The organism is Pseudomonas simiae, from assembly GCF_000934565.1.
Taxonomy (GTDB): domain Bacteria; phylum Pseudomonadota; class Gammaproteobacteria; order Pseudomonadales; family Pseudomonadaceae; genus Aquipseudomonas; species Aquipseudomonas simiae.
This window is the reverse complement of the sequence record NZ_CP010896.1, coordinates 3,158,142-3,271,324: the sequence shown is the minus strand read 5'-3', so window position 1 is coordinate 3,271,324 and position 113,183 is coordinate 3,158,142. Positions and strand designations below refer to the sequence as shown.

The following is a 113,183-nucleotide window of genomic DNA, read 5'->3' as shown; positions in this document are numbered from 1 at the left end:
TCGAAACCTCCGACGCCTATACCTTCCTGGCGATTCCGTTCTTCCTGCTGTCCGGTGCGTTCATGACCACCGGCGGCGTAGCGCAGCGTTTGATTGATTTTGCCAACGCCTGTGTCGGCCATATCCGAGGTGGTCTGGCCATTGCGGCGGTGCTGGCGTGCATGCTGTTTGCGGCACTGTCGGGTTCGTCCCCGGCGACGGTGGCGGCGGTGGGCTCGATCGCCGTCGCGGGCATGGTCCGTTCCGGTTACCCGAAGGCGTTCGGCGCGGGCATCATCTGCAACGCGGGCACCTTGGGCATCCTGATTCCACCGTCGATCGTGATGGTGGTGTATTCGGCGGCGACTGAAACCTCGGTCGGCAAGCTGTTCATGGCAGGGGTGATTCCCGGGTTGCTGCTGGGCCTGATGCTGATGATCGCGATCTACATTGTCGCGCGCATCAAGAAGCTGCCGGCGCAGCCACGGGCGACCTTTCGTGAGTGGCTGACCTCTGCACGCCGGGCATTCTGGGGCCTGTTGCTGCTGGTGATTATCCTCGGCGGCATCTACAGCGGGATGTTCACCCCGACCGAAGCGGCGGCGGTGGCGGCGGTTTACTCGGCGTTTGTCGCGCTGTTCATCTACAAGGACATGCAGCTGCGCGACTGTCCCAAGGTGCTGCTGGAGTCCGGGCGCCTGGCGATCATGCTGATGTTCATCATCGCCAACGCCATGCTGTTTGCCCATGTGCTGACCACCGAGCAGATCCCCCAGGAAATCACCGCGTGGGTGCTCTCCGAAGGCCTGACGCCGATTGGCTTTTTGATCATGGTCAACGTGGTGTTGTTGATTGCCGGCAGCTTTATGGAACCGTCCGCCATCGTGCTGATCCTGGCGCCGATCTTCTTCCCGATTGCCATGAAACTGGGGATTGACCCGATTCACCTGGGGATCGTGATGGTGGTCAACATGGAAATCGGCCTGGTGCATCCACCGGTGGGGCTGAACCTGTTCGTGACGTCGGCGGTGACCGGATTGACGCTGGGGCAGACCATCCGCGCGGCGTTGCCGTGGCTGATGATTCTGTTGGTGTTCCTGATCATGGTCACGTACTTGCCGTTCATTTCGCTGGCGCTGCCGCACTGGCTCGGTATGTAGATTCCGGAACCCTGCAGCACCCTGTGAGAGCCGGGCTTGCCCGCGATAGCTGTGTGTCATTTGCCCAATTTACCGGCTGACACGCCCTCATCGCGGGCAAGCCCGTTTCCCACATTTGATGTGTGCCAGTGCTTAGTGGTCCATCGCACTCAAGATCGCATGAGCCACCTTCACCCGCTCGGCAATCGGGTAGTTCTTGTTCGCCAGGATCACCACGCCCATGGCCTTGCTCGGCACATAGGCCACGTACGTGCCAAACCCACTGGTGGAGCCGGTTTTGTTCAGCAGTGTGTCGGCGTGAGGCGCCTGCGGTGGGGTCAGCCAATTGACCGGATTCGGCTCCATGGCCATTTTTGTCGAATTGCCGTCCAACAAGGCGTCCAGCTTGATCGGGTAGGGATACATTTCCCAACCCAGGCCCTGGGTCATGCCGTTTACGTTGTAATAACCCGTGTGAGTGGTGGCGATCGCTTGCTGCAAGGGTTTTTCCAGGCTCGCGGGGTTTATGTTCACACTCACGTAATGCAGCAGATCGGCGGCGCTGGTTTTGATGCCATAGGCTTCGCTGTCCATGGCGCCGGGGCCGACGCGCACGGGTTTTCCATCCTTGCCATAGCCCTGGGCGTACAGGTTCATCTGGCTATCAGGCACTTTGACGAAGGTGTGCTTGAGGCCCAGTTTTGGCAGCAGGGTTTTCTCCATCACCTGATCAAAGGGCTGCTTCAGACTTTGCGCTGCCAGGTAGCCGAACAGGCCCAGGCTTGGGTTGGAGTACAGGCGCTGGGTGCCAGGGGCAAAGTCGGGTTTCCATTGCTGGAAGTAGCTGATCATGTGCTGGTTGTTGTCTGCCTCGCGGGGGAATTGCAGGGGCAGGCCGCCAGGCGTGTAGGTGCCCAGGTTGAGCACGCTGATGTGGTCGAACTTGCTGTTGCGCAACGCCGGAAGGTACTGGCTGGCCGGATCGCTGAGGGTCAGTTTGCCGCTTGCCACGGCATAGCCGGCGAGGGTGGCGGTGAAGGTTTTGCTCACCGAGCCGATTTCAAACAGGGTGTTTTCACTGACGGGCTGTCTCGCGTCTTTGCTGGCGACGCCGTAGTTAAAGTATTGCGTCTTGCCATCCTTCACGATACCGACGACAAGGCCGGGAATAGACTGTTGCTGCATCAGCGGCTTGATGCTGGCGTCCACCACGGCGCGCAGGTCGTCGGCGGCCAGGCAGTGGCCGGCGGCGAGAAACAACGCCGCGGCGCCTAAATTACGCACGCCTGACAGGGGGAGTTGAGGCATGATATCGCTTCCATGAGAGTGGTCGATTGATTGAGGAGCCTGCGCAGGCGTGGCCAATGTAGGCAGTTCGCAGGCTTTGGGCAAACGATCATATCTCGCACCTGCCATTAGAATAATTAGGGTCACACATGTTGCGCTCCCATCTTCCCCTCAATGCCTTGCGTGCCTTCGAAGCCTCGGCCCGGCATTTGAGTTTTACCCGCGCCGCGATTGAATTATGTGTGACCCAGGCGGCGGTCAGCCATCAAGTCAAAAGCCTGGAAGCGCAACTGAATGTTACTTTGTTCAAGCGCTTGCCCCGTGGCCTGATGCTCACCAGCGAAGGCGAAACCCTATTGCCGGTGGTGCGAGACTCGTTTGACCGCATCGCCCAGACCCTGAGCCAATTTGAAGGCGGACATTACCGCGAAGTGCTCACGGTCGGCGCGGTCGGCACCTTTGCCGTGGGTTGGTTGCTGCCACGGCTGCCCGCGTTCCAGACGCGTTACCCTTTTATCGACCTGCGCCTGTCCACCCACAACAACCGTGTTGACGTGGCTGCCGAAGGCCTGGATTACGCGATCCGCTTCGGCGCGGGGGCGTGGCACGGCACCGAAGCCTGCGAGCTGCTGGAAGCACCCCTCACCGTACTCTGCGTGCCGCAATTGGCCGAGCAACTGCATGCACCCGAAGACGTGTTGAAACACACCTTGCTGCGCTCCTACCGCGCCGATGAATGGAGCCTGTGGTTCCAGGCCGCCGGGTTGCCCGCCGATACCCTGGTGCCGCGCAGCATCATCTTTGATTCTTCACTGGCGATGATGGAAGCCGCCTTGCAAGGCATCGGTGTGGCACTGGCGCCGGCGATGATGTTTTCGCGGCAACTGGAGAACGATGTGATTCGCCAGCCGTTCGACGTCGGCATCAGCACTGGCAGCTATTGGTTGACGCGTTTGCAGTCGCGGGCTGAAACGCCAGCGATGCTGGCGTTCAAGGGGTGGATGCGTGAAAGCGTAAACGCTTAGACCAGGTATTTATTGAACCAACCGAGTGTTCTTTCCCACGCCAGTTTCGCTGCCGCCTCGTCATAGCGTGGCGTCGAATCATTATGGAAACCGTGGTTGGCGCCCTTGTAGATATACGCCTCATAGGGCGTGCCGGCTGCCTTGAGCGCCTGTTCATAGGCTGGCCAACCTTCGTTGATCCGCGTATCCAGCTCACCGTAATGCAGCATGATCGGCGCCTTGATCCGTGGCACGTCCTTGGCTTCCGGCTGGCGTCCATAAAACGACACCGCCGCACCCAATTCCGGGTAGGCCACCGCCGCTGCGTTGGTCACGCCACCGCCATAACAGAAGCCGGTAATCCCGACCTTGCCAGTGCTGCTGTCGTGGTGCATCAGCCATTCGATGGCGGCGAAGAAGTCGTTCATCAGCTTGGTCGGGTCGACAGTCTGTTGCAGGGCCACGCCTTTTTCGTCGTTGCCGGGGTAGCCGCCGACCGAGGTCAAGCCATCCGGGGCCAGGGCGATGAAGCCGGCTTTAGCCAGGCGCCGGGCGACGTCTTCGATGTAAGGGTTGAGGCCGCGGTTTTCGTGGACCACCACCACCGCCGGCAGCTTGCCCATGGCTTTGGCCGGGCGCACGAGGTAGCCGCGCACGCTGCCATTACCTTTGGGCGAGGGGTAGGTGATGTAGTCGGCGACGATGTCCGGGTCGGTGAATTTCACTTGCTCGGCCAGCGCATAGTTGGGGCTCAGGGCCGCGAGCAGAGCCGAGGCGGTCAGGCCGCCAAAGGTGAACAGCGCGGCGCGGTCGAGAAATTCGCGGCGATTGATCTTGCCGTGGGCGTAGCCGTCATAAAGCTCCAGCAGTTCGGGGGCAAAGTCTTTCGCGGTGAGACGAGTCATCGGTGCATCCTCGATTAGCGGTGGCGGTCAATGTAGCCCAGGATCAGTCCTCGCGACCATGGGCGGCAGCGGCCAATTGACCGGTGTCGACACGCACGAAGATTGAATCGCCGAGGGCGGTCAGCACGTCGCCGGCGTACACCTCACAGATCACGCGGGTCTTGCGCCCGACCTCACCGTCGGCCCGCGCGCGCAGGGTCAGGGTGACCCCCATGGGCGTTGGCTTGATGAACTTGATCCCCAGGTTGCCGGTGACGCAGTCGATGCGCGGCAGGCTGCCGGGTTCGCGCCCTTCGGCGCGGTAGTGGTAGGCCATCGCAGTCCAGTTGGAGTGGCAGTCCACCAGCATGGCGATCAGGCCGCCGTAGACCAGGTCCGGCCAGCCGCTGTAGCGGGCCTCGGGCAGGTGTTCGGCGACCAGGTGTATTCCGTCCGCGTCCCAGCGGCTCTTGATGTGCAGGCCATGGGGGTTACTGCCGCCGCAGCCGTAGCAGATGCCTTCCGGCGCGGTGATATCCTGGAGTGAAGGGGCGTGCATGCAGCGTCCTTATTAGTGTGGGCCGACTACTCTGTTTAGCAGGACAAACGCCTGAATGGAATAAATCCCTGGTAGGGCGTGTCAGCTCAGTACCGGTGTCCCTTCCTCTGCGGAGCGTTGCATGAAACGTCTAATGTCCCCGGTCGCCGTACTGGCCCTGATCCTTGCTTATGTTTCCAGCGCCCAGGCGGTGGAGTACAAGGACGTCAACCGCACCGCCAGCCAGATCAGCTTCACCTACACGCAATTGGGGCAGCGGATATACGGCACCTTCAGCGAATTTGAAGGCACCTTGACCTTCGACACGCAACAGCCGGAGGTCGGGCAAGCGGTGCTCAAGATCCAGCTCGCCAGCATCGACGCCGGCAGCCCGGATGCGAACGACGAACTGCAACGTGCTTCCTGGTTTGATACCGCGACTTATCCGGTGGGCGTGTATGAGTCCACTGGCGTCATGGCCCTGGGGGACAACCGCTACACGATCAGCGGCAACCTGACCATCAAGGGCATCACACACCCCGTGAAGGTGGACGTGGTGCTCAAGGAGCACGGTGGCATCGGTGTGTTCGACGGTGAGTTCGTCCTCAAACGCGGCGATTTCAAGATCGGCGAGGGCGAGTGGGCCGGTAACAGCGTGGTGTCCAACGACATCAACATCAAGTTCAAGATGGTCGCACCGCAGCGTTAATGGGCGAATTTCTTTGCGCCGGCCACGCAGCCGATCACCGCGACGGTCACCAACACCATGCCCAGGCTGACCTGCTCATGCAGCAGGCCCGCCGCGAGTGCCAGGCCGAAAAACGGTTGCAGCAATTGCAATTGGCCAACGGCGGCGATGCCACCCTGGGCCAGGCCGCGGTACCAGAACACAAAGCCGATCAGCATGCTGAACAGCGACACGTAACCCAGGCTCAGCCAAGCCGGCAAGCTGATGCCACTGAAATGGGTGGGGGCGAGGACCAGACTCAAGGGCACCACCACGGGGACCGACACTACCAGCGCCCAGCAAATCACCTGCCAGCCGCCCAGGCTGCGTGACAGCGTGGCGCCTTCGGCGTATCCCAGGCCGCAGGCCAGCACCGCCAGCAGCATCAGCAGATCGCCGGCCGGTGCGGCGCTCAAGCCTTGGGCGAAGGCATACCCTATCACACAGACACTGCCTAGGATCGAGAACATCCAGAACACCGGACGTGGGCGCTCGCCGCCGCGCAACACGCCAAACACCGCGGTGGCCAGGGGCAGCAGGCCAATGAATACGATGGAGTGGGCTGACGTCACGTATTGCAGCGCCAGGGCGGTGAGCAAGGGAAAGCCGATCACCACCCCAAGAGCAACGACCACCAGCGGCCCCCACTGATTGCGCGCCGGGCGTTTTTCCTTGAACAGCCACAGCAGGAGCACACCCAGGGCGGCGGCGATGGCCGCGCGGATCATGGTGAGAAATGCCGGGTCGAATTCCATCACGGCCAGGCGAGTGGCGGGTAGTGAACCGCTGAAAATCACCACGCCGATAAAGCCGTTGATCCAGCCTTGGGTGCGGGTGTCCAGGGTGTTGATAGGGGAGGTACGTTCCATGATGGCGTGCTCGAAGCCGGAGGGGTTGCGTTCAGGTCATCCTAGGGGCGAACATTAAGACAATCAAAAAATTGTCATGGATACATCCGAATGCCGCGCGCCCGCTACAAGTCCCTGGTCGATACCTTTGCCGCCGCCATCCGCCGCGGCGAAATGCCGCCTGGCATGCGCCTGCCGACGCACCGCCAGTTGGCCGCCGACCATGGCTTGGCCTTGGTTACCGCCAGTCGCGTGTACACCGAGCTTGAGGCCATGGGCTTGGTCAGCGGCGAAACCGGGCGTGGCACTTTCGTGCGCGAGATCTCGTTGCCGCCAGGGCAGGGCAGTGGACAGATGACGGTGACGGCGGGGATGCTCGATCTCAATTTCAACTACCCCGCGTTGCCGGGTCAGGCAGATTTGTTGCGTACGGCGCTGCGCCAACTCGCGCTGTCCGGCGACCTTGAAGCGTTGTTGCGCTATCAGCCCCATGCCGGGCGCCTGCATGAGCGCGCGGCGTTTGCGCGGCATTTGCTCAGTCGAGGGCTCACCGTTGACCCCGAACAAGTGCTGCTGACCAGCGGCGCCCAACATGGCCTGGCGGTGACGATGATGGCGTTGCTCAAGCCCGGCGATGTGATTGCGGTGGATGCATTGACTTATTCGGGGTTCAAGGTGCTGGCCGAGACCCTGCACCTGGAAATTGTCGCGATCCCGGTGACGCCGACCGGCCCGGACCTGGAGGCCTTGCAAAACCTGTGTCGCAAGCGGCCGGTGCGTGCCGTGTACAGCATGCCGACCTTGCACAACCCCCTCGGCTGGGTAATGGATCTGGCCCAGCGCGAGCGCTTGGTCTCCATCGCCCGTCAGCACAATCTGATGATCATTGAGGATGCGGCCTACGCGTTCTTGGCCGAAAACGCACCGCCACCCGTGGCGACCCTGGCGCCGGAACGCACGGTGTATGTGGGCGGGCTCTCAAAAAGTGTCGCGACCGGTTTGCGCGTGGGGTTTGTCGCGGCGCCGAGCGATTGGGTGAAAACGCTCGAGCGCGCCATCATGGCCACGACCTGGAACGTGCCCGGTGTGATGAGCGCCATTGCGGTGGCCTGGATCGAAGATGGCACCGTGGCACAACTGGAGGCGCAAAAGCGCGAGGACGCCCAGGCCCGCCAGGCCCTGGCTGCGCGGGTGTTGAAAGGGCTGGCCTACACCAGCCATCCCTCGTCGTATTTCTTATGGTTACCGTTGGCGGAAGACGCCCGGGCCGATCAGGTCGCCATGACGTTGCAGCGCGACAATATTTCCGTGTCCACCGCCGAGCCGTTTGCCGTCTCGGCCCATGTCCCGCATGCGCTACGCCTGGCCTTGGGCTCGGTAGCAATGCCAGCCCTGCATGAGGCATTGCTCAGCGTGCGCAAGGTGGTGGAGTGGTGAGCCGCGCTCAACGGCTCACCGATCGGCATCAGTACTTGTAGGCCTGGCGTCCGATCAACAGCCATTTGCCTTTTTGTTTCTGCCACACCTGGAAGTTATCGATATCAGTGGGCACTTCCACGCCACTGTTCACCGCCAGCGCATGGAAGTGGTTGCGTACCAGCGCGGTGTCGCCTTGCAGGGTGATGGTCTGGTTCTGCATTTCCAGGGTCTTGAACGCGCTGGTATGGGTTTCCAGGTCGGCAATGAATTGGTCTTTGTTCTGCACTTTGCCGCTGGAGTGGCCGTAGGTGAGCTTGTCGGACGTCAGCGCATGAAGCTGCTTGAGGTCCAGGTGCAGCATGGCTTGGGTCAGTTGGTCGACCGCTTGGGCCACCTCCTTTTCAGCAGGGGCAGGCGCTGCGGCGACATAACCCGTAAACAGGCACAGAAAGCCGATCAGTACTTTGACGTTTGGCATGGATGTTTCCTTATTGTTGTTGAAGTGGCGGACAACACGTAACTGTTTGTGTCGTCGTACAACATTGCAATATCCAAGCTGATTTTGGAAAGTAATTTTTTGATTATTTACGCAGAGCTTGCTGGGAATGGGTTTTGAGATCGTATTGTTCTTGTACGATGTCTCATCACTAGTTAAGAATGGCGTCCCGTCTAACAATAAAATAACGGAGACACACGATGGATCTTCCTCCTCTGCCCACGCGGACCGACCACACTCGGCGCGTCTTCCTCAAGCGTTCCTTGGCTGTTTCCGCATCGGTGGCGGTGCTGGGTAACTTGCCTCGCCTGGCAGATGCTGCCGAGCCGTTGAGCCAGCGTTATCCGGACCCACTGATCAAAGTGCTCGATGACAGTTTCCTGGAGTTGCGCCTGTTCAACGCCAGTGTCGAACGGTTGGCTACCGGTTTGCGCTGGGCCGAGGGGCCGGTGTGGATCGGCGATGGCCGCTACCTGCTGGTCAGCGATATTCCCAATAACCGTATCGTGCGCTGGGACGAAGTGACCGACAGCCTGTCGGTGTACCGCGAAAACGCCAATTTCTCCAACGGCATGTGCCGCGATCGCCAGGGCCGCCTGCTGGTGTGCGAAGGTTCGACGACCACCCGCGAGGGCCGGCGAATCACCCGTACCGAACACAATGGCAGCCTTACAGTGCTGGCGGACAGCTTTGACGGCAAGCCTTTCAACTCACCCAACGATATCGTGTGCAAGCGGGATGGCTCGGTGTGGTTCACTGACCCGCCGTTCCAGACCAGCAACAACTACGAGGGGCACAAGATCGCACCCACCCAGCCCCATGGCGTTTATCGCATCGACGGCGAAAGCGGCACGGTCACGCGGGTGATCGACGACCTCAACGGACCCAATGGCCTGTGTTTTTCACCGGATGAAAAAGTCTTGTACGTCGTGGAAGGTCGGGCCAAACCCAACCGACTGATCTGGGCCATCGACGTTAAGGACGACGGCACGCTCGGTGCCCGTCGCAAGCATATCGAAGGGTTTGACTATGCAGCGCTGGACGGCATCAAGTGTGACGAGAGCGGCAACCTGTGGTGCGGTTGGGGCGGCAATGGTGACCCCAAGGCTGACCTGGAAAAACTCGATGGTGTGCGCGTGTTCAATCCACAGGGCAAGGCCATCGGGCATATCTCGCTGCCCGAACGCTGCCCCAACCTGTGTTTTGGCGGCCGCGAAGGCAACCGCCTGTTCATGGCCGGCAGCCATTCGATCTATTCGTTGTTCGTCAATACGCGGGACGCCGGCTTCGGCAGCTAACGTGTAAAAAAACACGATGGGCGTCGGTTGGCAGGCGTTCATCGTGGCATTTGGCGCTATGCTGCTGGCTCCTGAGGCATCAGAGCGTCACGCAAATGGACTTCAATTGGCACAGCGACGCCATCACCCGCAGCACCCCCGTGACCCCACACTACAAAAACACGCAAAACGTACGCCGCTTCATGCTTGAGCACTGCGGTCCGGGGTTCAAATTCGATCGTCCCTTTATGGCCTGGATTCGCAACGACCAGCCCAAGACCCTGGGCGACGTGGTGGATGAGTGGCTGCGCCGAAACGAGGATTCACGCCCATGACACCCGATGAGAAATACCAGGCCGCCCAGCAACGCCTTGGCTATCAGTTGGACGAATTCAAAATCGGCGGTAACTACACGCCGTTGGTTCGCGACGGCAACCACCTCTACATCAGTGGCCAGATCCCCCGCGTCGGCGATGCGATCGTGCTGCCGGGCAAGGTTGGAGCAAGCCTGACCGTGGCCCAGGCGCAAATCGCCGCCGGTATCAGTGCCTTGCGTTGCTTGGGGTTGCTCAAACAGGCGTTGGGTTCGCTGGACCAGGTCAGGGCGATCCCGCGCATCACCGTGTACGTGCGCAGTGCCGAGGATTTTGATCAGCAGAGTGAGGTGGCCAACGGCGCGTCGGATTTGTTGCACGAAATTCTGGGTGCCGCCGGGGCGCACACGCGTACGTCGGTGGGGGTGATGCAGTTGCCGAAGTCGGCGGCGGTGGAGGTCGATATGATTGCGGTGGCACACGGTTGAGCGACCGATGATTACCCAGGGAATGGCGGTACTGATTAACTACGGCACGTATCTGGCGCCGGGCCTGCTGCTCTTTGGCCTGTGGTTCGCACTCACGCCCCAGTCGCTGACGGGCATGCGCATCCTGATTCTGTTGGTCGCTTTTGTGCTGATGCGCGATGTGATGACCCCTTTGGGCATGTGGTCGCTTGGCAGCGCGGTGCAACTGGCATTCACGGCAAACACCTTTGTATTGGCAGCGCTGGGTGGCTTGTCGGTGCTGTTGATCGCCTTGCTCGTGCGCGTGGCGCCAGACTTGTCGCCACTTATCCTCTGGTCCAAGGGGCATCGCGCGTCAGGCCTTACGGTCGGGATCGCCGTCGGGTGCCTGATCGGTGTGCCGCTCCGGTTTTACCAGGGTATCGAGGCGTCAGCGATCCCGGGTTATTGGGTATGGCTACCGGGGATGGTCGTCCTGGCCTACGGCGCCAATGCATTGGAAGAAGTGTTGTTTCGCGGTTATTTGCAGGGTTATCTGGAACAGCATGTCGCGCCCTTACGCGCCGCACTGGCCAGCGGCGTGGCGTTTGCGGCTTGCCATGCGTTCCTGGCACTGAGCGTCACCCAGTTGGGCTGGCCGGTGTTGTTGTTCACGCTGATCGAAGGGTTGGTCTGTGCGCTGGTGCGCATGCGCTACGGGGTGTTGGCGGCGACGCTGACCCATGGCACGGCAATCCTGCTGGTTGCCGTGCCTCAGATGGCTTGATGTGAAATGCAGGCGAAAATGTGGGAGCTGGCTTGCCTGCGAAAGCGGTGGGTCAGTCGGTATATCTGTCACTGAAAGATCGCATTCGCGAGCAAGCCCGCTCCCACATTTAAACTGCGTTCCAGGTTGGGATCTGGCGTGTACTGCCGGTGGCTTTATGGTCGAAGCACCGCTCAGTCCATTTGAAATGCGGTGAAAAATGTGGGAGCTGGCTTGCCTGCGAAAGCGGTGGATCAGTCGGCATATCGGTCACTGCAAGACCGCCATCGCAGGCAAGCCAGCTCCCACAGTTGGACCGCGTTCTCTGACGTGTACTGTCTATGGCTTTATAGGTTGATGCACCGCTCAGTCCATTTGAAATGCGGTGAAAAATGTGGGAGCTGGCTTGCCTGCGAAAGCGGTGGGTCAGTCGGTATATCCGTCACTGAAAGACCGCATTCGCGAGCAAGCCCGCTCCCACATTTTGATTGCGTTGAGTCAGTTACATCGGCGCCAACGGCGGTGTGCGCGGTGGAATCCGGCGTTTGCTGCCCGTCGCTTCATACGCCGAGGCAAACCGCAGCAGCGCCGAATCATCATAGGCGCGCCCGGCGAATGTCAGCCCTATCGGCATGCCGATATCCGCCATCACGCCCATCGGCACGGTAACGGTTGGCACGCCCAGGTGGCGGATGGCGAGGTTGCCGTTGGCCACCCAGACGCCGTTGCTCCAGGCGATGTCGGCAGAGGCTTCGTTCACGTCGGCGTCCGCCGGGCCGACGTCGGCGACGGTCGGGAACAGCACTGCGTCGAGACCGAGCTTATCCATCCAGTCTTCCAGGTCGATCCGCCGGGTCTGTTCCAACCCGCGCAGGCCATCGGGGACTGTGCTGATCTCGTTCCACGGGGTGATGCCGCGTTCGGCCATGCGCACGTATTCGTCCATGCCGGCGGCCAAGTCGTCCTCACGGTTGGGCAGGGTGCCGGGGTCGTGGGGGAAGATCTTCGGCCCGTCCACATCGGCCAAGCGGTTGAGCGCCGGGTCGTTGTTGGCGCGCAGGAAGTCATCGAAGGCCCAGGCCGACAGTTCCCACAGTTCATCGTGGAGGAATTCCTTGGACACCAGCCCCCGGGTGAACACGGTGGGTGCGCCAGGGCGGTCGCCTTCGCAGTTGGACACCAGCGGGAAATCCACATCGATCACTTCTGCGCCGGCGGCTGTCAGCGCCTGGCGTGCGTCTTGCCACAGGTCGATCACGCTGGCGCGGGTGTTGATTTTCTGCCCGGTCGGGCCACCGATCCCAGGTTTTTCGCTGGTGCCGGCGTCGGGGTCGGCGTTGATGTACATGCGCGGCACGCCAAAGCGTTTGCCGGCGAGGGACTCGGCAGTCGACGCCAATTCAGCGTAGGAAGCAGGGCGTACCGAGGTGACGCTCGGGATCGGCACCCACGGCTGCAGGCGCCACAGGTCGCCACGGGTGTCCGGGTCTTCGGCGACCACCACGTCGAGCACTTCCAGCAGGTCGGCCATGGTGCGGGCGTAAGGCACCACCACGTCCATGGTCGGGGTGAGCGGCCAGTTGCCGCGCACCGAAATCACCCCGCGGGACGGGGTGTAGGCGCACAGGCCATTGTTGGACGCCGGGCCGCGCCCGCTTGACCAGGTTTCTTCTGCCAGGCCAAAGGCCGCAAAGCTCGCCGCCGTCGCGGTGCCAGCGCCGTTGGACGAGCCGGAGGCAAACGGCGCGGTCAGGTAGTCGGCGTTATACGGGCTTTCTGCGCGGCCATACACGCCACGTTGCATCCCGCCATTGGCCATCGGCGGCATATTGGTCTTGCCCAGGCAGATAGCACCGCCGGCGCGCAGGCGCTCGATGGTGAACGCATCACGCTGGGCGACCAGCTTGGCAAACGCCGGGCTGCCGGATGCCGCAGTCAGGCCCTTGACCAGGTAGCTGTCTTTGGCGGTGTAAGGAATGCCATCCAATGGCCCCAGGGTTTCGCCTTTGGCCCGGCGTGCATCGGACGCCTCGGCTTCCTTCAGCGCTTCGGGGTTGCGCACCACCACGGCGTTCAAGGCGGTGGCGGTCTGCGGACCGTCATAGGCATCGATCCGTGCCAGGTAGGCTTTTACCAGTTCTACGGCCGTGGTCTGGCCGGATTCAAGCGCAGCGCGCAATTGGGCAATGGAGACTTCGGTAACTTGCATCACGTTTTTTCGCCGCCTTCAAATGGGGGTATGGCGGCAGTCTACGTACAGATATTTCACAAAACCAGCGCCGCATAATCCGCATAGGCGCCGCGCATCACCTGCCACGTGGCCTCGTCAGCGGGAATCAGGTGTTCAATACGCAGGGAGGTGAGGGTGATGTCTTGGGGCATGCCAAACGTAGTGAACGTGGACAGAAAATTCAGTTCGCCCTGGCTTGAGCGCACACGGGTCAGCACCAGCGGTGGCAGGTGCGCGGGCAGGTCGGTGTTGGCGGGTGTCGGCAACCCCGCCAGCAGCGCCGCCAGTTCGGGGTTGCCCAGCGCTTCTCGGGTGGCGCGTTGCCAGGCCAGGATGCGGATCTCGTCGGCATTGATCAGATGATCGCCCAGGCCGCCAGGTTGCAGCAGCGTCGTCAGCAAGTTCACGCCCTCGGCCGCATCCTGACGAATACCCACCAACTCAAATAACACGCCGGTACTGGCATTCGCCGCCAGCACTTGCCACTGGCTGCCCAACAGAATGGCCGGGGCTGGATTGTTGGCGTGCAGTACATGGCTGACCGCTTCACGAATCGCCGCCATGGCGGGCGAGGCGAGTGGGGTGGCGGCATAGCGTGGGGCGTATCCGGCGGCGAGGAATATGCGGTTGCACTGCTCCAGCGGTGCCTCCAGCGCGGTCAACAGGTTGTGTAACGTTCCGGGACTCGGCTTGGCGCGTCCGGTTTCGATGCAACTGAGGTGGCGCTGGGAAATGCCGGTGATCAGGGCCAGGTCGAGTTGGCTCAACGTGGCGTGCCGGCGCAATTGGCGCAGTTGTTCGCCGGCAGTAACAGGGTTGTCCATGGCGGAATCATGACCTCCGAGGTCATTGCGAGGGGTCGAACCCTATCACTAACGTGGGCCTTTATCACTTCAAGGACGCGACCATGAAAAGACCTTATGTTGCCCTGGCTGGTTTGCTCGGGTTTTCACTGTACACCCTGGCGACGATGCTCACGGCTGATCAGTCGCTGCTGGCCTTTGGACGGGAGCTGCTGTCACGGCCGGACACCGCGCAAGTGGTGATCGACCTGTACCTGATGGCGGTGCTGGCATGTGTATGGATGTACCGGGATACGCAGCGGCGCGGTCGGTCGGTGGCGTCGGTGCTGCCCTATTTTTTGCTCACGGCGGTGTTTGTGTCGGTGGGGCCGTTGCTTTATCTGGTGGTGAACGGAGGCCGGGATGAATGAGCGTTTGCACCTCGATGCGCGGTGTGTGCTGACGGGGGCGGTGAGCGTGCTTGCGTTCGTCACGAGCACGCTCGTTGACGAGCTCTAACCGTAGGAACTGGCGCCGGTCCGGTCCACCAGACGAATACTGTCGCGCCCGCCGCGCTTGGTTTCATACAGCGCGGTATCCCCTTGCTCAATCAACGCCGCCAGGCTCGGCGGCGGTTGATCGAACAGGTTGGCGCCGATGCTCAGGGTCACTGGCGCCGGGGTGTTGAAGGTCTGCGAGGCGAGTTGGTGAAACTGGTCGCGCAGGCTGCTGCCCAGTTCGACGATCTGTTCGGTGGACGCCGGGTTGAGCAGGATCACGAATTCATCCCCGCCCAGGCGTGCCGCCAGCGCGCCCTGGGGCACCACGCCGCGGATCATTTCGCTCAAGGCGATCAGCAGGCGGTCGCCGGCGGTATGGCCGTGGAGGTCGTTGACCGATTTGAAGTTGTCGATGTCGATCAGCAACAGCGCTCCCGGTTGCGCCGGCGACACTTGGGCAAGCAGGCGCGGTGCGCGCAGGTCGAGGGCGCGGCGGTTGTAGAGGGCGGTCAGCGGGTCGCGGGCGGCGAGGCGGGCGATCTGTTGTTCGCGGCGGTAGCGTTCGGAGCCGGTCATCGACAGTGCAATCAGCATGATCGCCATGGCGCCTTCCACCAGGGAAATCTGAATGATCTCGCCTTTGAAGGCGGCCAGGTCGATCAAGGTGCCGGGGATCAGCACCGACAGCGCCTTGGCCACATAAAACCCACCATGAATCAGCAGCACATACCGCAACTGCACCGCGCCGATGCTCAAGGATTTGCCGTGGGGCCGTAGCAGGAAACTGGCGCGCAGCGTCGGCAATGCCACTAACAGTGACTGCACAGCCAGCATCGCTTTGGACCATAAAGGGTCGGCCGGCAACATCAGCATGCCCAGCCAGACCACCAGCATCAGCAGCCACAGTCGCGACAGGCGCGTTTGGGTGAACCGCGCCACGCCGAGCAAAAACAGGAAGTGCGCAGTCACCAGCAAGCCGTTGGCAAACCAGATGCCGATCATCAGGTAGCCATTGATGCGCAGCAGGGCGAGGGTTGAACCGATGCAGATGGTGGCGAAACCGGTGCTCCAGCACAGCAGCGAAGGTTCGCGCACGCTGCGCCATTCAACGGCCAGGTACAGGGCGGCAGCGGCTGCCAGGGCAACGGTGAGTGCCAAAATCGTAGGAGGGTCGAGCGTCATTTCTTGCCGGGTCTGCCTGGTGTGCGTTTAGAACCGGGATTGTAAGCGCACACGCAGGTTTTTCAGAGCGTTCATCGTGATGGCACACAGCCAGGCGATGATCGGCAGGTCAGGCGCCTTTGGTCGTGGGCAACAAGACCGTGAGGATGCCCACCAACGGCAGGAACGAGCACAGTTTGTACACGTACTCGATACCGTGGGTATCGGCGAGCAAACCGAGCAACGCCGCACCGATCCCGCTGAAGCCGAACATCAGGCCGAAGAAGACCCCGGCGATCATGCCCACGTTGCCGGGCACCAGTTCCTGGGCATACACCACGATGGCCGAGAAGGCCGACGCGATGATAAAGCCGATCACCACACTCAGCACCGCCGTCCAGAACAGGTCGACGTAGGGCAGGGCCAGGGTGAACGGCGCGGCGCCGAGGATGGAGAACCAGATGACTTTCTTGCGGCCGATCTTGTCGCCGATCGGGCCGCCCGCAAAGGTGCCGACGGCCACGGCGCCGAGGAACAGAAACAGGTACATCTGGGAGCTGGAAACCGACAGCTGGAATTTCTCGATCAGGTAGAACGTGAAGTAGCTGGTCAGGCTGGTCATGTACCAGTATTTGGAGAACACCAGCACGGCGAGCACCACCAGGGCAAAGGTCACGCGGCCTTTGGACAGGCCGTGGGTGGCTTTGCCGCCTTGCTTGAGCTTGAACAGGTTGAGGTGGTGGCGGTACCAGCGACTCAGGCCGTACAGCACAAGGATGGCGAACACCGCAAACAGCCCGAACCAGGCGATATGGCCCTGGCCGTAGGGAATGATGATCGCCGCCGCCAGCAACGGGCCCAAGGCGCTGCCGGTGTTGCCGCCGACCTGGAACGTCGACTGCGCCAGGCCGTAGCGCCCGCCGGAGGCCAGGCGCGCGACGCGGGAGGTTTCCGGGTGGAAGGTCGACGAGCCAACGCCGACCAAGCCGGCAGCGAGCAGAATCGCCGGGAAGCTGCCGACAAACGCCAGCATCAAAATGCCGATCAGGGTGCACACCATACCCGCCGGCAGCAGCCATGGTTTTGGGTGGCGGTCGGTGTGGTAGCCGATCCATGGCTGCAGCAGCGAGGCGGTCAGTTGGAAGGTCAGGGTGATCAGGCCCACTTGGGTAAACGACAGGCCGTAGTTGGCCTTGAGCATCGGGTAGATCGACGGCAGCACGGCCTGGATCAGGTCATTGATCAAATGCGCCAGGGCGCAGGCGCCGAGGATACGCATGACCAAGGGGCTGGCTTGGGGTGTCGTGGTTGCAGCGGCGGGTGACGCAGTGAGGGTCGACATGCAGGCATTCCATACAAGGCAGCTAATCAGAGGCGGCCACTTCTTAAGGCGGCCATCCATTACAAAATGATTCGGCGTTCATGCTAGATTCGTCAGGAATGCCTGTCTCGCGTAATTCGGGCGACAACTATCGCAAAAAGGGCGAAATGATTAAACCACTGAACGAATTCCTCCAGGAAATCAATGAAGGCGCCTGGGCGGTCATCAGTTCCGCCACGGATTACCCGGAAAACTGGGTGATCCCCGAGCATAGCCACGAGAAGCACCAACTGCTCTATGCCATCGAAGGCGTGATGGTGGTGTACTCGGCGCTCAACCAATGGACGGTGCCGCCCAATCGCGGGATCTGGATGCCCGCCGGGCAGGTGCATTCCCTGCGTTGCGTGGGCACCCTGAAAATGCGCAGCGTGTTTGTGCGCCCGGATCGCTTCCCGAACATGCCCGGCGAGCCGAAGACCGTGAGCATCTCGCCGTTGCTGAGCGAGCTGATCAAGGCGTCGGTGAGCCTGAAACCGCCGTACGCCGAGGACTCGCGGGACGCGCGGATCATGCACCTGATCCTTGACGAACTCGCCATCCTGCCCGCATTGCCACTGTCTTTGCCCCAGCCCGCCGACCCGCGCCTGCAGCGCATCTGCCTCGCGTTGCAAGATGAACCGGGTGACGCTTCGACTGTGGCGCATTGGAGTGAGCGCCTGAGCCTGGACCAGAAAACCATCCAGCGCCTGTTCCGCAAGGAAACCGGCATGACCTTCGGCCAGTGGCGCCAGCAGGCGCGCTTGCTGCTGGCGTTGGAGCGCATTGCGGTGGGGGAGAAGGTGATCGATATCGCCCTGGAGCTGGGCTATGAAAGCCCGAGCGCCTTTACCAGCATGTTCAAGAAGCAGTTCGGCAAGACGCCGAGTCATTTCTTCAGGTAGCACCCTGCGTGACGTTGGCGTGCAGGTCCAGCAGGCCGTTGAACCCGTCGAAGTCCAGCGGTCGGCTGAGGAAATAGCCTTGGCCCTCTTCACAGGCCACGCTCTTGAGCATTGCCAAGTGCTCAGCGGTTTCGATGCCTTCGGCTGTCACCGTCAGGGCCAGGGCTCGGCCCAGACCGACAATCGCGTGGATGATTGCCTTGTCATCGTCGCTTTCTTCCAGGCGGGTCAGGAAGCTGCGGTCGATCTTCAAACCATCGAATGGGAACGCCCGCAGATAGCTCAGGGATGAGTAGCCGGTGCCGAAATCATCCATGGCGATGCGTAGGCCCAAGCGCTTGAGCGTGTGCATGACCTCCAGTGCGCCGCTGGCATCTTCAAGCATGACGCTTTCGGTGATTTCAAGTTCCACCCGCGCCGGGTCGATACCGGAGACCGCCAGTGCCTGGCGTGTGCGCTCCACCAGGTTGCCCCGCTTGAACTCGGTGGGTGACAGGTTCACCGACACAAACAGATGTTCCGGCCATTGGGCAGCGCACGCGCAGGCGGTTTCGAGTACCCAGTCGCTCAACGCCAGGATCAGCCCCGATTCTTCGGCAATCGGGATGAAGGTGTCAGGTGCAATCAGCCCACGCACAGGATGTTGCCAGCGCACCAAGGCTTCGGCGCCTACCATTTGCCCGTCGGCGATGCGATAGCGCGGCTGGAAATACAAGCGCAGCTCGCCGTGCTTGATGCCGTAGCGCAGATCGCTCTCCAGGCGTCGACGTTCGATGATCCGCGCGTTCATGTCGCCGGAGTAGAACCGCCAGGTATTACGGCCTGCCGCTTTGGCTTCGTACAGGGCAATGTCAGCGTAGCGCAGCAGTTCCGCGGCCTCGCGGGCATCGTTGGGGGCGATGGCGATCCCGATGCTGGCGCTGACGAACACCTCTTGCTCGTCGATTCTGATCGTGCGCTCTATGGATTCGATCAGGCGCTTGCACAGGATTTCGACTTCGTCTTGCGTACCTGCATCCGTCAGGATCAGTACAAACTCATCACCGCCAATACGGGCGACCAGATCGCCATGGCGTACGCAGTCGGCCAGTCGGGAAGACACTTCGTTGAGCACCCGATCACCGGCAGCGTGTCCAAGCAGGTCATTGACCGGCTTGAATCGATCGAGGTCCAGGCTGAGCATGACCAGGGGCTGCTCCGAGGTGGGCATGGCCTTGAACTTGCCTTCCAGGAACGCTTGCAGCCGCGTGCGATTGGGCAGCCCGGTGAGGGCGTCATGCTGGGACAAGAACTCGATGCGTCGACGGGCTTCGACTTCTTCCGTCACATCGGTGGCGGTGCCGCGAAACCCGCCACACGGCATCTGCCGTGCGGACAGCCGGGTGCTGCGTTCCAGCCCCAGTGCATCGACGTAACGACACTGCACGCTGATATCCGGGCGACGCCCAGGTGCGCTGAGCCACTGGGACAGCAGGCCGGTTTCGGTTTCCAGCAAATCGTTTATCGTGGCGCCGATCCAGGCATCGCGCACCAGCCCGGTCACACCTTCGAAGCGTTCCGACAGGTAGGTAAAGCGCCAGTCGCCGTCGATTTCCCAGACCCAATCGGAACTGGCTTCCACCACATCGCGAAAACGTGCTTCGCTGGTGGCCAGGGCATTCTGGCTGTTCTGCAGCGAGGAATGGCTGGCGTCCAGGGCGAGCGCGGCCGCCGTCGTGCGGCGCGAAATGACCCAAGACATCAAGCACACCAGCAACGCAGCCAGGCCCAACAAGGGCAGGCCTACACTCATCAGGCGCAAACCGGGGCGAGCCGGCTCCCAGTGCAGGCTGCCGGCCGCACCGTTGTCGCCGAGGGGCAAGAGCAAGGTCTTGCCGATTTCATCGGGGGTAGCGATGTGCAGTTTGTCCACGCCGAACTCATCGCCGATCGCTGTCAGTTTCGCGCTGTCGAGGATGTCGACAAAGATCAGCACCGACGCCGGTCGGCCGTCGGGCAACACCGTGGGGTCGGTGCCGGGGGTGATGGCGGCGGCGGCCACCAAAGCAGGGCTGCCGCGCACGTTGATAAAGGTCGTGGCGGATGTCTCGCTGTCTGCACCGGCGCGAGCCTGCTCGATAATTCCAGTGATGGGCCCGTCGAGCCACTGGGTGAGTTCGACTGTCTGCAATTGGCCGTCAACGACGGCATACACCGTGCGGTTGGCGTCGTCGACCACGAACAGGCCTTGAAAGCCGAAGTCGTCGAACAGCGACGCGCCGATGTTGCCCCGGACAAAGGCCCAATCGTCGTCCACTTTCACGTGCAAGTGCCGGTAGGCATCACTCCAGAAGGCGTAGTCCTTGACGGTCACCCGCAGGGATTTTTCCAGAGACTGCACGGCTCTACGGGTGTAGAACGCGCTTTCAACCTGCTCGGAGCGGTCCAGTTCTTGGGCAAGGAAAATCAGCGAGTAAGCGGCGACTGCAAAGACCACGGCCAGCAAGGCCATGAACCTGAAGAGTGAGGTGCGCGCCAGCGACAGGCTGGTGCGATCGGACAGTGAGCGGACGATAGGAGCGAGAGAGTTCGGCATTGTTTCCCGCAGGGCGTCGCTGCAAGTCAGGGGGTATCACGTGCTATCGGCTGCGCCGGGAAAATATTGAGACCGCTGGCGCGTGCTGCCAGCCACGGCGACCGATGGCATGCTGGCGTCGTTCGCGCGCCTGGCGGCGCTGCTCGATGAGCCTGAAGCAAGCCCCGTGCTAGCACCATTGATCCAGCGTGGCGTTCAAGGTGGCTATGAACGCCCTTCGCAGTTCAGCCGTGAGTACGGCCGGTCAATGATCGGACGTCAAATTAGCAAAGAATATGCAGCCGATCAGTCGCGCAAACAGGCTCAGGGTTTCCGGCAGGTTGGGGTCTTCAAACAGCATCGCCCTGGAATCGAGCGCACACAGCGCGCCAAAAAGGCGGCCATCGGGCAGAAAGATCGGGGCGCCGGCGTAACTCTCGATGGCGAATTGCTTGACCACCGGGCGGGCGGCGTAGCGGCCGTTCTGGCTGATCTGCGGGATGAACAAGGTTTGCGGGTTGATGCAGAACTCGCTGCACAGGGTGGTTTCCAGGGCGAGCACGTCGTCGACATGGATGCCCAAGTCGATGGTGTCATGTACTGAACACACCACCCATTCCAGGTCGGTGAATTTGGCGATGCCGGCGAAGCGCATCCCGGTCAGGCGGGTGACCAATTGCAGGATGCTGGTGGTGGCTTCTATTTCGGCGATAGCGGCGCGTTCGTTTGCGCTGAGTAAGGACTGCGAAGCGGTGACGCTTGGAACCATGGGTGACACTCCAATGGCAGGGTGGCCAGGGCCACCCTGTATGTTCAGGTTTTAATTGATGCGCGGATGCTGCTCTACAAGGTTCTTGCGCTTGGCTTCCAACTCGGCAATCTCGGCATCGATGTCTTCGATCTTCTGCTCGATGTTGTCGTGATGTTCCTGCAGCAATTCCTTGGCTTCTTCCATGTCCGAAGCCGCCGGTGCGGCGCCACGCAGCGGCTTGTTGGCGGTTTCCTTCATGGTCAGGCCGGTGATCAGGCCGACCACGGCAAACACCATCAGGTAGTAGGCGGGCATGTACAGGTCGTTGGTGCTTTCCACCAGCCAGGCCACGGCGGTCGGGGTGAGGCCGGCGATCAGTACCGACACGTTGAACGCACTGGCCAGCGCACTATAGCGCAGGTGGGTGGGGAACATTGCCGGCAACGTCGAAGCCATCACGCCGATGAAGAAGTTGAGGATCACGGCGAGGATCAGCAAACCGGCGAAGATCAGGCCGATCTTGCCGCTGGTGATCAGCATGAACGCAGGGATGGACAGGAACAACAGGCCGATACTGCCGGCAATGATGAAGGGCTTGCGGCCGATCTTGTCGCTGATAAAACCAATGAAAGGCTGCACGAACAGCATGCCGACCATGATCGCGATGATGATCAGTACGCCGCTGTTTTCTTTGTAGTGCAGGTTGTGCGACAGGTAGCTCGGCATGTAGGTGAGCAACATGTAGTAGGTCACGTTGGTCGCCGCAACAATCCCGATGCAGGTCAACAGGCTACGCCAGTGCTTGGTCGCGACTTCCTTGAACGAGACTTTGGGGCCGTGTGTCAGGCCTTCGCGGTCACCTTGCTCCATTTTGTCCATGTGCTGCTGGAAGGCTGGGGTTTCCTCCAGTGCATGACGCAGGTACAGGCCGATGATGCCCAGGGGCAGGGCAAGGAAGAACGGCAGGCGCCAGCCCCACGACTCGAAGTCGGCTTCGCCCAGGATGCTGGAAATCAGCACCACCACGCCCGCGCCCAGCACGAAACCGGCGATGGAGCCGAAGTCGAGCCAACTGCCGAGAAAGCCGCGCTTGCGGTCCGGGGCATACTCGGCGACGAAGATTGACGCGCCGGTGTATTCACCCCCTACCGAGAAACCCTGGGCCATTTTGCACAGCAACAGCAAAATCGGCGCCCAGATACCAATAGAGGCGTAGGAGGGGATCAGGCCGATGGCGAAGGTGCTCAGGGACATGATCACGATGGTCGCGGCAAGGACCTTCTGCCGCCCGTACTTATCGCCCAGTGCGCCGAAGAACAGGCCACCCAGTGGGCGGATCAGGAACGGCACGGAGAAGGTGCCGAGTGCGGCGATCATTTGTACGCTGGGTGAGGCGTCCGGGAAGAACACCTTGCCCAGCACATAGGCGACAAAACCGTAGACGCCAAAGTCGAACCATTCCATGGCGTTACCCAAGGCTGCGGCGGTGATTGCCTTGCGCACCTTGGTGTCGTCGACGATGGTGATGTCTTTCAATCCGATGGGCTTGACGCTTTTCTTACGTAATTTCATGCGGAGCACTCTAAAGCAGAACAGGGGAGGTGCCATCGTTGCGATGGCACCGCTCTGTCAGTTCAGATACAAGCGGACATGAAATAATTCAGCTCTATTTGCGTTTTTTTGCAGAAAGCTTGAACTTTACAGATTCACAGGGGAGTAATCCGTATGTCGGCCGTCGCGTCACGCCTGATCTACCGCCCACCCCAAGCGTGCGACGTGCAGCGATTGTTCGCGATCTACGGCGATCCGCAGACCAATGTGTTCAACCCCTCTGGCCCCATCGCCAGTCTTGAGGGGGCGCAACGCTTGCTGGATAAATGGCTTGAACAATGGGCCACCCAGGGCTACGGCTGGTGGGCGATTGCACGCACTGAAACGCCGCATCACATCATAGGCTTTGGTGGAATCGCGCCGCTCGACTACCTGGCCGAACGGCGTATCAACCTGGGGTACCGTTTTGCGGCGCAAGCCTGGGGGCAGGGCTACGCCACCGAGTTGGGCCGTGATGCCTTGGCGCTGGCATTCCAGACGCTCGGCCTGCGCGAGGTGTTCGGCCTGGTGCGACCGGACCATGGGGCATCAATCCGCGTACTGGAAAAGATCGGCATGCAGCCTTTCGGCGTGCTCGATGATGTGCCGGGGAAGGCACCAAGCCTGGTTTTTCGGATTTGTCATCCTACAACTGATTTTTCCTGATATTTCAAATACCCACGCAATACCGGGTTAAGCGGCAATCTTTCAGATTGACAGCGTTCAGGCGTCCCGATATAAAAGCCGTAGTTGTACGACGACATATGACGTTACATGTGTCCTATCTAACAAAAATAAAAAGTGATGCCATGAACTTGAACGAGCCCATCAACGCGCACCGCGTTGGCCAAGCTGTAGGCAACTATCGCTGGACCATCTGCGCGATGCTGTTTTTCGCGACCACCGTCAACTACCTCGATCGCCAGGTGCTCAGCTTGCTGGCGCCTCAGTTGTCGACGCAATTTGGCTGGAGCAACACTGACTACGCGAACATTGCGGCAGTGTTCCAGTTCGTCTACGCGATCTCCATGCTGTTTGCCGGGCGCTTTGTCGACAAGATCGGCACCAAGGCGGCTTATGTGGTGGCAATCGCCATCTGGTCCACGGGCGCCATCATGCATGCGTTCTCGGTGCCCATGGGCGAGGGCATTGCGGCCATCAGTGGTGCGATTGGCCTGGCGGTGATCCCGGTGTCGATTGCCGGTTTCATGTTGTCCCGTGCGGTACTGGCGATTGGCGAAGCGGGCAACTTCCCGATTGCGATCAAGGCGACTGCTGAGTATTTCCCCAAAAAGGAACGCTCGCTGGCCACGGGTATCTTCAACTCCGGTGCCAACGTCGGCGCAATCCTGGCGCCGATCTGCGTGCCGTTGATTGCCGGTCTGTGGGGGTGGGAAGCGGCGTTTATCGTGATCGGCGGCCTGGGCTTCGTGTGGGTTGTGGTGTGGATCGCGCTTTACCAGAAGCCGGAGGAGCAGAAACGCCTGTCGCCCGAAGAACTGGCGTATATCCGCAGTGATCAGACCGTGCAGCCCTTCACCCCAGCGCCGGCCGGCGCCCCGGAAAAGAAAGTCTCCTGGTTCAAGTTGCTCACCTACCGTCAGACCTGGGCGTTTGCCTTCGGCAAGTTCATGACGGACGGCGTGTGGTGGTTTTTCCTGTTCTGGCTGCCCACCTACCTGTCGGCGCAATACGGCATGAAAGGCGCCGATATCGTCATGCCGCTGGCGGTGCTGTACAGCATGACGATGGTCGGCAGCATCGGCGGCGGCTGGTTCCCCAGCTACTTCATGGCGCGCGGTGATGCACCCTACGATGGCCGCATGAAAGCCATGCTGGTGATCGCGCTGTTCCCGCTGGTGGTGTTGCTGGCACAGCCGTTGGGCTACATCAGCTTCTGGGTGCCGGTATTGCTGATCGGCGTGGGCGCCTCGGCGCACCAGGCGTGGTCATGCAACATCTTCACCACCGTGTCGGACATGTTCCCGCAGAAAACCGTCGCCTCGGTGGTCGGTATCGGCGGCATGGCCGGCGGCCTGGGCGGCGTGGTAATGACCAAGATCGGCGGTTGGGTGTTCGACTACTACAAGTCGGTCGGTGACATCCACACCGGCTACATGATCATGTTCGCCATCTGCGCGCTGGCCTACTTGGTGGCCTGGAGTGTGATGAAGACACTGGTGCCGCGTCACAAGGAAATCACTGACCTGTAAGGTCCGATGTCCCGCGCCGCAACGGCGCGGGCCTCTTTCACAACGCACGCGCCCAGGTCTGGCTGACCAGGGATTTGCCGAAGCTGTCCATCGTTTCTTCCTCGACCAATTCGAACCCGGCTTTCTGATAGAGCTTGCGCGCATCGCTGAGGACGTCCACCGTCCACAGCTGCATGCGCTGGTAGCCGACCTGCCGGGCAAAGCGTACGCACTCATCCACCAGCCGTTGGCCGATACCCATGCCCCGCGCGCTGGCATCCACGTAAAGCATGCGCAGCTTGGCCGTGGTGTCGTCGTGGCGGATCACGAACACCGAACCCACCACTTCAGCGTCTTTTTCCGCGATCCAGCAACGCTCGCAGGTGGGATCAAACGCCCTCAGGTATTTGGCGACAGTCTCCGCCACCAGCGCTTCGAACTCCCAGTTCCAACCGTATTCACGGGCATACAACGCGGTTTGTTGCTGCACCACCACGCCCATGTCGCCGGGTTGAGGATCGCGCAGCAGGTAGTTGGGCGCCGTGCCTTGCAGCAGGGCCTGGATGCGTTTCATGGCGTCGGTGAGTTGCCGCTGTTGTGGTTCAGGCAAGTTCTCGAGCAGGGTGATGACTTCGTTCTGGGTCTGCTGTTCCAGGGGCTTCAGCACCGCACGGCCGTGGTCGGTGAGATGCAGTTGCACCGCCCGTGCATCGGTAGCGGAGCGGACTTTCTGGATCAGGCCCTTCTTTTCGAAGCCACTGGTCAATCGGCTCAAGTAGCCCGCGTCGAGGCTGAGCATCTGACACAGGTCCGCGCTGGTGAGATCGCCGCGGGTAGACAATTCGTACATCACGCGGATTTCGGTGAGCGAATAGTCGCTTTGCAGCAGGTGTTCCTGCAGTACGCCGATCTGGTGGGTGTAGAAGCGATTGAAACTGCGCACGATGCCGGCGCGTTCGACAAGCAGGGGAGTGGACATGCTGAAATGCTCGAATAGTTGCCTGAAGCAATTATATTGTTGCTTCAGGCAACCATGTCAAACGGTTTGCTTAGCGGTTACGTGTCACCCGCCAAATGGTATTGGCCAAGTCATCGGCGATGATCAGCGCACCTTTTGGATCCACCGTCACGCCGACCGGGCGCCCACGGGTCTTGCCGTCGTCGCCGCGAAAGCCGGTGGCGAAGTCGATCGGCTCGCCGGACGGTTTGCCGTTGCTGAACGGCACAAAGATCACTTTGTAGCCCACCGGGTTGTCGCGGTTCCAACTGCCGTGTTCACCGACGAATACGCCGTCTGCAAACTGCTCGCCCATTTCCGGGATAGAGAAGTCCACGCCAAGGGCTGCCACGTGGGAGCCCAGGCTGTAATCCGGCTTGATCGCGGCGGCAACCTTGGCCGGGTTCTGTGGCTGGGCACGCGGGTCGACATTCTGGCCCCAGTAGCTGTACGGCCAGCCGTAGAACGCGCCTTCACGCACGGAGGTCAGGTAGTCCGGCACCAGGTCGGGGCCCAGTTCGTCGCGTTCGTTCACAACGGTCCACAGTTGACCGGTGTCAGGCTGCAGGGTCAGCGCTGTCGGGTTGCGCAGGCCCGTTGCATAAGGCTTGTGCGCGCCGGTTGCGGCGTCGATCTGCCAGACCATCGCGCGATCGATCTCCACTTCCATGCCACGTTCGGTGATGTTGCTGTTGGAGCCGATACCCACGTAGAGCTGGCTGCCGTCAGCACTCACCGCCAGGGACTTGGTCCAGTGGTGGTTGATCTGCGCCGGCAGGTCGGTGACCTTGGTGGGTGGGCCAGCGGCCTTGGTCTGGCCGTCGGCGTAGTCGAAACTCACCAGTGCATCCTGGTTGGCCACGTAGAGCTTGCCGTTGGCAAATGCCAGGCCGTATGGCGCGTTGAGGTTTTCGGCGAACACGGTCTTGAGTTCATAGGTGCCGTCGCCATCGGCGTCACGCAGCAACGTCAGGCGGTTGCCGCTCTTGACCTTGGTGTTGCCTTCGGCCTTGATCAGGCTGGCGATCACATCCTTGGGCTTGAGCTTGGCCGCGCCGCCGCCACGGCCTTCGGCAACGAGGATGTCGCCGTTGGGCAGCACCAGGGTCTGGCGCGGGATGGCCAGGTCAGTGGCGATGGCGGTGACGCTGTAGCCTTGCGGCACCTTGGGTTTCTGTTCGCCCCAGGGGGCCGGCTCGGCAATCTTCATGCTGGGTAGCAGGCTGCTTTGCTGTTCCGGCAACTTGGGGTCGGGGCCACGGGCCTGGGTCTTGTCGCCTTCACCACCACATGCGGTCAGCAGCAGCGCAGCGCTTAATAGGGTCAGGGTGCTGGACGTTTTCATTTAACACCTCCCGAGCGCAGGCCGGTCCAGGTGGCCGCCAACGTCAGCAGCAAGACAATCGCCGACAGGATCAGGCCGCCGGGCATCGAGGCGTAGGCGTCCTTGGCGTGTTGGAAGGCATTGACCAGGCCGAGTATCCAGGTGACCAGCAGCAACAGGACATATCGTGTGGGTTGCCCGGCCTTGCGTTCGGCACGGAGCAGGTTGACCAGCGCAAACAAAAACGCAAAGCCTGCGAATACCAGTGCACCGGCAATCAGCCAGGCCGAGAAGTTGGCCCATTGAATCTGGTAGGTCTGGGTGTAAGCAATGTCGCTGAGCAAGGCACCGAGAAACAACGGCACGGTGCCGGCGAGCAAGGTCGCATGCAGCGGCCCGGGTGCGTATCGGTAGGCGGGAAGGGTAGTCATAGGGGGGCGGCTCCTTGTTGTACAACGCCCCTGGACGGGGCAGCGCATAAGAAGTGAACGCAGCGTGTGTGAGAAAGTTCAGCGTGAAACGTTTCGAAATAGTGGGAACCCTCTAGGGCGGCGCCGGCCTAACGCCGTATCATTCCATTCTTTGCTTTCGCCAGGCGACTCCATGACCCACCCCCGCATCGGCTTTGCGTGCCAGTACCGACATCCCGAGCGCCTGCTGTCCGCCAGTGCCCTGAAGTTGATCGAGGGCCCCTTCAATCCGCGCACCACCACGTTGCGCTGGATGGACAGCGTCACGCCGCAAGTGGCCCGCGACAAGCTGGTGGAAGTGGTCACTCACAACCTGGCCGCCCAATTGCGCTTGCTGGCCTATGTCGCCGAACTGCCGCCGACCTTGCGCATGCTGCGCCTGAGCAGCGATTTGCTGCCGTTTTACAGCCACCCAAAAGTCGCCGCCGTGTACACAGACCCGGCCATCGAGCGTCAATTGGAGGAAGGCTTCGCGGCCATTGGCGAGCTGGCGCGTGCGTCGGATATCCGCCTGTCGTTCCACCCCGGGCAGTACTGCGTGCTCGGTTCGGAGAACCCCGGTGTGGTGGAAAACAGCCTGGCCGAGTTTGAATACCACGCCGACATGATCCGCATGATGGGCTACGGCCGGCGCTTCCAGGACCTCAAATGCAACGTGCATATCGCCGGTCGCCTGGGTGTGGAAGGCACCCGTGCGGTGTGGGCGCGGCTGTCGGAAGTGGCGCGCAACTGCATCACCTTCGAGAACGACGAAAAAACCTATGGCCTCGACCATTGCCTGCAAGTTGCCGACCTGGCGCCGGTGGTGCTGGATATCCATCATTGCTGGATCAATGAAAACGAGTACATCGACCCGCACTCGGAACGGGTCGCCCGCGTGATTGAAAGCTGGCGCGGCGTGCGCCCTACCATGCATTACTCTCAGCCCCAGGAAGTCTTGCAGGCGCTCGGTTTCGACGCCGAGCACAAACTGGAAATGGATGCGTTGTTGAAGGTGGTCGCCAAGCGCGACCTGTACGCCCACAGCGCGCAAATGTGGAACCGCTGGACCAACGACTACGCGCTGCAGTTTTTCGATCGCTTCGACATCATGCTGGAGTCCAAGGACAAGAATGTGGCAGCGTGGGCGTTTTATGAGCATTTCAAGCGACGTTCAGTTCAGTGAGGGAGCCTGCAACCATGCCAACCCTGCAGCTATTGTGCGGCAAGATCGCCTCGGGCCAATCAACGTTCGCGTGGGAGGAGGGGGGGATTGAGGTGCTTCGTTCGTGAGTGCAACGCATTTTAACGGCGTCGACGCCGAAGGTTTTGTCCTCACAATCCCAGAAACGCCCGTGCAGAGCGAGTTTCAGTCATTGCTTGAAGATGCCTGCACCGCGCTCTCGCACGAAGAGCTAGGAGTGGAGGGCATCTACCTCTATGGCAGTGTGGCGCGCGGTGATGCCGTCCCTGGTGTTTCCGATCTTGATCTCACGCTGGTGCTGCGCCAGCCGCCGACTTCACAGGTACTGGAACGGTTGGAAGCAATCCGGCGCGACCTGGAGCGCCGGCATTCGCAAGTCACCAAGGTCGATTTCGATATTGGCAGCCGTGGGGAAGTAGTGGCGGCCGAAAACCTGAACAGCTGGGGATTCTGGCTCAAGCACCATTGCCGATGTGTATGGGGGGAGGACCTTGCGCTGCACGTTGAGCGGTTTCGGCCTTCCGTGGAAATTGCCTTGGCCATGAACGGTGACTTCGAAAAGGTTTTGACCGACTACCTCACACGCATCGCAGGCGCCGACAGCGAATTGGAGCGGCTTCGCTGGCAGCGTGAAGCGTCACGCAAGTTGATCAGGGCGACCCATGTATTCCGTTCGCCCGATGCGGCTACGTGGCCGCAGACACTCGAAGAGCACGTTGCGCTGTTCGTCCAGATGCATCCGACGATGATGATTCAGGTGGCGTTCTTCCTGTTTGAAGCCCGCAACCCGAGTGCCGATGGTGAAAAATTCTCAGCCCGACTTCAGGCCTTTCTGAGCTGGATGGTTTCACAGCGAGCGTAGTGCTACGGGTGCTCGCCGGTATAACCAAACCACACGGGTCCTACGACTTGAACCGTCCCACCAGCCCATTCAACTCATCCGAGAGGTTGGACAACCGTCCCGAATCGTCCTGCGCCGAGTTGGCCAGGCTTTCCACCAGGCGGGCCTCGTCGTAGATCTGCTGGATGTGCCGATTGATCTCTTCCGCCACGCTGTGTTGTTCCTCGGCGGCGGCGGAGATTTGCAGGTTCTGGTCGCGGATTTCGTTGACCGACGTCTGGATGCCTTCAAAGCTGTCCCGCGCGCTTTCGATGGACGACACGCTGGCCCGCGACAGGTCCAGGCAACTGCCCATCTTTTGCGTGACTTCCTGGGTCTTGTTTTCCAGGGTGCCGAGCAGTTGTTCGATTTCGCCGGTGGAGTCGGAGGTGCGTTTGGCCAGGGCGCGTACTTCGTCGGCCACCACCGCAAAACCACGGCCCTGATCACCGGCACGGGCGGCCTCGATAGCCGCGTTGAGCGCCAGCAGGTTGGTCTGTTCGGCAATCGCACGGATGGTGCCGAGGATCTGGTTGATGCTGCGGCTGCCGGCTTCCAGTTCGACCATGGCCTGGGATGATTCCGTCAGGCGGCGCCCCAGGCGGTTGACGTTATCGGTGGTGACTTCGATCTGCTGCTTGCCCTCGGCCACGCGACGGTGCCCGTTCTCGGCGGATTCCGCCGCGCCGCTGCAGGACCGTGCGACTTCGTTGGCAGTGGCGACCATCTCGTTGAACGCAGTGGATACAAGCTCGACCGCCTCACGCTGGCGTCCGGCCGCCTCATTCATATTGTGCGCCACCTCACTGTTGACCTTGGAGGCGTTCTGCAAATTGGCCGAGGCCGCGCCGATGTGTTGGATCAGTTGACGGATCGCCGCGAGAAACTTGTTGAACCAGCCCGCGAGTTCGGCGGTTTCATCCTTGCCCTGGACCTGCAGTTCGTGGCGCAAGTCGCCTTCACCCTGGGCAATGGACTGCAAGCCGGTGCTGACCTGCCCGATAGGCTTGACGATGACCTTGGAGAAGGCCGCCGCGATCAGTCCGAAGATCAGCACCAGCACACCGACAATAAGGGCGGTGAGGTAGGTCATGCGTGTGGCTTCGGCCATGACTTCACGGTGTTCGATCAGCCCGATATAACGCCAGCCTAGACCGGGGGACGTCCACACGTTGGCCATGTAGTGCACGCCGTCGATCACCACGTCAGTGGAGCCCTGTGGTGTCTCGGCCAACTGTGCATAGGCCGCGCCCAGGTCCTTGAGCGGCTTGAAATTGTGCGCGGCGTTGCGCGGGTCCACCAGCACCACGCCGTCTTCGACCAGCATCACGTAGCCGCTTTCGCCCAACTTGATGCTCTTGACCAGTTCGGTGAGGTTTTTCAGCGAGACGCTGACCACGAATACGCCCTTGGCCTTGCCGTTTTCCAGCAGGGCGCGCGCGGTGCCCACCAGGGCGACGTCGTCTTTGTCGTAGTAATACGCGGGGGTGCGCACAGTCTTGCCGGGGCTGGCCATGGCTGCTTTGTACCAGGGCCGGGTGCGCGGGTCGTACTTGGCCAGTTGCGGGTCATCCGGCCATTTGGCGTAGGTGCCGTCTTCCAGGCCGATGGACAGGATCGCTGCTGCTGGGTGTGTGGCGCCATAGCGCGCGAAGCGCTCGATCACCGTTTGCGCTTCGGCGGGCATGGGCTGGCTGGCCGCGTCCGCGGGCTGATAGTTCTTCAGTGTGTTGACGGAGGTGTATACAGAATCGGTGGCCATCTGATCGACGTTCTGCAGCGTGCCGTCGAAGAATTGGCGGATGTTGCCATCGATCTGGCGGATTTCCCGGGTGCTGCCGTCGATGAACTGATCCACCGCTTCGGTTCGTGCGTTCATGACTGAAATCACGGCCACCAGGCTTACCGGAATGAAAGCAACCGAGACAAAGGCGAGTACCAGCTTATTTTTTATTTTCATCGAGACGACCATCAGCGTGAAGGGCGGCCAAATCGTCGCGCGCCTGTATCAGGTTTGCGGCGATTTGCTATCACTGCTGTTTCGGCCCGTAGCCGGTAAATCTTTAGGGTTTTTTGTACACAATACAAAGTGCTTATTGTTCTGTATCCAATCAGTACACATCACGCAAATAACGCTTCTGCTCACTCAGCTGACGCCAGTAATCCACGGCACCCTCAACGCCAAGCCCGCCGTGGGTTTGCGCGACGTGGCGCAGGGCCTGGTCGACATCTTTCGCCATATGGCTGGCATCGCCGCAGATGTACAGCTTGGCGCCATCCTGCAACCAGCGCCACAGCTCGGCACCCTGTTCGCGGATGCGGTCCTGCACGTAGACCTTTTGCGCCTGGTCGCGGGAAAACGCCAGGCTCAAATGGCTGAGCAGGCCGTCGCGTTGCATGCCTTGCAGTTCATCCTGGTAGTAGAAATCACTGGCCGCGTGCTGTTCGCCGAAAAACAACCAGTTGCGACCCTGATGACCCAGCGCGCGACGCTCCTGCAAGAACGCACGGAATGGGGCGATTCCTGTACCGGGGCCAATCATGATCATCGGCACGTCGCCGTCAGTGGGTGTGCGGAAGTGTTTGGAGGGCTGCACGAACAGCGGCACTTCGCCGTCGCCGACACGGTCGGCCAGGAAGGTCGAGGACACGCCCTTACGCTTGCCATATCGCACGGCAGCCACGGTGAGGTGCACTTCATGGGGGTGGGCCTTGGCGCTTGATGCGATTGAATACAGGCGCGGTTGCAGGCGTTTGAGCGTGCCCAGCAGCTCATCCGCCGAACACTCGATGGGGTATTCCTGTAGCACATCCGCCAGTTGCCGGCCCCACAGCCAGTCATTCAGTTCGGCCTTATGCTCGGGGTTGAGCAAGTGCTTGAGGCCAGGGTTGGCGCTGCGCTCGGCGATGAAGGCGAGGGTGTCGCTGCTGGGCCGGGCGATTTCGAAGTGCTGAGTGAGGGCCTGTTGCAGGGGCACGTCGCCGAACGTGTCGACGTTCACGCAGGTACTGGCCTTCAAGCGGGTGAGGTCGAGCAGTTCGTTGACCAGTTCGGGGCAGTTGCGTGGCCGTACGCCCAGCGCATCACCGGCTTCATAAGTCAGCCCGGAGTCGGCTAGGTCCAGGGCGAACTGGCGGGTTTCCTTGTGGGCGCTCAGCGGGTTGAGCTGGCGGTTAAGCAGCAGGCGTGAACCATACAGCTTGGTTTTACCCGCGGGTGTGGCGAGTGCGACGGGTTTTGCCGGGGCGAGGGTTTGCTGGAAGCGCACTAGCCAGGCATCGGCCAGCGCTTCAAATTCGGTATCGCAGTCGACGCGTTCCAGCAGGCGGGTGGCGCCCAGTTCCAGCAGGCGTTGGTCGAGTTGTTTGCCGTGGTTGCAGAACTGGTCGTAATTCGGATCGCCCAGGGCCAGCACCGCGAAGCGCAGCGACTCCAGGCGCGTCTCGGCGGTGCTGAGGCTGTGCCAGAAACCTTCACCATTGTCCGGTGGGTCGCCGTCGCCAAAGGTGCTGCTGATCAACGCCAGGGTGTGGGTGCTCGCCAGTTTGCTCGCCGGGAAGTCCGACATCGCGCTCAGTTCCACGCTGATACCCGCGTCGCGCAGGCGCTTGGCAAAACGTTCGGCCAAGGCCTCGGCGTTGCCGGTTTGCGAGGCCCACAACAAGGTGACGGCCGGGGAGGGGGTTGCGAGGGATTCTGTAGGGCTGAACAGTGCGCCGAGCAAGCCGTTCAGCCACAGCCGCGAGGCATCCGCCAATGGCGCATTCGTGGGCATGGCCGGGATGCCGACGGCCTGGCGTGCGGCGTTGGCTTGCAGGCCGCTGAGGAAGCCAGCGAGGTAGGTGCGCTCACTGTCGCTCAGTGGCGGCGCAGACAGGTGGCGGATGCCGGCGATTTCGGCGAAGGCGTCGAGGCGCGACATGGCGGTGTCCTCAGCTACGGGGGAAGGGCGGTCGAGGGACTGCAGGCCGATCAGCTCAACGCGGGCCAGGGCGACGGCGCAGCATTTGAACTCCGGTTGCAAGGAGATCGGGTCGACGGCGTCGTTGGTCACCGCGTTGATCGCCAGGTTGTCGCCGAACACATCGTTCCAATGGAAGGGCGCAAAGCAGTTGCCTGGCTGCACGCGGTCGGTGATCACGGCGGGCAGCACCGCGTGGCCGCGGCGGGAACGTATTTCAACCCGGTCCTTGTCTTTGATGCCCAGGCGGGCGGCGTCTTCGGCGTGCAATTCGACGAAGGGGCCGGGGTTGAGTTTGTTCAGGGTGGCGACCTTGCCGGTCTTGGTCAGGGTGTGCCATTGGTGCTGCACACGGCCGGTATTGAGTACAAAGGGGAACGCCTCATCGGGCAGTTCCGCCGGCGGCATATGGGGTCGGGCGAGGAACTGGGCTTTGCCGTTGTCGGTGGCGAAGGTGACGGGGCCTTTGTCCACGTAGCGGATCGGGTTGCGGTCCGCTGCAGTGTCCGATGCGCAGGGCCATTGCAGCGGCTTCTCACGCAGGCGCGGGTAGCTCGCGCCGCGAATGTCGTAGCCGGTCTTGGGGTTCCAGGCGCGTTTGATTTCCTCAAACACCTCGGACGCCGAGGCGTAAGTGAAGGCCTCGGCAAAACCCATCTCACTGGCGACCCTGGCGATGATCTGCCAGTCGGGCAAGGTTTCGCCGGGGGCGTCGACGGCCTTTTGCATCAATGTCAGGTTGCGCTCGGAGTTGATCATCACCCCTTCGGCCTCGGCCCATAGCGCGCCGGGCAACAGGATATCGGCGTAACGGTTGGTCTCGGTGTCGAGAAAGGCGTCCTGGGTGATCACCAGCTCGGCGGTTTGCAGGCCCTTGATGACGGTTTGCCGATTGGGCACGCTGGCGACCGGGTTGGTGCAGATGATCCAGCAGGCCTTGATCTGCCCGGCGGCCATCTGTTCGAACATCGCCACGGTGCCAGCCCCGGCCTGGCGCGGCAGGCTGTCAGGGGGGATCTGCCACAAGTCCTCGATAAAGGCGCGGTCGGCCTCGACCAGCACCGAACGTTGCCCCGGTAACCCAGGGCCCATGTAGCCCATTTCGCGCCCGCCCATGGCGTTGGGTTGACCGGTGAGGGAAAACGGCCCGCTGCCTGGTCGGCAAATGGCGCCGGTGGCCAGGTGCAGGTTGCACAGGGCGTTGGTGTTCCAGGTGCCGTGGGTACTCTGGTTGAGGCCCATGGTCCAGCAGCTCATCCACTCCGCGGCCTGGCCGATCCAGTCGGCGGCTTGGCGGATATCCGCTTCGGCCAGGCCGGTGATCACGGCGACGTGCTCTGGCGAATAGTCCTCCAGGAACGCGGGCATCGCCTCCCAGCCGTCGGTGAAGGCGGCGATAAAGGCAGGGTCGGTGTGGCCGTTTTTCACCAGCAGGTGCAGCAAGCCATTGAGCAGCGCCAGGTCGGTGCCGGGTTTGATCGGCAGGAACAGGTTGGCCTTGTCCGCCGTGGCATTGCGCCGTGGGTCGACCACGATCAGCTTCGCCCCGGCTTTGACCCGGTCCATCATGCGCAGGAACAGGATGGGGTGACAGTCAGCCATGTTTGCGCCGATCACGAAGAACAGGTCGGCCCGATCGAAATCTTCATAGGACCCTGGCGGGCCGTCGGCGCCGAGGGAGAGTTTGTAGCCACTGCCGGCGCTGGCCATGCACAGCCGAGAGTTGGACTCGATGTGGTGGGTGCGTACGAAGCCCTTGGCCAATTTGTTGATCAGGTACTGGGCTTCCAGCGACATCTGCCCTGACACATAGAATGCCAATGCCTGCGGCCCGTGCGTGTCGAGGATGTGGCGCAGGCGGCGCGCGGTTTCGCTGATGGCTTTGTCTATGCCGATGCGCACCGGGTCATGCTCCCGGGCCTGGCGGACATATGCGTTTTCCATGCGGCCGGAGTCGGCGATGGCTTGCCCGCAGGTGGTGCCCTTGGTGCACAGCCGGCCGAAGTTGGTGGGGTGGGCCGTGTCGCCGATCACCTTGACCACGTTATTGTTTTCTACCTGCATGACGATGCCGCAGCCCACGCCACAATAGGGACACACACTGCGTATGCTCTGATTGGCCATCTAAAACCTGCGTAAACAAAAAAGGCGCCTTGCAACCCTCCGTTGAGAACGGGGATTACACGGCGCCTTTGTCGTGAGAGGGCAGTCAGCGTTGACTGCTCGGTTGGGGTGTTCCTAGCAAGTCACGCGCCAGGTTGTCCAAGGCGCGGTTTGTTGAGGAACGCGGCCTGTCGTGATGAGCGGGCCTGCCCCGCACCGGGCTGCGCAGCAACACTCCTGAGACCGAGGCGCGGGGCAAGTCCGCGCACCCCAGAAAACGGTTCGGCAGAGGATGGGGTGTGCACATTTATGAAGCGGGGCGCACCAGTTGGAGGCGCCGCGGGCGGTGTTTTAGCGTGGGTTGTCGACGCCAGCGGCGTTGCAGCGGGGTATCCGACGGCTTGGCACAGACCCTGCAAGCTCCCCCACAACCCACTTCGGTCAACGACGATCGACACCAGGGGCAATAGCGGAGAATCCGGCGCAGTCGCCTGATCCGAACCCGCATAAGAACAGGCAAAGACGCCTGGAACCGCAAGGTTTCAGGCGTTTTTTTTTGCTTTTTTAAACCGTGATGAGCTTTGTCGGGTGCTTTATATGAACAATCTCAAAACCTTGATCGTCGTCGGCAATGGCATGGTCGGCCACCACTGTGTGGCGCAATTGATCGAGCGCGGCGCACTGGATCACTACCGTTTGCATGTGTTCAGCGAGGAGCCGATGCGCGCCTATGACCGGGTGCATCTGTCCGAATATTTCAGCGGGCGCGACGCCGAGTCGCTGGCCTTGTCCGACGCCTCGTTGTACCAGACGCCGGGTGTAACCCTGCATCTCGGCGTGCCGGTGTTGGAGATTGACCGCGCCCGCTGCGAGGTGATTACCGCTGACGGCTGCGTCGCCTATGACAAACTGGTGCTGGCCACCGGCTCCTATCCGTTCGTGCCACCTATCGACGGCGCCGAAGGTGATTCACGACTGGTGTATCGCACCCTTGAAGACTTGGACGCGATTCGCAAGGCCGCCGCCAATGCGCGGCGTGGCGTGGTGGTGGGCGGAGGCCTGCTGGGGCTGGAAGCTGCCAACGCGCTGAAAAGCCTGGGCCTTGAAGCCCATGTGGTGGAGTTCGCGCCGCGCTTGATGCCGGTGCAACTCGACGACTTTGGCGGCCTGGCGCTCAAGGCGCAGATCGAGCGGTTGGGCGTGGGGGTGCATTTGTCGCGCGCCACCCAATCCATCAGTGCGGGCGAGCACTACCGTTACCGCATGAATTTTGCCAATGACGAGTTCCTCGAAACCGACCTGATCGTGTTCTCCGCGGGCATCCGCGCCCAGGACGCGTTGGCGCGGCAAGCGGGCCTGGACATCGGCCCGCGCGGCGGCGTGGTAATCAATGATGAGTGCCTGAGTTGCGACCCGAACATCTACGCAATTGGTGAGTGCGCCTCTTGGAACGGCAGCCTGTTCGGCCTGGTCGCACCGGGCTACCAGATGGCCCGAGGCGTCGCTGCACTGCTCTGCGAGCAGACCGCCGAGCCGTTTGTGGGCGCCGACATGTCGACCAAACTCAAGTTGCTCGGCGTGGACGTGGGCTCTATCGGCGACGCCCATGCCCACACCCCCGGCGCCCGCAGCTATCAGTTCATCGACGAAGCCAGCGCCAGCTATCGACGCCTGGTGGTGGATGCCTCGGGCAAGCAGGTGATCGGCGCCGTATTGGTGGGCGACAACAGCTACTACGACACCCTGCTGCAATACATGCAGAACGGCATCGCACTGCCATCCGAACCGGCCAGCCTGATCCTGCCATCCTCCGTCGGCGCGCCGACCCTGGGCCCTGGCGCGTTGCCGGAATCGGCCACCGTGTGCTCTTGCCATAACGTGACCAAAGGCGCGATCTGCTCGGCCATCGACAGCGGCTGCAGCGACCTCGGCCTGCTCAAATCCCAGACAAAAGCCTGCACCGGTTGCGGTGGCTGCGCCGGGTTGCTCAAGCAAGTGTTCGAGCATGAGCTGATTGCGCGTGGGGTCAGCGTCGACAAGAGCCTGTGCGAACATTTCGCCTATACCCGGCAGGAGTTGTACGCCCTGGTGCGCGTGGAAGGCATCATTACCTTCGACGAACTGCTGGCCAAACACGGCCGTGGCCATACCGGTTGCGACGTGTGCAAACCGGCGGTGGGTTCGATCCTGGCCTCGTGCTGGAACCAGCCGATCATGGATGCGTCCCTGGTGCCGTTGCAGGATACCAACGACACGTTCATGGCCAACATGCAGAAGAACGGCACCTACTCGGTGGTGCCGCGTATTCCGGGCGGCGAGATCACCGCGGATAAACTCATTGTGATCGGCGAAGTGGCGAAGAAATACGACCTCTATACCAAGATCACCGGCGGCCAGCGTATCGACCTGTTTGGGGCGCAACTGCACGAACTGCCGGATATCTGGAGCGAACTGATCGCCGCCGGGTTTGAAACCGGGCATGCCTACGGCAAATCCACGCGCACGGTGAAGTCCTGCGTGGGCAGCACCTGGTGCCGCTACGGCGTGCAGGACAGTGTGAAAATGGCGCTGCAGATCGAAGACCGCTACAAGGGCCTGCGCTCGCCGCACAAACTCAAGTTCGCGGTGTCCGGCTGTACCCGCGAGTGCGCGGAGGCCCAGAGCAAGGACGTCGGCGTAATCGCCACCGAGAAGGGCTGGAACCTCTACATCGCCGGCAACGGTGGCATGCGCCCGCGTCATGCGGAACTGTTCGCCACCGACCTGGACGACGCCACGCTGATCCAATACATCGACCGTTTCCTGATGTTTTACATCCGCACCGCCGACAAGCTGCAACGCACCTCGGTATGGCGCGAAAGCCTGGAAGGCGGCCTGGATTTCCTCAAGGATGTGATCCTGCACGACAGCCTGGGCCTGGGTGCCGAGCTGGAAGCGCAGATGCAACAAGTCGTCGACCGTTACGAATGCGAGTGGGCCAACGCCCTCGCAGACCCGGAAAAACTCAAGCGCTTCCGCACCTTCGTCAACGACAAACGCCCCGACCCGGACATCCACTTCGTCCAGGAACGCGGTCAGCGTCGGCCGATCATGGCGGCCGAACTCAACCTGATTCCCGTCACCGAGGAGATTGCCTGATGAGTCAGCTCAATACCCAACGCAACCTGGCCACCTGGAAACGTGTGTGCAGCGAGTCCGACCTGGTGAGCAATTCCGGCGTGGTGGTGTGGTTGGACGGCGCGCAAGTGGCGCTGTTCTACCTGCCGGGCGCGCAGGACCAGACCTTGTACGCGATTGACAACCATGACCCGGAATCCGGTGCCAATGTTATCGGACGTGGCTTGATCGGCAGTATCAAGGGCGACCTGGTGGTGGCGGCGCCGATCTATAAGCAGCATTACCGCTTGGAAGATGGGCAATGCCTGGAGGCACCGGACCAGCGCCTGCGGGTGTGGCCGGTGCGGTTGAACGGTGGGGGGGTGGAACTGGCACTGGATTGACGCAGTGTGGCGAGCGGGCTTGCCCCGCTTGCCACAGGAAACGTAGATGGCCCTAGGCGATGCCCTCCGTCGCACGCACTGAATCGGCCTTGATGTCCTCTGCAAACTTGCGCATCAACCGCACCAGGTTGTCGAAATCACCTTCCTCCCAAGTGGAGAAGATCGACACACCGATCCTCTCCCGCGCGTCATCGACACGGTCAGTCATGGCCTTGCCTTTATCGGTAATCACCGACTCTCGCACGCGGCGATCAATTGCGCTTGCCTGGCGCAACACCAGGCCCAAGCTTTCCAGCTTGGTCACCTGCCGGCTCACCGTGGTGTAGTCGCGGCCTACGCGGTCGGCCAGTTCGACCACACCAATCGGACCCAGCCGCTCTACCAGCACCAGCAATGGAAACAGGGCGCGGTCCAGGGAAATCCCAGCTTCGCGGACCATCGCCTCGTCGCGTTGCGGGCGGTTCATCACCCCCACGATCTCAACTAATGAGCCATGCAGGTCACGCAGTTGGGCAGATATATGTGCGTTTTGCACATTTTTTATTGACACAGTGTTGGCCTCTCTTAATATGTGCGTATTGCACATATAGGTGATCCAGTATGAAAACGCAATTCGCTGTCGATGTACTGATTTGCGGTGCCGGTGCCGCTGGCCTGACCTTGGCGATCGACCTGGCGAGAAGGGGCATCACCTTTCGCTTGATCGAAAAGAACCAGCAGCCTTTCCCCGGCTCCCGTGGCAAGGGCATCCAGCCCAGGTCTCAGGAAGTCTTCGAAGACCTGGGGCTTCTCGATCGTTTGATGGCCGTGGGTGGAGTCTATCCGACTGACCGGCGCTACCGCGACGATGGCAGCTACCGCGACGTCGAATTCACCCAAACCAACGCCCCGACACCCGCTGAGCCCTACCAGCAACCGTTGATGGTGCCGCAGTTTTTGACCGAACAGGTGATGCGCGAACGTTTGCTTGAACTGGGCCACCAGCCTGAGTTTGGTTGTGAGCTGGTGGGGTTCGAACAGGATGCCGAGGGCGTCACCGCGCGACTGCTCGGCAAGGCCGGCGAAGAAAGCGTTCGTGCACGTTGGCTGGTGGGTGCCGATGGCGGTCGCAGCTTTGTCCGGCACGCCCTGGATATCGGCTTCCCCGGCAAGACCCTTGGTGTACGTGCCCTGGTGGCAGATGTGGTACTCAGCGGCCTCACACGTGATGCCTGGCACCGCTTCGGAGAGGGTGATGGGCAGCGCCAGATTGCGATATGTCCGCTGGCCGGCACCGACCTGTTTCAGATCCAGGCGCCGATCCCGGCGGATGTCGACATCGACTTCAGCGCCGAAGGGCTCACGCACCTGCTCGCCCAGCGCACCGGCCGCGGCGGTCTCCAGGTACACAGCGTGACCTGGTCGTCGGCCTACACCATGAACGCACGCTTGGCTGATCAATACCGCCAGGGCCGGGTGCTGCTGGTGGGGGACGCCGCCCATATCCATCCGCCCACCGGTGGCCAGGGCCTCAATACCAGTGTGCAGGACGCCTACAACCTCGGCTGGAAGCTGGCTGCGGTGGTGCAGGGAGCGCCTGATGGTTTGCTCGACACCTACGAACAGGAGCGCCGGCCGGTCGCCGCCTCGGTGCTCGGTTTGTCCACCCAACTGCTCGGCGAGATGAACATCGGCGAGCTGCGGCGGGGCAGGGAAGTGCACCAACTGGACATCGGCTACCCCACGTCCTCGCTGGCGTTGCAGCACCCCGTGCGCAACGGCGTTGCCGCCGGCGACCGAGCGCCGGACGCGCCGGTCCGGGGTGCCGCTGGGCAGGCATTGCGGTTGTTCAACCTTTTTCAGGGACCCCACTGGACACTGCTGGGCTACGGCGTGGCGGGTGGCTTAGTCAAGGCGCGGCCTGGTGTGCAGATTCATACGGTTGGGGCCGGCGGCGAGCTGATCGACGACCAGGGGCACTTTCAACGCATCTATGGGCTGGCGATTGGCGAGTGGGTGCTGGTGCGTCCTGATGGGTATGTTGGGGCGGTGGTTTCTTCAGCGCATGTCGATACGCTGGAAGACTATCTTCAGCGGGTCCAATGCTGACGCATTCGGTGCACCGAATGCATGACGGCTCCACTCAGCAATGAGCCAGTATTTCGTCGGTCTCTACAACCCCGGCATAGTCCATCGCCAGGTTGCTCAGCGACAACGCATGCACGTCTTCAGCAGGCCAAAGGCGCCCGGATAAATCGACTTGATCGAAGGTGTAGCAGGCGTCTGAAACCACCGTCACCGCAAAGCCCAGGTTGCCGCCTGAGCGTGCCGTGGACTCGACCGAGTTGTTGGTGATCACGCCGGCGATCACCAATTGCCGGATCCCACGCACGTGCAGCCAACGCTCCAACCCTGTCGCGGTGAACGCATCCGGAACGTTCTTCTCCACCACATGCTCCAGGGCAAGCGGTTGCAGCGCGGGCTGGAACTCGCACCCCGGCTGGCCCGGCCAAAACACCGAGTCGGGCGAGCGGGACATGTGCCGGATGTGCACGACCGGGCGGTTGGATTGCCGCCACGCCTTTAGCAGGCGTTGCATCTGCACTTCAGCATCCGCGTTGTTGCGTCGCCCCAGCTTCGGTTCGTTCATGCCTTGCTGCATGTCGATGATCAGCAGTGCGGCGTTGGTGGCTAACGGTTGCATGGCACCTCCCTTTGCGTGAGGCTCGAAACATATCAGCCTGCGTGTGCTTCCAGACAGCGAATTTTTCGAAGCCTGAAAGGTGGCGGATTACTGAATGAAAAAATAAATCCGTTACCTGTATTCGCTACCGTTGTTGTCCAGAGTACGAAGCAGGAATACTTCAATGATCCGCAAGGCATTACCCTCTGATGCAAAGACCATTGCCCAGGTGCATATCAGCAGTTGGCAAGCCGCGTATCGTGACCTGATGCCTGCTCAATACCTGAGTTCGCTGGAAGCCACCCTGGCTCAGCGTGAATCCTTCTGGATGCGCGCGTTAGAATCGGATGAGTCCAACGTGTGGGTCGCGCAGGTGGATAAGCAAGTCGTCGGCTGGATCTCTGTGGGCGCCAGCCGTGACGAAGATGCGGCTGGGGCAAACACCGGCGAAGTCATGGCCATCTACGTGTTAGCCCGGTATTGGCAAACGGGCGCCGGGCTGGCCTTGTGGAAGGCCGGCCTGCAGACATTGAGGGAGTGTGGGTTTCAGGGGGTGACGCTTTGGGTCTTGAGCCTTAATGAAAGAGCGATCCGGTTTTATCGCAGGGCAGGCTGTGTCGCGGATGCCGGCAGTGAGCGCAACCTGATAAGGGGCGGCGTGACACTGGAGGAAGTCAGGTATCGGCTGGCTTTTCCTGCACAACAAGGAGACGTCCATGACGGACCATGAATTTGAAGCATTTTTGGCGCAAGTGATGGATGAGCTGTCACTGAAACAGACGGAGTTGAGCCGGGTTTACGGGCTGGGCGAAATGGCCCGTTGGTGGTTCGAACAATCCACGGGGGTACTCCAGTTCTTCGACAGCCACGACAGGCTGGCCGTCGTGGCAGACGTCGTAAGCATCGGCAGCTACTCGGGTAAATTCAGCACCTGGAAATGGGCCTGGAGCAACCCTAGCGTCGACCCTGCATTGCGCGAGGCCGCGCTGCCACTCAAGCAGCTTCAAGCCATCACGGGGTTTGACCTGTTTGGCGACGACCAGGCCTTTGCCATTCAGGATGAAAGCATGGCCTGGGAACTGACCGCCGCAGCGGTTCATCACCTCCAGGCGCAAGGGTGCTATCGGGGGCCGTCCGGTCCCGATGGGCCGACGACCTTCCTGGCGATCACGTCGATACGGACGGTTCAATGACCCAAGATACTGCGTGGGGTGGCTGAACGTTAAAACAGACCTACCTTATCCCTGCGAGATCGTGATAAATCGAACTCCCGTTTTCAACGCAAAACATCTCAAGGACGCCCATGAAATACGATGATGCAAGCTGGCACCATGGCGGAGACTTTCCAGCAGGCCAACCACCGGAACATGGCGGCACACACATAGCGCTGTTCTTAAGATGGTGTTTTATTAAAGGCTGGGCTGGCGACTTTCACGCCGAGGAAGAGCCTGAAGCCGTCGCCCACGTGGTCAGCGGCGAACTCTCCGCCACCGAGTTTCTCTTTAGGTATTGCGATGGCAAATTTACCGAGGAGGACTTGAACGACGCTGGAAATGAGATTGCGCAACAGTATTACGGGAGCAATGGCCTTTACCTTCAAGACTACGCCGACCACTTTGGCAACTTGATGTATGTGGCCCCGGAATCCGCGCACGATTTTGAAGCGTTTTCCGCGATTCTGGATGCGCGGGTTAAGAGTGGCGTGCTGATTAAAGCAGAGGCGTAACCGTGCTTCTAGACGAAAGCAATCGTTGATCGACTCTGCGCCGCACATCCTTCATTACCTGTATGGCACACAGAAGTGTCCGCTTCGGGTCTAAAGCGGTCAGTCTTGACCGGCTGCTTTCGACCCAAAGCAGTCATCTGAACCGCATTGATCGACAGAAATGTCCACCGCCAATCCTAAAATCGTGAAGGTGGCTTATTTCCGGTCTTGATATTCGAAAAGACCTCATCTGGATCTGCCTGACACCAATATCTGAACAGAAGGCGAGGTTCGGTATTTCCGAAATATTGATCAACGGTGCTTTCGGGCGGCACGGTCAATTTAGGTGCTGGCCATTGCTGCGCTAAAACACCTATTGGTTTGTCAGACGACCAAATAATCCAAGTAGCCTTGCCTCCATTGATACCCGGTAAGTAGCCGGCTTCTTGTATCACTTCGATTAAGGCGCGCAGCGTTGCTGATGGATCGAGTGTGATCGACGTCGCATGGCTTCCCAGATCATCTCCTGCATGAACGCTATCTCGATCAATGGCAACTTCCAACGTGACTACTCCTTTTTTACCGCTGTGCTGTCACTAGATTGTCCAGCGTAGAGACATCAACGGCTACCTGTCCACAGTCTGCTTTTGGCCAAAAGCAGACGCTCAAAAATGGCAGGTATTGCACAATTGTGGTCAGACCATAAGGCCGCTAGGAAAATGGCCCCCGCTGTTGCTACAGGAATCGGACCATTACCTGCGTCCTGCTGCTAATTGGGGGCCATTTCTCGCAGCAACGCGGCTTGCGATGAAACGGCAACAGACCCTAGAGCTGAAAGCGCGAGATGTTCTCTCGCAATGTCACGCTGGTGCGTGCCAGTCCTTCGCTTTCCTGCTGAGCGCTGCGGAAGGCTGCAGCGGATTGCTCGGCGCTTTCGCTGACGGTCACGATGCCCCGGCTGATCTGCTCGGCAACGGTACTCTGCTGCTCGGCGGCAGCGGCGATTTGGTGGTTCATGCCGTTGATCCGCTCGATCATGGTTACGATCGTGCTTACCGCGTCACCGGCCTCGGAAACGCCGGACACCGACTGCGCACTGGAGCTCTTGCAGCGTTGCATATGCTGCGAGGTCTCGTCGGCAATTTTCTGCAGACTGGCGATCAGCCCCTCGATCTCTGAGGTGGCCTTCTGGGTACGCTGTGCCAGGCTGCGCACCTCGTCGGCTACCACCGCGAAGCCGCGTCCGGCCTCGCCAGCACGGGCAGCTTCGATGGCTGCATTGAGGGCCAGCAGGTTGGTCTGGTCGGCCACCGACTTGATCACTTCAAGCACGCCGCCGATATTGCCGGTTTCATTCTTCAGCCGGCCCATGGCCATGTTGGACTGTTCGATTGTCTCGGCCAGCTCGCCGATCATGTTGACGGCATCTTTGGCCTTCTGCTGGCTGTACAGGGCCGCGCTATCGGCCTCGCTGGCGGCACTGGCGGCGGATTCGGCGTTGCGCGCGACATCCTGCACGGTGGCGGCCATTTGGTGAACGGCGGTGACGATCTGCTCGACCTCGCACTGTGCCATGGCCACGCTTTCGGCGTTTCTCAGGCTCGATTGGCTAAGCTCCTGGCTGGATTCGGCCACGGTCTGTGAGGACAGGTTTATGCCCTTGGTCATGTCCCGCAGGTTCTCCTGCATGCTCAGCAGGGCGGCCATGATGCTGGCTTGTGGTGGCTCAATCGTGCGTTCGCTAGCGCGCAAATCGCCGTTGGCAACCCGTTGGGCGAGCTGGTTGAGTTCACTCGGTTCGGCACCCAGCGCGCGCAGCAGGTTGCGGCTGATGACGTAGCCCAGTACCGCTGCTAGTAAGACGGCCAGCGCAGTAATGGCGAGCAGAAGGTTGCGTTGTGACAGATAGTGTTCGTCATTTTCGCTGACCTGCAGGTCTGCTCTCTGGTTGGTGTAGCGCAGGTATTCGCCAATTGCCTGTGTCAGCTCGGCCAGTAATGGTGTGCACTGCTCGCTGACCATGCGCAGGGCCTCATCGTTTTCACCCTTGAACAGGTGTTCGGCAATGGTGTGCGCTACCGGTTCGTAGCGGCTCTCGACCTGCTCGATGGTTGAGAACAGTTCACGTGCTTTGGGCGACACATCACCATGGTTATCAGTTGCCTGGCGTAGCGCGGCGAGGCTGCTGGCCACCAATTGTTCGTTGGCGGCAATCGCGCCTCGCTGCTGTCCTCTCGCGGTGACATTGCTGTTTAAGGCGATGTTACGCAGGGCAATCGCACGCTGGGCGGCGGCGTCGTTCAGTGTGTTGGCCAGGCGGGTACGTGCATCAACGCCATTAACGTAGAGAAAAAAGTCCTTATTACTGTTAGCCAGGGCGTACAGCGAGATAGCGGCGATCAGCAACATAAACGCGAGCAGGCTGGCATAGCCGGCATAGAGACTGGTCCGTGTAGAGAGCCGGGGAGTGTGCGTTGGCATGATGTACCTGCGTAGTGGGAGGAGCAATTTAGGGACACCTGCAAGGGTATGTATTCGCCCTTGGTCCGCATCCTGCGCAGGCATTCTTTTGTTCGACGGCAACGAGTCGCGGCGTTATTTCCTAGTCGGTGGAATCTTGTACAAGAATTTGTTCTTGTACAACTCTTGTACAACTATATCGGAGCGATGTCGTCATGACATCACCCAATCCCGATGAACGGTCAGTAACCTCCGGTTTCTGGCAAGCGCCAGGAATAGAGGCCCGGCTATCGGGCTGACTACTGTTTGGCGGCGATACAGCCCAAGGCCCTCTTTGGGCCGATAGAATCCTGCGAGCGCTGTAAAAATGCGTAGTGCTATTTCTGTACAGGTATTTTGTAGGGGGGTGAGCCAGGGCACGCTAATTGTGAGCATGCTTTTCGCTAGGGGCTGTTGCCGTTTCATCGCAAGCCGCGTTGCTGCGAGAAATGGCTCCCGGTTATGGGGGGCAGGTTTGCCCGGAGTGCGGCGAGGGGGTTATGCAAATGGCGAGCGATGGCGTTGACTGCCCCACTTGCGGGACATTCATGCCGGCTGGCCGAGCATGAGAGGGACTAGCGGATTGATCGACATGAACGTCTGATTGGCCGATTTTGCCAACTTATCAGCCGCCGTTTATCTCCGACGTTAATGTCTGCTTTTGGCCGAAAACGGCCCATAGCGACATGCTCAAACCACAGTGGGCCGCAGCGCGTGCGCCAGATCAATCAATGCGCGTAATCGCGGCGGTACGAAGCGATGGCCCGAGTAGTAAAGCCTCAAACCGCCGAACGACGGGCACCACGGTACCAGCACTGGCACCAGGGCGCCGCTGGCCAGTTCTTCCTGTATGAACCACTCGGAAATGAAACCGATGCCAAGGCCCAACACCACGGCCTGTTTGATAGCCAGCATCTCGTTGAAAATGAAGCGCACCGGCAGATTCATCTGCAACTTTTCACCGTTTCGCTCCAGTTCCCATTGGTAGAGGCCGCCGTGGGCCATGCGCATGCCAATGCTCTGGTGGCTGAGCAGGTCTTGCGGATGCTCGGGCACACCCTGGCGTTCGAGATACTCGGGCGTTGCCACCACAAGCATTCGAATGTCATCTGACAGTTTTACGGCAATCATGTCTTGTGGCACCGACTCTGCCAGGCGAATCCCCGCGTCGAAACCTCCGGCGACGATGTCGACCATGCCTGATTCGCTGACGATGTCGATGCGCACGTCGGGATAGCGCTGAGCGTACTGCTTGAACAGCGGCTCCAGCAGCAGATAGGCCCCGCCATGCGGTGCATTGATACGCAGTGTGCCGCTGGGCTTGTCGGGGCCGACGCTGGCCTCTTCGCCGGCACTTTTGATCTGTGCCAACGCCGGGGCGATGCGTTCCACATAGCGTTGCCCGATGTCGGTGAGGGCAACGCTGCGCGTGGAGCGATTGAACAGGCGCACCTTCAGGCGCGCTTCCAGGCCGGCCACCGCACTGCTCACGGCGGTGGTGGACATGCCCAACTCTTGTGCTGCGCCACGAAAGCTGCTGCGGCGAGCAACGGCCAGAACCACTTCCAGTTCGGTCATTCCTGTTCTGTGCATGGATTGTCCTGAAATTGCGGATGCTTCATAAGTCAAAGGATAGCTTATCGGAACAATGATCCCTTCTTAAACTTCCTTCACAGAGGCTCGGTTCAGGCGAGTCATTTTGAGTGAGGAGTTGCCATGCAACGCATTGAACACATCTACATCAACGGTGAGTTCGTCATTCCAAACGGTCAGGAATGGTTCGACCTTCATAACCCGAGCACCGAGGAAGTCATCGGTCAGGTTCGGCTGGGCGATGCGCTGGACGCACAGCGTGCCATCGCCGCCGCCAAGGCTGCGTTCCCGGCGTGGGCGCTTACCAGCCGGGAGGAGCGCATTGAGGCACTGCGACGCATGCACCGGGCCGTGGCGGCAAAGGAGGAAGAACTGCTGGAAGCCATCCTGGTGGAATATGGCGCACCTATGGCCCGCGGGCGCTCGATGGCGACTTATGCGGCTGACGTGATCGCGCAAGCAATCAATGTACTGGAAGCGTTCGAATTCGAGGAGCAGGTCGGCATGGCCAGGGTCATTCTGACGCCCCTGGGCGTTACCGGTCTGATCACACCCTGGAATAGCAATGCGGGTTTTATCTGCAACAAGCTGGCCACCGCGCTGGCGGCAGGCTGCACCGCCGTCATCAAGCCCAGCGAGATGAGCGCGTTGCAGACGCAGGTCGTGGTCAGGGCGTTGCACGAAGCGGGGCTGCCACCGGGTGTATTCAATATCGTCAACGGACGAGGCAATGTGGTCGGCGAGGAAATCGCCCGTCACCCCGACGTTGCCAAAATCTCGTTCACGGGGTCGTCCGCTATCGGCCAACATCTGGTCAAAACCGGTGCTGACACCATCAAGCGCGTGACGCTGGAACTCGGCGGCAAGTCGCCCACCGTGGTGCTTGACGATGCGGATTTCCAGGCAGTCATGCCGCTGGTGTTGCAGGCCGGATTTCTCAACAGTGGCCAGGCTTGCATCGCGGGCACTCGCATCCTCGTGCCGCGCAGCCGGCTGGCAGAGTTCGAGCGGATTGCCAAGGAGGGTGTCTCACAGATTCAATCGGGCGATCCGCGCAACGCCGACACCGACATCGGCCCCATGGTGAGCCAGAAACAGTGGGAACGGGTGCAGCGCTACATCCGTATCGGCCAGGAAGAAGGCGCGAGGTTACTGTCGGGTGGCGAAGGGCGCCCGGAAGGCTTGCACGCCGGATGGTTCGTGAAGCCCACGATTTTCACTGAGGCCAACAACCGGATGCGCATCGCGCGTGAGGAAATCTTCGGCCCCGTGCTGACAATCATCCCCTACGAGGATGACGCTGATGCGATCAGTATTGCCAACGATACGGACTATGGGCTGAGCGCCCTGGTGCTGGGAAAAAGTCCCGAGCGTTGTATGAACCTCGCCCTTCAGATCGATTCGGGACGCGTGCTCATCAACACCCTGGCCCACGAACCGCGCGCCCCCTTCGGTGGATTCAAGCAATCAGGCCTTGGGCGCGAAATGGGCAGGTGGGGGATGAGCGCGTATCTGGAGCCGAAGACATTGGTCACCTATGACCCGTTGAAATGACCAGGTCGGGTTCCAGTCCGGGCGTGCTGGGTGGATAGAGGCGGAAGCAGGGCGGCAATCGTTCCTGGTTTCCAGCAGAGCTGGAGGCTGAGGTGGATCGAGTGGCCGCTTCTGGCTGATAGCTCCCCCTCAAAACGGTCACCAATAAACACTGCTAAACCACGCTCTCCCGATAAACACCCCTTACATGCCCAACCCCTGCCGCCTGTAACCGCGCCACCAAATCTTCCCGCGCCGCGCGCCCACCTGTGCGCACGTCTTTCTCGACGGTGCCCACGGACTGCCAGTGTCGGTCCAGGCATTCGGCGGTGGCCAGGCGAGCGGCGTGGTTGGCGGCGTCGGGTTCGGGCGACTCCGCTGCATTGGGCGTAGGCGCAGGTACTTCCGTTTTTGTCGATGAGCCGAACAGTTTCTTGAAGAAGTTCATGTGCAGTCCGTTGCTGGGGTATCGGCGCTTCAGGAATAGTTGAGCGCGCTCACATAGGCACGAAACATATCAGCCATGCCATCGGCGTAAACAGCGATTTCTTCAGGTGTGCGTGGACTGCCGGAGAAATCCTTGCCGACCGAACTGAGCGTGGTCAGGATCAGATCGCAGGCCAGTGTGCGGGTTGGCTCGGTCACCTCGGGCAATAACTCCAACATGAACGCCTCGAATATCTGCTGCCCCGCTGCGCGCACTTCCAGGGCTTCCGGGGCATCGCGATAGAGCGGCGCCGCGTCATTCAGCGCGACGCGCATCGGGGCCTCTTCGCATTCTGATCTGATGAAGGCATGCACCAGTGTGCGCAGGCGATGCAGCGGTGCCTCAGCATGTTGCGCCAGGATGCCGCGCAGCATCTGGGTGGTTTGCTGCCACTCGTCACTCTGCAACCTGAACAGAATTGCCGCCTTGTTCGGAAAATACTGGTAAACCGAACCCACACTCACGCCAGCCTTCTCCGCGACCCGTGCGGTGGTGAAACGGGTGGCACCTTCCTTGGCCAAAACCTGAATAGCCGCTTCGAGAATTGCCGCCACCAACTCGGTAGAGCGTGCCTGTTGTGGCTGTTTGCGCGTGGAAATACGCGGGGTCTGGCGGGTGGTCATACAGGGTTCCGGAGGCAGGGCTAATGCGAATAGCGGACGCGATAAATCACTCGCATACTTTTAATGCGACGAATTAGTCGCATCTTAGTCCCAACTCTACGGAAATCAATTATGTCGAGCCTGTCCACTGCGCCTTTGGCGCCCCTGATCGAACGGTTGTATACCCAAGCCGGCGCCGCTACCAGCCCAGTGCTGAACACGCTGTCGAAGGATGAGCGCGAGCGGCTGATGCACAGCAAGACCGAATATGTGGCGCTGTATTCGATGCTCAAGGACCTGTGGCTACCGGTGTCGCGCGACACCGGCAAACTGCTCTACATGCTGGCGCGCAGCAGTAAGGCGCGGTCGATTGTCGAGTTTGGTACCTCGTTTGGCCTGTCCACATTGCACCTGGCTGCTGCGTTGCGTGACAACGGTGGTGGTGTGCTGATCGGCAGCGAATTCGAAGCTTCGAAGATCGCCCTGGCGCGCGAGCATTTCATCGAAGGCGGCGTGAGTGACCTGATTCATATCCGCGAAGGCGACGCGCTGGTCACCCTGGCCAGCGACCTGCCGGACAGCGTAGACCTGCTGTTGCTGGACGGCGCCAAGACGCTGTATGGCGACGTGCTCGGCCTGGTGGAAAGCCATCTGCGCCCCGGCGCACTGGTGGTGGCGGATAACACCGATTACTGCCCTGAATACCTGGCCCATGTGCGCGCACCGGAGAACGGCTACCTGTCCGTGGCGTTTGCCGATGACATCGAACTTTCAATACGCCTGGGCTAATCGCGGACGCAACTCGTGCACGTATTTGCCACTGGAGCCGCCGGCTGGGTGGGTTCCGAATCAGCGCTTGCTGAACGCCAGCCGCGCAGCGAACAACACAAAGATCATGCCGGTGGTGCGGTCCATCCACTGAATGACTTTTTCACGGCGCAGGAAACCGGACAGTGGTTGCGTAGCACCGATCAATACCAGTGACCAGGCCAGCCCGAGCAGCACATGGATGCTGACCAGACCGAACGTCCAGAGGATCAACGGTTGGCCCTGGGGGATGAACTGCGGCAGGAACGACACGTAGAAAATCCCCACCTTGGGGTTGAGCACGTTGCCCAGCATGCCCTTGATCAACCAGTTGCCCGCGGGCTTGGCATCCGCCCCGGCGTTGGTCAATGAGCGACGGGGACGCAGCAACATGTTCAAGCCCAACCAGGCCAGGTACGCGGCGCCGCAGTACTTGAGCAGGTTGAAGGCGACTTCCGACACCGCAACCAACGCCCCCAGGCCAAACGCAACCGCCGCGCCCCACAGCAGGCAACCGGCGTTGATCCCCAGCATGGCTTGCAGCGCCTGGCGCTTGCCTTCGACCGTGGCGGTCCTGAGCACCAGAGCGGTGTCGAGACCGGGTGTGAGCGTCAGCAGTGTGGCGGCGAAGGTGAAGGCGAGGAGGTTATCCGTGATGGACATGGTCGGGCTTCGTGCTGGGTGGAGGTGGTGCCCAAGCATATCGCCATTATCGTGTGGTTCGCGATTTTCTTGTGGCAAACGCGCTCACCCCAGGAAGCGCGCTTGCCACGACACGTTCAGTGCAGGCTCAGCGGTTGAAGCGCTCGACCAATGCGTATTGGGTGGACGCGGTGTTCGTCAGCTCCTTGCTCAGGTCAGTGGATTGATGGGCTTGTAGCGAGGTCTGGTCGGCCAGTTCGGCGATGGTGGTGATGTTGCGGCTGATTTCCTCGGCGACGGCGCTCTGTTCCTCGGTGGCAGCGGCGATCTGGGTGGTCATGTCGGTGATATGCGACACGGCTTCGCTGATGCCCACCAGCGCCTGGTCCGCCTCAAGCACCCAGGCCACACCTTCCTGGGCCTGGCGTTGACCGTTTTCCATGCTTTGCACGGCGTTGTTGGAGGACGCCTGCAGCTGGGTGATCAACCCGTGGATCTGGGTGGTGGACTGCGACGTGCGCTGCGCCAGTTGGCGCACTTCGTCAGCCACCACGGCAAAACCACGGCCTTGCTCGCCGGCCCGTGCGGCTTCGATGGCGGCGTTGAGGGCCAGCAGGTTGGTCTGGTCGGCAATGCCTTTGATCACGTCCACCACGCTGCCGATTTCGTTACTGTCCTTGGCCAGTTGCGCCACGGTGACGCCGGTTTCGCTGACCACCGCAGACAAACGCTCGATCGCCTCACGGGTATCCCTTGCCACTTCACGACCGCGGCCCGTCAAGACGTTGGCCTGCTGGGTGGCGTCGGCGGTGCGTTGCACGTGGCTGGCGACTTCCTGGGTGGTGGCGGCCATTTGGTTGACGGCGGCCGAGACCTGTTCGGTTTCAACGCGCTGACGGTCCAGGCCTTTGGAGCTGGCGGAGGCCAACTGATCGGATTGCCCGGCCAGGGCACTCAGTTGCTCGGCGCTGTCCTGCAAGCGGGTGAGGCAGGTCTTCAGGCGCGCGTTCTGGCTGAGGAACGCCGTTTCGAGGCGTGCCTGAGGCCCACGTGCGTCGCTGTACATCTGCGCGATCAAGGCATCCGAGGTCGACGGCTCCACGCCGTGCAACAGCCGCAACGTGCTGCCTTGACGCCAACGCGAACAGAGCACGCCCACCGGTACTGCGACGGCAACGGCCACAGCGATGGCGACGGGCGCACTGAGGAACATGCCGGCGAGGCTGCCGGTAAGCCCAGTTGCCACATATGGGACACAATTGATAGCGGCCGGCAGCCAGGCGTCCTGGCGAGGAACACCCGGTTTGCCCTGGCTTATGCGTCGGTACAGGGCCTGGGCCCGGCGGATCTCATCGGCCGTGGGCTTGACCCGCACGGACTCGAAACCGACGACCTTGCTGCCGTCGAAAATGGGCGTGACGTAGGCATTGACCCAATAATGGTCGCCGTTTTTCGAGCGGTTCTTGACGATACCCATCCAGGGCAGGCCCTGTTTGAGCGCGCCCCACATGTGCGCAAACACGGCGGGGGGCACATCCGGGTGACGGACGATGTTTTGCGGTGCCCCAATCAGATCCGCACGTTCAAAGCCGCTGATATCGACAAAGGCGTCGTTGCAGTAAGTGATGACACCTCGGACATCTGTGGCGGAAATGAGTTTTTGCGAAGGCGCGAGGGAAATCTCACGCTGTGTTACGGGCTGGTTATTGCGCATTCCGACTACTCCATGGTTGCACTCAGTCCATCGGCGCCATCTGCGAAAAGGTTAATTCACATTGGTCAATTCGCCAGCCACTGGTCAAAAGCCTGAAACTTCCCGATGAAACCCCTCATAATGGCGGCCATTTTTGTTTAGCCGTTATTCTGGTGTGCCCCCATGGAAATCAAGGTCAACTTTCTCGACAACCTCCGACTTGAAGCCAAGTTCGACGACTTCACGGTGATTGCCGACCAGCCCATCCGCTATAAAGGCGATGGCTCGGCACCGGGGCCGTTCGATTACTTCCTGGCGTCGTCGGCGTTGTGCGCGGCGTACTTCGTGAAGTTGTACTGCCAGACGCGCAATATCCCCACCGAGAATATTCGCCTGTCGCAGAACAACATTGTCGACCCGGAAAACCGCTATAACCAGATCTTCAAGATCCAGGTCGAGTTGCCCGCGGACCTCTCCGACAAGGACCGCCAAGGCATCCTGCGCTCCATCGACCGTTGCACGGTCAAGAAAGTGGTGCAGGCCGGGCCTGAGTTTGTCATCGAAGAAGTCGAGAACCTGGACGCCGACGCCCAGGCCTTGTTGATGCCCAACTCAACCTCCGAGGGCGGCACCTACATCGCCGGCAAAGACCTGCCGCTGGAGCAGACCATTGCCAACATGTCCGGCATTCTCGCCGGCTTGGGCATGAAGATTGAAATCGCGTCGTGGCGCAATATCGTACCCAACGTGTGGTCGCTGCATATCCGCGATGCGCATTCGCCGATGTGCTTCACCAACGGCAAGGGCGCGACCAAGGAGGGCGCCTTGGCGTCGGCACTGGGCGAGTTCATCGAGCGGCTCAACTGCAACTTCTTCTACAACGATCAGTTCTGGGGTGAAGAACTGGCGAATGCGCCATTCGTGCATTACCCGGATGAGCGCTGGTTCCAGCCGGGGCCCAACGACGAGCTGCCAAGTGAAATCCTCGACGCCTATTGCCTGAAGGTCTACAACCGCGAGGGCGAGCTGCGCGGCTCGCACTTGTTCGACACCAACTCCGGCAACGAAGAGCGCGGCATCGTTTCGCTGCCGTTCGTGCGCCAGTCGGACGGCGAGGTGGTGTACTTTCCGTCCAACCTGATCGAAAACCTATACCTGAGCAACGGCATGAGCGCTGGCAACACCCTGGCCGAAGCCCAGGTGCAGTGCCTGTCGGAGATCTTCGAGCGCGCGGTGAAACGTGAAATCATCGAGGGCGAGTTCGCCTTGCCGGACGTACCGACCGAGGTGCTGGCCAAGTACCCAGGCATTCTCGCCGGTATTCAGGGCCTCGAAGCCCAAGGCTTCCCGGTACTGGTGAAAGACGCGTCCCTGGGTGGTGAGTTCCCGGTGATGTGCGTGACCCTTATGAACCCGCGCACCGGTGGCGTGTTCGCCTCCTTCGGCGCGCATCCGAGCCTGGAAGTGGCGCTGGAACGCAGCCTCACCGAACTGTTGCAAGGTCGCAGTTTCGAAGGCCTGAACGACTTGCCGCAACCGACGTTCGAAGGCCAGGCGGTGACTGAGCCGAACAACTTCGTCGAGCACTTCATCGACTCCAGCGGCGTGGTGTCGTGGCGCTTCTTCAGCGCCCAGTCGGACTACGAATTCGTCGAGTGGGACTTCACGGGCGCAGGCGAAGACTCGAATGCCCAGGAGGCCGCGACCTTGTTCGGCATTCTGGAAGGCATGGGTAAAGAGTCCTATATGGCGGTGTACGAACACCTCGGCGCCACCGCGTGCCGCATCCTGGTGCCGGATTACTCGGAAATCTACCCGGTGGACGATCTGATCTGGGACAACACCAATAAAGCGCTGTTTTTCCGCGAAGACATTCTCAACCTGCATCGCCTCAACGAGGAAGAGCTGCAAGCGTTGGTCGAGCGCCTGATCGAGAGCGAACTGGACGACTACACCGATATCACCACGCTGATCGGCATTGAGTTCGATGACAACACCGCCTGGGGCCAACTAACCATCCTGGAGCTGAAGCTGCTGATCTTCCTGGCCTTGCAGCAGTATGAAGAGGCCAAGGAGTGCGTGGAGATGTTCCTGCAGTACAACGACAACACGGCTGAACGTGGCCTGTTCTATCAGGCGATGAATGCGGTGCTGGAGATGGAGCTGGACGATGACCTGGAACTGGCGGATTACGAAGCCAACTTCCGTCGCATGTTTGGCAATGAGCGGATGGATGCGGTGATTGGCTCGGTGCAGGGCGACGTGCGCTTCTATGGTTTGACGCCGACCAGCATGAAGCTGGAAGGGCTGGACCGGCACCAACGCCTGATTGAGAGTTACAAGAAGCTGCACTCGGCTCGCGCCAACATCACCTCAGCCTGACGCTGACCCCTGTGGGAGCTGGCTTGCCTGCGATGCAGCCACCTCGGTGTTTCAGATGTATCGCGGTGATGCTATCGCAGGCAAGCCAGCTCCCACATTTGATCGGTTTCTGCTGTTAGATTTTTGCCAGGGCTTGGACTAGGTCCACCCGTACGGGCCGTTGCGTACACCCGCCAGGCACGTTAGCGGGTCGGGTTCAGTACCTGCTGCAAGCGCGCGACAACGGCGGTACTGGCGGCTTGCATCGGCGCACGCAATTCGCTGCCGATCAAGCCTTGCAGGGCCAGCGCGGCTTTTACCGGTGCGGGGTTGGGCTCCATGAACATGGCGTTGATCAGTGGCAGCAACTCGAAAAAAGTCGCCCGCGCCTCTGCCAGCTGATTGTCCCGCACCAACTGGCACAGCGCCACGAACTGCTCGGTCTGCAAGTGAGCCGAAGCCGCAATGGCACCGGTCGCACCGAGGCACAAGGCGTTGAAGATCTGCACGTCTTCACCACACAACACCTCCACATCACCGCTGGCCAGCAGTGCAAGGGTGTTGCCAAGGTTGCCACCACAATCCTTGATCGCCACGATGCGTTCATGGGCGACGATGTTCAGCAAGGTGGCTTGCTCGAAGGTAGCGCCGGTGCGGTAAGGAATGTCGTAGAGAATGATTGGCACGCTGGAGGCATCGGCCACGGTGCGGAAGAACGCCTCCAAACCCGCTTGGGACGGGCGGATGTAACTCGGTGCCGGCACCAAAAGCCCCGCCACCGGGCGTTGCAGGATTTCGCGCTGGAACTGCAGCAGCTCAATCTGGTTATAGCCCGCCAGACCCATCACCACGCGGTGCGCCGGTACCCATTGCAACACCGCATCGAGCACCGCCAGTTGTTCCTGGCGACTCAGCGCCGCCGCTTCCCCAGTGGTGGTGCACACCATGATCCCGGCCACGTGTTTCTCCAGCAAGTGGCTAACCAGACGGTGCAGGCCGGTGAAGTCGATGGCGCCGTCATGGAACGGCGTGACCACGGGAACCCAGATACCTTGAAACGATGACATGCACTTTCTCCTGATGATTGACCGCTGGAGTCACCGTCAGAAGGGCAGAGGGGAATTGTGCGAATCGGGCTCAATGTCCTGTCAGCTCATCTGACGGGACAGCGCGCCCCGGTCACATGAGCGACTGTTTCTTCGATTTGAGGGCGTGCGCAACGCAACCTTGTGCCTTGGCAAGAGAGCCAATGGCGAAAAGGTTGACGGAAGACGTTGCAGACATGGGATGACACACCCTGAATAAGGCCCCCATCTTCATGGAATATTACGAAGCGTGTCAACGGGGCGCGTTCGAGTTTATGCAGCCGTCGCCGGATATGTGCGGGTCGCAATTATGCGGCCGTGCTTTCAACCAGCCGGTAGTCTATCCACACACTCCGGGAGAACCTCGATGATCCGACGCGCGTGTTTGGCCGCTTTGCTGACCCTGTCTGTCTCGACCGCCTTTGGCGCCTCGACCTATGATCATCTGTATGCCTTTGGCGACAGCTACTCCGACAATGGCGCGGGCGAAGCGCTCACCACCCGGCTTACCGCGCAAAAGGTCAAAGACGCCCAGGCACTGCCCGGCCCACTGTACTGGAAAGGACGCTGGAGCAATGGCCCGACCGCCGTTGAAGGTTTGGCCCAGGCATTGACAACACCGTTGACCGACTACGCGGTGGGCGGCGCCAAAAGCGGCCACGGCAATTACTACACGTGGATGATGCCAACCCAGGACACAGGCTTGCTCGGCCAAGTCGCCGAGCATTTGCAGGCCGCCAAGTCCCACAAGGCCGACCCCAAGGCGCTGTATTTCATCTTTATCTCGGCCAACGATTTTTTCGAATGGGCCGACTTCTCCCATCCTGAAAGCATTGAAGCCCTGAGCGAATCGAGCCTGGCCAACATCCGCAGTGCCACCGAGCAACTGGTGGCGGCGGGGGCCAGGCATGTCATGGTGGTGGGTACTACGGACCTCAGCCACGTGCCCGCCGTGGTGCAGGGCAACCACGTCGACAACGCGAAGAAGTACCAGCAATTGCTCGCGCAGAAATTACCGTCCGTGTTGGCGCAGATCGGCGTGGCGAAGGTCACTTACTTCGACCACTTGGCGTTCAGCGACGCGCTACGTGCCAATCCGCAAGCCAATGGGTTCACGGACCTGGACGCGCCGTGTCAGCCCACCTACCCGGAAGTAAAACCGGTGTGTGCCAATGCCGATGCGCATTACTATTGGGACGAATGGCACCCGACCCGCGAGGTCCACGCCCTGGCGGCCAAGGCCATGCTCAAGGCGTTGCCTTAGCCCGCGGCCACCGCCGCTTCAATCGCGGCGATGTCGATCTTCTTCATGGTCATCATCGCATCGAATGCGCGCTTGGCCGTTGCTCGATCCGGGTGGGTCACGGCGTCCGTCAACACGCGCGGTGAGATCTGCCACGACACGCCCCACTTGTCCTTGCACCAGCCACAGGCGCTTTCCTGGCCGCCGTTGCCGACGATGGCGTTCCAGTAACGGTCGGTCTCGGCCTGGTCATCGGTGGCAATTTGAAATGAAAACGCCTCGGTATGGGGAAAGATCGGGCCGCCGTTAAGGCCGATGCACGGGATGCCCAGCACCGTGAAATCCACGGTCAATACGTCGCCCTGTTTACCCGACGGGTAATCGCCGGGGGCCAGGTGCACGGCGTTAACCTTGCTGTCTGGGAAGGTCTCGGCGTAGAAGGTTGCCGCCTCCAGGGCGGTGCCGTTGTACCAGAGGCAGAGGGTATTTTTGCGGGCCATGGTCGGTTCCCATGAAGAATCGGTGTGTGAAGTTTAGACGACGCGTTCGTCTCTGCTCACACCGTGATCCGCCGGGCGGCCACGCCGTCCTTGTAATCCAACTGCTCGGGGCGGCTGCGGGACACGCCGATCAGCGTGTCCCCAGGCTCGCCGCGACCTTCGATCAGGGCTTTGCCCAGTCCTTTGCTGGTGCCTACTACCAGGGTTTTCATCGAATCTCTCCTTGATCTGGCTGATTGTTATGGGGGGCAGTCATGCGAGCAGACGATGCTTTGGTCGGCAATCGAGAGGCTGTTTCCAGATGTTATTAAGGGGGGGCAACTCAGTCTTGGCGTTGGCCGGTTGGCAGGTCTAGCCTGCGTAGATGAAGCGGACTTTATTGCGTTTTTGAGGTGGTTATTTATGCCGACTCGGTATAAGAAACTGTCAGTTCTTACAGGTTACACCGTGTGTATTTGGTCCCAATGTTCAGTAAACCTTCGCGCTAACAACTAAGGACGATACGGGTCATGAGCACATCGAACGGTAAAACCTCGTTTATCTATGCCGCTATCGTCATCAGTGCCTTCATCTCTACACTCGCCCCCGCAGACGAGGTTTACAACAAGGCGGGTCAGTATAAATATACCGCTCCCAAGTGGGGAGATATTAGAAGCATTCGGGTCACTTTGATTGGGGGGGGAGGTGGTGGTGCTGGCGGTGGTTCCAATACTGGTAATTTTGTGGAGACGTATGTGTCTAATTTGGGCATAAATGGAATCTCCGGTGGTGGTGGCGGAAGTGGTGCAACTACAGTCTGCAACTTTTATCCTCCTTCAAAGGACCTTAATGTCCAGGCCATCACTATTAATGTTGGCGCTGGAGGTAAGGGGGGCATGGGAGGTGCTACCGACGATTCTGGAGGACATAAAGGGGGGGATGGAGGATCTAGCAGTATTACGACGGTTAATACAAACGTAGCGGCGTATACCCCGGTATATGGAAGTCAGAGTGGTGTGATCGCTGCTGGAGGCTCAGGTGCTACTGGTGCTTTTGAACGTTCAAGCGTCACTGACAACGGTGCGGGTGGTGCGGGAGGGGGGCTGAGTGTGGAGTGTCGCAAGCCCGACGCTGTTCCTGAGTCAGCGACGCCAGGCCGTGCCGGTGAAAGCGGAAAAAGGGATGTACCAGGTGCTGGAGCATCGGGAAGCTCCTTGGAGGCTTGTAAAGGGGCTGGCGCAGGAGGCAAAGGAGGTCTAAATGGTAGCGTCGCTGCTGCTTCAACGCCCGGACTTCCTGGGGAGAGCGGCTCAGATGGTTGCGTCATTCTAGAGCTCGTAAAATTTTGAAGGTGTTTGATTAAAACCAAATGGCCAGAAGGTAGCTGACCTCAAGAGCGGTCGGGCTTTGCAAACAATGCATTGCTCAAGCCCGGCGCGCCATCAACAACACCGTCGCCGCCGCCGACAGCAACCCCGCGCAGCACCGATTGAAGATCCGCTTGCCCCGAGGCTCGGCAAACCAGCGCCGCATGTGCAGGCCCATATAGGCGTAGGCGCTGATGGCGATCCACTCCAGCACCAGGAACATCGCGCCGAGCAGCGCGAATTGTGGGGTGACTGGCTCGCCGGGGACCACGAATTGAGGCAGGAAGGCGGTGAAGATCAAAATCGCCTTCGGATTGCCCGCCGCCACTAAGAACTCCTGCCGCGCCAACGCCCACAGTCCCACCCTGGCCGTGGCCGATTGCGCCTCTGCTTCCGGATTGGCGCGCCACAACTGAAGCGCCAGATAAAACAGGTACGCCGCGCCGAGTATCTTGATCCCATAGAACAACAACTCCGACGTTTGCAACACCACGGCCAAGCCGGCCGAAGCGAGGGCGATCATCCCGGCAAAGGCGAGCAAGCGACCGATGCCGGCCAGGCATGACGTGCGGTAGCCGTAGCGCGTGGAATTGCTCACCGACAGCAGGTTGTTCGGGCCGGGCGCCATGTTCAGGGCAAAGCAGGCGGGGAGGAAAAGGGCGAGGGTGGCGAGGTCCATGGCGGCTCCGGGTTCGCGTGGGCGGGGAGCTGTGAGGATAAGGGCAGTGGACGTCGTTGGACAGCCTCAGCCGTTCATGTTTCCAGCTATTGCGCAATGTTCGACACCGTATGAACGACCGCCGTCACCATTGTTTCAACACTGTCAGCCCCGTCGACCCGTAAGATCGGGGCCGTCAGTTGTGATAGCCACGCCTCGTGCAACGCCCGGTTGCGCCCCGAGAAATTCGGGTCGTCATACTGCGAAGCCCATTCCCGAAAGGCCAAGTGGATCTGATGCATATCACCTTCGGGTGCGATTCGATCTCCATAGCGCGCCTTTTCGCGGGCAGCCAGTCGTTCCAGGCGCAGGGGCGTTGGCGTGACGACGAACACAATCACGTCTGCATCAGCAATCAACGCGTCTCCCCAGACCATGCAAGAGCCGGTCAGCACCCAACCGTCGTCACCGAGTGCCTGTTGCATCAGTGACACGCGTTCGCTGGGTGGTCGCTTGGTTGTGAACGGAGGGTCGGTGGGCATCCAGTAGAAATCATCGACATCGACCTGGCGCAGACCGAGCCGAGTGGCGAGGTGTTGTCCCAGTGTGGTCACGCCGGCGCATGAAGCACCTGTAATGTAGATCCGCATGTGTCCTCCATTCATGCACGACAAGCTGTTCCAGCCCCATTTATGGAGACGAGGGCTTGTCAGATGACCATTGGCTACAGTGTGAAGAGTAGGGCCATGGGCATCCGTTCACTCTGCTGTTGGGTATCGCGCTCGTATCCCAGGCGCCTAGGTTTGCGCAGTCCAGACTGCTAGTTCATACCCATCCGGATCCATGAAGTGGAACCGGCTTCCACCGGGAAACGTAAATGTCTCGCGGGTAATGAGCGCATCCAGGGCTTTGAGCCGCTGCTGCGTCCCATGGAGATCATCGGCGTACAAGATGACCAAAGGCCCACCCGGCCGCACCGGCTCCCCCGTTGTGAATCCCCCAGTCAGACGGCCATCGCTGAACTCGGTATAGGTGGGGCCGTAATCGACGAAGGTCCAGCCGAACGCACCGCCGTAGAAGGCTTTGCTCCGGGCAATATCGCTGACATTGAATTCGATGTTGTCGATTTGTCGGTCTTTACCTTGAGTGCCCATGCTTGCCTTCCTGGCTGATCTTCAGAGCAGCGAGTGTAGCGTGAACCCATGCCTGCATGAATACGCGAATCGTGCCTATGATGGCCTCGACTACAGAATTGATCGGAGTAGACAGCGTGTTGAAGATTGGAATCCTGGGCGTCGGTGAGTTGACGGAGAAGGTTGTGATCGGTCTGCGTCGCAGCGGGTTTGAGGGGCGGGTGTTGCTGTCGCCGCGCAACCAGGAACGTGCGCAGCAACTCGCTAAACAGTGGAACTGCGAGGTGAGGGCCGACAATCAACAGGTCGTCGATGGCGCCGATCTGTTGGTGCTGGGTGTGCGCCCGGAGGTGGTTCAACAGCTTTCTGATGAAGTGCAGCTTAGACCTGAGCAAACGCTGGTGTCGTTGGTGGCTGGATTGAAGCTTGTGGAACTGCAGCGCCGTTTCCCGCGGGCGCGTGTGGTCCGTGCCATGCTGTCCTATGCCGCCCAGATCAACCAGACCACGGTGGTGGTCACGCCCGGCGGTGAACCCCATGCAACGCTGCTGGGCGCGCTGGGGTCATTGGTTGTTTTGGACGAGGAGGAGGCGTTCGAGTTGGCCACTGTCGCGGCCTGCATGAACGGCTGGTTCTATTTCTTCCTGAGCGATCTTCAGCAGTGGTTTACCGACAAAGGCCTGTCCAGAGAGCAGGCCGCCCAACTGGTGATGGGCAACCTGCAAGACTGCCTGGCCAGCGCCCGCCACCAGCCGTCGACCAGCCTGGAGGCGTTGGGTCACGCCATTGCCACACCAGGCACCTTCACGGCGGCGGGGCTGGAGGTGCTCAGAGATAAAGGCGCGACGCAGGCATGGCGAGAGGCCGCTGATGAGGTGCTTGAGCGCCTGCACAAGCCTGCGCGTTTATAGCCGGTGATGTTCGAGCAAGAAGTCCACAAACACGCGGATCCGCGCCGGCATGCTCGCACCGCCGACAAACACCACGTGGATCGGCTCCCGGTCGCCGGGGTTCCAGGATTCGAGCAGGGGCACCAGGTGACCGCGTTGCAGGTCCTCTGCAACCGTGAACGTGCCGATGCGCGCGATACCGGCGCCTAGTCGCGCCAGTTGAGCAAGTGCTTCGCCACTGCTGCATTCGATATTGCCGTTTATCTTCAGCGAAAACGTCTTGCCGTTCTGCGCGAAGGGCCAATCGGGTTGGGCCCGGCGGAAGTTGAAACGCAGGCAGTTGTGCCGCAACAGATCGTTCGGCTCCAGAGGCGTGCCGTGTTGCTGAAGGTAGTCAGGCGACGCCACCACGACCTGGCCGGTGTCGCCGATGCGGCGCGCCGTCAGCGGGCTGTCTGGCAGGTCGCCAAAGCGTATCGCGACGTCGGCTTGGCCGCCGAGGATGTCGACTATTTCGTCGCCCAAGGTCAGGTCCACCACAATGTTCGGATAGCGGGCGCTGAACGCTGCCACCAGGGGCACGATGGCCATGCGGCCGTGGCCCAGGGCCGCACTGACCCGCAACCTGCCTTTGGGGGCACCCTGGTCGGCGATGGCGTCCTCGACTTCGGCCATGTCGGCCAGGATGCGCCGAGCGCCGCGAAGGTAAACCTCGCCTTCGGCGGTGAAGGCGATGGCCCGGGTCGTGCGAATGAGTAGGCGGCTGCCCAGGCGCTGTTCCGTGCGCGCGATGACCCGGCTGACGGCTGAAGGTGTCAGTCCCAGTGCCCGTGCCGCGGCCGAAAGGCTGCCTTCCTGCGCCACCATCGCGAATACAGCCATCTCACCCGACCTGCCGTTGAAATCCATTTTTGCCTCGCGCGCAAAGGTGATTGCCAATTAAACGGTCTAGTGCCGTTAAAGCGTAGATCGTAGCATTTGCGGCATAAATGAGGAGTCTTCCATGCGTATCAATCCACCCCTTGTAGCCCTTGCTGCCGGTGCCTTTGGCATTGGCGTCACTGAGTTCGCGCCCATGGGCATGTTGCCCACTATTGCCAATGACCTTGGCGTTTCGATTCCCACTGCGGGGCTGTTGGTCAGCGCCTACGCCCTGGGGGTATTGCTCGGCGCGCCCCTGATGATCTTGACCACCGGCAAGATTCCCCGTCGTCACTTGCTGGTCGGCCTTATGGCCATTTTCACCCTGGGTAACGTGATGTCGGCGCTTGCAACCGGCTATTACGACCTGTTGATCGCCCGCGTCATCACTTCGCTCAACCATGGCGCGTTTTTTGGCGTCGGTTCCATCGTCGCCGCCAGTGTGGTCGCGCCGGACAAGCGCGCCGGAGCCGTCGCGGCGATGTTCATGGGCCTGACCCTCGCGACCATTGGTGGCGTGCCACTGGCGACCTGGTTTGGTGAACTGCTTGGCTGGCGTACGGCGTTCTGGGGCATTGGCGGACTGGGCCTGGTGACCATGGTCGCGCTATGGTTCGCGCTGCCAAACCTGCCGCTGCCGAAAAGCGACGGTGTGCTGGCCGAAATCAAGGTGCTGGGGCGCGGTTCGGTACTGGCGGCACTGGCCCTGACCGTGGTGGGTTCCAGTGCTATGTTCACCGTGTTTACCTATATCGCGCCGATCCTGAGCAACGAGACCCATGCGTCTACCCCCTTTATCACGGCCATGCTGGTGTTGTTCGGTGTCGGGTTGACGCTGGGCAATATATGGGGCGGCAAGGCGGCAGACCGCTCGATCGACCGGACCCTGATCGTTTCGCTGAGCGCCCTGATCCTGGTCCTGCTGGCCTTCGCATTCCTGATGCGTTGGCCGATACCCGCAGCGGTGAGCATCCTTATCTGGGGGATCGCCAGCTTCGCAGTCGTGCCGCCTTTGCAGATGCGCGTGATGGAAGCGGCCAAAGACGCGCCGAATCTGGCTTCGGCCGTGAATATCGGCGCCTTTAACTTCGGTAACGCGATTGGCGCCGCAGTGGGAGGCGCGGTGATCAACGCAGGGCTGGGCTATCCGGCGATCTCCCTGGCCGGCGCCGCGATGGCGGGCTTGGGGCTGTTGATGGTCGTGACGTTCGCCTGGGGCGCCAGAGGCCGCATGGCTGCGGCGGTCTAGGAAATCGAGTATCGTTGGCCGCCTCAGCTGCCAGCCTGGTGCAGGCGCAGCGCATGATCGATGGTTCAGGGACGACTGGAATGGCACTCAGGGTGATGGTGATCGGCGGCTACGGTAATTTCGGCAGCATCGTGTGCCGACATTTGGCCGCAGCGCCGGGCATTGAGCTGGTGATCTCGGGCCGTGATCCACACAAGCTGCAGCGCAAACTCGACGAGTTGAATGCGCAGCCCGGCACTGTCTGCGAAGGCTGGTGTGGCGACGCGATGGGGGCCGGATTCGCGGGTGTTTTACTGTCGAAGCATATCCAGTTAGTGATTCATACCGGCGGGCCGTTCCAAGGGCAGTCCTATGCAGTTGCCCTGAGCTGCATCGAAGCCGGGGTGAACTACTGCGACCTGTCCGACTGCCGCACCTTCGTCAATGGCGTGGGCGTGCTGGACGTGCACGCCAAACAGGCGGGCGTGGCCATTCTCAGTGGTTGCAGCTCAGTGCCGACGCTGTCGTCTGCGCTCATCGATCAGTACCGGTCTCGCTTCTCGCGCATCGACTCGATCGAACATGGCATTTCCTCGTCGGCCAAGATGCCAGGCCTGTCGACAATCGAAGGTGTGCTGGCCTACGCGGGCAAACCGATCAAGCAACTCAGGAATGGCCAGGTACACGAAGTGCTGGGTTGGCAGGACCTGACGCTGCGCAAAATGCCGGTGTTGGGCACGCGAGTGCTGGCCAATGTGGATGTGCCGGACATGGACATCTTCGCCGGTCGGTATGGCGCCCATACCTTGCGCTTCAAAGCTGGCGCGGGGCTCAAATTGGGGGGTGTCGCCAACTGGGTGCTGGCTCAGGCACTGAAGCTGGGGGTGGTACGGGATCATGTGGCCTGGGCGGCGCGGCTGCACCGCCTGGGCACCTGGTTCGAGCGATTTGGCGACGGTAAAAGCGCGATGTACATCGATGTGCAGGGCTTGGGGACCGACGGCGGACCTTTGTCATTGACCGTGCAATTGACGGCCTTGAATGACAAAGGCCCGGAGATCCCCAGCTGCGCTGCCGTGGCCCTGGCCATCAAAATCGCTCAAGGTTACGTACCCATGCCTGGCGCGCGACCGTGCGTAGGTGAGATCACCGTGGATGAATACATGGCCGCGATCAACGATCCGGCGAACCTGAGTCTGGCCGTGCGGTTCTCTGACGAGCAGGGCGTTTAACGCGAAAGCACGGGCGCGCTGCTTTTGTCCTCGGGCCCCACGTCGTGCAAGGAAATCCGCGAAGTTTCCGGCAACGCCAATCCACCGGCCAACGCCAGCAACGCCACTGCAATCAGGTAGAACGCCGGTGACAGATTGCTGCCCGTGGTGCTGATCAACCAGGTCGCCATCAACGGCGCGGTGCCGCCGAAGATCGTATAGGCCAGGTTGTAGGTGATCGCCGAGGCGGTGTAGCGCGTACGGGTCGGAAACGTCTCCGACAGCAAGGCTGCCGTGACCACGCCACACAATACCGCCCCCACCGCCAGCAACATCACGCCGACAATGGATGCCGCGAACGAACCGGAGCTGGCCATCAGGAACGACGGATACACCACGACCATCAACAACACACAGGCCGTCATCACGGTGGCGCGCCGCCCGACTCGATCGGAGTACAACCCCGCCAAAGGGCAAATTGCCGCGGCGAAAATCAATGCAATCAGCGATACCAGCAACGCCATCGCCCGACTCAAGCCTCCTGCCACCTGCAGATACGTCGCGAAATACGTGGTGAACATATAGAACGACAGCGCCGTCAGTGACACAAAAGCGCCCAGGCAGCAGATCGCCGCACCATGGTTGCGCAGGGTTTCCTTGAGCGGGGAGTGGGCGACGGTGTGTTCTTCCTTAACGGCCTGGAAGGCGGGCGTCTCGTCCAGCTTCCAGCGCAGGTAAAGCCCCACCAGGCCGAGCGGCGCGGCGATCAGGAACGGCAAGCGCCAGCCCCAACTGCCCATGGCCTCGGCGGACAACGACGCTTCCAGTGCATACGCCACCACCGCGGCGGCGGCGAAAGCGGAAAACGTCGACACCGGCACGAAGCTGCCATACCAGGCGCGCTTATCGCTGGGCGCGTGTTCCATCAGATAGGCACAGGCCCCGGCGTATTCGCCCCCGGCGGAGAACCCTTGGGCGCAGCGAATCAGCGACAAGAGGATCGGCGCCGCTACGCCGATGGCGGCATAGGTCGGCAGCAGGCCTATCAAGGTAGTGGCGCCGGCCATCAGCAGGATCGTCATGGCCAGGGTACGCTTGCGGCCGATGCGGTCGCCGAGCATGCCGAAGAAAATCCCGCCCAGTGGCCGGAAGGCAAACGCCACGGCGAACACGGCGAAGGTTTTGAGCAATGCCGCGCTGGCGTCGCCGCTGGGGAAGAACTGCTGGGCGATGGTCGTGGCGAGGAAGCCGTAGACGGCGAAGTCAAACCACTCGACAAAGTTACCGATGCCGGCGGCGATGATGACCTTTCGCAGAGTCTGGGGGCTGACCTGTTCGGTGGAGGGGCTCGTCATGGGGGAAGGCCTCGGGATAGCGATGGGGATGACTGATTATCGGGGCAGGCTGTTGGGCGGCGGGGCCCAAAAGAGTCGTCCGCGTAGTCAGCAGCGACTTGCGGGTATTGGGGGGAGGCAGGAATTGGGCCAGGTGAGGCAAGGAGCCTGTGCGCAACTGTGATTAAGACTTTAACAATGGTTTACATCGCTGAACCTTTGATGCCGGTATGGTTTGTGGCTACTGGCAAACATCATGGTCGCCTCGACCTACAATCCCGCCTTGCGCATGCGGGTCGAGGATTGCCTGACGGCCGGGTTCAGCAGCACCTGTGTCGCCAGTAGCGGGACATTGATTATGTTTCCATCCTGGTTGATGCACTCGGTACGACGCTTTAAGGGAACGCGGCCACGGATCTCGATCGCGTTCAACTTCGGTACATGACGCCCCTTAGGTTTCACTGATGGAAGCGTCTGCCCAACGCATCCAACCGCACCGCAATCGGCGGCAGCTGCTCACTGCTGCGAGCCAGGGTTTCCACATCGTTGGCGGTGCTTTGCGCAATGCTCTGCACCGACTGCAACCGCCCGACAATCTCCAAGTTCGCCTCGGTCTGCTCGCGGGTGGTGGTCACGATTCGCCCGTTCAGGTCGTCGATCTGTGCGATGTCGCTGCCCACCGCGCGGAGCATATCGACGGCGACCTGGCTGTCTTCCACGCAGCGGTCCACGCCTTGGCGGCTGTCGTGCATGGCTTCCACGGCCTGGCGGCTGCCGTGTTGCAGGCTCTCGATGATGGTCTTGATTTCCTGGGTGGACACTGCCGTGCGCTGCGCCAGGTTGCGTACTTCGTCCGCGACCACGGCAAAGCCACGGCCTTGCTCGCCGGCGCGGGCGGCTTCGATGGCTGCGTTGAGGGCGAGCAGGTTGGTCTGGTTGGCGATGCTGCTGATCACATCGAGCACGGTGCCGATCTGCTCGGCCTGTACGGCCAGACCTTGCACCGTTTCATGGGTGCCGTTGAGGCGTGAGGCCAACTGGGTGATTTCCTGCTGGGCGCGGCCGACACTTTCCTGGCCACGCAAAATCTGTTGGCTGGCCTTGCCAGCGTGATCCACCGCCTGTTCGACATGCACGGCGATGTGGCCCATGGCGTCTTCCATACGCTGCATGGAACCGGTCATCTGGGTGATTTCCGCCAATTGGTGCCGCGCGCCTTTTTCCAGGGTGCCGCTGGCGCTGGCCAGTTCCTGGCCGAGTTGGCCAAGGCCGTGGGAGTCGCGCGCAACGCCGTCTATCAGGTGGGTGATCTGTTGCAAGAAGTGATCGAAACGCTTGGCCAGGGACATGTGCACCTTGCCTTCGCCCTGGGCGGTTTGCGCCGAGATCTGTGTGGTGACGGAGAGCATCTTCTCGAGCATTTCCTGGCTCTCGACCGCTTCGGCCTGGCTGTGCACGGCCAGGTACAGCAGGGCGACGGTCTCCATCACCACGTAGAAGGCATGCACGAACACCATGGTCCAGCCGCCGTGATGCTCCATCACAAACACCGGAACGCCTTGATGTTGCAGGGCATGGAATACCACATGGTGCACGGCGATGGTGGCGGCGGCGACCAGGATCGGCAGCCAGTCGCGATAAAACGTCAGCACCGCCAGCAACGCGAAGATCCCGAAGTGCGATTCGATCACGCCCTGCGCCTGGTTAATGTGCAGCGCCGCCATGACCATCAAACCTGCGCCGAGGGCGCAACGCATCACGCGGCTGCCGCCTATCGCACGGTAGAGCAGTGTGAGCACCACGCTGGTACTGCCGCCAACAATGATGGCTTGCATCAAGGTGTCGTGCCAGAACGCCAGGCCCAGGGAGAACAGGAACATCAGCCAGACCAGCGCCAGCATGATGCGGTCGGCTTTGCGGTAGTGCTCGAAAAAACGCGTGCGAGTGGGCATTCACACTTACTCCATGTGGTCTGGCCGAATCAAAGTGAGGGGCAGGGTGGAGCGAATCAGATATTTTTTTGGTTTTTATTGGAATCAGTGATGCCAACCGTATATCGGCATCAGGAGGCGGGACTTTAGGCGCGGCTACCCGGACGGGTAGCCGCTTATCGGGCGATGGTCAGAAGCTGTATTTGGCCGTGACGCCAAAGCTGCGCGGGTTACCGTAGGTGTCGTTAGGACCCCAGATCGGGCTGTTGCCGATGGCCGAGTAGTAGGTGCGGTCGAAGATGTTGTTCACGTTCAGCTGCAGGTCCAGGTGCTTGTTCACCTGGTAACCGGCCATCACGTCTGCCACGGCATAGCTGCCTTGTTCCAGGCGATAGGTATTGCTGTTGGCGAGTACCACATCGTTGTACATGCGGCTCTGCCAGTAGACATTGCCTCCGACGCGCAGCTTTTCCAGTGGGCCCTGGAAGCGATAGGAAGTGGTCAGCTTGAACAAACGTTCCGGGGTGTCGGTGTCGAAACGCTGGTTGTTGTTGGACGCGTTAGTGTCCTTGATGTAATGCGCACGGGTGTACGTAAACCCGCCGCCGACTTGCCAGTTTTCGGTGAGCGCGCCTTGCAGTTCTAAATCGATACCTTGGCTGCGTACCATACCGGAGGCCTCATAGCAGGTCATGATCGGGCAGCCCGCTTGGCTCTCGGGCAGGGTAGCGCGGTTTTTCTGGTCGATCTGGAACACGGCGAGGCTGGCGTTGAGTGCGCCGTTGAAGTACTCGCCCTTGATACCGACTTCGTAGTTTTCGCCGACGATAGGTTCAAGTGGTTTGTCCGAAAAGTCCCGGTCTGTCTGTGGTGTGAAGATGTCGGTGTAACTCGCGTAAACGGAGTATTGGTCGTTCAGGTCGTAGATCACGCCGGCGTAGCGCGTGAGGTTGCGGGTGACTTTGTAGTCGCCGTCGCCCTGGCGGTCATCGTAGTCGTACCAGTCCACGCGGGCACCCAGGATCACCTTGAGCGGGTCGGCCAGGTTCAGGCGGGTGGTCAGGTAAACGCCGTCCTGGGTGGTGATGTTGTGGCCTTTGCCGTTGCGCACGAAGTCCGGTTTTGCCCCATTGAACGGGTAATTGGTGTCGTAGGGGCTGTATTCCTTGGACGTGGCGTCATAGACGCGTTTGCTGGTGCCCACCACCACTTCATGGGTGCGGCCGAAGGCTTCGACCGGGCCACTGAGGAACGTGTCCAGGCCGTACTGTTTGTCGTCCTGGTGCGATTGGTAGGCGGTGCGCGCCAGCGTGGTCTGGTAGCGCGACTGGTAGGTGCCGGTGAACACGCCATCCAACTGTGATGACGAGCCGGCGATGTGGAGCTTCCAGTCATTGGCGAAGCGATGTTCGATATCACCGAATACAGTGTCGATGGTGAGCTTCTTGTTTTCCCAATCGGAGCCGGGGTTGGTGGAGCGGGGCAGGTTCAGGTGATGGCCGTCGGTGCCGATGGGCAAGCCGCCCCAGAAGAAGTTGGTCTGGTCTTGCTGGCGCGAAAAACCCAGGGTGGCAGTGGTGTTTTCGCTGAGGTCGGCTTCACCGATGGCGTAGAACAGGCCGTGGTCGCTTTCTTCTCCTTTGCGAAAGCTGTTGGCGTCGCGGTAGGAACCCACCACGCGGCCGCGCAGGGTGCCGCTGTCATTCAAGGCGCTGGAGGCGTCGAACTCGCCGCGATAATCGTCCCAGCTGCCGGCGGCACCGGTGATCGACACCTGCGGCGTGGCGGTTGGACGCTTGCGCACAAAGTTGATCGCCGCCGACGGGTTGCCGGCGCCGGTGACCAGGCCCGTGGCGCCGCGGATCACTTCCACACGGTCGAACATCGCCAGGTTGGGCTGCACACTGTTGGCGTAGCCGGAATAAGAGCTGGGAATGCCGTCGAACATCATGTTGTCGATGTCGAAGCCACGTGAGCTGTACGTATGCCGACCGGGGCCGCTGGACTGGCTGAGGAAAAGGCCTGGCGTGTTCTTGACCACGTCGTTGACGCTGGTCATGGCCTGGTCGTCCATGCGCTGGCGGGTGATCACCGTGACGGCTTGGGGCGTCTCGCGCATGGTCAGCGGGAGTTTGGTGGCGGTCGCCATTGCTCCGGTGGTGTAGGACTGGGTGCCTTCGGTGGTCTGGCCCAACTGTTCACTACTGATCTGGGTGGCGCCCAATTCCAGTGGGGCGGCTTTTTCCGCCTCAGCGGCAAACACCGCAGGTGAACTTGCAAGACAGACGGCCAACGCCATCAGACTGGGTGAAAAACCTTTGCCGCCGTGTTGTTGCACAGACATGAAACTGACTCTCCCCGAATGCCTTCCGTGGCGAATAATAAAAGTGTTGATAATTATTCGCATCAGTGTGACATGTTGATCTTTTGGGAAAAAGGCTTCAGAGAGAATTGGTTAACGAATTTTTCACCTCCGTGTGACGGCAAATCGCCATGCCGTCGCCCTGGAAATGCGACGTGCGCAGCGCTTATTCACGCAAGGGGATCGCCACTCGACTCGTCGCCTTGACCTCCCTCAGCGCCAGGCTCGATTGAATCGACGCAATCCCCAACTGCCGCCGTAACACGCTCTCGACAAACTCGCTGTAGCTGTCCAGATCTTCCGCCAGCACCTGCAACAGGTAATCCGCATCACCGGTGATCTTGTGGCAGGACAACACTTGCGGCAGTTCCTTCACCACGGCTTCAAACGCATCCGGCGCATGATCGGTATGGATCGCAAAACGCACATGCACGAACGCCATGATGTCCAGCCCGAGCATCTTGCGGTCGAGGTTGGCCTGGTAGTCCTTGATCACGCCTTCTTCTTCCAGGCGTTTGCGTCGCCGCCAGCAGGGCGTGAGGCTCAGGGATAGACGCTCACTCAACTGGGCGTTGGAAATACTCGCGTCTTGCTGGAGCAGGGCAAGAATGGCGAGATCGGTATCATCAAGCGTGACCTGCTTGGTTTTATTTTTCATAAGTTCGCGCCAGGTAGGAAAAAATTCCCGATAAACCTATCAGTGGCGCAAGTAAAAGCAAAGAAAGCCCACGCCAGCCAGAACAAAATAGACCCTGTCTTTTACTGGCGGATGCCCACCCATGTTGACTGTTTTTAGCGAAACCCACCGTTTGCACCACGGCACCGAACTCAAAGACGGCGTGCTGAAACCTTCATTCGAGCAACCGAGCCGCGCCGACACCGTGCGTGACCGCGTCAGGCAGGTTGGCCTGGGCGATATCATCACGCCGCGCCGCTTTGATCGGGCCTGTTATGTCAACGCCCACAGCGAGCGCTATGTGACCTTCCTGGAAACCGCTTGGGCCGAATGGACCGCCATCGGTCGCAGCCATGACGCATTGCCCCTGGTATGGCCGGTCCGTGACCTGGCCAACCAGCAGGTGCCGGAATTTATCGACGGCAAGCTCGGTTTCTTTGCCATGGACGCAGGCTCGCCGATTACCCGCACCACCTGGGATGCGGTCAAAACCAGCGCGGACATCGCCTTGACCGGCCTGGCGCTGATCGGCGAAGGCCATCAGAGTGCGTTCGCCCTGTGCCGTCCACCGGGCCACCACGCGGCCCGCGAATACATGGGCGGTTATTGCTACCTCAACAACGCAGCGATTGCCGCACAGCACGCCGTGACCCAAGGCGCCAAGCGCGTGGCGGTGCTGGATGTGGATTTCCACCACGGCAACGGCACGCAGAATATTTTCTACGATCGCCCGGACGTGCTGTTCATTTCCCTGCATGGCGACCCGGCGGTGTCTTATCCGTATTTCTCCGGCGCTGCCAACGAACGCGGCGCGGGCGCGGGCGAGGGTTTCAACGTGAATTACCCGCTGCCCAAAAACACCACCTGGGATCACTACCAGACCGCCCTGATCGATGCCTGCCGGCAACTGCGCGACTTTTCCCCCGACGTGCTGGTGATCTCCCTGGGGGTCGACACCTTCAAGGACGACCCCATCAGCCACTTCCTCCTCGACAGCCAGGACTTCCTCGGTATGGGTGAAATCATCGCCAGCGTCGGAGTGCCAACCCTGTTCGTGATGGAAGGCGGCTACATGGTCGATGAAATCGGCATCAACGCCGTCAACGTACTGCACGGTTTCGAAAGCAACACCCGATAACAACAATCCGTCGTCTTTTCTTCTGCCAAAACTCAAAAACATAACAAGAGGTTTTGTGATGAAAACAACCACGTCCGGGCTTTATGAGAAGCCTGCGTTGCAACGCACCCTGAGCAACCGCCATATCCAGTTGATGGCCATGGGCGGTGCAATCGGCACCGGTCTGTTCATGGGCTCCGGCAAGATCATTGCGCTGTCCGGCACCTCGATCATCCTGATCTACATGATCATCGGGCTCTTTGTGTATTTCGTCATGCGCGCCATGGGCGAACTCCTGCTGTCGAACCTCAACTTCAAGAGCTTCGCCGACTTTGCCGGCGCCTACCTTGGGCCGCGCGCGGCGTTTTTCCTGGGCTGGTCGTATTGGTTGAGCTGGAGCGTGGCGGTGATCGGGGACGCGGTGGTGGTCGGTGGTTTCTTCCAGTACTGGTTCCCCCATGTGCCGGCCTGGATGCCGGCAGTGGGCATGCTGCTCACGTTGTTTGCGTTGAATGTATTGACGGTCAGGCTGTTTGGCGAAGTGGAGTTCTGGTTCGCGATCATCAAGCTCATTGCCGTGCTGACCTTGATCGGCGTGAGTGGGGTCCTGATCGCCAGTTCGTTTGTCTCGCCGACCGGCGTCACGGCTTCATTCACCCATTTATTGGACCCGCAGGCCGCGTTTCCCAATGGCCTGTTCGGCTTTTTTGCCGGGTTCCAGATGGCGATTTTCTCCTTTGCCGGCACCGAGCTGATCGGCACCGCCGCCGCCGAAACCCGTGCGCCGGAGAAGACGCTGCCCAAGGCAATCAACTCGATCCCGCTGCGCATCATCCTGTTCTACGTGCTGGCCCTGGCATGCATCATCGCGGTGACCTCATGGCAGCACGTCTCGCCGAGCAAGAGCCCGTTCGTGGAGTTGTTCCTGGTGGCGGGGTTTCCGGCAGCGGCGGGCATCGTCAATTTCGTCGTGCTGACCTCGGCGGCATCGTCGGCCAACAGTGGCGTGTTTTCCGCCAGCCGCATGTTGTTCGGCTTGGCAGACCTGGGGGATGCACCGGGGATCTTCCGGCGTTTGTCCAAGAGCAGCGTGCCGTTTATCAGCCTGGCCTTTACCACCTTGCTGATGTTGCTGGGGCTGGTGTTGCTGTTTGTCGTGCCGGAGGTGATGACCGCCTTTACCATCGTGTCAACCGTGTCGGCAATCCTGGTGATCTTTACCTGGTCGACGATCCTGGCGTCCTACATTGCCTACCGCAAAAAACGTCCGGACCTGCATGCCAAATCCCTCTACAAGATGCCTGGTGGGGTGCTGATGGCCTGGTTCTCGCTGGCGTTTCTCGCGTTTGTGCTGGGCCTGCTGGCGTTGCGGCCGGATACACGCCTGGCGCTGTGCGTGATGCCGGCCTGGTTTATCTGGCTGTGGATCGCCTACCCGTTCTCGCGTTTTCAGGGTGCCAGTTTGGTAAAGACATAATCCCGATCCTTCACCAATGCCTGGTGGCACGCAAAGCACGTCTGGTGCTGCGCTTCATCGGCCGGCTTGCCATTGATGAACCGGCCGAACCCCCAGCCTCCGGTGGACGCGTATTTCTTCGAGTCCTTGACCATGAACTGTACCGTGGTCGCCGCGCCGGGGATGGACGCAGTCTTGAACTCCGGCGACTGTTCATGCTTCCACGCCAATTTGGCCAGGACGGTGCCATCCGGGAAAGGCAGTTTGCCCTCTCGGTAAGCCTTGAGCGCGGCACTGTTGCCCAGCACCACGCGCAGCTCGTTCAACGGATCGGCCTCCTGGGCGGGCGCCACCAATTCCCACTGGCGGTAGCCGTTGGGAATGGTCACGCCGTAGATCGGTGACGGAGCGCTGTCGGCCAAGGCACAGGCCGAACTCGCCAGGGCCAATGCGGCCATGCACAGGCGCTTCATCACAGGTGATCCGCGTCAATGATTGCCTTGGCAAACGCTTCGGGCGCTTCCTGAGGCAGGTTGTGGCCCACACCGCCGTTGATCAGGCGGAACGCGTACTTGCCGGTAAAACGCTTGGCGTAATCTTCAGGTTGAGGGTGCGGGGCGCCGTTGGCATCGCCTTCGAGGGTGATGGTCGGCACGCCAATCGACGGCGCCTGGGCGAGTTTCTGCTCCAAGGGCTCGTACTGCGTTTCCCCCTGCACCAGACCCAGGCGCCAGCGGTAGTTGAACACGGTGATCGCGACATGGTCCGGGTTCTCCAGGCCCTTGGCGCTGCGGTCGAAGGTGGCGTCATCGAACTTCCATTGCGGCGAAGCCAGTTGCCAGATCAGCTTGGCAAAATCGTGGGTGTTCTTCTGATAACCGGCGGCACCGCGCTCGGTCGCAAAGTAGAACTGATACCACCATTGCAGCTCGGCTTTAGGCGGCAAAGGATTCTTGCCCGCCGCCTGGTTGCCGATCAGGTAACCGCTGACCGACACCAGCGCCTTGACCCGTTCCGGCCACAGCGCTGAAACGATGTTCGCCGAACGCGCGCCCCAGTCGTAGCCGCCGAGTACGGCTTGTTTGATCTTCAGCGCGTCCATGAAGTCGATCACATCACTGGCCAGCGCCGCCGGTTGGCCGTTGCGCAGGGTCTTGTCCGAGAGGAAACGGGTGTCGCCATAGCCCCGGGCGTAGGGGATCAACACGCGATAACCCTTGGCCGCCAGCAGCGGGGCGACCTGGGCGTAGCTGTCGATATCGTAGGGCCAGCCATGCAGCAAGATCACCGCCGGCCCCGTGGCCGGGCCAACTTCGGCGTAGGCCACATCCAGCAGACCGGCCTTGATGTGCTTGAGGGCACCGAAGGCCGTTTGCGCGCTGGTGACGGCGCGGGTGGGCGCGTCGGGCATTTCGGCATGGGCCACGGCCAGCACACCGAATTGCGACAAGGCCAGGGCCAGGAAAAGGGATCGGTGTGTGAAGCGGCGAGTCAATTGAGCGTGCATGGCGAGCCTCCTGCGGCTGAATGTGTGCCTGCTGCTCAGTTGAACGCCGCGTTGTATCTGTGCTGTTTCAGGAAACCGCTTGAGTTAAAGACGGTGTATCCCAGTGGGCTCTGTACACATTGCGATACAAACCCTGCGCTACGACAGCACGATCTCATAAGGTTCGCGCATTCTCTCCAGCAGCACCTGGGCCAGCATGGGCGCCAGGCCGATCGCCGGATCACCGGCCAACTGGCTGGCATAGGCGTGGGCGGCGTGAAGCTTGCGCGCCACGCTCCAGGTGTCCAGGCGCACCTTGCGTGCGCGTTGCCAGGGGATGATCGCGCCTTCGCGAGCGGGCCAGTGCCAGGCCCAGATCGGCAGTTCATACAGCTGCGCGCCCACCAGGGCGCAGGCCTTGGCGCTGGCGCGGCCGACGCTGTCGTGGTCGTCATTGCCATCGTTGCGCCAAGTACTGAACACCACATCGCCCGACTGCAGGTAGCGCGCAATGAACTGACTCAGTTGCGGCTCACGGGAGGCGAGGGCGTTGTCGCAGAAACCGCCGCGAATCCACTTCAGGCTGTGCAAGGGCATACCGAGGCGCCGCAAGGCTTCAGCACTTTCCTGAGGGCGCACCACACTGAGGCGGCTGGCCGGCCAGACGTTGGAGCCAGGATGGCTGGCACTGCCATCCGTGATGGAGATCAGTTGCAGCGGGTGTTCCAGCGTGCTGAGCAGTTGCAGCAGGCCGCCACAGGCCAGCACTTCGTCGCCGGGATGGGGCGCGACGATGACCACGCGTGCGCCGGGTGGCACCAATGAGGACGGGGAGATAGGAGGAATTTGCGCCAGCTGCGGGGCGCTGTTCCAGATTTGCTCAGGGCCGCGACGGCCGTCGCTTAAGGAAGCAAGCTTCATGGGGTGTCACATCCTTGTCGGTTGATGCTGGGTCGTGGCCCGTTGACGGGACGACGCTCTTTTTCCACCACAGGCTCTGCCGCAGTGGTTGCATGGCACTCCAACCCTGGAACGCTAGCAAGGCGTCATCAGCATAGACAAGGATTGGTCGGTTTTACATTTTGTAATGTCGCTTTTTTCAAGTGGCGAGCATCAGGCTCTTCAAGTAATCCCCGAAACCGCCCTGTGCGCGGGCATCCAGGCGCGCACTGGTGATCACTTGCGGGGAATGGCTCCAAGCGATGGAGGCGCCACACAGCTCCAGGTTACGCACCAACTGCACATCCTCATGGCACGGCAGGGGGTCGAAACCACCGGCGCGGACATAGGCACTGGCACTCACTCCCAGGTTGGCACCGTGGATATGCCGGTGACCGTCCCGCGCCTCGTAACCCTGGTGATAACGAATCTGTGCGGCAGGGTCAAAATCCTCGCTCCAGGTGTCCACAGTGACAGTGCCACACACGGCATCGGCGCCCAGCGCCAATTGGGCCACCAGCCAATCTGGCGCCACGCGGCTGTCGGCGTCGGTGCACGAAATCCAGCGGGCGCCCTGATTGAGCAGATGCCGCGCACCCACGCCACGCACGTGACCCACATTGCGTGCCTGGACTTCCAGGCATTGCACCGGGTAGGCCTGGGCAATCGCGGCGCTGCCGTCGCTGCAACTGTCCAGCACCACCAGGACCACGACGGTTTCACCCAGTAAACCCGGATGGCTGGCCGCGATCAGTGCCGCTTTCAGGCAGTCGCCCAGCAGCGCCTCTTCGTTGTGTACCGGGATCAGAATGCCGATCATCGCAAGCCCTCAAGGGTAGCGACCGAAGTGCCGTCGCGGCTCCACAGGTCGAGAAGGAAGTCGTGTTCGTGATGAGTGGCCACGCGGGGCATGTCCAAACGCTCGTGGAGCAGGGCGTGCACCTGTTCGCCAGTGTGCGGGCAGCCTTCGATGACGGGGCGCCAATGGCACGCCAGTAGCTGACCGTCGACGGTCAACGACGCGCGGGCACGATCAATAAGTGCGCACAGGTCATCGGCGTCGAGGTAATAACACAACTCGCTCAATACGATCAGCTCGAACTGGCCCGTGGGCCACTGTTCGGGCAAACGGCTTTGTTGCACCTGGGCATGCGAAAAGCCCAACAAACGACTGCGCGCCAACGCAACGGCCGCCGATGCCGTGTCGCAACACAGCAAGCGGTCACAGCGGGCTGCCAGCTCGAAGCTCAGTTCGCCATTGGCGCAACCGGGCTCGAACACCGAGGTGTAGCGCGCACGCGTGAGCAGTGCCAGGGTCAACGCGCGTTTGCGGCGCTCGTACCAGCGTTGACGGAAGGCCCAGGGGTCATCGTTCCCGGCGAACAGTTGGTCGAAATACGGGGTAGCCACACTCATACGAATACCACTTCAAAAGGTTGCAGCAGGCGCTCCACCACGTAGGGCGCCAACACGGGCCCCAGACCGATCTGCGGATCGCCCTCCAACTGGCTGGCGAAGGCATGGATGGCGTGGCGTTTGCGAGCTACCGCTTCACAGCTCAACGGGATTTTGCGGGCGCGGTGCCAGGGCACCTGGCTGTCTTCGGGGGTTGCCCAATGCCAGGTCCACACCGGCAGTTCATACAGGGTGGCGCCTAACGCAAGGGAGGCCTTGGCGCTGGCACGGCCGACGGCCTCATGGTCGCAATGACCGTCTTCGCGCCAGGTGGTGAACACCACGTCGGTGGGTTTGAGATAACGCTGAATGAAGGCCGTCAGTTCTTCTTCCCGCGCTGCCACCTTGCTGTCGGTAAACCCTGCGCGCAGCCATTGCAGACTGTGCAGCGGCAAGCCGAGACGATGCAGGGCCTGCGCCGATTCCTGGGGGCGCACGACACTCAAACGCTCAACCGGCCAACGCCGCGAGCCCGGATGACTGGCACTGCCATCGGTGACCGAAATCAGTTGGATCGCTCGGCCCAGCGCCGCTAGACCCTGCATCAGGCCACCGCAACCCAGCACCTCATCATCTGGGTGGGGCGCAACGATCACCGCGCGATGACCTTCGGGCACCAACTGCTCAACACTGATCCACTGCAGTTCGGCCAGCTTTGACGACGCCTGCCATCGATGCAGCGGCGTGCCTTGGCCGACGATCGGATTGGGTTTCATAATTGCCACCTCCCTGGGGGTTCACCGGCGACGCATTCGCCGAGGCTGGCCAAGTCGCGTTCGGCGTGACTCTGGCGCACATACACCGGCAAGTCCGCCATCAACTGGGCGAAGTGCGGATCCTTGCAATAAGGCCCGGCTCCGACGGCCCGGCCGACGTGGCGCATGACTTGCTCGACCGTGTCTTCGATGCAGGCCCGCGTCTGTTGGGCCCACATCCTGGCATTGGCCTTTGGGGCGTGGTCGACCCGTTCCGCGCTGGCGCGCAGTACACACGCGGCACTGTTCAGCGCGCTGTCGACCGCGCCAAGGTGGGCGAGGGCATGGGGCTCAGGGCGCTTGCTGCACTGGTCACGCAGGACTTCCGCCAGGCGTTGCGCCGCGCCGTACCAGCAGGCGGCAATGCCAATGCCGCCTTGCCAGAAACCCGGGCGGGCGAGGTAATCCCCCGGTCCGCCCACGGCGATCCCCCAGGCTTCGTCAAACACGACGTCCACACTGCCGGTGGCGGCCATGCCCACGGCGTTCCAACCTTCGTCCGACACGATGATGCCCGGTTGATCCATGGCAACCGCCACCAACTGCTGGCGGTCTTCTTCGTCCCAGGCCGTCAACAACCCATGGCTGACCACCGCCGCGCCGGAGCACCAGGCCTTACGCCCTTGTACCTTAAGGCGATGGCCGTCTTTGAACACGCGCACCTTGGCGGTGGGGGGCTCGGCTGCCCACATGCCCCAGGTGCTACCCAAGGGCGGTGACGGGCTATTGAGTTCAGCCATGATTGCCAGCGCATCGGTGTGGCCTTCGAACAGCTTGCACAAGCGCAGGTCATGGCCTGCCACCTGCGCCAGGCGACTGAACCGTTCGAGCGTCTGACCGCTGCCCGGCAAAGGCAGTTGGTCCAGGCCTTCTTCCTGAAGTGCCTTCAGGGCCGCGCCCAGGGCGTGCGTGTCCGCATAGCCCCGGTAGCCTTGAAGGATTCCATGCGGAGCCATGTCACACCTCGTCTTCACGCTGCAATTCAAACAGGAGCAACGAACGGCCGGTCACCGCGTACTCATGATCGAAATCAAAGCGCTCCTGGCCCCGCACTGCTGGGGAATTGGTATCAAGCATGCAGGTCCAGAACTCGCCTTCGGGCACCGGTGGCAGACGGAAATTGACCATGTCGTGATGGGCGTTGACCACCAGCAGCAAGGTGGCATCCGCGCCGGCACGGCGGATCCCGGTTTCCTGCGCACGGCCATCCATCAGCATCCCCAGGCAACGGCCGTGGCTGTCTTCCCACTGTTCGGTGGTCATTTCATTGCCATCCGGCGCGAGCCAGGTGACGTCCTTCACGCCGATATCTTCGTTGTAGTCGCCCACCAGGAAGCGTCCACGCCGCAGAATCGGGTAGGCCAGGCGCAGTTTGATCAGGCGTTTCACAAACTTGAGCAGGGCCTTGCCGTCGTCGTCCAAGTCCCAGTTGACCCAGCCGATCTCGCTGTCCTGGCAGTAGGCGTTGTTGTTGCCGTGCTGGGTACGGGCGAACTCATCACCCGCCACGATCATCGGTGTACCTTGGGCCAGCAGCAGGGTTGCGAAAAAATTGCGCATCTGGCGCAGGCGCAGTTCGTTGATTTCCGGGTCATCGGTCGGTCCTTCGACGCCGTGGTTCCAGGACAGGTTGTTGTTGCTGCCGTCCTGGTTGTTTTCGTCGTTGGCTTCGTTGTGCTTGTCGTTGTAGGACACCAGGTCGTGCAGGGTGAAACCATCATGTGCGGTGATGAAGTTCACCGAGCTGTAGGGGCGGCGGCCCCGATGGTTGAACATCTCGCCCGAAGCGGTCATGCGCCCGGCAAAATCCGCCAACTGGCCGTCATCGCCTTTCCAGAACGCGCGCACGGTGTCGCGGAAACGGTCGTTCCATTCGACCCAGCCCGGTGGGAAGTTACCCACCTGATAGCCGCCTGGGCCGCAGTCCCAGGGCTCGGCGATCAGTTTGAGCTGGCGCAATACCGGGTCCTGGCGACAGGCGACCAGGAAACTGTGGCGCTCATCGAAACCATCGCGGTAACGGCCAAGAATAGTCGCCAGGTCGAAGCGGAAACCGTCGACGTGCATCTCATTGGCCCAGTAACGCAAGGAGTCGGTGACCATCTGCAACACGCACGGATGGCTCAGGTCCAGGGTATTGCCGGTGCCGGAATCGTTGATATAAAAGCGCTTGTCATCGGGCATCAGACGGTAGTACGACGCGTTGTCGATACCGCGCATGGACAGGGTCGGGCCGCGCTCGTTGCCTTCGGCGGTGTGGTTGTAGACCACGTCGAGAATCACTTCCAGCTTCTGCTCATGCAGGTGCGCGACCATTTCCTTGAACTCGGCGATCTTGCCGCTGGCCAGGTAACGCGGGTCAGGGGCGAAAAACGCGATGCTGTTGTAACCCCAATAGTTCGTCATGCCTTTTTGCAGCAGGTGCTGGTCATTGACGAAGGCATGCACGGGCAGCAATTCGACCGACGATACGCCCAACTGGCGAATGTGCTTGAGTACGTCGTCTTCCATCAGCCCGGCGCAGGTGCCGCGCACGGATTCGCCCACGGAAGGGTGGCGCATGCTGATGCCGCGCAGGTGGGTCTCGTAGATGATCGTGCGATCCCATGGCACACGCACGGGTTGGTCATTGCCCCAGGTGTGTGCCGGGTCGATGACCTTGCACTTGGGCACGAAGGGCGCACTGTCGCGTTCGTCGAAACTGAGGTCGTCGTCCGGGTGGCCGATGGTGTAGCCAAACAGTGCTTCGGACCACTTCAGTTCGCCCACCAGTTGCTTGGCATAGGGGTCGATCAGCAATTTGTTGTGGTTGAAACGATGGCCATTGGCCGGGTCATACGCGCCGTACACGCGGTAGCCGTAAATCAGCCCGGGGTGGGCGTCGGGCAGGTAACCGTGGAAGGTTTCGTCGGTGTATTCCGGCAGTTCGATTCGCTCCAGTTCCACTTCGCCGGAATCATCGAAGAGGCACAGCTCGACCTTGGTCGCGTTGGCCGAGAACAAGGCAAAGTTGACGCCCAGGCCGTCCCAAGTGGCGCCAAGGGGGAAGGGCAAACCTTCACGAATTCGCGACGGCTCATTGCCCGGCGTCGAAGGGGTTTTATCGGGTTTGCGCATTGAGTTGCTCCTGCAAGGGTCTTTTTTCAGGCCGAACGCGGCCTTGCTGACGATATTTCAGCTGAGAGTCTGGTAGTTGAAATCACCTCTTGCCGACAGCGTCGGCAAGAGGTGAGGGGTCAAGGCTTGGGCTTTTTCGGCGCGGCTGGCTTTTTAGCGGCCGGTGGCGCCGGCTTGCTGGCCGCGGCCGTCGCGGGCTTGGCTTTTGCCGGCGGCTTGGGGGCGCCAGCCTTGGGTTTGACGGCTGCCTTGGGCTTGCTCGGCGTCAGCGCTTCGGCCTCCGCCAGTTTGCGCGCCATCTCCCAGTGCCGCGCATCTTCACCATGGGGTTTGCCTTCGGACTCCCAGATCTGATGCGCCAGTTCGCGTATGCGTTTGTCTTCAGTACTCATCACAATGCTCCTCACAGAAAATTTTCAGCTTTCTTGATCATCAGGATTGATAAAGACATTGACCGGGAAATCCCCCAGGGCAGCGCTAACCAACAGCTCCTTGTCTGGTGTGACTGCGCCTGTATGAAAAAGTCCCTTCCAGTTTTGAGTTGTCGCGGCGAACGGTAGTTTCACCCGTGTATCGCCCCAAACCTGCGCATTGATCTGGGGATGCACACCGTTTTCAAGCAGGTCATGGGGCCAACGTGGCACCACCACCAGCAAGCGTTTGCCCTGGTGTTCGCGACAAAAGGCGACCACCCGCTCGGCGTGTTTGCCGACCACTTCCAGCGGTGTGTAGGTGGCGCTGCGGAACAGCTCGGGATGGGCCATGCGCACGGCCAACACCTGAGCAATCAGCGCCTGTTTGATACGCCCGTCACGCCAGTTGAACAACAGTTCGCCGATATCCGCAGGGGTAGCCAGCGCCTCTTGCCGTGCACTGAAATCCACCGGGCGACGGTTGTCCGGGTCTACCAGGCTGAAATCCCAGAACTCAACGCCCTGGTACAGGTCCGGTACACCTGGCACGGTGAGACGAAGCAAGGATTGCGCCAGGCCATTCAGCGCACCGGCAGGGGCGATCGCTTGAGCAGCATTGCCGATGGCGGTCCGTAGAGCGCGGCCGTCCTCGCTTAGCAGCAGCCGTGAAAGGAACGCTTCGACGCCTTGTTCATAAGCCTCGTTGGGCGCGCTCCAGCTGCTCTGCAACTTGGCTTCGCGCAGGGCTTTTTGTTGCCACTGCCACAGGCGCTGCTGGTAGGCAGCAAAGTCAGCGCCCTGATCCAGCGGCCAACTGCCCAGCAGGACCTGATACAGGATCAATTCATCGCCGGCCGACGGCGTGCTTGCATCGGTACGCAACGGCGCGGCGAGGGTGCGCCAATGCTCCACCTGTTCGACGTACCACGGCGCGCACTCACTCAACACCGCCAGGCGTGCGCGAGTGTCTTCGCCGCGCTTGTGGTCATGGGTGGCAGTGGCCAGCAGGTTGTGGGGAAAAGTCTGCAGGCGCTGCTGGTTGACCGCATGAAAGTCGCTCAATGGCGCGCTGAACTGTTCCGTGCTGAAGCCCACGTCGTTGCGCGACAGCAGTACCGCCGAGCGATAGAACGCGGTGTCTTCCACGGCCTTGGCGGCGGCGGGGGAAGTCAATTGCTGGAAGCGCACACAAGCATGCTTGAGGATCTTGCGTTCACGGCCCACCGGGCGATTTCGCCAGGGCTCACCGCCCAGCCATTTTTCCAGGTGGTCGAGCACCGGCCAGTCGCCTTCGCCCAGGGTTGTGCGTGCGCCGTCCATGGCTTGCTTGAATAGCGTGTCGTCAGCAGCGCTGCGCCCACGCGCGCTGATGTAGGTGCGGTACACCGGGAAATGCACAATCAGTTCCTGCAAGGCACGGCGGATGGCACCTAGTGTCAGGTCGCGGGTCATCACATCGTCGCGGGCCACTTGCAGCAGGGCTTGTGCCACGCTTTCAAAGTCGCCGCCGAGGGAGCCGTTGAGGATTTGCTGGCGCGCCAGCCGCGCTTCTTCGATGAACGCCGCAGGCCGTTCACTGTGACGGGTCCACAATTGGGCCAAAGGCTCGAAGCCGTCCGGGTGATGTTGCAGCAGGGACAGCTGGTTCATGAACTCGTAGCCGGTAGTGCCGTCCACTTGCCAATCGGTGCGCAGGGTTTCGCCTTCGCCGAGGATCTTCTCCACGAAGATCGGCAAATGCCGGTCCGGCGCCAGCGCATCCACCCGGCGGCGCAGTTTGCGGCAATACCCGCGCGGGTCGGCAAGGCCGTCGATATGGTCGATGCGCAGGCCATCCACCAGGCCTTCGCTGATCAGTTCGAAGATCTTGCCATGGGTGGCTTCAAATACCGCGGTGCGCTCTACGCGCAAGCCGCCCAATTCGTTGACATCGAAGAAGCGTCGCCAGTTGATGTCGTCCGCTGCGGTGCGCCAGCTGGCGAGGCGATAGGCCTGTTGTTCGAGCAGATTATGCAGGCGGTCGAAGTCGAACGTCGCCAGCTGCGCCTCGATGGCCTGGCGTACGGGTTCTTCAGTGGCCCGTTCGGCCAGTGCCTGTTTGAGCCAGGCGGCTTCGTGGTAAGCATCGTCCTGGTAGGCCAGGGCGCTGAAGCGGTCGGACAACGGCCTGAGTAATTCATCGTTACCCAGGATCGTCGCGTAATCCCGTGGGCATATCGGAAAACGATGTTCGTAATGCTCAACGTAGAACGCGCCGTGGGTCGCATCAAACTGCAGGCTCACGGTGCCGTTCTGCAAGGCTTCGCCGTAATCGCTGCCAAGGAACGGCATCAGTAACTGGCCTTTGAGCAGCGGGTCGGGCGAGTGCCACTGGATATCGAAGAACTCGCTGTAGGGGCTCATGCGCCCCCATTCCAGCAGGTCCAGCCACCAAGGATTATCCGCACCACCCACCGCCATATGGTTGGAGACGATATCGAGGATCAGGCCCATCCCGTGTTCACGCAACGCGGCGACCAGACGACGCAAGGCGGCTTCGCCTCCCAATTCCGGGTTTACGCGGGTGGGGTCGACCACGTCGTAGCCGTGCATGGAACCGGCGCGGGCGCTGAGCAGCGGTGAAGCGTACAGGTGGCTGATGCCGAGACGGGCGAAGTAGGGCACCAGCGGCACCGCGTCGTCCAGGGTGAAACCTTTATGGAATTGCAGGCGCTGGGTAGCGCGCAGGGGCAGTGCTTTCATCGGTCACGCTCGTAGGCTTGGTTGCGCGCGACGGCCAACAGTTCGAGGCGGCGTGCTGCGCCGGCATTGTCGAGCAGGCTTGACGCCTCGCCCGGCAGGCGGCGGCGCCAATTAGGGTGGGTGTCGGTGGTGCCAGGGAGGTTGGCCTGTTCCTCCACGCCGAGGGCGTCCTCCAGTGGCAACAGCACCAGCGGGGCGCGGGTATGGCCGAGGTAACGCACGCTGGCGTCGATCATATGGTCGGTTTCATTGCGGATTTCTTCGACGAAGTTCTGCGGGTCCTGGCTCAAGGCCTGGCGCAGCGCCTGGCGTTCGCGCAGGCGGTGTTCGCTCCATTGTTCCACGGTGGGCGCATCGATCAGGCCAAGCTGGACGTTCCAGTCGATATCACGGCTGTGCCACCAACCGTTGAGGGTCGGCAGGTCATGGGTGCTGGTGGTGGCCAGGGCGTTGTCCGGCCAGTCGAGGATCGGCTTGAACTGGCCGTCGTGGTTTTGCTCGAACAACAACACGCGCATACCCAGGATCGAGCGCGCGATAAGTTTTTCGCGCAGGCCGTCCGGTACCGTGCCCAAGTCTTCTCCGAGCACGATCGCGTGGTGGCGGTGGGATTCCAAGGCCAGCAGGCGCAGCAGGTCGTCCACTGGGTAATACAGGTAGGCGCCTTCACGCGGCGAGGCACCCATGGGGATCACCCATAGGCGTTGCAGGCCCATCACATGGTCGATGCGCAAGCCACCGGCATGGGCGAAGTTGGCGCGCAGCATTTCGATAAATGCACGGAAACCATGGCGCTTAAGCCCTTCTGGGGAGAACGCGGAGATGCCCCAGCCTTGGCCGGCACGGTTGAGGATATCGGGTGGCGCGCCCACGGTCAGATTCGCAAGCAATTCGTCCTGGCGACTCCAGGCCTGGCTGCCACCGCCGTCAGCGCCCACGGCCAGGTCTGCAATCAAGCCGACGCCCATGCCACTGCCGCGGGCAGCTTGTTGCGCACGTTCCAGGCAGCGGGCGATCAGCCACTGGCTGAAGGCGAAATAGCCGATCTCATCCGCGTTTGCTGCGGCGAAAGCGACCAGCGCCGGGCTCTGCGGGTTGCGCCAGTCTTCGGGCCAGTGGCGCCAGTCGAGGTCTTCACCTTTGGCGGCACGCGCCGCTTGCACGGCTTCGAAGCGACAGTGGTTTTCCAGCGCTTCACCACCGGCCTGGCGGAAACTCAAGAAGTCGGCGTGTTGTGGATGCTGGCCGTGGCGGAAGTCCTCATACAGCGCCCGCAGCAGGCGTTGCTTGGCCTTGGCGGCCGTGGGCCAGTCGATGAGGGTGTGTTGTTCCAGGTCGTGCAGCTCATCCGTCAGGCCTAAAGCGTCGATGGCATTGCGCACTTCGCGCTCACCCAGGATGCAGCCCGGCGAGGCGTACAAACTGTTGAGGAACAAACGACTCGACGGCGAATACGGGCTGTAGCGCTCGGTGTCGGCGCTGAACATCGCGTGCATTGGGCTGATCGCCAGGGCATCGGCACCGCGCTCGGCGGCCGAACGGGCCAGGTGTTCCAGGGCCAGGGTGTCGCCAAACCCGCCATCGCCCAGGCGGCGCAAGCTATACAGTTGCGCGCTGAGGCCCCAGGCGCGGGCCGGGCGGCTGTCGACGGCCTCGGCCACGCTGTAGCAATGGGTAGGCGCGACGGCCAAGGTGAAGGTCTGTTCGGCGATATGCACCTGGTGATAACCGAGTGCGATGACGCCCGGCAGCACCGCGTCGCCATCGAGGCGCAGATCCAGGGTTTCGCCGTCTTCGAGGCTGACTCGACACAGGGTGTCGGGTTCAAAGTAGCGGGCCAGGTCCAGGCCTTCGCCGCTGTCGATGGTCATCAGCGGCGGCAGGTGTGTGTCTTGTTGCGCTCGTTCCAGTTCGAGCAGGCTGGCGTCGACCTCGGCATCGCTGTCGGCCGGGTGGCCCAGACCTTTGAGAACGGCGCGCAGGGCGTCGGGTTTTACACGTTGCGGGCGGCCGTTTGCGTCGATCCAATCGACGGCCAGTCCCGCTCGGCTGGCGAGGATTTCCAGGTTCGCTTCGCTCAAGGGTGCTCTCCAACAGGGGATAGGGTAACGCGTGCGCTGTACGGCGGCAGGTGGGCACCGAGGTTGGCAGGCGTTTCGAAAAGGACAGGCCCCGCGGCCGGATGATCCAGCGGCGTGGCACTCAGGTTGAGGTCGATCTGCAGCAGACTGCCATTACCCAGGCGCCAGCGCGCGCTGACGGCACCGTCGGCCAGCACCTGCGCGCCCAGCGCGAGGCTGCCCGGCACGTGCGGCACGATGTGGTGGTGGCGCAGGTTCAGCAGTTGGCGGTAGAGCTGGGCGTGTGGATGGTCTGCAAAGGTCGGGGCCGACTGCTGGAAAGTCGCCAGCGCATTGGGATCAGGGATGCGTTCACGTCGCTGCGGGTCATGGAACGCGGCGAAGTCGGCGAACTCGTTACGACGGCCTTCGCGTACGGCTTCCGCCAGTTCGCCATGGTGGTCGGTAAAAAACAGGAAGGGCTCGCTGGCGTTGACTTCGTCGCCCATGAACATCAGCGGGATCATGGGTGAGAGCAGCAGCAGGGCCGTCGCCGCCTCTAACGCCTGGGGCGAGCACAGTTGATGCAGGCGCTCGCCCAGGGCACGGTTGCCGATCTGGTCATGATTCTGCAAAAACGCCACAAACGCGCTCGGCGGCAGGTGCCCGCTGGGTTCGCCGCGTTCATGGCCATGGCGAGTGGTATGGCCCTGGTAGATAAAGCCTTCGCCCAGGCAGCGCGCCAGTTTGGCGGTAGGCGCCTGGGCAAAGTCGCTGTAATAGGCGTCGGTTTCGCCGGTCAGCAGTACGTGTAGGACGTTATGAAAGTCATCATTCCATTGCGCGTCAAAATCGTGCTGCAGGAGGCTGGCTTGATTAAGTTCGTTTTCCAGCATCAGCCAGACGTGTCGGCCCGTGTCGACTTGCTCACGAACGCGGTGAGCCAGTTGTTTGAGAAAGTCCGGGTTATCGATGGCGTGTACGGCGTCCAGGCGTAGGCCGTCGAAGCGATATTCGAGCAGCCACATCAAGGCGTTATCCAGGAAGAAGTCCCGTACTTCACGCCGATCGAAGTCGATACCCGCGCCCCAGGGCGTGTGCACGTCTTCCTGGAAGAAGCCTTTGGCGTATTGGCCAAGGTAGTTACCGTCGGGGCCGAAGTGGTTGTAAACGACGTCGAGGATTACCGCCAGGCCATGTTCGTGGGCACTGTCGATCAGGTGCTTGAGTTGGTCGGGCGTGCCGTAGGAGGCTTGGGGCGCGTAGGGCAGGACGCCGTCGTAACCCCAGTTGCGTTCACCGGGAAATTGCGCCAGCGGCATCAATTCAATGGCAGTCACGCCCAGCTCGGCCAGGCGTGGCAGATGTTTCTCGACGCCGGCATAGCCGCCCATCGCGCCGACGTGCAGCTCATAAATGACGGCCTCGTGCCAGGGGCGGCCTTGCCACTGGCTGTGACGCCATTGATAGGCGAGGGGATCGACCACCACGCTCCAACCGTGTACATCCGAGGCCTGGGCCCTGGAGGCAGGGTCGGGTACATCCATTTCCCCGTCGATATTGAAGCGGTAGCGCGTGCCCGCCGGGCACGCTATTTCAGTTTCAAACCAGCCTTCTGCCTGGGGCAGCATGGCGACGGACTTGCCGTTTTCCAATTCAACGCTGACATAAAACGCGTCTGGCGCCCACAAGGCAAAACGCGTGTGTTGCGCGTCCAGCATGATTGCGCCGTGGGGCCAGGTTTCCAGAGTCCGTAACGGCATCTATAGAGACCTCCCGTTGGTTATTTAGCGGATTTCCCCAGTGCTTTAGCCACCAGTTGCTCATACAGTTCGGCGTAGGGTTCCACCGCCTGGCTCCAATTGAACGGTTGTGTCATCGCCCGGCAGCGCATGGCATTGAGCAGGCCAGGGTAGGCAAACACCTTGAACGCGCGGCTCAAGGCTTCTTTGTAGCTGTCGACCGTGGATTCATTGAACAGAAAACCGGTCACGCCATTTTCGATGGTGTCAGCCAAGCCGCCGGTATTGCGCGCGACCGGCAGCGAGCCGAAGCGCTGGGCATACATTTGGCTCAGGCCGCACGGCTCATAGCGCGACGGCATCAGCAGGAAGTCACTGCCGGCGAACATGCGCCGGGCATCGGTCTCGTTGAAGCCGATGCGCACACCGATCTGGCCGGGAAAGCGCAGCGCCAGTTCACGCATGGCATTCTCTTCTTCCGGTTCGCCGCGACCGATGATCGCGATCTGCCCACCTTGCTCGACAATAAAGCTGGCAACGGCTTCAGTCAGGTCCAGGCCTTTCTGGAACACCAGGCGTGAGACCACGGCGAACAGTGGGCCGGTGGATTCACTCAGGCCAAACAGCTCGCGCACTTGAGCGGCGTTAACCGCTTTGCCCTCCCAGTCGCCTATGTTGAAGTTGTGAGTCAGGTGCGGGTCGGTGGAGGTTTCCCAGCTGTCTTCAATGCCGTTGGGAATGCCGCTGAGCAAGCCTTGCTGGGTCTTGCTGGCCAGAAAGCCATCCAGGCCGCAGCCGAATTCAGGGGTGGTGATTTCCCGGGCGTAGGTGGCGCTCACCGTGGTGATGTGGCTGGAGTACGCCATGCCGGCCTTGAGGTAGGACATCTTGCCGTAGAACTCCATGCCTTCCTGCTGCAGGGCGTGGGGCGGAATGCCCAGTTCCGGCGTGGAGGCCAGGCTGATCACGCCTTGGTAGGCCAGGTTATGAATGGTGAACAGCGTCGGCGTGCGTGACCCACGCCAGTGCATATACGCCGGCGCCAGGCCAGCGGGCCAGTCGTGGGCGTGCACCAGGTCCGGGCACCAGTGGATCTGCGCAAGGTTAGCGGCCATGTCGGCGGCGGCCAGGCCCAGGCGGGCGAAACGAATGTGGTTGTCCGGCCAGTCGCGGCCGTTGTTGGCGCCGTAGGGCGTGCCTTCGCGCTCATACAACTCGGGGCAGATCAGTACATAGATGACCAGGCCGTCCTTGAGGTCCATTCGCCCGATCTTGCAGGGTGGCAGCGCGGCGTGGCCACCCAGCTCACCGATGATATGGATCGGGTTATCGCTTTCCATCACCTGCGGGTAGCCCGGAATCAGCACCCGCACATCGTGCAGGTGGGCCATGGCGCGGGGCAGGGCCGCGGACACATCGCCCAGGCCGCCGGTCTTTACCAGGTCGGCGAATTCGGAGGTCACGAACAGGACTTTCTTGCGATTAGGATTCTGACTCACGATCGGCCGCACAGTGGTGGGCAGGTCGACCAGCGAAGGTCCCCCTACCGGCTGACTGACACGCTCTCCCTGAATATTTACAGCGGCACTGATCATAGTTCTCTCCCACATGTTGGTCGGCTAATGGCCCGCTGCCACTAGCTCCGATGACCGCATCCTGCGGCCAGGCGCGCAAGCACTGTACAAACTGGCAAGGCGTATGCCAGTTGCACGGTTAGCCAAAAAAGATTGGATGGACGGGCATTTCGCGTGAATCACGCGTGCTCGCCTACCTTAAAACTGGACCTACGGCAGAGTTGGAAAGTTTCGATTTTTTGCGGGGTTTTTGTTTTGGAACGGACCCATCGGTCATCAGTCTAGGACATATCCTAGAGCCCGTAGGGTTTCTACGAAGATTTTGTAGGACAAAATACTTGTAACGATATGCTGCTTTGAATTCGGCCTTTAAGCCGCAGGCGCGAGCGTGCTCGCGAAAACCATCGCGGCGCCACTGCGCATCAGGTAGAACGCGGTGCTCTCGGGCTTTCCGCGAGCACGCTCGCTCCTACAGGGGGCGTTATGGCAATCACACCATGGGGCGCACGCTCCTGATTGGTGCGTCAGCCCAGCACGCGAATGGGCGCGCCGTTCGCCCACGCTTGAATGTCTTCGATCATCTGCGCGTAGAACCGCCGATAATTCTGTTCGCTCACATACCCCACATGGGGCGTGGCCAGTACGTTTGGCAGGCGACGGAACGGGTGGTCCACCGGCAAGGGTTCCTCGGTATACACGTCCAGCGCCGCTCCTGCCAGGCGACCGCTTTCCAAGGCCTGCACCAGCGCCGACTCATCCACAATCGGCCCACGGGCGGTGTTAACCAGGCGAGCGCTCGGTTTCATCCACCCCAGCGCCTCGGCATCCACCAGCCCCCGGCTGCGGTCACTGAGCACGAGGTGCACGGTAAGAATATCTGCCTGTTCAAACAGGGCTTGCTTGCTGACCCAGGTCACGCCCGATTCCGCCGCACGTTCTGGCGTAAGGTTTTCGCTCCAGGCAATTACCCGCATGCCGAACACCTGGGCAAACTTCGCCACTTTCTGGCCAATGCTGCCCAGGCCGAGAACCCCCAGGGTTTTGCCGTACAGATCGCCACCCAGGCCAACCTGCCAGTGGCCTGCACGCAAGGCGTTGGCCTCGGCCAGCAGGTTGCGCGTAGAGGCCATGATCAGCGCCCAGGTCAACTCCGGTGCTGCGTGTTTATAGCTGTCGGTGCCGCATACCGTGATGCCCAGCGCCCTGGCAGCCGGTAGGTCAATGGCTGCGTTGCGCATGCCGCCGGTCACCAGCAGCTTGAGCTTCGGCAAACCTTGCAGCAGGGCCTTGTCGAAGGTCGAGCGTTCGCGCATCACGCAAATCACCTCGAAACCCTTCAAACGCTCGATCATGGTGGCGGTGTCCGTCGGGTAGTCGTGCAGGAAATGCACCTGGCCCACGGCCTCTAGCACCGACCAATTCACCACGTCACTGGCCACATGCTGCCAATCATCAATGACTGCGATCTGTACCGACATTCACGAGTGCCTCGTTAAAGGTTGGATTAAAGCGCGTTCAAGCCCTGCAACAGCGCCGTGTGAAACCGGGCCGGTTCCTCCATCTGCGGTGCATGCCCCAGGCCCGGGAATTCCACCAGGGTTGCATGAGGAATCAATTGGGCCACTTGTTTGCCCAGCACGGCATAGTCACCAAGCTTGGCCTTGACCGCCGGCGGCGCGACGTCTTTGCCAATGGCAGTGTTGTCCGACGTGCCGATCAGCAGCAGCGTGGGCATCTGCAGGTTCTTGAACTCGTAGTACACCGGCTGGGTGAAGATCATGTCGTAAATCAACGCTGAGTTCCATGCAACCCGCGTATGCCCCGGGCCGTTGCTCAGACCGGCGTACATGTCCACCCAACGCTCGTACTCGGGCTTCCAGCGCCCGACATAGTAGGTGTTGAGCTGGTAGTTTCGAATGCCGTCGGCATTGACTTTCAACTCACGCGCATACCATTGGTCGACGGTGAGGGAGGGCACCCCCAGCGCCTTCCAGTCTTCCAGGCCGATGGGGTTTACCAGGCCAAGCTGCTCGGTCTGCTCGGGAAACATCAGCGCGTAACGCGTGGCGAGCATCCCACCGGTTGAATGGCCGATGACGGTGGCCTTTTGAATGCCGAGCTTTTCCAGCAGTTGATGGGTGTTGGTCGCCAACTGTTGGAAGCTGTATTGATAATGGTCGGGCTTGCTGGAACTGCAGAAGCCGATCTGGTCCGGCGCGATCACCTGGTAACCGGCGTCGCTGAGGGCCTTGATCGAGCTTTCCCAGGTGGCGCCGCAGAAGTTCTTGCCATGCATCAGCACCACGCTGCGGCCGTTGGCCTGCCCTTTGGCGGGCACATCCATATAACCCATCTGCAGTGACGTGCCTTGGGATTGAAATTCGAAATGCTGAAGCGGGTAGGGGTATTCAAAGCCTTGCAGCTCGGGACCGTACGTAGCGGCGAATGCCGGGGCGGCGGTGGCGGCGAGCAGGCTGGCGATGCAAAAAGCGCGGGTCAGGGGCATTGGCAGGGCTCCGAGAAGGGTGCTCGGATGCTGTTGCGAGACGATTAAGTGGGGATTAACACCCATTGCAACGCCACGGCAGCCAGCACGCCATAACGCACGCTTTTGGCCAGGGTCACCAGCAATAGGAATCGCCATAACGGCTCGCGCATCACCCCGGCCACCAGGGTCAGCGGGTCGCCAATGATCGGCACCCAACTGAGCAACAGCGTCCAATGCCCCCAGCGCTCGTAATGATTGCGAGCCTTGTCCAACTGTTTGTCGCTGACGGGAAACCAGCGTCGTGTCTTGAAGTGCTCAACCCAGCGCCCCAGCCACCAGTTCACCACCGAGCCCAGCACATTGCCCAGCGTGGCAATGCCCAGCAACAGCCACAGGCTGTAATGCCCGCTGAGCAGCAAGCCCACCAGCACGGCTTCCGATTGCAGTGGCAGCAGTGTCGCGGCGCCAAAGGCGGCGAAGAATAACCCCAGATAGCCCGCGATCATTGCGCCGGGTATTCAGCCACCACCACGTCTTTGCCCTCACGGGTCAGGCCAATGACTTGATAGGCCTCGCTGCGGCCTTCGACTTCCATGCCGGGTGAGCCCATGGGCATGCCCGGCGCGGCGACGCCCAGCAGGTCGTCACGTTTGCGCAAGGCCAGCACCTGTTCGGCAGGCACATGGCCCTCGACGAACTTGCCGTCGATCACGGCCGTGTGGCACGAACCCAGGCGCGGCGCCACGCCCAGGCGTTGCTTGACGGCGCTCATGTCGGCTTCGACGTGGTCATTGACCTTAAAGCCATTGCTTTGCAGGTGGCTGATCCATTTTTTGCAGCAACCGCAGTTGGCGTCGCGGTGCACGTCGATGGGGATCAGCTCGGCAGCTTGGGCCAGGGTAGTGGTGAAGAGGGCTGACAGCAGGGCCAGGCGCAATGTGGTTTTCATAGAAACTCGCGTGTAGGAGATGGCCGTTGGGATGGCGGCGATCATGACGCTGTCATCGCAGGCAAGCCAGCGCCTGGCCGGTGGGAATGTTTCCAAATTATACGAAGGGTGGGTTTTCCAACCGGTGTTTGAGCTGATCGAGGGCGACGGCCGACAACTCGATCATGCGCTCATGCAAGGTGGCCAATTGCAGCTCGGTCTCGTAGGTCAGCACCCGCTTGAACAGCGTGCCGCCCTGATGGGGCAGCAGGAAGTAGTGGATGGAACCATCAACGGCCAGGGAGGTGAACACCGTCTTGAATTCGCGAGGGCGCCGGGCGATCTGCACACGGTAACTCATGGGGACGCGGACCCCCAGCAAGTCGATGAATTCGGTGAAGCGCGCACCGGCAGGCAGTGAGCCGGTGGTGCCGGTATCGGCACTGAGGGACGTGGGATGCCATTCGTGCCAGCGATCCGGTTGGGTCACATAGTCATAGACAGCATCGATGGGGGCCTTGATAAAGCGTTCCTGACTGATCCGCTCCAAACGGACCGCCTGCTCGGCAGCTCGCATGCCACACCTCCTGTGTTGCGACTAGGAGCTGTCAGAATAGTCCCACTCCCGCACATTGCACGGGAGTGTTTCAGCCGTTTATCAGCGCACTTTGAATCGACCCATCAGCGCGATTACCCGACCATTCGCATCCAACAGGCTTTGCGTGTTGGTTTCGGTGGCATGGCCGCTCTGCACCAGCTCTTCGACCATTTGTCGGATCTGCACCATGCTTCGGTTGATCTCCTCGGTTACCGCGCTTTGCTGCTCGGCCGCCGTGGCGATCTGGGTGCTGAGGTTGTTGATGTGGCTGACAGAGCCGGCCATTTCATCCAGGCCGGTGTTCACCCGCGCCGTGGCATCCGCCGCCGACTGGCAGCTGGCCTGGGTGTTTTCCATGGCCGCTACCGAGGAGCTGACGCCGGCAGTCAGGCGCGTGAGCATTTCGTTGATCTGCGAGGTGCTGGCCTGAGTGCGTGCGGCGAGCGCGCGGACCTCGTCGGCCACTACTGCAAATCCACGACCCTGCTCGCCTGCGCGCGCAGCTTCGATGGCGGCGTTAAGGGCGAGCAGGTTGGTCTGGCCGGCGATCGCACCGATTACGCCAAGGGTTTCGGTAATGCGCGCCGCGTCCTGGCGCATGTTTTCCACGCTGTGGGTGGCGCTGGACACTTCGCCAATCAAGGCGCTGACGCTGTTGGACGCTTCACCCACGACGACGCGGGAACGGTCGGCATGCTCATTGGCGCGCTGGGTGAACGCGGCGGTTTCGGCGGCGTTTTGCGCGACGGTGTCAGCAGTGGAGCTCATCTCGGTGATGGCCGTGACCGTCTGGTCGGTCTCCGAGGCATGCCGCACCAGGATCTGGTTGGTGTGCGCCGAGGTCCGCTGCAGTTGCTCAAGGCTCGACGACATGGCGCCGGTTGCTTGGGTGACTTCGCCAATCATGTTCTGCAGGTAGACGATAAAGCGGTTTACCGAGTGGCCGATGGCACCCAGTTCGTCTTCAGCGCGAATGGTGATGCGTCGCGTAAGGTCGGCATCGCCGGTGGACAGTGCGTCGATATTGGTTTTCAGCGACTTCATGCGCTGTACCAGTTGACGGATCGCATACACGGCGAGCAGCACCAGCAACAGCACCATGGGGATTTGCAGCAGGGCCAGGGTGCCGAGAACGTCATCGCGCTGGGCGGTAATCAACGCGGTAGGCAGGGCGGTGGCAAGGAACCACGGTGTGCCTGCGATCGGGCGCATGTAAAAGGTGCTGGCCACGCCCTGGTTGTCGAACTCGCTGCGTTGCAGCGCCTGGTCGCGTTGGGCCAGGGCTTTGCTGACCTGGGCGGCGAACGCGGAGGTGCCGGTGAGTTCGCTGATGTTCTTGAGCACCACCGGGCTGCTGATACGCGTGCTGTTGCTGATGATCTTGCCGTCGCCTTCGACGATCAGCATTTGCCCGCCGATGTCTTTCTCTTTGCTGGCCACCAGGTCATTGAAAAAGCCCAGGGTCACGTCGATGGTGGCGACGCCATAGGGCACGCCGTCGCGCTGGATGGCCATGGCGCAGTTGGTGCGCGGCTCCTGGCTGGCGTCGTCCTTGTAGGCGGCGGCCCAGGCGCACTGGCCGCGTGGCGAGGCCAGGCCGCCTTTGTACCAGCTCTGGTCGTAGTAGTTGGGGGCGGGGTCGCTGTTCCAGAAGGTATTCACCGCCAACTTGCCCGAGGCGTCGCGGTGCCAGAAGGTGCTGTGTTTGTTGCGCCCCGGTGTGCGCTGGTTAGGCAGCGGCCAGATCCCGCCACCGAAGACTTTCAGCTCGCCATACTGGTCGACCAGGCCAGGCAGGACCTTGTCGATGGCATCGCTGTCGAGCAACGGGACGGTCTGGGTAATGCTGCGTTGCTGGGACTGAACCTTGTTCAGCTCGCCCTGGATCTGTTCAGCCACCTCGGCGATGCGGTTGAGCACCACCTGCTCTTCGGTGTGACGCAGCGTGGGGGCGACCAACTGGCCGATGCCCACGACGGTCAACACAAATAACACCAGGACGAACAGCACCAGGAACAGGGTATAGCGGGCTTGGATGGAGCGCAGTGGGGGCATGGGGTCGTCCTTACGAAGCGTTTATTATCGACGCGGCTTTGTTAGAGCTTCGTAGGGCTATCGGCCTGGGTGGAAAGAGCTTGAGGTACGATCGTGCAAGAAAAGCGAGCGCCTGTTGAGGGCGCTCCCTCGTTCAGATATCCAGCATGGCCATCACCGCTTCCGGGTAGCGCAAGCCGGCGGTCGCTTCAACGGGGAAGATCGCCTCCAGCGTTGCCAATTCGGCCGGGCTGAGGCTGATCGCGAGGGCTGCCACATTCTCTTCCAGATACTTACGCTGCTTGGTGCCGGGAATCGGAATGATGTAGTCGCCCTGGGCCAATACCCAGGCCAGTGCCAGTTGCCCGGCGCTGACACCTTTGTCGGCTGCCAAGGCCTGTACCTGCTTCACCAACTGCAGGTTTTTGCCGAAGTTTTCGCCCTGGAAGCGCGGGCTGAAGCGACGGTAGTCATCGGCGCCGAAGTCGTCCGGGCTTTGCAGTGCGCCGGTCAGAAAACCACGGCCCAGCGGGCTGTAGGGCACAAACGCAATGCCTAAGCGTTGGCAGGCGGCGAGGCAGCCGTTGTGTTCCTGGTCGCGGCTCCACAGCGAATACTCGCTTTGCAGGGCGCTGATCGGGTGCACCTTGTGGGCGCGCTCCAGGGTGGCGGCCGAGGCTTCGCTCAAGCCCAGGTAGCGCACTTTGCCCTGTTGCACCAGCTCGGCCATGGCACCAACGGTTTCTTCGATAGCAACCTGTGGGTCGATACGGTGTTGGTAGTACAAATCCAGCGTCTCCACACCGAGCCGCTGCAGGGTGCCGTTGATGGCTTCGCGGATGTACTCCGGCCGGCCATCCACGCCACGCGCTGCCGGGTGTGCCGGGTCGCGCACGATGCCGAACTTGCTGGCCAGGAACACTTGGTCACGCTTGCCGGCGATGGCTTTGCCGATTAATTGTTCATTGGTGTGAGGGCCGTACATATCGGCGGTATCGAGAAAGCTGACGCCCAGTTCCAAGGCGCGGTGCAGCGTTGCAGTGGCTTCCCGCGTGTCGCTGCCGGGGGTATAGAAATCGCTCATGCCCATGCAGCCGAGGCCGATGGCGGAGACGAGGGGACCGTTGTTACCGAGTTGGCGAGTGTGCATGGGGGAACTCCTTGTTGAGAAGGCCTGCATTGTCACGCTGGACAAAATCGGGATAAACCGGCTAAAAGCGCTAACACTGTTCGTAATTTCTAAATAATCAGCTCAAGGAGCCGGCGTTTGGACCGTTTCAACGCGATGCGCGTGTTCACCCGGATCGTCGAACTGCGTGGCTTTGCCAAGGCTGCCGACAGCCTGCAACTGCCCCGCGCCTCGGTGACGGTGCTGATCAAGCAATTGGAGGCGCACCTTGGCGTACAGCTGTTGCAACGCACCACGCGGCAGGTCAGCCCTACACTGGATGGGGCCGCGTATTACCAGCGCTGCGTGCAATTGCTGTCGGACCTTGAGGAAACTGAAGCGGTGTTTTCCACCAGCCGCCAGAGTCCACGTGGGACTTTGAGCGTGGATATGCCCTCGGGCATCGGCCGTTTGATCGTGATCCCGGCATTGCCGGACTTCACCGCGCGGTATCCGCAGATCGAGTTGGAGATTGGCCTCAATGACCGCCCCGTGGACCTGATCCGCGAGGGTGTGGACTGCGTGCTGCGCGGTGGCCTGGCCCTGGATGAATCGCTGGTGGCGCGGCCTCTGGCAATGATGGATCAACTGACCCTGGCAAGTCCCTGCTACCTGCAGCGCAGGGGTGTTCCCACGTCTTTTGAAGACCTGGCCAACCATCAGATGGTCGAGTACGTCTCCAGCGCCAGTGGCAAACGGTTTGGCCTGGAGTTCGAGGTGGGTGGCGAATGGCAGACCGTCAACCTGCCAAAGGGCCTGGCGGTGAACAGTTCCGATGGCTACTTCGCGGCCTGCGAGGCTGGGTTCGGCTTGATCCAGGCGCCGCATTATCACGCCATGCGCCAACTGGCCGCGGGGACGTTAGTGGAGGTGTTGCCACGGTTGGCGGTACCGAAAATGGCGCTCTCGGCCCTCTACCCGCCGCATCGTCAACTGTCCCTGCGCGTACGGGTGTTCGTGGACTGGCTGGTCGAACTCTGCGCCACGCCCGGCACCGGGTTGCGGCGCTAAGCCTGTGCCTTGCGATAAGCGCCAGGCTGTTGCCCAGTCACTTTGTGAAACGCCCGGGTAAACGCCGCCACCGACTGATAACCCACCGCCACTGCAACATCCGCCACCGTCTGGTTCTGCTTGAACAACTGGCAGGCATGGCGCATGCGCATCATCAACAGCACCTGCCCCGGCGATTGTCCGCACAGTTCATTGAAGCGCTTGAAAAACGCCGAGCGCGACAACCCGGTGCAGGCGGCCATGCTTTCCAGGGTCCAGGCATCGGCCGGGCGGGCGATCAACTGTTCCAGCAGGTCGGCAAACGCCGGCTGCCGCGCCAGCGCGGCCAGGCCACCCAGTGCGCTGTTGTCCAGCACCTGTTGGCGCAGGACGTACAGAAACAGCAGGTGGCAAAGCCGTTCAAGCAACGCGGAAGAGGGCGCAGGCAAGCGCTCGCATTCTTGCAGGATCAGTTCGAACAGGTTGCGTGCGGCGGTCAGTGAGGGATCGCCCGCACGCAAGATGATCCACGCGGGCAGGGTGTCGACGATCATCGCTGACAAACCGGACTGGAAGTGAAAAAAACCACACACCAGGCCGACGCCATCGCTGGCGGCGCTGTCCAGGGGCACCATTGGCACGCGGGGACATTCCTGCGCGCCCGCCGCCGTGGGTTCGCCGGAGAGGCGATATTCCAAGTCGCGCAACAGGAACACCGCATCGCCGTTGTCCAGCCGATGGGCTGTGGTGTCGCCGTCGATATGCAGCCAGCACCGGCCCTGTACGATCAGGTGGAAACTCGCGCTCGCCAGGCCATGGGTGCTCGCATGCCAATCGCCGCAGTAGCGACCCACATGGAACAGGCTGGTGTCGAGTTCAAGGCTGTCTAATAACCAATCGACAAGTGCACTGGACGAATTCATCTAAGGGAAAGACTCAAGAGCAAGTAATCGCTACTTTAGACTATTGAGGCGATTTTTTATAACCAACAGACTTAGTACACGAACCCATCAGGAGACACCTCCATGTCCCGTGTACCCTTGCTCACCCTTGAAACTGCGCCTGAAGCGGCCAAGCCTTTTCTGGAAAATGCACTGAAGGGCTCCGGCTTCATTCCTAATCTGCTTGCGGTGTTGGCCAATGCCCCGGCTGCATTGGAAACCTACATTACCGTTTCCGGCTTGAACGCCAAGGCCGAATTGAGCCTGGCCGATCGCGAAGTGGTGCAACTGATTGCCGCCACCACCCACGGCTGCGATTTCTGCGTGGCCGGCCACACTGCGGTGGCGCGTAACAAAGCCAAACTGCCTGAAGAGGTCATCGACGCCCTGCGCCAGCGCGGCGAACTGCCCAACGCCCGCTATGAGACACTCGCCGCGTTCACCCGTGAAGTGATCGCCACCCGTGGCGATGTCAGTGACGCAGGCTTCGAAGCGTTCCGCGCCGCCGGTTACACCGAAGGCCAGGCCCTGGAGGTTATCCTGAGTGTGAGCCTGGCCACCCTGTGCAACTTCGCTAACGTGTTTGCGCGTACCCCGTTGAACCCGGAGCTGGCGCAATACCGTTGGGAAAAACCGGCAAGCTGAAGTGGGTCCACCTGCTGCAAAAGGAGAAACAGGAATGCTTGACCCAATCTTGAGCCGTTGGCTCGATGTCCAGGCGCAAGCCTTGGACGTGGGCAGTTGCGATCCACAGGAAGTGCTGCCACGGCTGGCAGAGGCCAACGTATTGCGTATCGGCGTGCCGACTCAACTGGGCGGCCTGGGCGGCGATGTGACGGGGGCGGTGGAAGCCATTGCCAACGTTGCCAGTCATTCCCTGGCGGCGGCATTCGTGTGCTGGGGCCAGCGCTCGTTTATCGAATATTTGCTCCACAGTCCGAATGCGCGGCTGCGTGAACAGCTGCTGCCGGATTTGCTCAGCGGCAAGCTGGCGGGGGCGACGGGGCTATCAAATGCGATGAAGTTCTTGTCGGGCATCGAGACCTTGCAGATCAGCGCCGAACCGTTCAACGATGGCTGGACCCTCAACGGCCGCCTGCATTGGGTGACCAACCTGCGCAGGAGCGGTTTTGTCGCGGCGGCCGCCGTCGAGCTGGCGGAGGGTGGCGCGCCGTTTATCCTGGCGATCCCTGACTCGGTGGCGGGCTTGCAGCGTTCTGGCGACCTGGATCTGCTCGGCTTGCAGTCAAGCAACACGGCCGCACTGGATCTGGAAGGCGTGGAGCTGAGCCGCGACTGGTTGCTGCATGAAGACGCACGCAAATTCCTGCCAGCGGTGCGTCCGGCGTTTCTGGGCTTGCAGTGCGGGATGTCCATCGGATTGACGCGCCGTTCCCTGGCGGAAGTCGCCAACCATTTGGGCGCGACTCGCACGGTGCTTCGCGAAGAGCTGGAAACCCTGCGCGCGACCCTGGATCAGTTGGTCAGCGATTTGAAAAGCGGTCTGCGCGCCGGACGTTTTGCCGCCGAACCGGTGCCGTTGTTCAAGCTGCGCATCGCCCTGGCGGAGACCGCCGCCAGCGCCGTGCAATTGGAGTTGCAAGCCAGCGGCGGCAAGGCCTACCTCACGGCGCACGGCAGTGGTTTTGCGCGGCGGTGGCGCGAGTCGGCGTTTGTGCCGATCGTGACCCCAAGCCTGGTGCAATTGCGTACTGAGCTGCAGCGTCAGGCCAACCTATGACACATGCCGTATTAAGCGCCCAGGGGATTTGCCTGGGGTATGCCAGTGGGCCGGTGTTGCAGGGCTTTGACCTGCACTTGCAGCCAGGCGAAGTGGTGTCGATCCTCGGCCCCAGCGGTGTGGGCAAGTCCAGCCTGTTGCGGGTGCTTGCCGGTCTGCAGGCACCGCAGGGCGGCAGTGTGCGCGTGTTGGGCGAGCCCTTGAATGGCCCTCATCCGCGCGTAGCGGTAGCGTTCCAGGACCCGAGCCTGCTGCCCTGGCTGAACCTGGAAAAGAACGTCGCCTTCGGCCTGGATTTCGCCCGTCAGCCGCATCTGGATCATGACGAGCGCCGCCGCCGAATCGACCATGCCATCGCGGCTGTCGGCCTGGAACACGCGCGCCAGCAGTTCCCGGCGCAACTGTCCGGCGGCATGGCCCAACGCACTGCATTGGCCCGTTGCCTGGCGCGCCAGCCCCAGGTGCTGTTGCTGGATGAGCCCTTTGGCGCCCTGGACGAAGTGACCCGCGCCGACATGCAGCATCTGTTGCTCAAGGTCAACCGCGAGCAAGGCTCGGCGGCCGTACTGATCACCCATGACATTGACGAAGCGCTGCTACTGTCCGATCGCATCCTGCTACTGGGTAACCGCCCGGCGCGGACGTTAGGCGAGTGGCTGATCGACCTGCCGCAACCACGGGAAGAACAGGTGGAGGCCATTGGCGCGCTGCGTATCGACATCCTTAAAACCTTACGGCAGGCGAGCCGCCCTCAATCCAACCCCCTTGATCTGCTGGAGCCTGCCCATGTGCCTGGATGACCTGACCCACTCGCGCCGCGATTTTCTCAAACTCTCCGCCGTGCTCAGCGCAGCCGGCGCCTTACCGCTGCTCAGCAGCTTGCAAGCCCGCGCAGCCAGTGAGCCGGACGCGCCCGTACGCATCGGCTACCTGCCGATCACCGACGCCACGCCGCTGTTGGTGGCGCACAACAACGGCCTGTTCGAAGCCGAGGGCATCAAGGCCGAGCGCCCGGTGCTGCTGCGCAGTTGGGCGCAGGTGATCGAGGCGTTCATCTCGGGCCAGGTCAATGTGATTCACCTGCTGTCGCCGATGACCGTGTGGGCGCGCTACGGCAGCAAGGTTCCGGCCAAGGTCGTGGCGTGGAACCATGTGGGTGGTTCAGGTTTGACCGTGGCGCCGGGCATTACCGACGTGAAACAACTGGGCGGCAAATCGGTGGCGATTCCGTTCTGGTATTCGATCCATAACGTGGTGGTGCAGCAGCTGTTCCGCGACAACGGCCTCACGCCCGTGGCGCGGGCGGCGGGCAGTGTGATTGCGGCCAATGAGGTCAACCTGATTGTGTTGCCGCCTTCGGACATGCCACCGGCCCTGGCCAGCCAGCGTATCGACGGCTATATCGTCGCCGAGCCGTTTAATGCCCTGGCGGAAAACCTCAAGGTCGGCCGTGTGCAGCGCTTTACCGGCGATGTGTGGCGCAACCATGCGTGCTGCGTGGTGTTCATGCACGAACACGACTTGGCCAATCGTCCGCAGTGGTCGCAGAAAGTCGTGAACGCCATCGTCAAGGCGCAGGTCTGGACCCGCGACAACCGCGAAGAGGCGGTGAAGCTGCTGTCCAAGGACGGCCCGAACCGCTACACCCCGCATGCCGAGCCGGTATTGAGCAAGGTGCTGGCGCCGGCTGCCGGCGACCGCGCAGCTTACCTGGCCGACGGTGCTATCCAGCACGGGAATTGGGATGAACACCGCATCGATTTCCAACCTTACCCATTCCCCAGCTACACCGAGGAGCTGGTACGTCGCCTGAAGGACACGCTGATCGAGGGCGACAAGAAATTCCTCGCCGACCTGGACCCGGCATTCGTCGCCAAGGACTTGGTGGACGACCGCTTCGTGCGTAACGCTATCGAGGCTGTGGGCGGCATGAAGACCTTTGGTTTGCCGGACGGCTACGAGCGGCATGAGGAGATCGGCGCTTGAACAACCGTGAACTCCCGGGCTGGTTGCTCGGGCTGAGTGGCCTGGCGGGGTTGTTGTTGCTCTGGTGGCTGGGGGTGAAGGTGTTTGGCGCGACTGACGGGTTGTCTGCGCGTTTTTCCGTGGCCGCGACCTTCACGAGCTTGTGGGAATTGCTGGGGCGCGGTGAGCTGTATCTGCACATTGCGGTGAGCCTCAAGCGCATCTTCGTCGGGTTGTTCCTGGCGTTACTGGTGGGTGTTCCGCTGGGGTTGGTGGTCGGCAGTTCGCGCAAGCTGGAAGCGGCGACCACGCCGGCCTTTCAATTCCTGCGCATGATTTCGCCGCTGTCATGGATGCCCATCGTGGTGATGCTGATGGGGGTAGGGGACCAGCCGATCTATTTCCTGCTGGCGTTTGCCGCCGTCTGGCCGATCATGCTCAACACCGCTGCCGGCGTGCGCCAGTTGGACCCGCGTTGGCTGCAACTGAGCAGCAGCTTGAGTGCGACGCGCTGGGAAACCTTGCGCCGGGTGATCATTCCCGGTGTGGTCGGGCACGTGCTGACCGGCGTACGCCTGGCCATCGGCATTTTGTGGATCGTGCTGGTGCCCTGCGAAATGCTTGGGGTCAGTGCCGGGCTGGGCTATTACATTCTCGATACCCGTGATCGGCTGGCTTACTCGGAGCTGATGGCGATGGTGTTGCTGATCGGGCTGTTGGGTTTTGCGCTGGATGCCTTGGCGCGCTGGCTGCACCAGCGTTGGGTGCACACTGGCTGATTGGCCGAGCCAAAGTTTTTCATCGCCTGTAACATGAGCGCCTGTCGGACCTGTTTACCCTGGGGTGCAGGGCAGGTTCGGCGCTTCATTTTTCAGGTTCAGGAACCCGTCATGACACAAAAGCAACGTTTGAAATATTCGATTCTGATTGCCCTGGCCGTATTGGCGACGATGTTTGGCCTGTCCTATTTGCAGAACACCGGGGTCATCAGTGAGAAGACGTTCCAGACTATCGCCATTGCCGTTGCAGTGGTCGTGGTGGTGATCAACGGCATCATGCGCCGCAAGGTCAAGCTCTAAAGGGGGTCAGGCCCGGCCTTCGAGCACCTTGGCAGCCTCTTCATGGAGCGTGTAGGTTTTATCCGCATTGAGGGTGATCACGCCCTCGCTGCACAGGCGCTTGAGCACCTCGCGCACGCTGAGAAACGACAACGGGATGCCTAGCTCAAGCAGATGGCTGTGCACACCGCGTACCCCAAGGGTGCGCTGGTTGTCGGCGGCGGTGAGCAGGGCGTCGATGACCTTCAGCCGGATCAGGCTGGTGCGCAAGCCAAAACACTTGAGCAGGTGGCGGATACGCTGGTTGCCTTGCTGTTCGGGCGATTTGTCGAATGCTTGTGCGCCGTTGCCAAAACGGGTCTCGGCAGCCGGTGAATGTCCATCCGTGGGCACTTGCGGGTTATACATGCAAAAACTCCTTATCAGAGCCTGATCAGGAAAAAATGAGCGCTCTTGGTTAATAAGACGAACGAGCGAGCAAAATCATGAAGTCCCGAATGTAGAAATTTTGTCGGTATCGGTTTTGTCACATTCGCGCCGCCTTAAATAAACGCCCCTCGCGCTAAATTATCCCTGCTGGTTTGCGTTCTTACGGTGGGGTTATTACCCCTTGTGAGACGGTTAAATCTGACGGTGGAGTCTGCGTGATTATTTCCAATGGGTTGTCCAGGGTAGGTATGGTCGGAGTGTTGCTGGGGTTGAGCCTGGCTGCTTCGGCGCGGGAACAGGTGACGCAAGCCTCGGCGGATATCCGTCGCACCAGTTACGGCGTGCCGCATATCCGCGCCAACGATGAGCGTGGCCTGGGCTTCGGCATTGGCTACGCCTACGCCCAGGACAACCTGTGCCTGCTGGCCAATGAAGTGGTCACGGTAAATGGCGAGCGCGCCACGTTCTTCGGCGCCGAGCAGGTGACCCTCGAAGCGCGCAACAACCTGGCCAGTGACGTCTTCTTCACGTGGCTGAATACGCCGGAATCGGTCGCCGCGTTCTGGAAGGCGCAGAGCCCGCAGATCCAGCAGCGCATCGAAGGTTACGTGGCCGGCTACAACCGCTACCTGAAAGAGCAGGGCGCTCCGGCACAGTGCCAGGCCGCGTGGGTGCGGCCATTGGTGCCTGAAGACTTGGTCAAGCTGACCCGTAGGCTATTGGTGGAAGGTGGTGTCGGCCAATTCGCTGAAGCCCTGGTCGGCGCGACGCCGCCCCAAACCACCACCGGTGTAGCGACCAACGCCCAGGCCTTTGAACTGGCCGCCGCCAATCAGCAACGCTTCGCCTTCGATCGCGGCAGTAACGCGGTGGCGGTGGGCCGTGATCGCTCGTTCAATGGACGCGGCATGCTGCTGGCCAACCCGCACTTCCCGTGGGTGGGCGGAATGCGCTTTTATGAAATGCACCTGACCATCCCCGGCCAACTGGATGTCATGGGCGCCGCGCTGCCGGGGTTGCCGGTGATCAATATCGGCTTCAACCAGCATGTGGCGTGGACCCACACCGTGGACACGTCCAAACACTTCACCCTGTATCGCCTGACCCTGGACCCGAAGGATTCCACGCGCTATATGCTCGATGGCAAATCCGTTGCCATGGATAAAACCACGGTGACGGTGCAGGTTAAACAAGCTGATGGCAGCCTCAAGGGGCAGTCGCACACCGTCTATAGCTCGCAATTCGGCCCGGTGGTGCAATGGCCGGGCAAACTCGACTGGGACAACCGCTACGCCTTCAGCTTGCGTGACGCCAACCTCGGCAACGACCGCGTGCTGCAACAGTGGTACGCGATGAACCGCGCCGGCAGCCTCGACCAATTGAAAACCTCGGTGCACACCCTGCAAGGCATACCATGGGTCAACACCGTGGCCGCCGACGACCAGGGCCAGAGCCTGTACATGAACCAGTCGGTGGTGCCCAACGTCAGCGCGGCCAAGCTCGCGCAATGCAGCGACCCACGCGCCGGCCTGCAGATGATCATGCTCGACGGCGCCCACAGCGCCTGCGCCTGGGACGTCGACCCGCGCGCCGCGCAGGCCGGCATCTTCCCGGCCGATCAGTTGCCGCAGCTGCAACGTACCGACTTCGTGCAGCACTCCAACGACTCGGCCTGGCTGGCCAACCCCAAGGCGCCGCTCACCGGGTTCTCCCCAGTGATCAGCCAGGACCACATCGGCCTCGGCCCGCGTGCGCGTTTTGCCCTGCAGCGCCTGCAGTCCCTGGATAAACCGATCAGCGTCACCGACCTGCAAAACATGGTGATGGACAACGAGGTGTACCTGGCCGGCCAAGTCATGCCGGACCTGCTCGCCTTCTGCGCCACACACCTCGATGCCGACGCCACCACCCTGCAGCCCCTGTGCGCCCGCTTGAAAAGCTGGGACCAACGCGCCAACCTCGACAGCGGCATCGGCCTGGTGCACTTCATCAACCTGGTGGAGCACCTGCAGCAGATCCCCGACGCCTGGCGTGTCGCCTTCGACCCGGCTCAGCCCCTCACCACCCCACGCGGCCTCGCCATCGACCGCACGGATGTCGCCAAAGCCCTGCGCGAGGCCATGCTGGCGTCCACCGCCGACGTCGCCAAACTCGGCCTGACTGCCAACAGCACTTGGGGCGACCTCCAAGTCTCCGGCCAAACCCCGATCCACGGCGGGCCGCAGGAACTGGGGATCTACAACGCCATGCAAACCGTACCCCGCGACGACGGCAAGCGCGAAGTCGTCAGCGGCACCAGCTACCTGCAAATCGTCACCTTCGACGACCAGGGGCCCCATGCCCAAGGCGTACTCGCGTTCTCCGAGTCGAGCAACCCAGCGTCCAAACACGCCAAGGACCAGACCCAAGCCTTTTCCCAGAAAAAACTCAGCCCGCTGCCGTTCACCGAAGCCCAAATCAAGGCCGACCCGCAGTACCAACACCTGCACATCAAAGAGTAGGGCAGCCACGCAACCCCTTGATGCCAATACGAAATATTTTTGAAATCAAGGGGTTGCACGCATTGGCAAATACGTACATAATGGCGCCCATCGAACGCATCGAAGCATTAAAAACTTCAATGTATTCAATGAGTTAGAGTAGAGGCAGGGCTTTACCGCCCACTCAAGTTTTTACGCGGTGAGTGTCAGCAGTCAGGACATTGATCGTTTGAGGCCGAGTAGCAAAATGGTTATGCAGCGGATTGCAAATCCGCCTACGCCGGTTCGATTCCGACCTCGGCCTCCACTCTTAGAAACCCCGTAGATTAACGTCTACGGGGTTTTTTATTGGCTGCGATTTGGGCATCGCTTCCGCAATTTTTCGGATCGCTTCCGTAGCCCTACCTTTTTGTCGGGAAATCTGAGACGCGCTATCAGTAGGCCTCTCCTCGATTGGACGTGGGATTGTGCTTGAGACTAAAGAACCTGAGCGTCCACTAACGGCCAGAAGCGGACGTTCACCAAGGCTCTATTTTGAGATTTAGAGGCGCCTACAGAGCCGGGGATAACTCATATAGATATGGCGATTATCAGACCGAGGCAGAAGCTCTTGAACCGGCGTACCACCAAGCACGCCAGCTCATGATCAAGCGACTCAGAATGGGATATCAGTATCCGAACCATCGGCCCCAGCTGAGAATGGCTTAGGAGACTGCGCTACAATGGGGATCACCAAGGACGCAGCAGTGCGCAATGGCTCGACAGCGCCTACGTTACCAGACTCCCCGGAAACAACGATAAGTGCATCCTCCCCAACTGCAGTGCCGCCAGTAATTCCGAACAACTTCTCATCTTCTGGCTCATCCTCTACAGGATCTAAATCAACAAAGTCTCGTCCCATCATCATTTTATAATGAGGCATATGTTCCATAGCCTTAAAGACCTTGAAGAAGATCTTCATATAGCTGTGTGCCATACCATCGCTTATTGCCACGTATAGATCATCTGGCGAATAGTGGGATCCGTCGTTAACCCAACTAATTAATGATTGACACTGAACCTTCTCCTGGCCTTCGAACTTGTCGATGATGATATGCGTATCTATGTTTCCTAAAATTTTGAAGTAGTTCTCCAAAATCCTACGCATGGTATTTTGAATGGTAAGCGCCGGCAATGGTTTTTTCGTCAACTCTGCCCATAGCAACTGATAGGACGTCTTAATCGGATTGTTCTCAAAGCCTTCAATCTTCGAGAAATGATCGGGCTTGCGTACTACCCAAAACGTCTCATCCTTAATAGAAGCATCTCCAGCCCTCTGGGGGTTAAAGGTAATTTCTTTATGAAAGTGGACGTTATGGGTCAGGACAAAGACCTGTTTTAGGTTGTTCCCCTTCTGGCGAACCTCGTGAAAGAGCTTTTTGATCAAGCTGCTCACGATGAACAACACATCGCTATCCAAGCTTGAAACCGGGTCATCAATGACGACTATTCGATCAGTACTGATACCTGAGGTCGAGATACTTCCCCTAAGCAAATGATAGAAGTACAGGAAAGTAACGAAGGTCTTTTCGCCTTCGCTGAGCGTTGCTTTAGCATCAGTTCCATCGCTTCTGATCAGGCGATATGAATTATCGGCACACGCAGGATCTAGGGAGAAGCTCCGAAACCCAAAGTCTTTCAGGATTTTATTGATCGCAATGACAGTAGGTCTCACACTTGTCAGCAAAGTTTCAATCTTTGCAATTTCTGCGTCAACTGTGGATATATCTACCGTTGCCTTATCAACGCTTGCAGTGATGCCATCAATTGCTTTGCCCACGCGACCCACATCTTTAGTGTAATCAGCAAGAGTGTCCTTAAGCTCAACATCCAGAAGATACCGCCACACCGCATCTGTTAACTTATGCTGCTCAACGGAGAACCCGGAAACAAGACGATTATGTTCAGATACCTTGAGGTTAGCTGAATTGATCAGCTCAGAAACTCTAAGCGGAATTTCTGCAAGACCTTCCAACTCCACGTCAATACTAGGGCTAGCCACCTTGTGTTCGATGCGTTGCCTGTTCACCAACATGATTGCATTCAGGGCCTGCAATTCAAGATCAAGTTTCTCTTTATCTAGATGCGAACAATCCGTGGCCAGGACTGATTGAGCCTGGGCTAACAGACCATCTGCTATTGCGTTATAAGTATCCCGAAACTGCGAAAGAGCTCTAGTTTCAGCTTCGAATGTTTCGTCGAAATAATCCTCAAGGCTTTTTTCGAACTCATGCGGCAATTTCTGTTGACAGAAAGGACAGTCATCGTCGGTATGGCCCAAGTACTTCATACCTTGTCTAATCCAGTCACTGTTCCCCAAGTGCTGGATCATCGCAGATACATTGACATCTTCTTTGCCGACGATTTTCTTACCTAGGACAGGGTTTTGCTCAAGCGCGACCAAGCGAGACAGGTCAAGATCGGAGACAGCATTCATGGGTAATGGTGCGTCACCATAAAGTACGTTTGCGCGTTTGCGCAGGTCTTCGATATCAACCAACGGGGAGGTGTTGCTTTTGCTCTCCTGCAGAACCCTATTTTTGAAGGCCTCCCTGTTATTTCTTAGGCCTTTAAAAGCCCCGTGAAACTCATCATCGTGCTTCTGCTTTTGTTCCCAACACCGTCCTACCAGTTTTTCTTCCAGGGCATTTTTTTCGGCGATCTTCCCGCTCTTACCGTCTGGACCATTCAGGTTTTCTTGCGCTCTGGTTTTGAATAGCGCGTGGCGGTCTCTTTCCTTCTTGAGCTCTTCCAGGTGATCAAGTTGCGACTGCTCGGCCTGGCCCAGCGTGAACACACCTTTGAACTGCTTCGAGTCAGTGAAATTCGAAGCGATGAAATCGTTGTTGTAGACCATTGCCGGAATCGGATCGCCCTTCGCCCACGTGACCCTGGAGGTAGCTGATAGCGCTGGGTTGTTTATCAGCCTGCTGATCGTTGTCTTGCCTGCTCCGTTTGCACCGTAGAAGTAGTTCACAGCCTTCAGGTTTTGAATCGTTTCGGAGGTTACAGGGCTGTAGGTTGCTATGCCGGAAAGGGTGATCGATTCAATCATGTCTCGCATCCGTGGAGAGGAAACGTTAGGGAACAAGCCAAGGGGCGGCCTTAGATATGGCGCACGTCATCCTTGAACTCTGAGTAGGTAGTGGCCTTTTGCTTCCTCAACGTAGACCAATACACCAGCTTGTGAAGACGGTAGCAATCGAAAACTACCATCGCGAACCCAACTGTAGTGATCTACTCCTGTTTTTTGGCAATCTGGGGAGTGGTCAAGCGCGTCCTACGCAACTCGACAACAGCTAGCCACTCTGCATCTTCAACATGCGCATCATCTAAAAGAAACCAGCTCAGATTTATTTTTCTATCGTTGTCCGCTTTTGGCCGATTCCTGCCCGTCACAAACGGCAAAAGTCGGCCGACTGCAGCTATTCGCGACAGGCAGCAGTCGGCCAGAGGCAGACACTTGCGATGAGTCTAGGAATCCTAGGGCGATTCAGCTCGTCGGAACCCGCTCATCAAGTCCCGCGTTAACAATAAGCACTGCACTCTCCGTTATCTGCGCCACGCCGAACGTGCTCTCACGACTTTTTCGCTAGCTCCACCGCCGACGTTATCGCCGCTCGCGCCTGCGGACTGTTTTTCCAACATGTCGACCCTAATGCCGCCGATGCCTGCGCCAGGATGTCACTGACATCCGCTTTCCCCAGGACATCCATCGAATCGATCCCCATCTGCTCCAAACGAGTCACAACGGTGGGGCCTACGCCCTTGAGGGCAAGCAGCGCTGTTCTTTCTTCCAATGAAAATGGCATTCGCACATTCCTTTTTTTAACGCTGTTAATCAGCGTATTTAACCGACCTCGGCCCTGACGATCCTCTGGTCTTTAACCTCTGCTGCATACGCCCCAATTTTCTCCTGCTGCGCCGCCAGCAACGCGCAGACTTTCATCAATGCTGCCGCCTCATCCGGCGTCTTGCCGCTGGCGGCCAAGGTGGTCAGCTCAACCACCGACCACCCAATCACCGCCGCTGCATCCTCCAGGTCGTAAAACAATTCCTGCTGAGCAGTCCTGGGCCCGTCGAGGCCTTTTATCAATTCATCCATTTATGCTGCCTGCCGTTTCAGTTCAAGCGCCCGCTTACGGAACGAGATTGTCGTCGAAGTCTTCACGCTCTAGGGTTGTGTAAGCCTGCTGGCGAATCCCGCCTTCGGAAGAGGTACAGAGTCGACGTGTGGCTTTCTTTCCCTGCGGACGCACGACTATTCCCTCGCTCATCTCGGGGTCGTTGGGTTCTCCGGGGGTAAAGTTTGTGCGCACCATACGGTCGAAAACCGCGTAGGTTACCCCATGATTGGTAAAGCGCAGATGTGCCTCGCCGCCACCTGAGTAGCTCGTGGAGCTGAGCCAGAAGTGACCCTTCGGTGGGCTGGGTGTTTCGGGGTAGGTCAATTCGATTTTGCCGGGCGTGCCAAAGCGGTATTGCACATAGCCGGTTGTCGCTGAGAACCCTTGCGATGCGCAAATCGAGATCATCTTCGGCCCGGAGTCGCATCCGAATAATAGTGTTTCTTGCGCCTTACACAGATAGCGCTGTTCCGACGTTCCGGCAAGCGCGTCGAATCCTGTGGCTGCCATCGTCAGCAAGCAAATTCCCTTTAGCGTCGCGACTTTAATTCCCATCAGGGTTCCCGTTTTTTTACTTGGAAAATTGATCAGCAGTTATTCTGGCTGGCTGCTTGGCGAGGCAGTGTGGCTTCCCGGTCACGCGTGTGTAAATGCCTTACTTGCCCCCAGTTACA

Annotated in this window: 101 protein-coding genes, 1 tRNA gene and 5 pseudogenes (2 of these 107 cut by a window edge); 41 read left to right on the top strand and 66 right to left on the bottom strand. The window is 60.8% G+C overall.

The features are described from left to right. A protein-coding gene (gene dctM, locus PF1751_RS14615; RefSeq protein ID WP_010210099.1) for a C4-dicarboxylate TRAP transporter large permease protein DctM crosses the window boundary here: on the top strand, positions 1-1,139 show its 3' portion. The gene continues 142 nt to the left of window position 1, outside the view; 1,139 of the gene's 1,281 nt are visible here — the last part of the coding sequence; its start codon lies off the left edge, out of view; its stop codon occupies positions 1,137-1,139. 132 nt (positions 1,140-1,271) lie between these two features. On the opposite strand, the gene ampC is transcribed toward dctM, so the two are convergent. Continuing rightward, positions 1,272-2,426: a class C beta-lactamase gene (gene ampC / locus PF1751_RS14610; RefSeq protein ID WP_010210100.1), complete on the bottom strand. Its 1,155-nt coding sequence runs from the start codon at positions 2,424-2,426 to the stop codon at positions 1,272-1,274. A 128-nt stretch (positions 2,427-2,554) separates the two neighbouring features. On the opposite strand from ampC, the gene PF1751_RS14605 reads away from it, so the two are divergent. Further along, on the top strand, positions 2,555-3,430 hold the full coding sequence (locus tag PF1751_RS14605) for a LysR family transcriptional regulator (RefSeq protein WP_010210101.1): 876 nt from the start codon (positions 2,555-2,557) through the stop codon (positions 3,428-3,430). Here the strand turns inward: PF1751_RS14605 and yghX are convergent. Then, positions 3,427-4,314: a YghX family hydrolase gene (yghX, locus tag PF1751_RS14600; protein WP_010210102.1), complete on the bottom strand. Its 888-nt coding sequence runs from the start codon at positions 4,312-4,314 to the stop codon at positions 3,427-3,429. The two genes, PF1751_RS14605 and yghX, sit on opposite strands and share 4 nt — an antisense overlap. Positions 4,315-4,357: 43 nt before the next feature. After that, positions 4,358-4,852, bottom strand: a complete 495-nt coding sequence (locus tag PF1751_RS14595) for a PaaI family thioesterase (protein ID WP_010210103.1) — start codon at positions 4,850-4,852, stop codon at positions 4,358-4,360. Between the two features lie 133 nt (positions 4,853-4,985). On the opposite strand from PF1751_RS14595, the gene PF1751_RS14590 reads away from it, so the two are divergent. Further along, complete coding sequence (locus tag PF1751_RS14590) at positions 4,986-5,540, top strand: YceI family protein (RefSeq protein WP_044287275.1); 555 nt, start codon at positions 4,986-4,988, stop codon at positions 5,538-5,540. Here PF1751_RS14590 and PF1751_RS14585 read toward each other — a convergent pair. Next, on the bottom strand, positions 5,537-6,427 hold the full coding sequence (locus PF1751_RS14585) for a DMT family transporter (protein WP_044287274.1): 891 nt from the start codon (positions 6,425-6,427) through the stop codon (positions 5,537-5,539). The genes PF1751_RS14590 and PF1751_RS14585 overlap by 4 nt on opposite strands. Positions 6,428-6,517: 90 nt before the next feature. On the opposite strand from PF1751_RS14585, the gene PF1751_RS14580 reads away from it, so the two are divergent. Continuing rightward, positions 6,518-7,843 carry an aminotransferase-like domain-containing protein gene (locus PF1751_RS14580; RefSeq protein ID WP_044287273.1) on the top strand — a complete coding sequence of 442 codons (1,326 nt, stop codon included), beginning with the start codon at positions 6,518-6,520 and terminating at the stop codon, positions 7,841-7,843. A 28-nt stretch (positions 7,844-7,871) separates the two neighbouring features. Here the strand turns inward: PF1751_RS14580 and PF1751_RS14575 are convergent, their stop codons facing one another. Then, complete coding sequence (locus tag PF1751_RS14575) at positions 7,872-8,303, bottom strand: nuclear transport factor 2 family protein (RefSeq protein WP_010210109.1); 432 nt, start codon at positions 8,301-8,303, stop codon at positions 7,872-7,874. A gap of 218 nt (positions 8,304-8,521) precedes the next feature. Between PF1751_RS14575 and PF1751_RS14570 the strand changes: the two genes are divergently transcribed. From PF1751_RS14570 to PF1751_RS14555, 4 genes are all read left to right on the top strand, one after another. Continuing rightward, a complete protein-coding gene (locus PF1751_RS14570; RefSeq protein ID WP_010210110.1) occupies positions 8,522-9,619 on the top strand; it encodes an SMP-30/gluconolactonase/LRE family protein in 1,098 nt (365 codons plus the stop codon). A 95-nt stretch (positions 9,620-9,714) separates the two neighbouring features. Then, a complete protein-coding gene (locus PF1751_RS14565) occupies positions 9,715-9,933 on the top strand; it encodes a DUF6434 domain-containing protein (protein ID WP_021491535.1) in 219 nt (72 codons plus the stop codon). Beyond that, on the top strand, positions 9,930-10,400 hold the full coding sequence (locus PF1751_RS14560; protein ID WP_010210112.1) for a RidA family protein: 471 nt from the start codon (positions 9,930-9,932) through the stop codon (positions 10,398-10,400). The genes PF1751_RS14565 and PF1751_RS14560 overlap by 4 nt, the downstream gene beginning before the upstream one ends. A gap of 7 nt (positions 10,401-10,407) precedes the next feature. Then, complete coding sequence (locus tag PF1751_RS14555) at positions 10,408-11,145, top strand: CPBP family intramembrane glutamic endopeptidase (RefSeq protein WP_044287272.1); 738 nt, start codon at positions 10,408-10,410, stop codon at positions 11,143-11,145. Between the two features lie 481 nt (positions 11,146-11,626). Here PF1751_RS14555 and PF1751_RS14550 read toward each other — a convergent pair whose 3' ends face one another. After that, complete coding sequence (locus tag PF1751_RS14550; protein ID WP_162484836.1) at positions 11,627-13,336, bottom strand: amidase; 1,710 nt, start codon at positions 13,334-13,336, stop codon at positions 11,627-11,629. Positions 13,337-13,389: 53 nt separating this feature from the next. After that, the gene (locus tag PF1751_RS14545; RefSeq protein ID WP_021492995.1) at positions 13,390-14,178 is read right to left on the bottom strand and encodes a helix-turn-helix domain-containing protein; all 789 of its coding nucleotides are present in this window, start codon (positions 14,176-14,178) and stop codon (positions 13,390-13,392) included. An 83-nt stretch (positions 14,179-14,261) separates the two neighbouring features. On the opposite strand from PF1751_RS14545, the gene PF1751_RS14540 reads away from it, so the two are divergent. Continuing rightward, positions 14,262-14,567, top strand: a complete 306-nt coding sequence (locus PF1751_RS14540; protein WP_010210119.1) for a DUF2834 domain-containing protein — start codon at positions 14,262-14,264, stop codon at positions 14,565-14,567. An 84-nt stretch (positions 14,568-14,651) separates the two neighbouring features. Here PF1751_RS14540 and PF1751_RS14535 read toward each other — a convergent pair whose 3' ends face one another. Both PF1751_RS14535 and PF1751_RS14530 read right to left on the bottom strand, forming a co-directional pair. Next, complete coding sequence (locus PF1751_RS14535; protein ID WP_021492998.1) at positions 14,652-15,818, bottom strand: GGDEF domain-containing protein; 1,167 nt, start codon at positions 15,816-15,818, stop codon at positions 14,652-14,654. A gap of 109 nt (positions 15,819-15,927) precedes the next feature. Then, a complete protein-coding gene (locus PF1751_RS14530) occupies positions 15,928-17,139 on the bottom strand; it encodes an MFS transporter (protein ID WP_010210123.1) in 1,212 nt (403 codons plus the stop codon). Between the two features lie 98 nt (positions 17,140-17,237). On the opposite strand from PF1751_RS14530, the gene PF1751_RS14525 reads away from it, so the two are divergent. Further along, complete coding sequence (locus PF1751_RS14525; protein WP_021492999.1) at positions 17,238-18,059, top strand: AraC family transcriptional regulator; 822 nt, start codon at positions 17,238-17,240, stop codon at positions 18,057-18,059. Here PF1751_RS14525 and PF1751_RS14520 read toward each other — a convergent pair. Next, positions 18,052-20,634, bottom strand: a complete 2,583-nt coding sequence (locus tag PF1751_RS14520) for a bifunctional diguanylate cyclase/phosphodiesterase (protein ID WP_021493000.1) — start codon at positions 20,632-20,634, stop codon at positions 18,052-18,054. The two genes, PF1751_RS14525 and PF1751_RS14520, sit on opposite strands and share 8 nt — an antisense overlap. A gap of 94 nt (positions 20,635-20,728) precedes the next feature. On the opposite strand from PF1751_RS14520, the pseudogene PF1751_RS29490 reads away from it, so the two are divergent. Next, a pseudogene (locus PF1751_RS29490) lies at positions 20,729-20,830 on the top strand (AraC family transcriptional regulator N-terminal domain-containing protein); the annotation flags it as partial. A gap of 48 nt (positions 20,831-20,878) precedes the next feature. On the opposite strand, the gene PF1751_RS14515 reads toward PF1751_RS29490, so the two are convergent. Beyond that, positions 20,879-21,382, bottom strand: a complete 504-nt coding sequence (locus PF1751_RS14515) for a GAF domain-containing protein (protein ID WP_010210129.1) — start codon at positions 21,380-21,382, stop codon at positions 20,879-20,881. 51 nt (positions 21,383-21,433) lie between these two features. Continuing rightward, the gene (gene proP, locus PF1751_RS14510) at positions 21,434-22,936 is read right to left on the bottom strand and encodes a glycine betaine/L-proline transporter ProP (RefSeq protein WP_010210130.1); all 1,503 of its coding nucleotides are present in this window, start codon (positions 22,934-22,936) and stop codon (positions 21,434-21,436) included. Positions 22,937-23,089: 153 nt separating this feature from the next. Between proP and PF1751_RS14505 the strand changes: the two genes are divergently transcribed. Together PF1751_RS14505 and PF1751_RS14500 are read left to right on the top strand one after the other, a co-directional pair. Next, on the top strand, positions 23,090-23,620 hold the full coding sequence (locus PF1751_RS14505; protein ID WP_044287270.1) for a GNAT family N-acetyltransferase: 531 nt from the start codon (positions 23,090-23,092) through the stop codon (positions 23,618-23,620). Positions 23,621-23,763: 143 nt separating this feature from the next. Continuing rightward, on the top strand, positions 23,764-25,167 hold the full coding sequence (locus PF1751_RS14500) for an MFS transporter (RefSeq protein WP_010210132.1): 1,404 nt from the start codon (positions 23,764-23,766) through the stop codon (positions 25,165-25,167). Between the two features lie 37 nt (positions 25,168-25,204). Here PF1751_RS14500 and PF1751_RS14495 read toward each other — a convergent pair whose 3' ends face one another. The 3 genes from PF1751_RS14495 to PF1751_RS14485 all read right to left on the bottom strand — a co-directional run bounded on the left by PF1751_RS14495 (position 25,205) and on the right by PF1751_RS14485 (position 27,898). Further along, positions 25,205-26,125, bottom strand: coding sequence for a bifunctional helix-turn-helix transcriptional regulator/GNAT family N-acetyltransferase (locus PF1751_RS14495; protein ID WP_010210133.1), 921 nt, complete (start codon positions 26,123-26,125; stop codon positions 25,205-25,207). A 70-nt stretch (positions 26,126-26,195) separates the two neighbouring features. Beyond that, positions 26,196-27,488: a PQQ-dependent sugar dehydrogenase gene (locus PF1751_RS14490; protein ID WP_044287269.1), complete on the bottom strand. Its 1,293-nt coding sequence runs from the start codon at positions 27,486-27,488 to the stop codon at positions 26,196-26,198. Beyond that, complete coding sequence (locus PF1751_RS14485; RefSeq protein WP_044287268.1) at positions 27,485-27,898, bottom strand: DUF2231 domain-containing protein; 414 nt, start codon at positions 27,896-27,898, stop codon at positions 27,485-27,487. Before PF1751_RS14485 ends, PF1751_RS14490 begins: the two co-directional genes overlap by 4 nt. 172 nt (positions 27,899-28,070) lie before the next feature. Between PF1751_RS14485 and PF1751_RS14480 the strand changes: the two genes are divergently transcribed. Then, on the top strand, positions 28,071-29,102 hold the full coding sequence (locus PF1751_RS14480; RefSeq protein ID WP_042572270.1) for a UV damage endonuclease UvsE: 1,032 nt from the start codon (positions 28,071-28,073) through the stop codon (positions 29,100-29,102). A 103-nt stretch (positions 29,103-29,205) separates the two neighbouring features. After that, complete coding sequence (locus PF1751_RS14475; RefSeq protein WP_044287267.1) at positions 29,206-29,982, top strand: nucleotidyltransferase domain-containing protein; 777 nt, start codon at positions 29,206-29,208, stop codon at positions 29,980-29,982. A 40-nt stretch (positions 29,983-30,022) separates the two neighbouring features. On the opposite strand, the gene PF1751_RS29895 is transcribed toward PF1751_RS14475, so the two are convergent. The 3 genes and pseudogenes from PF1751_RS29895 to PF1751_RS14465 form a co-directional block, all read right to left on the bottom strand. Further along, positions 30,023-30,790 (bottom strand): methyl-accepting chemotaxis protein, encoded by a 768-nt coding sequence (locus PF1751_RS29895; protein ID WP_371857077.1) that lies wholly within the window; start codon positions 30,788-30,790, stop codon positions 30,023-30,025. An 87-nt stretch (positions 30,791-30,877) separates the two neighbouring features. Then, positions 30,878-31,879 (bottom strand): annotated as a pseudogene (locus PF1751_RS29890) (cache domain-containing protein); the annotation flags it as partial. A 232-nt stretch (positions 31,880-32,111) separates the two neighbouring features. Then, entirely contained in the window at positions 32,112-36,086 is a 3,975-nt protein-coding gene (locus tag PF1751_RS14465) for a bifunctional nitrate reductase/sulfite reductase flavoprotein subunit alpha (RefSeq protein WP_044287266.1), read from the bottom strand. Between the two features lie 576 nt (positions 36,087-36,662). On the opposite strand from PF1751_RS14465, the gene nirB reads away from it, so the two are divergent. Together nirB and nirD are read left to right on the top strand one after the other, a co-directional pair. Continuing rightward, positions 36,663-39,203 carry a nitrite reductase large subunit NirB gene (gene nirB, locus PF1751_RS14460; protein WP_042572274.1) on the top strand — a complete coding sequence of 847 codons (2,541 nt, stop codon included), beginning with the start codon at positions 36,663-36,665 and terminating at the stop codon, positions 39,201-39,203. Then, positions 39,203-39,565 (top strand): nitrite reductase small subunit NirD, encoded by a 363-nt coding sequence (nirD, locus tag PF1751_RS14455; protein WP_010210145.1) that lies wholly within the window; start codon positions 39,203-39,205, stop codon positions 39,563-39,565. Before nirB ends, nirD begins: the two co-directional genes overlap by 1 nt. Before the next feature lie 52 nt (positions 39,566-39,617). On the opposite strand, the gene PF1751_RS14450 is transcribed toward nirD, so the two are convergent. Further along, the gene (locus PF1751_RS14450; protein ID WP_021493010.1) at positions 39,618-40,031 is read right to left on the bottom strand and encodes a MarR family winged helix-turn-helix transcriptional regulator; all 414 of its coding nucleotides are present in this window, start codon (positions 40,029-40,031) and stop codon (positions 39,618-39,620) included. A 134-nt stretch (positions 40,032-40,165) separates the two neighbouring features. Here PF1751_RS14450 and PF1751_RS14445 point away from each other — a divergent pair, with 134 nt between their 5' ends. Then, complete coding sequence (locus PF1751_RS14445; RefSeq protein WP_044287265.1) at positions 40,166-41,653, top strand: FAD-dependent oxidoreductase; 1,488 nt, start codon at positions 40,166-40,168, stop codon at positions 41,651-41,653. 34 nt (positions 41,654-41,687) lie between these two features. Here PF1751_RS14445 and PF1751_RS14440 read toward each other — a convergent pair whose 3' ends face one another. Continuing rightward, positions 41,688-42,248, bottom strand: coding sequence for a cysteine hydrolase family protein (locus PF1751_RS14440; protein ID WP_010210149.1), 561 nt, complete (start codon positions 42,246-42,248; stop codon positions 41,688-41,690). A gap of 163 nt (positions 42,249-42,411) precedes the next feature. Between PF1751_RS14440 and PF1751_RS14435 the strand changes: the two genes are divergently transcribed. From PF1751_RS14435 to PF1751_RS14425, 3 genes are all read left to right on the top strand, one after another. Continuing rightward, complete coding sequence (locus PF1751_RS14435; protein WP_021493012.1) at positions 42,412-42,957, top strand: GNAT family N-acetyltransferase; 546 nt, start codon at positions 42,412-42,414, stop codon at positions 42,955-42,957. Beyond that, positions 42,944-43,420 (top strand): DUF6882 domain-containing protein, encoded by a 477-nt coding sequence (locus PF1751_RS14430; protein ID WP_021493013.1) that lies wholly within the window; start codon positions 42,944-42,946, stop codon positions 43,418-43,420. Before PF1751_RS14435 ends, PF1751_RS14430 begins: the two co-directional genes overlap by 14 nt. A gap of 110 nt (positions 43,421-43,530) precedes the next feature. Next, on the top strand, positions 43,531-43,953 hold the full coding sequence (locus PF1751_RS14425; RefSeq protein ID WP_044287264.1) for a DUF7832 domain-containing protein: 423 nt from the start codon (positions 43,531-43,533) through the stop codon (positions 43,951-43,953). Positions 43,954-44,129: 176 nt separating this feature from the next. Here PF1751_RS14425 and PF1751_RS28435 read toward each other — a convergent pair whose 3' ends face one another. The 3 genes from PF1751_RS28435 to PF1751_RS14415 form a co-directional block, all read right to left on the bottom strand. After that, positions 44,130-44,495, bottom strand: a complete 366-nt coding sequence (locus PF1751_RS28435; protein ID WP_080923210.1) for a hypothetical protein — start codon at positions 44,493-44,495, stop codon at positions 44,130-44,132. 262 nt (positions 44,496-44,757) lie between these two features. Further along, a complete protein-coding gene (locus PF1751_RS14420) occupies positions 44,758-46,413 on the bottom strand; it encodes a methyl-accepting chemotaxis protein (RefSeq protein ID WP_044287263.1) in 1,656 nt (551 codons plus the stop codon). A 708-nt stretch (positions 46,414-47,121) separates the two neighbouring features. Continuing rightward, a complete protein-coding gene (locus PF1751_RS14415; RefSeq protein ID WP_044287262.1) occupies positions 47,122-48,024 on the bottom strand; it encodes a LysR family transcriptional regulator in 903 nt (300 codons plus the stop codon). A 123-nt stretch (positions 48,025-48,147) separates the two neighbouring features. Here PF1751_RS14415 and PF1751_RS14410 point away from each other — a divergent pair, with 123 nt between their 5' ends. Continuing rightward, positions 48,148-49,578, top strand: a complete 1,431-nt coding sequence (locus tag PF1751_RS14410; protein WP_044287261.1) for an aldehyde dehydrogenase family protein — start codon at positions 48,148-48,150, stop codon at positions 49,576-49,578. 154 nt (positions 49,579-49,732) lie between these two features. Here PF1751_RS14410 and PF1751_RS29360 read toward each other — a convergent pair whose 3' ends face one another. Continuing rightward, on the bottom strand, positions 49,733-50,005 hold the full coding sequence (locus PF1751_RS29360; protein ID WP_010210163.1) for a hypothetical protein: 273 nt from the start codon (positions 50,003-50,005) through the stop codon (positions 49,733-49,735). A 29-nt stretch (positions 50,006-50,034) separates the two neighbouring features. Continuing rightward, on the bottom strand, positions 50,035-50,667 hold the full coding sequence (locus PF1751_RS14400; protein WP_021493017.1) for a TetR/AcrR family transcriptional regulator: 633 nt from the start codon (positions 50,665-50,667) through the stop codon (positions 50,035-50,037). 111 nt (positions 50,668-50,778) lie between these two features. Here PF1751_RS14400 and PF1751_RS14395 point away from each other — a divergent pair, with 111 nt between their 5' ends. Beyond that, on the top strand, positions 50,779-51,435 hold the full coding sequence (locus tag PF1751_RS14395) for an O-methyltransferase (protein ID WP_044287260.1): 657 nt from the start codon (positions 50,779-50,781) through the stop codon (positions 51,433-51,435). A gap of 60 nt (positions 51,436-51,495) precedes the next feature. Here PF1751_RS14395 and PF1751_RS14390 read toward each other — a convergent pair whose 3' ends face one another. From PF1751_RS14390 to PF1751_RS29885, 3 genes and pseudogenes are all read right to left on the bottom strand, one after another. Further along, positions 51,496-52,116 carry a LysE family translocator gene (locus PF1751_RS14390; protein WP_042572280.1) on the bottom strand — a complete coding sequence of 207 codons (621 nt, stop codon included), beginning with the start codon at positions 52,114-52,116 and terminating at the stop codon, positions 51,496-51,498. Positions 52,117-52,243: 127 nt separating this feature from the next. Next, positions 52,244-53,308, bottom strand: coding sequence for a methyl-accepting chemotaxis protein (locus PF1751_RS14385; RefSeq protein ID WP_412177532.1), 1,065 nt, complete (start codon positions 53,306-53,308; stop codon positions 52,244-52,246). A gap of 228 nt (positions 53,309-53,536) precedes the next feature. Continuing rightward, a pseudogene (locus tag PF1751_RS29885) lies at positions 53,537-53,809 on the bottom strand (PAS domain-containing protein); the annotation flags it as partial. 162 nt (positions 53,810-53,971) lie between these two features. Here PF1751_RS29885 and PF1751_RS14380 point away from each other — a divergent pair. Next, positions 53,972-56,170 carry an OsmC domain/YcaO domain-containing protein gene (locus PF1751_RS14380; RefSeq protein ID WP_010210173.1) on the top strand — a complete coding sequence of 733 codons (2,199 nt, stop codon included), beginning with the start codon at positions 53,972-53,974 and terminating at the stop codon, positions 56,168-56,170. Between the two features lie 182 nt (positions 56,171-56,352). On the opposite strand, the gene dapA is transcribed toward PF1751_RS14380, so the two are convergent. Then, on the bottom strand, positions 56,353-57,216 hold the full coding sequence (gene dapA / locus PF1751_RS14375) for a 4-hydroxy-tetrahydrodipicolinate synthase (RefSeq protein ID WP_010210174.1): 864 nt from the start codon (positions 57,214-57,216) through the stop codon (positions 56,353-56,355). A gap of 385 nt (positions 57,217-57,601) precedes the next feature. Between dapA and PF1751_RS14370 the strand changes: the two genes are divergently transcribed. Continuing rightward, positions 57,602-58,498, top strand: coding sequence for an SGNH/GDSL hydrolase family protein (locus PF1751_RS14370; protein WP_010210175.1), 897 nt, complete (start codon positions 57,602-57,604; stop codon positions 58,496-58,498). Here the strand turns inward: PF1751_RS14370 and PF1751_RS14365 are convergent. Both PF1751_RS14365 and PF1751_RS28430 read right to left on the bottom strand, forming a co-directional pair. Then, a complete protein-coding gene (locus PF1751_RS14365; protein ID WP_010210176.1) occupies positions 58,495-58,977 on the bottom strand; it encodes a VOC family protein in 483 nt (160 codons plus the stop codon). The two genes, PF1751_RS14370 and PF1751_RS14365, sit on opposite strands and share 4 nt — an antisense overlap. Before the next feature lie 77 nt (positions 58,978-59,054). Beyond that, positions 59,055-59,189: pseudogene (locus PF1751_RS28430) on the bottom strand (SDR family NAD(P)-dependent oxidoreductase); the annotation flags it as partial. A 297-nt stretch (positions 59,190-59,486) separates the two neighbouring features. Between PF1751_RS28430 and PF1751_RS28880 the strand changes: the two are divergent. Beyond that, positions 59,487-60,305, top strand: a complete 819-nt coding sequence (locus PF1751_RS28880; protein ID WP_137206015.1) for a glycine-rich domain-containing protein — start codon at positions 59,487-59,489, stop codon at positions 60,303-60,305. A gap of 76 nt (positions 60,306-60,381) precedes the next feature. Here the strand turns inward: PF1751_RS28880 and PF1751_RS14355 are convergent, their stop codons facing one another. The 3 genes from PF1751_RS14355 to PF1751_RS14345 form a co-directional block, all read right to left on the bottom strand. Then, a complete protein-coding gene (locus PF1751_RS14355) occupies positions 60,382-61,002 on the bottom strand; it encodes a LysE family translocator (RefSeq protein ID WP_010210180.1) in 621 nt (206 codons plus the stop codon). A gap of 86 nt (positions 61,003-61,088) precedes the next feature. Continuing rightward, complete coding sequence (locus PF1751_RS14350) at positions 61,089-61,631, bottom strand: ATP-binding protein (RefSeq protein ID WP_010210181.1); 543 nt, start codon at positions 61,629-61,631, stop codon at positions 61,089-61,091. Positions 61,632-61,778: 147 nt separating this feature from the next. After that, a complete protein-coding gene (locus tag PF1751_RS14345) occupies positions 61,779-62,135 on the bottom strand; it encodes a VOC family protein (RefSeq protein ID WP_010210182.1) in 357 nt (118 codons plus the stop codon). A 116-nt stretch (positions 62,136-62,251) separates the two neighbouring features. On the opposite strand from PF1751_RS14345, the gene PF1751_RS14340 reads away from it, so the two are divergent. Then, positions 62,252-63,025, top strand: coding sequence for a pyrroline-5-carboxylate reductase family protein (locus PF1751_RS14340; protein WP_029529136.1), 774 nt, complete (start codon positions 62,252-62,254; stop codon positions 63,023-63,025). Here the strand turns inward: PF1751_RS14340 and PF1751_RS14335 are convergent. After that, positions 63,020-63,913, bottom strand: a complete 894-nt coding sequence (locus PF1751_RS14335) for a LysR family transcriptional regulator (RefSeq protein WP_010210184.1) — start codon at positions 63,911-63,913, stop codon at positions 63,020-63,022. The genes PF1751_RS14340 and PF1751_RS14335 overlap by 6 nt on opposite strands. A gap of 94 nt (positions 63,914-64,007) precedes the next feature. Between PF1751_RS14335 and PF1751_RS14330 the strand changes: the two genes are divergently transcribed. Both PF1751_RS14330 and PF1751_RS14325 read left to right on the top strand, forming a co-directional pair. Further along, the gene (locus PF1751_RS14330; RefSeq protein WP_044287259.1) at positions 64,008-65,174 is read left to right on the top strand and encodes an MFS transporter; all 1,167 of its coding nucleotides are present in this window, start codon (positions 64,008-64,010) and stop codon (positions 65,172-65,174) included. Positions 65,175-65,254: 80 nt separating this feature from the next. Continuing rightward, on the top strand, positions 65,255-66,385 hold the full coding sequence (locus PF1751_RS14325; RefSeq protein WP_044288136.1) for a saccharopine dehydrogenase family protein: 1,131 nt from the start codon (positions 65,255-65,257) through the stop codon (positions 66,383-66,385). Here the strand turns inward: PF1751_RS14325 and PF1751_RS14320 are convergent. Next, positions 66,382-67,719, bottom strand: a complete 1,338-nt coding sequence (locus tag PF1751_RS14320) for an MFS transporter (protein WP_021493030.1) — start codon at positions 67,717-67,719, stop codon at positions 66,382-66,384. The two genes, PF1751_RS14325 and PF1751_RS14320, sit on opposite strands and share 4 nt — an antisense overlap. Before the next feature lie 235 nt (positions 67,720-67,954). Between PF1751_RS14320 and PF1751_RS28425 the strand changes: the two are divergent. After that, positions 67,955-68,143, top strand: a pseudogene (locus PF1751_RS28425) (putative 2OG-Fe(II) oxygenase); the annotation flags it as partial. 13 nt (positions 68,144-68,156) lie between these two features. Here the strand turns inward: PF1751_RS28425 and PF1751_RS29690 are convergent. The 3 genes from PF1751_RS29690 to PF1751_RS14305 all read right to left on the bottom strand — a co-directional run bounded on the left by PF1751_RS29690 (position 68,157) and on the right by PF1751_RS14305 (position 72,649). Further along, on the bottom strand, positions 68,157-69,650 hold the full coding sequence (locus PF1751_RS29690; RefSeq protein WP_044287258.1) for a methyl-accepting chemotaxis protein: 1,494 nt from the start codon (positions 69,648-69,650) through the stop codon (positions 68,157-68,159). Between the two features lie 169 nt (positions 69,651-69,819). Continuing rightward, positions 69,820-71,973 (bottom strand): TonB-dependent siderophore receptor, encoded by a 2,154-nt coding sequence (locus PF1751_RS14310; RefSeq protein WP_044287257.1) that lies wholly within the window; start codon positions 71,971-71,973, stop codon positions 69,820-69,822. Between the two features lie 184 nt (positions 71,974-72,157). Continuing rightward, positions 72,158-72,649 (bottom strand): Lrp/AsnC family transcriptional regulator, encoded by a 492-nt coding sequence (locus PF1751_RS14305; protein ID WP_010210191.1) that lies wholly within the window; start codon positions 72,647-72,649, stop codon positions 72,158-72,160. Positions 72,650-72,770: 121 nt separating this feature from the next. Between PF1751_RS14305 and PF1751_RS14300 the strand changes: the two genes are divergently transcribed. Together PF1751_RS14300 and PF1751_RS14295 are read left to right on the top strand one after the other, a co-directional pair. Then, complete coding sequence (locus PF1751_RS14300) at positions 72,771-73,805, top strand: histone deacetylase family protein (RefSeq protein WP_044287256.1); 1,035 nt, start codon at positions 72,771-72,773, stop codon at positions 73,803-73,805. Between the two features lie 58 nt (positions 73,806-73,863). Then, positions 73,864-75,261 carry an amino acid permease gene (locus PF1751_RS14295; protein WP_010210197.1) on the top strand — a complete coding sequence of 466 codons (1,398 nt, stop codon included), beginning with the start codon at positions 73,864-73,866 and terminating at the stop codon, positions 75,259-75,261. Here the strand turns inward: PF1751_RS14295 and PF1751_RS14290 are convergent. The 20 genes from PF1751_RS14290 to PF1751_RS14195 form a co-directional block, all read right to left on the bottom strand. Continuing rightward, positions 75,234-75,713, bottom strand: coding sequence for a cytochrome P460 family protein (locus tag PF1751_RS14290; RefSeq protein WP_044287255.1), 480 nt, complete (start codon positions 75,711-75,713; stop codon positions 75,234-75,236). The genes PF1751_RS14295 and PF1751_RS14290 overlap by 28 nt on opposite strands. Beyond that, complete coding sequence (locus PF1751_RS14285) at positions 75,713-76,747, bottom strand: alpha/beta fold hydrolase (protein ID WP_044287254.1); 1,035 nt, start codon at positions 76,745-76,747, stop codon at positions 75,713-75,715. Before PF1751_RS14285 ends, PF1751_RS14290 begins: the two co-directional genes overlap by 1 nt. A 138-nt stretch (positions 76,748-76,885) precedes the next feature. Further along, complete coding sequence (locus tag PF1751_RS14280; RefSeq protein ID WP_010210200.1) at positions 76,886-77,647, bottom strand: PIG-L deacetylase family protein; 762 nt, start codon at positions 77,645-77,647, stop codon at positions 76,886-76,888. A 178-nt stretch (positions 77,648-77,825) separates the two neighbouring features. Then, the gene (locus PF1751_RS14275) at positions 77,826-78,485 is read right to left on the bottom strand and encodes a glycosyltransferase family 2 protein (RefSeq protein ID WP_044287253.1); all 660 of its coding nucleotides are present in this window, start codon (positions 78,483-78,485) and stop codon (positions 77,826-77,828) included. Then, positions 78,482-79,081 (bottom strand): SAM-dependent methyltransferase, encoded by a 600-nt coding sequence (locus PF1751_RS14270; RefSeq protein ID WP_010210204.1) that lies wholly within the window; start codon positions 79,079-79,081, stop codon positions 78,482-78,484. Before PF1751_RS14270 ends, PF1751_RS14275 begins: the two co-directional genes overlap by 4 nt. Continuing rightward, positions 79,078-79,836 (bottom strand): PIG-L deacetylase family protein, encoded by a 759-nt coding sequence (locus PF1751_RS14265; RefSeq protein ID WP_044287252.1) that lies wholly within the window; start codon positions 79,834-79,836, stop codon positions 79,078-79,080. The genes PF1751_RS14270 and PF1751_RS14265 overlap by 4 nt, the downstream gene beginning before the upstream one ends. Continuing rightward, positions 79,833-80,831 (bottom strand): acyl-CoA dehydrogenase family protein, encoded by a 999-nt coding sequence (locus tag PF1751_RS14260; RefSeq protein WP_042572292.1) that lies wholly within the window; start codon positions 80,829-80,831, stop codon positions 79,833-79,835. Before PF1751_RS14260 ends, PF1751_RS14265 begins: the two co-directional genes overlap by 4 nt. 1 nt (position 80,832) lies before the next feature. Continuing rightward, entirely contained in the window at positions 80,833-82,992 is a 2,160-nt protein-coding gene (gene glgX / locus PF1751_RS14255) for a glycogen debranching protein GlgX (RefSeq protein WP_010210210.1), read from the bottom strand. A 119-nt stretch (positions 82,993-83,111) separates the two neighbouring features. Further along, the gene (locus tag PF1751_RS14250) at positions 83,112-83,384 is read right to left on the bottom strand and encodes a DUF2934 domain-containing protein (RefSeq protein WP_010210212.1); all 273 of its coding nucleotides are present in this window, start codon (positions 83,382-83,384) and stop codon (positions 83,112-83,114) included. Between the two features lie 24 nt (positions 83,385-83,408). Further along, positions 83,409-86,147 (bottom strand): malto-oligosyltrehalose synthase, encoded by a 2,739-nt coding sequence (locus PF1751_RS14245; RefSeq protein WP_042572293.1) that lies wholly within the window; start codon positions 86,145-86,147, stop codon positions 83,409-83,411. Next, the gene (gene malQ, locus PF1751_RS14240; protein ID WP_010210215.1) at positions 86,144-88,228 is read right to left on the bottom strand and encodes a 4-alpha-glucanotransferase; all 2,085 of its coding nucleotides are present in this window, start codon (positions 88,226-88,228) and stop codon (positions 86,144-86,146) included. The genes PF1751_RS14245 and malQ overlap by 4 nt, the downstream gene beginning before the upstream one ends. Further along, a complete protein-coding gene (gene treZ, locus PF1751_RS14235; RefSeq protein ID WP_044287251.1) occupies positions 88,225-89,970 on the bottom strand; it encodes a malto-oligosyltrehalose trehalohydrolase in 1,746 nt (581 codons plus the stop codon). Before treZ ends, malQ begins: the two co-directional genes overlap by 4 nt. A gap of 20 nt (positions 89,971-89,990) precedes the next feature. Then, entirely contained in the window at positions 89,991-91,544 is a 1,554-nt protein-coding gene (glgA, locus tag PF1751_RS14230) for a glycogen synthase GlgA (RefSeq protein WP_010210217.1), read from the bottom strand. A 503-nt stretch (positions 91,545-92,047) separates the two neighbouring features. Continuing rightward, complete coding sequence (locus PF1751_RS14225; RefSeq protein ID WP_044287250.1) at positions 92,048-93,001, bottom strand: D-2-hydroxyacid dehydrogenase family protein; 954 nt, start codon at positions 92,999-93,001, stop codon at positions 92,048-92,050. 26 nt (positions 93,002-93,027) lie between these two features. Beyond that, positions 93,028-94,029 carry an alpha/beta fold hydrolase gene (locus PF1751_RS14220; RefSeq protein ID WP_044287249.1) on the bottom strand — a complete coding sequence of 334 codons (1,002 nt, stop codon included), beginning with the start codon at positions 94,027-94,029 and terminating at the stop codon, positions 93,028-93,030. A gap of 44 nt (positions 94,030-94,073) precedes the next feature. Beyond that, a complete protein-coding gene (locus PF1751_RS14215) occupies positions 94,074-94,517 on the bottom strand; it encodes a YqaA family protein (RefSeq protein WP_010210225.1) in 444 nt (147 codons plus the stop codon). Next, positions 94,514-94,960, bottom strand: coding sequence for a DUF411 domain-containing protein (locus tag PF1751_RS14210; RefSeq protein WP_044287248.1), 447 nt, complete (start codon positions 94,958-94,960; stop codon positions 94,514-94,516). The genes PF1751_RS14215 and PF1751_RS14210 overlap by 4 nt, the downstream gene beginning before the upstream one ends. A 97-nt stretch (positions 94,961-95,057) precedes the next feature. Further along, positions 95,058-95,516: an SRPBCC family protein gene (locus PF1751_RS14205; protein WP_044287247.1), complete on the bottom strand. Its 459-nt coding sequence runs from the start codon at positions 95,514-95,516 to the stop codon at positions 95,058-95,060. Between the two features lie 81 nt (positions 95,517-95,597). Beyond that, on the bottom strand, positions 95,598-97,592 hold the full coding sequence (locus tag PF1751_RS14200) for a methyl-accepting chemotaxis protein (protein WP_010210236.1): 1,995 nt from the start codon (positions 97,590-97,592) through the stop codon (positions 95,598-95,600). Between the two features lie 133 nt (positions 97,593-97,725). Further along, on the bottom strand, positions 97,726-98,721 hold the full coding sequence (locus PF1751_RS14195; RefSeq protein WP_044287246.1) for an aldo/keto reductase: 996 nt from the start codon (positions 98,719-98,721) through the stop codon (positions 97,726-97,728). A 117-nt stretch (positions 98,722-98,838) separates the two neighbouring features. On the opposite strand from PF1751_RS14195, the gene PF1751_RS14190 reads away from it, so the two are divergent. After that, a complete protein-coding gene (locus PF1751_RS14190) occupies positions 98,839-99,750 on the top strand; it encodes a LysR family transcriptional regulator (RefSeq protein ID WP_042572296.1) in 912 nt (303 codons plus the stop codon). Here PF1751_RS14190 and PF1751_RS14185 read toward each other — a convergent pair. Continuing rightward, the gene (locus PF1751_RS14185) at positions 99,747-100,652 is read right to left on the bottom strand and encodes an AraC family transcriptional regulator (protein WP_021493047.1); all 906 of its coding nucleotides are present in this window, start codon (positions 100,650-100,652) and stop codon (positions 99,747-99,749) included. The genes PF1751_RS14190 and PF1751_RS14185 overlap by 4 nt on opposite strands. Before the next feature lie 102 nt (positions 100,653-100,754). Here PF1751_RS14185 and PF1751_RS14180 point away from each other — a divergent pair, with 102 nt between their 5' ends. From PF1751_RS14180 to PF1751_RS14155, 6 genes are all read left to right on the top strand, one after another. Beyond that, entirely contained in the window at positions 100,755-101,315 is a 561-nt protein-coding gene (locus tag PF1751_RS14180) for a carboxymuconolactone decarboxylase family protein (protein WP_044287245.1), read from the top strand. 34 nt (positions 101,316-101,349) lie between these two features. Further along, positions 101,350-102,411 carry an acyl-CoA dehydrogenase family protein gene (locus tag PF1751_RS14175; protein WP_010210245.1) on the top strand — a complete coding sequence of 354 codons (1,062 nt, stop codon included), beginning with the start codon at positions 101,350-101,352 and terminating at the stop codon, positions 102,409-102,411. Continuing rightward, complete coding sequence (locus PF1751_RS14170; protein WP_021493048.1) at positions 102,408-103,211, top strand: ABC transporter ATP-binding protein; 804 nt, start codon at positions 102,408-102,410, stop codon at positions 103,209-103,211. Before PF1751_RS14175 ends, PF1751_RS14170 begins: the two co-directional genes overlap by 4 nt. After that, entirely contained in the window at positions 103,198-104,397 is a 1,200-nt protein-coding gene (locus PF1751_RS14165; RefSeq protein ID WP_044287244.1) for an ABC transporter substrate-binding protein, read from the top strand. The genes PF1751_RS14170 and PF1751_RS14165 overlap by 14 nt, the downstream gene beginning before the upstream one ends. Next, positions 104,394-105,155, top strand: coding sequence for an ABC transporter permease (locus PF1751_RS14160; RefSeq protein WP_010210249.1), 762 nt, complete (start codon positions 104,394-104,396; stop codon positions 105,153-105,155). The genes PF1751_RS14165 and PF1751_RS14160 overlap by 4 nt, the downstream gene beginning before the upstream one ends. Positions 105,156-105,266: 111 nt before the next feature. Beyond that, positions 105,267-105,455 carry a hypothetical protein gene (locus PF1751_RS14155; RefSeq protein WP_010210250.1) on the top strand — a complete coding sequence of 63 codons (189 nt, stop codon included), beginning with the start codon at positions 105,267-105,269 and terminating at the stop codon, positions 105,453-105,455. A gap of 6 nt (positions 105,456-105,461) precedes the next feature. Here the strand turns inward: PF1751_RS14155 and PF1751_RS14150 are convergent, their stop codons facing one another. Beyond that, positions 105,462-105,842, bottom strand: coding sequence for a hypothetical protein (locus PF1751_RS14150; protein ID WP_010210251.1), 381 nt, complete (start codon positions 105,840-105,842; stop codon positions 105,462-105,464). A gap of 236 nt (positions 105,843-106,078) precedes the next feature. Here PF1751_RS14150 and pvdQ point away from each other — a divergent pair, with 236 nt between their 5' ends. Next, on the top strand, positions 106,079-108,364 hold the full coding sequence (pvdQ, locus tag PF1751_RS14145; RefSeq protein ID WP_044287243.1) for a bifunctional acylase PvdQ: 2,286 nt from the start codon (positions 106,079-106,081) through the stop codon (positions 108,362-108,364). Between the two features lie 212 nt (positions 108,365-108,576). Next, positions 108,577-108,650 (top strand) — tRNA-Cys (locus PF1751_RS14140). Positions 108,651-108,998: 348 nt separating this feature from the next. Here the strand turns inward: PF1751_RS14140 and PF1751_RS14135 are convergent. The 5 genes from PF1751_RS14135 to PF1751_RS14115 form a co-directional block, all read right to left on the bottom strand. Then, positions 108,999-111,437 carry an AAA family ATPase gene (locus PF1751_RS14135; protein WP_044287242.1) on the bottom strand — a complete coding sequence of 813 codons (2,439 nt, stop codon included), beginning with the start codon at positions 111,435-111,437 and terminating at the stop codon, positions 108,999-109,001. 523 nt (positions 111,438-111,960) lie between these two features. Next, positions 111,961-112,194 carry a hypothetical protein gene (locus PF1751_RS14130; protein ID WP_021493073.1) on the bottom strand — a complete coding sequence of 78 codons (234 nt, stop codon included), beginning with the start codon at positions 112,192-112,194 and terminating at the stop codon, positions 111,961-111,963. Between the two features lie 38 nt (positions 112,195-112,232). Next, a complete protein-coding gene (locus tag PF1751_RS14125; RefSeq protein WP_010210256.1) occupies positions 112,233-112,487 on the bottom strand; it encodes a hypothetical protein in 255 nt (84 codons plus the stop codon). Positions 112,488-112,521: 34 nt separating this feature from the next. Further along, positions 112,522-113,064, bottom strand: coding sequence for a hypothetical protein (locus PF1751_RS28055; protein ID WP_010210259.1), 543 nt, complete (start codon positions 113,062-113,064; stop codon positions 112,522-112,524). 100 nt (positions 113,065-113,164) lie between these two features. After that, positions 113,165-113,183, bottom strand: partial view of an SDR family oxidoreductase gene (locus PF1751_RS14115; protein ID WP_010210261.1) — the final stretch only. The gene runs 743 nt beyond the window's last position; 19 of the gene's 762 nt are visible here — the last part of the coding sequence; its start codon lies off the right edge, out of view; the stop codon is at positions 113,165-113,167.

Coding starts and splice junctions, on each gene's coding strand:
- ampC (WP_010210100.1), bottom strand. CDS start 2,426: ATGCCTCAACTCCCCCTGTCAGGCGTGCGTAATTTAGGCGCCGCGGCG.
- PF1751_RS14605 (WP_010210101.1), top strand. CDS start 2,555: ATGTTGCGCTCCCATCTTCCCCTCAATGCCTTGCGTGCCTTCGAAGCC.
- yghX (WP_010210102.1), bottom strand. CDS start 4,314: ATGACTCGTCTCACCGCGAAAGACTTTGCCCCCGAACTGCTGGAGCTT.
- PF1751_RS14595 (WP_010210103.1), bottom strand. CDS start 4,852: ATGCACGCCCCTTCACTCCAGGATATCACCGCGCCGGAAGGCATCTGC.
- PF1751_RS14590 (WP_044287275.1), top strand. CDS start 4,986: ATGTCCCCGGTCGCCGTACTGGCCCTGATCCTTGCTTATGTTTCCAGC.
- PF1751_RS14585 (WP_044287274.1), bottom strand. CDS start 6,427: ATGGAACGTACCTCCCCTATCAACACCCTGGACACCCGCACCCAAGGC.
- PF1751_RS14580 (WP_044287273.1), top strand. CDS start 6,518: ATGCCGCGCGCCCGCTACAAGTCCCTGGTCGATACCTTTGCCGCCGCC.
- PF1751_RS14575 (WP_010210109.1), bottom strand. CDS start 8,303: ATGCCAAACGTCAAAGTACTGATCGGCTTTCTGTGCCTGTTTACGGGT.
- PF1751_RS14570 (WP_010210110.1), top strand. CDS start 8,522: ATGGATCTTCCTCCTCTGCCCACGCGGACCGACCACACTCGGCGCGTC.
- PF1751_RS14565 (WP_021491535.1), top strand. CDS start 9,715: ATGGACTTCAATTGGCACAGCGACGCCATCACCCGCAGCACCCCCGTG.
- PF1751_RS14560 (WP_010210112.1), top strand. CDS start 9,930: ATGACACCCGATGAGAAATACCAGGCCGCCCAGCAACGCCTTGGCTAT.
- PF1751_RS14555 (WP_044287272.1), top strand. CDS start 10,408: ATGATTACCCAGGGAATGGCGGTACTGATTAACTACGGCACGTATCTG.
- PF1751_RS14545 (WP_021492995.1), bottom strand. CDS start 14,178: ATGGACAACCCTGTTACTGCCGGCGAACAACTGCGCCAATTGCGCCGG.
- PF1751_RS14540 (WP_010210119.1), top strand. CDS start 14,262: ATGAAAAGACCTTATGTTGCCCTGGCTGGTTTGCTCGGGTTTTCACTG.
- PF1751_RS14535 (WP_021492998.1), bottom strand. CDS start 15,818: ATGACGCTCGACCCTCCTACGATTTTGGCACTCACCGTTGCCCTGGCA.
- PF1751_RS14530 (WP_010210123.1), bottom strand. CDS start 17,139: ATGTCGACCCTCACTGCGTCACCCGCCGCTGCAACCACGACACCCCAA.
- PF1751_RS14525 (WP_021492999.1), top strand. CDS start 17,238: ATGCCTGTCTCGCGTAATTCGGGCGACAACTATCGCAAAAAGGGCGAA.
- PF1751_RS14520 (WP_021493000.1), bottom strand. CDS start 20,634: ATGCCGAACTCTCTCGCTCCTATCGTCCGCTCACTGTCCGATCGCACC.
- PF1751_RS14515 (WP_010210129.1), bottom strand. CDS start 21,382: ATGGTTCCAAGCGTCACCGCTTCGCAGTCCTTACTCAGCGCAAACGAA.
- proP (WP_010210130.1), bottom strand. CDS start 22,936: ATGAAATTACGTAAGAAAAGCGTCAAGCCCATCGGATTGAAAGACATC.
- PF1751_RS14505 (WP_044287270.1), top strand. CDS start 23,090: ATGTCGGCCGTCGCGTCACGCCTGATCTACCGCCCACCCCAAGCGTGC.
- PF1751_RS14500 (WP_010210132.1), top strand. CDS start 23,764: ATGAACTTGAACGAGCCCATCAACGCGCACCGCGTTGGCCAAGCTGTA.
- PF1751_RS14495 (WP_010210133.1), bottom strand. CDS start 26,125: ATGTCCACTCCCCTGCTTGTCGAACGCGCCGGCATCGTGCGCAGTTTC.
- PF1751_RS14490 (WP_044287269.1), bottom strand. CDS start 27,488: ATGAAAACGTCCAGCACCCTGACCCTATTAAGCGCTGCGCTGCTGCTG.
- PF1751_RS14485 (WP_044287268.1), bottom strand. CDS start 27,898: ATGACTACCCTTCCCGCCTACCGATACGCACCCGGGCCGCTGCATGCG.
- PF1751_RS14480 (WP_042572270.1), top strand. CDS start 28,071: ATGACCCACCCCCGCATCGGCTTTGCGTGCCAGTACCGACATCCCGAG.
- PF1751_RS29895 (WP_371857077.1), bottom strand. CDS start 30,790: ATGAATGAGGCGGCCGGACGCCAGCGTGAGGCGGTCGAGCTTGTATCC.
- PF1751_RS14465 (WP_044287266.1), bottom strand. CDS start 36,086: ATGGCCAATCAGAGCATACGCAGTGTGTGTCCCTATTGTGGCGTGGGC.
- nirB (WP_042572274.1), top strand. CDS start 36,663: ATGAACAATCTCAAAACCTTGATCGTCGTCGGCAATGGCATGGTCGGC.
- nirD (WP_010210145.1), top strand. CDS start 39,203: ATGAGTCAGCTCAATACCCAACGCAACCTGGCCACCTGGAAACGTGTG.
- PF1751_RS14450 (WP_021493010.1), bottom strand. CDS start 40,031: ATGAACCGCCCGCAACGCGACGAGGCGATGGTCCGCGAAGCTGGGATT.
- PF1751_RS14445 (WP_044287265.1), top strand. CDS start 40,166: ATGAAAACGCAATTCGCTGTCGATGTACTGATTTGCGGTGCCGGTGCC.
- PF1751_RS14440 (WP_010210149.1), bottom strand. CDS start 42,248: ATGCAACCGTTAGCCACCAACGCCGCACTGCTGATCATCGACATGCAG.
- PF1751_RS14435 (WP_021493012.1), top strand. CDS start 42,412: ATGATCCGCAAGGCATTACCCTCTGATGCAAAGACCATTGCCCAGGTG.
- PF1751_RS14430 (WP_021493013.1), top strand. CDS start 42,944: ATGACGGACCATGAATTTGAAGCATTTTTGGCGCAAGTGATGGATGAG.
- PF1751_RS14425 (WP_044287264.1), top strand. CDS start 43,531: ATGAAATACGATGATGCAAGCTGGCACCATGGCGGAGACTTTCCAGCA.
- PF1751_RS14420 (WP_044287263.1), bottom strand. CDS start 46,413: ATGCCAACGCACACTCCCCGGCTCTCTACACGGACCAGTCTCTATGCC.
- PF1751_RS14415 (WP_044287262.1), bottom strand. CDS start 48,024: ATGCACAGAACAGGAATGACCGAACTGGAAGTGGTTCTGGCCGTTGCT.
- PF1751_RS14410 (WP_044287261.1), top strand. CDS start 48,148: ATGCAACGCATTGAACACATCTACATCAACGGTGAGTTCGTCATTCCA.
- PF1751_RS29360 (WP_010210163.1), bottom strand. CDS start 50,005: ATGAACTTCTTCAAGAAACTGTTCGGCTCATCGACAAAAACGGAAGTA.
- PF1751_RS14400 (WP_021493017.1), bottom strand. CDS start 50,667: ATGACCACCCGCCAGACCCCGCGTATTTCCACGCGCAAACAGCCACAA.
- PF1751_RS14395 (WP_044287260.1), top strand. CDS start 50,779: ATGTCGAGCCTGTCCACTGCGCCTTTGGCGCCCCTGATCGAACGGTTG.
- PF1751_RS14390 (WP_042572280.1), bottom strand. CDS start 52,116: ATGTCCATCACGGATAACCTCCTCGCCTTCACCTTCGCCGCCACACTG.
- PF1751_RS14385 (WP_412177532.1), bottom strand. CDS start 53,308: ATGTTCCTCAGTGCGCCCGTCGCCATCGCTGTGGCCGTTGCCGTCGCA.
- PF1751_RS14380 (WP_010210173.1), top strand. CDS start 53,972: ATGGAAATCAAGGTCAACTTTCTCGACAACCTCCGACTTGAAGCCAAG.
- dapA (WP_010210174.1), bottom strand. CDS start 57,216: ATGTCATCGTTTCAAGGTATCTGGGTTCCCGTGGTCACGCCGTTCCAT.
- PF1751_RS14370 (WP_010210175.1), top strand. CDS start 57,602: ATGATCCGACGCGCGTGTTTGGCCGCTTTGCTGACCCTGTCTGTCTCG.
- PF1751_RS14365 (WP_010210176.1), bottom strand. CDS start 58,977: ATGGCCCGCAAAAATACCCTCTGCCTCTGGTACAACGGCACCGCCCTG.
- PF1751_RS28880 (WP_137206015.1), top strand. CDS start 59,487: ATGAGCACATCGAACGGTAAAACCTCGTTTATCTATGCCGCTATCGTC.
- PF1751_RS14355 (WP_010210180.1), bottom strand. CDS start 61,002: ATGGACCTCGCCACCCTCGCCCTTTTCCTCCCCGCCTGCTTTGCCCTG.
- PF1751_RS14350 (WP_010210181.1), bottom strand. CDS start 61,631: ATGCGGATCTACATTACAGGTGCTTCATGCGCCGGCGTGACCACACTG.
- PF1751_RS14345 (WP_010210182.1), bottom strand. CDS start 62,135: ATGGGCACTCAAGGTAAAGACCGACAAATCGACAACATCGAATTCAAT.
- PF1751_RS14335 (WP_010210184.1), bottom strand. CDS start 63,913: ATGGATTTCAACGGCAGGTCGGGTGAGATGGCTGTATTCGCGATGGTG.
- PF1751_RS14330 (WP_044287259.1), top strand. CDS start 64,008: ATGCGTATCAATCCACCCCTTGTAGCCCTTGCTGCCGGTGCCTTTGGC.
- PF1751_RS14325 (WP_044288136.1), top strand. CDS start 65,255: ATGGCACTCAGGGTGATGGTGATCGGCGGCTACGGTAATTTCGGCAGC.
- PF1751_RS14320 (WP_021493030.1), bottom strand. CDS start 67,719: ATGACGAGCCCCTCCACCGAACAGGTCAGCCCCCAGACTCTGCGAAAG.
- PF1751_RS29690 (WP_044287258.1), bottom strand. CDS start 69,650: ATGCCCACTCGCACGCGTTTTTTCGAGCACTACCGCAAAGCCGACCGC.
- PF1751_RS14310 (WP_044287257.1), bottom strand. CDS start 71,973: ATGTCTGTGCAACAACACGGCGGCAAAGGTTTTTCACCCAGTCTGATG.
- PF1751_RS14305 (WP_010210191.1), bottom strand. CDS start 72,649: ATGAAAAATAAAACCAAGCAGGTCACGCTTGATGATACCGATCTCGCC.
- PF1751_RS14300 (WP_044287256.1), top strand. CDS start 72,771: ATGTTGACTGTTTTTAGCGAAACCCACCGTTTGCACCACGGCACCGAA.
- PF1751_RS14295 (WP_010210197.1), top strand. CDS start 73,864: ATGAAAACAACCACGTCCGGGCTTTATGAGAAGCCTGCGTTGCAACGC.
- PF1751_RS14290 (WP_044287255.1), bottom strand. CDS start 75,713: ATGAAGCGCCTGTGCATGGCCGCATTGGCCCTGGCGAGTTCGGCCTGT.
- PF1751_RS14285 (WP_044287254.1), bottom strand. CDS start 76,747: ATGCACGCTCAATTGACTCGCCGCTTCACACACCGATCCCTTTTCCTG.
- PF1751_RS14280 (WP_010210200.1), bottom strand. CDS start 77,647: ATGAAGCTTGCTTCCTTAAGCGACGGCCGTCGCGGCCCTGAGCAAATC.
- PF1751_RS14275 (WP_044287253.1), bottom strand. CDS start 78,485: ATGATCGGCATTCTGATCCCGGTACACAACGAAGAGGCGCTGCTGGGC.
- PF1751_RS14270 (WP_010210204.1), bottom strand. CDS start 79,081: ATGAGTGTGGCTACCCCGTATTTCGACCAACTGTTCGCCGGGAACGAT.
- PF1751_RS14265 (WP_044287252.1), bottom strand. CDS start 79,836: ATGAAACCCAATCCGATCGTCGGCCAAGGCACGCCGCTGCATCGATGG.
- PF1751_RS14260 (WP_042572292.1), bottom strand. CDS start 80,831: ATGGCTCCGCATGGAATCCTTCAAGGCTACCGGGGCTATGCGGACACG.
- glgX (WP_010210210.1), bottom strand. CDS start 82,992: ATGCGCAAACCCGATAAAACCCCTTCGACGCCGGGCAATGAGCCGTCG.
- PF1751_RS14250 (WP_010210212.1), bottom strand. CDS start 83,384: ATGAGTACTGAAGACAAACGCATACGCGAACTGGCGCATCAGATCTGG.
- PF1751_RS14245 (WP_042572293.1), bottom strand. CDS start 86,147: ATGAAAGCACTGCCCCTGCGCGCTACCCAGCGCCTGCAATTCCATAAA.
- treZ (WP_044287251.1), bottom strand. CDS start 89,970: ATGCCGTTACGGACTCTGGAAACCTGGCCCCACGGCGCAATCATGCTG.
- glgA (WP_010210217.1), bottom strand. CDS start 91,544: ATGATCAGTGCCGCTGTAAATATTCAGGGAGAGCGTGTCAGTCAGCCG.
- PF1751_RS14225 (WP_044287250.1), bottom strand. CDS start 93,001: ATGTCGGTACAGATCGCAGTCATTGATGATTGGCAGCATGTGGCCAGT.
- PF1751_RS14220 (WP_044287249.1), bottom strand. CDS start 94,029: ATGCCCCTGACCCGCGCTTTTTGCATCGCCAGCCTGCTCGCCGCCACC.
- PF1751_RS14215 (WP_010210225.1), bottom strand. CDS start 94,517: ATGATCGCGGGCTATCTGGGGTTATTCTTCGCCGCCTTTGGCGCCGCG.
- PF1751_RS14210 (WP_044287248.1), bottom strand. CDS start 94,960: ATGAAAACCACATTGCGCCTGGCCCTGCTGTCAGCCCTCTTCACCACT.
- PF1751_RS14205 (WP_044287247.1), bottom strand. CDS start 95,516: ATGCGAGCTGCCGAGCAGGCGGTCCGTTTGGAGCGGATCAGTCAGGAA.
- PF1751_RS14200 (WP_010210236.1), bottom strand. CDS start 97,592: ATGCCCCCACTGCGCTCCATCCAAGCCCGCTATACCCTGTTCCTGGTG.
- PF1751_RS14195 (WP_044287246.1), bottom strand. CDS start 98,721: ATGCACACTCGCCAACTCGGTAACAACGGTCCCCTCGTCTCCGCCATC.
- PF1751_RS14185 (WP_021493047.1), bottom strand. CDS start 100,652: ATGAATTCGTCCAGTGCACTTGTCGATTGGTTATTAGACAGCCTTGAA.
- PF1751_RS14180 (WP_044287245.1), top strand. CDS start 100,755: ATGTCCCGTGTACCCTTGCTCACCCTTGAAACTGCGCCTGAAGCGGCC.
- PF1751_RS14175 (WP_010210245.1), top strand. CDS start 101,350: ATGCTTGACCCAATCTTGAGCCGTTGGCTCGATGTCCAGGCGCAAGCC.
- PF1751_RS14170 (WP_021493048.1), top strand. CDS start 102,408: ATGACACATGCCGTATTAAGCGCCCAGGGGATTTGCCTGGGGTATGCC.
- PF1751_RS14165 (WP_044287244.1), top strand. CDS start 103,198: ATGTGCCTGGATGACCTGACCCACTCGCGCCGCGATTTTCTCAAACTC.
- PF1751_RS14155 (WP_010210250.1), top strand. CDS start 105,267: ATGACACAAAAGCAACGTTTGAAATATTCGATTCTGATTGCCCTGGCC.
- PF1751_RS14150 (WP_010210251.1), bottom strand. CDS start 105,842: ATGTATAACCCGCAAGTGCCCACGGATGGACATTCACCGGCTGCCGAG.
- PF1751_RS14135 (WP_044287242.1), bottom strand. CDS start 111,437: ATGATTGAATCGATCACCCTTTCCGGCATAGCAACCTACAGCCCTGTA.
- PF1751_RS14130 (WP_021493073.1), bottom strand. CDS start 112,194: ATGCCATTTTCATTGGAAGAAAGAACAGCGCTGCTTGCCCTCAAGGGC.
- PF1751_RS14125 (WP_010210256.1), bottom strand. CDS start 112,487: ATGGATGAATTGATAAAAGGCCTCGACGGGCCCAGGACTGCTCAGCAG.
- PF1751_RS28055 (WP_010210259.1), bottom strand. CDS start 113,064: ATGGGAATTAAAGTCGCGACGCTAAAGGGAATTTGCTTGCTGACGATG.